The sequence below is a fragment of the Maribacter luteus genome (genome assembly GCF_009674825.1).
Classification (GTDB): domain Bacteria; phylum Bacteroidota; class Bacteroidia; order Flavobacteriales; family Flavobacteriaceae; genus Maribacter_A; species Maribacter_A luteus.
The window spans coordinates 1-115,343 of record NZ_WKJH01000021.1; the positions used below are offsets into that span (position 1 = coordinate 1).

At 37.6% G+C, this 115,343-nt stretch carries 98 protein-coding genes and 1 other RNA gene (1 of these 99 running past the window's edge); 78 read left to right on the plus strand and 21 right to left on the minus strand.

The window, feature by feature from the left end:
• Positions 1-742, plus strand: a 742-nt coding sequence (locus GJ691_RS19550) for an NHL repeat-containing protein (protein ID WP_218944444.1), incomplete at its 5' end; no start/stop codon positions are given.
• Between the two features lie 100 nt (positions 743-842).
• Positions 843-2,033 carry a leucine-rich repeat domain-containing protein gene (locus GJ691_RS12250; protein ID WP_154367294.1) on the plus strand — a complete coding sequence of 397 codons (1,191 nt, stop codon included), beginning with the start codon at positions 843-845 and terminating at the stop codon, positions 2,031-2,033.
• 715 nt (positions 2,034-2,748) lie between these two features.
• Here GJ691_RS12250 and GJ691_RS12255 read toward each other — a convergent pair.
• Positions 2,749-4,800, minus strand: coding sequence for a helix-turn-helix domain-containing protein (locus GJ691_RS12255; RefSeq protein ID WP_154367296.1), 2,052 nt, complete (start codon positions 4,798-4,800; stop codon positions 2,749-2,751).
• 554 nt (positions 4,801-5,354) lie between these two features.
• On the opposite strand from GJ691_RS12255, the gene GJ691_RS19830 reads away from it, so the two are divergent.
• The 9 genes from GJ691_RS19830 to GJ691_RS12295 all read left to right on the plus strand — a co-directional run bounded on the left by GJ691_RS19830 (position 5,355) and on the right by GJ691_RS12295 (position 12,198).
• A complete protein-coding gene (locus tag GJ691_RS19830) occupies positions 5,355-5,477 on the plus strand; it encodes a hypothetical protein (protein WP_281351239.1) in 123 nt (40 codons plus the stop codon).
• A gap of 134 nt (positions 5,478-5,611) precedes the next feature.
• A complete protein-coding gene (locus tag GJ691_RS12260) occupies positions 5,612-6,220 on the plus strand; it encodes a hypothetical protein (protein WP_154367298.1) in 609 nt (202 codons plus the stop codon).
• 189 nt (positions 6,221-6,409) lie between these two features.
• Positions 6,410-7,012, plus strand: coding sequence for an ankyrin repeat domain-containing protein (locus tag GJ691_RS12265; RefSeq protein WP_154367300.1), 603 nt, complete (start codon positions 6,410-6,412; stop codon positions 7,010-7,012).
• Positions 7,013-7,032: 20 nt separating this feature from the next.
• Positions 7,033-8,133 (plus strand): acyltransferase family protein, encoded by a 1,101-nt coding sequence (locus GJ691_RS12270; RefSeq protein WP_154367755.1) that lies wholly within the window; start codon positions 7,033-7,035, stop codon positions 8,131-8,133.
• A gap of 56 nt (positions 8,134-8,189) precedes the next feature.
• Positions 8,190-8,957 carry a DUF6090 family protein gene (locus tag GJ691_RS12275; protein ID WP_154367302.1) on the plus strand — a complete coding sequence of 256 codons (768 nt, stop codon included), beginning with the start codon at positions 8,190-8,192 and terminating at the stop codon, positions 8,955-8,957.
• Between the two features lie 39 nt (positions 8,958-8,996).
• The gene (locus GJ691_RS12280; RefSeq protein ID WP_154367304.1) at positions 8,997-9,587 is read left to right on the plus strand and encodes a hypothetical protein; all 591 of its coding nucleotides are present in this window, start codon (positions 8,997-8,999) and stop codon (positions 9,585-9,587) included.
• A 149-nt stretch (positions 9,588-9,736) separates the two neighbouring features.
• Complete coding sequence (locus tag GJ691_RS12285) at positions 9,737-10,591, plus strand: CPBP family intramembrane glutamic endopeptidase (RefSeq protein WP_154367306.1); 855 nt, start codon at positions 9,737-9,739, stop codon at positions 10,589-10,591.
• 39 nt (positions 10,592-10,630) lie between these two features.
• Complete coding sequence (locus GJ691_RS12290) at positions 10,631-11,674, plus strand: serine hydrolase domain-containing protein (RefSeq protein WP_154367308.1); 1,044 nt, start codon at positions 10,631-10,633, stop codon at positions 11,672-11,674.
• A 44-nt stretch (positions 11,675-11,718) separates the two neighbouring features.
• Positions 11,719-12,198, plus strand: a complete 480-nt coding sequence (locus tag GJ691_RS12295) for a thioredoxin family protein (RefSeq protein ID WP_154367310.1) — start codon at positions 11,719-11,721, stop codon at positions 12,196-12,198.
• Between the two features lie 211 nt (positions 12,199-12,409).
• Here GJ691_RS12295 and GJ691_RS12300 read toward each other — a convergent pair whose 3' ends face one another.
• Both GJ691_RS12300 and GJ691_RS12305 read right to left on the minus strand, forming a co-directional pair.
• Positions 12,410-13,105, minus strand: a complete 696-nt coding sequence (locus GJ691_RS12300; RefSeq protein ID WP_154367312.1) for a LytR/AlgR family response regulator transcription factor — start codon at positions 13,103-13,105, stop codon at positions 12,410-12,412.
• Entirely contained in the window at positions 13,105-13,896 is a 792-nt protein-coding gene (locus tag GJ691_RS12305; RefSeq protein ID WP_154367314.1) for a sensor histidine kinase, read from the minus strand. The genes GJ691_RS12300 and GJ691_RS12305 overlap by 1 nt, the downstream gene beginning before the upstream one ends.
• A 208-nt stretch (positions 13,897-14,104) precedes the next feature.
• Here GJ691_RS12305 and GJ691_RS12310 point away from each other — a divergent pair, with 208 nt between their 5' ends.
• From GJ691_RS12310 to GJ691_RS12475, 35 genes are all read left to right on the plus strand, one after another.
• Positions 14,105-14,992: an ABC transporter ATP-binding protein gene (locus GJ691_RS12310; protein ID WP_154367316.1), complete on the plus strand. Its 888-nt coding sequence runs from the start codon at positions 14,105-14,107 to the stop codon at positions 14,990-14,992.
• 137 nt (positions 14,993-15,129) lie between these two features.
• Positions 15,130-18,285: an ABC transporter permease/M1 family aminopeptidase gene (locus GJ691_RS12315; RefSeq protein ID WP_246200173.1), complete on the plus strand. Its 3,156-nt coding sequence runs from the start codon at positions 15,130-15,132 to the stop codon at positions 18,283-18,285.
• A 515-nt stretch (positions 18,286-18,800) separates the two neighbouring features.
• Positions 18,801-19,703, plus strand: coding sequence for a sensor histidine kinase (locus tag GJ691_RS12320; protein ID WP_246200174.1), 903 nt, complete (start codon positions 18,801-18,803; stop codon positions 19,701-19,703).
• On the plus strand, positions 19,690-20,412 hold the full coding sequence (locus GJ691_RS12325) for a LytR/AlgR family response regulator transcription factor (protein ID WP_154367321.1): 723 nt from the start codon (positions 19,690-19,692) through the stop codon (positions 20,410-20,412). Before GJ691_RS12320 ends, GJ691_RS12325 begins: the two co-directional genes overlap by 14 nt.
• 129 nt (positions 20,413-20,541) lie before the next feature.
• On the plus strand, positions 20,542-21,150 hold the full coding sequence (locus GJ691_RS12330) for a hypothetical protein (RefSeq protein WP_154367323.1): 609 nt from the start codon (positions 20,542-20,544) through the stop codon (positions 21,148-21,150).
• A 45-nt stretch (positions 21,151-21,195) separates the two neighbouring features.
• Positions 21,196-23,421 (plus strand): CocE/NonD family hydrolase, encoded by a 2,226-nt coding sequence (locus tag GJ691_RS12335; protein WP_218944445.1) that lies wholly within the window; start codon positions 21,196-21,198, stop codon positions 23,419-23,421.
• A gap of 415 nt (positions 23,422-23,836) precedes the next feature.
• Positions 23,837-25,627 carry a helix-turn-helix domain-containing protein gene (locus GJ691_RS12340; RefSeq protein ID WP_154367325.1) on the plus strand — a complete coding sequence of 597 codons (1,791 nt, stop codon included), beginning with the start codon at positions 23,837-23,839 and terminating at the stop codon, positions 25,625-25,627.
• A 449-nt stretch (positions 25,628-26,076) separates the two neighbouring features.
• Positions 26,077-26,226, plus strand: a complete 150-nt coding sequence (locus GJ691_RS19555; protein ID WP_179213230.1) for a glycine zipper domain-containing protein — start codon at positions 26,077-26,079, stop codon at positions 26,224-26,226.
• A 50-nt stretch (positions 26,227-26,276) separates the two neighbouring features.
• The gene (locus GJ691_RS12345) at positions 26,277-26,804 is read left to right on the plus strand and encodes a hypothetical protein (protein WP_246200175.1); all 528 of its coding nucleotides are present in this window, start codon (positions 26,277-26,279) and stop codon (positions 26,802-26,804) included.
• 190 nt (positions 26,805-26,994) lie between these two features.
• On the plus strand, positions 26,995-27,747 hold the full coding sequence (locus GJ691_RS12350) for a type 1 glutamine amidotransferase domain-containing protein (protein WP_154367327.1): 753 nt from the start codon (positions 26,995-26,997) through the stop codon (positions 27,745-27,747).
• A gap of 216 nt (positions 27,748-27,963) precedes the next feature.
• Positions 27,964-28,794 carry an alpha/beta hydrolase gene (locus GJ691_RS12355; RefSeq protein WP_154367329.1) on the plus strand — a complete coding sequence of 277 codons (831 nt, stop codon included), beginning with the start codon at positions 27,964-27,966 and terminating at the stop codon, positions 28,792-28,794.
• Between the two features lie 229 nt (positions 28,795-29,023).
• Positions 29,024-29,710 carry a DUF4386 domain-containing protein gene (locus GJ691_RS12360; protein ID WP_071339919.1) on the plus strand — a complete coding sequence of 229 codons (687 nt, stop codon included), beginning with the start codon at positions 29,024-29,026 and terminating at the stop codon, positions 29,708-29,710.
• Between the two features lie 130 nt (positions 29,711-29,840).
• Entirely contained in the window at positions 29,841-30,923 is a 1,083-nt protein-coding gene (gene trpS, locus GJ691_RS12365) for a tryptophan--tRNA ligase (RefSeq protein WP_218944446.1), read from the plus strand.
• A gap of 226 nt (positions 30,924-31,149) precedes the next feature.
• On the plus strand, positions 31,150-31,719 hold the full coding sequence (locus tag GJ691_RS12370; RefSeq protein WP_054557934.1) for a hypothetical protein: 570 nt from the start codon (positions 31,150-31,152) through the stop codon (positions 31,717-31,719).
• Between the two features lie 28 nt (positions 31,720-31,747).
• A complete protein-coding gene (locus GJ691_RS12375) occupies positions 31,748-32,653 on the plus strand; it encodes a TolB family protein (RefSeq protein ID WP_133686453.1) in 906 nt (301 codons plus the stop codon).
• Between the two features lie 85 nt (positions 32,654-32,738).
• On the plus strand, positions 32,739-33,671 hold the full coding sequence (locus tag GJ691_RS12380; protein ID WP_154367331.1) for an NAD(P)-dependent alcohol dehydrogenase: 933 nt from the start codon (positions 32,739-32,741) through the stop codon (positions 33,669-33,671).
• A 120-nt stretch (positions 33,672-33,791) separates the two neighbouring features.
• Positions 33,792-35,225: an amidohydrolase family protein gene (locus GJ691_RS12385; protein ID WP_133686454.1), complete on the plus strand. Its 1,434-nt coding sequence runs from the start codon at positions 33,792-33,794 to the stop codon at positions 35,223-35,225.
• A gap of 92 nt (positions 35,226-35,317) precedes the next feature.
• Entirely contained in the window at positions 35,318-36,178 is an 861-nt protein-coding gene (locus GJ691_RS12390) for an alpha/beta fold hydrolase (protein WP_154367333.1), read from the plus strand.
• Position 36,179: 1 nt separating this feature from the next.
• Complete coding sequence (locus GJ691_RS12395; protein ID WP_154367335.1) at positions 36,180-37,130, plus strand: alpha/beta fold hydrolase; 951 nt, start codon at positions 36,180-36,182, stop codon at positions 37,128-37,130.
• A 112-nt stretch (positions 37,131-37,242) separates the two neighbouring features.
• Entirely contained in the window at positions 37,243-38,187 is a 945-nt protein-coding gene (locus GJ691_RS12400; RefSeq protein WP_246200176.1) for a nuclear transport factor 2 family protein, read from the plus strand.
• A 181-nt stretch (positions 38,188-38,368) separates the two neighbouring features.
• On the plus strand, positions 38,369-39,280 hold the full coding sequence (locus GJ691_RS12405) for a hypothetical protein (protein ID WP_218944447.1): 912 nt from the start codon (positions 38,369-38,371) through the stop codon (positions 39,278-39,280).
• 202 nt (positions 39,281-39,482) lie between these two features.
• Complete coding sequence (locus GJ691_RS12410; RefSeq protein ID WP_054557928.1) at positions 39,483-39,839, plus strand: cupin domain-containing protein; 357 nt, start codon at positions 39,483-39,485, stop codon at positions 39,837-39,839.
• 102 nt (positions 39,840-39,941) lie between these two features.
• A complete protein-coding gene (locus tag GJ691_RS12415; protein WP_175518913.1) occupies positions 39,942-40,091 on the plus strand; it encodes a hypothetical protein in 150 nt (49 codons plus the stop codon).
• Position 40,092: 1 nt separating this feature from the next.
• Entirely contained in the window at positions 40,093-40,398 is a 306-nt protein-coding gene (locus tag GJ691_RS12420; RefSeq protein WP_083365693.1) for an alpha/beta fold hydrolase, read from the plus strand.
• Between the two features lie 160 nt (positions 40,399-40,558).
• Positions 40,559-41,323: a DUF6090 family protein gene (locus GJ691_RS12425; protein WP_074674491.1), complete on the plus strand. Its 765-nt coding sequence runs from the start codon at positions 40,559-40,561 to the stop codon at positions 41,321-41,323.
• Between the two features lie 27 nt (positions 41,324-41,350).
• Entirely contained in the window at positions 41,351-42,448 is a 1,098-nt protein-coding gene (locus GJ691_RS12430) for an adenylate/guanylate cyclase domain-containing protein (RefSeq protein ID WP_074674490.1), read from the plus strand.
• A gap of 104 nt (positions 42,449-42,552) precedes the next feature.
• Complete coding sequence (locus tag GJ691_RS12435) at positions 42,553-43,281, plus strand: NAD(P)-dependent oxidoreductase (RefSeq protein WP_154367337.1); 729 nt, start codon at positions 42,553-42,555, stop codon at positions 43,279-43,281.
• A 510-nt stretch (positions 43,282-43,791) separates the two neighbouring features.
• Positions 43,792-46,128: an ABC transporter permease gene (locus tag GJ691_RS12440; RefSeq protein WP_154367339.1), complete on the plus strand. Its 2,337-nt coding sequence runs from the start codon at positions 43,792-43,794 to the stop codon at positions 46,126-46,128.
• 540 nt (positions 46,129-46,668) lie between these two features.
• On the plus strand, positions 46,669-46,956 hold the full coding sequence (locus GJ691_RS12445) for a helix-turn-helix transcriptional regulator (RefSeq protein WP_154367341.1): 288 nt from the start codon (positions 46,669-46,671) through the stop codon (positions 46,954-46,956).
• On the plus strand, positions 46,953-48,155 hold the full coding sequence (locus tag GJ691_RS12450; protein WP_154367343.1) for a virulence-associated E family protein: 1,203 nt from the start codon (positions 46,953-46,955) through the stop codon (positions 48,153-48,155). Before GJ691_RS12445 ends, GJ691_RS12450 begins: the two co-directional genes overlap by 4 nt.
• 215 nt (positions 48,156-48,370) lie before the next feature.
• Positions 48,371-49,318: a toprim domain-containing protein gene (locus GJ691_RS12455; RefSeq protein WP_154367345.1), complete on the plus strand. Its 948-nt coding sequence runs from the start codon at positions 48,371-48,373 to the stop codon at positions 49,316-49,318.
• 258 nt (positions 49,319-49,576) lie between these two features.
• Positions 49,577-50,602 (plus strand): IS110 family RNA-guided transposase, encoded by a 1,026-nt coding sequence (locus GJ691_RS12460; RefSeq protein WP_154367347.1) that lies wholly within the window; start codon positions 49,577-49,579, stop codon positions 50,600-50,602.
• Between the two features lie 37 nt (positions 50,603-50,639).
• Positions 50,640-50,942, plus strand: coding sequence for a mobilization protein MbpA (mbpA, locus tag GJ691_RS12465; RefSeq protein WP_154367349.1), 303 nt, complete (start codon positions 50,640-50,642; stop codon positions 50,940-50,942).
• Positions 50,942-51,811, plus strand: coding sequence for a relaxase/mobilization nuclease domain-containing protein (locus GJ691_RS12470; RefSeq protein ID WP_154367352.1), 870 nt, complete (start codon positions 50,942-50,944; stop codon positions 51,809-51,811). The genes mbpA and GJ691_RS12470 overlap by 1 nt, the downstream gene beginning before the upstream one ends.
• Positions 51,812-51,824: 13 nt before the next feature.
• Positions 51,825-52,298 (plus strand): DUF6730 family protein, encoded by a 474-nt coding sequence (locus GJ691_RS12475; RefSeq protein WP_154367354.1) that lies wholly within the window; start codon positions 51,825-51,827, stop codon positions 52,296-52,298.
• A gap of 138 nt (positions 52,299-52,436) precedes the next feature.
• Here the strand turns inward: GJ691_RS12475 and GJ691_RS12480 are convergent, their stop codons facing one another.
• Entirely contained in the window at positions 52,437-53,687 is a 1,251-nt protein-coding gene (locus tag GJ691_RS12480) for a site-specific integrase (protein ID WP_154367356.1), read from the minus strand.
• A 234-nt stretch (positions 53,688-53,921) separates the two neighbouring features.
• Positions 53,922-54,320: a transfer-messenger RNA gene (gene ssrA, locus GJ691_RS12485) on the minus strand.
• A 413-nt stretch (positions 54,321-54,733) separates the two neighbouring features.
• On the opposite strand from ssrA, the gene GJ691_RS12490 reads away from it, so the two are divergent.
• Positions 54,734-55,939 carry an NAD(P)-dependent oxidoreductase gene (locus GJ691_RS12490; protein WP_154367358.1) on the plus strand — a complete coding sequence of 402 codons (1,206 nt, stop codon included), beginning with the start codon at positions 54,734-54,736 and terminating at the stop codon, positions 55,937-55,939.
• Between the two features lie 66 nt (positions 55,940-56,005).
• Here GJ691_RS12490 and creD read toward each other — a convergent pair whose 3' ends face one another.
• From creD to GJ691_RS12505, 3 genes are read right to left on the minus strand one after another with little or no spacing between them, the layout of a single operon-like run.
• The gene (gene creD / locus GJ691_RS12495) at positions 56,006-57,349 is read right to left on the minus strand and encodes a cell envelope integrity protein CreD (protein WP_154367360.1); all 1,344 of its coding nucleotides are present in this window, start codon (positions 57,347-57,349) and stop codon (positions 56,006-56,008) included.
• Between the two features lie 47 nt (positions 57,350-57,396).
• Positions 57,397-57,693, minus strand: a complete 297-nt coding sequence (locus GJ691_RS12500; RefSeq protein ID WP_154367362.1) for a winged helix-turn-helix domain-containing protein — start codon at positions 57,691-57,693, stop codon at positions 57,397-57,399.
• Positions 57,694-58,485 (minus strand): hypothetical protein, encoded by a 792-nt coding sequence (locus GJ691_RS12505; RefSeq protein WP_343033484.1) that lies wholly within the window; start codon positions 58,483-58,485, stop codon positions 57,694-57,696.
• 44 nt (positions 58,486-58,529) lie between these two features.
• On the opposite strand from GJ691_RS12505, the gene GJ691_RS12510 reads away from it, so the two are divergent.
• Together GJ691_RS12510 and GJ691_RS12515 are read left to right on the plus strand one after the other, a co-directional pair.
• Positions 58,530-59,861 carry a sensor histidine kinase gene (locus GJ691_RS12510; RefSeq protein WP_154367364.1) on the plus strand — a complete coding sequence of 444 codons (1,332 nt, stop codon included), beginning with the start codon at positions 58,530-58,532 and terminating at the stop codon, positions 59,859-59,861.
• Positions 59,862-59,972: 111 nt separating this feature from the next.
• Positions 59,973-60,332 carry a DUF1801 domain-containing protein gene (locus GJ691_RS12515; protein WP_154367367.1) on the plus strand — a complete coding sequence of 120 codons (360 nt, stop codon included), beginning with the start codon at positions 59,973-59,975 and terminating at the stop codon, positions 60,330-60,332.
• 11 nt (positions 60,333-60,343) lie between these two features.
• Here the strand turns inward: GJ691_RS12515 and kdsA are convergent, their stop codons facing one another.
• Entirely contained in the window at positions 60,344-61,165 is an 822-nt protein-coding gene (gene kdsA, locus GJ691_RS12520) for a 3-deoxy-8-phosphooctulonate synthase (RefSeq protein ID WP_154367763.1), read from the minus strand.
• 74 nt (positions 61,166-61,239) lie between these two features.
• Here kdsA and GJ691_RS12525 point away from each other — a divergent pair, with 74 nt between their 5' ends.
• The 3 genes from GJ691_RS12525 (at position 61,240) to GJ691_RS12535 (ending at position 64,716) form a co-directional block, all read left to right on the plus strand.
• Positions 61,240-61,782 (plus strand): hypothetical protein, encoded by a 543-nt coding sequence (locus GJ691_RS12525; protein ID WP_154367368.1) that lies wholly within the window; start codon positions 61,240-61,242, stop codon positions 61,780-61,782.
• Between the two features lie 111 nt (positions 61,783-61,893).
• Entirely contained in the window at positions 61,894-63,690 is a 1,797-nt protein-coding gene (gene typA, locus GJ691_RS12530) for a translational GTPase TypA (protein WP_154367370.1), read from the plus strand.
• Positions 63,691-63,810: 120 nt separating this feature from the next.
• A complete protein-coding gene (locus GJ691_RS12535; protein ID WP_154367372.1) occupies positions 63,811-64,716 on the plus strand; it encodes a hypothetical protein in 906 nt (301 codons plus the stop codon).
• 31 nt (positions 64,717-64,747) lie between these two features.
• Here the strand turns inward: GJ691_RS12535 and ppgK are convergent, their stop codons facing one another.
• Together ppgK and GJ691_RS12545 are read right to left on the minus strand one after the other, a co-directional pair.
• Complete coding sequence (gene ppgK / locus GJ691_RS12540) at positions 64,748-65,509, minus strand: polyphosphate--glucose phosphotransferase (RefSeq protein WP_154367374.1); 762 nt, start codon at positions 65,507-65,509, stop codon at positions 64,748-64,750.
• A gap of 127 nt (positions 65,510-65,636) precedes the next feature.
• Positions 65,637-65,945 (minus strand): hypothetical protein, encoded by a 309-nt coding sequence (locus GJ691_RS12545; protein ID WP_154367376.1) that lies wholly within the window; start codon positions 65,943-65,945, stop codon positions 65,637-65,639.
• Positions 65,946-66,410: 465 nt separating this feature from the next.
• Here GJ691_RS12545 and GJ691_RS12550 point away from each other — a divergent pair, with 465 nt between their 5' ends.
• Together GJ691_RS12550 and GJ691_RS12555 are read left to right on the plus strand one after the other, a co-directional pair.
• Entirely contained in the window at positions 66,411-69,323 is a 2,913-nt protein-coding gene (locus tag GJ691_RS12550) for a PEP/pyruvate-binding domain-containing protein (RefSeq protein ID WP_154367378.1), read from the plus strand.
• A complete protein-coding gene (locus GJ691_RS12555) occupies positions 69,323-70,585 on the plus strand; it encodes a serine hydrolase (protein ID WP_154367380.1) in 1,263 nt (420 codons plus the stop codon). Before GJ691_RS12550 ends, GJ691_RS12555 begins: the two co-directional genes overlap by 1 nt.
• A 7-nt stretch (positions 70,586-70,592) precedes the next feature.
• On the opposite strand, the gene GJ691_RS12560 is transcribed toward GJ691_RS12555, so the two are convergent.
• Both GJ691_RS12560 and GJ691_RS12565 read right to left on the minus strand, forming a co-directional pair.
• Entirely contained in the window at positions 70,593-73,412 is a 2,820-nt protein-coding gene (locus tag GJ691_RS12560; protein ID WP_154367382.1) for a hypothetical protein, read from the minus strand.
• A gap of 18 nt (positions 73,413-73,430) precedes the next feature.
• Positions 73,431-74,348, minus strand: coding sequence for a serine hydrolase (locus GJ691_RS12565; RefSeq protein WP_154367384.1), 918 nt, complete (start codon positions 74,346-74,348; stop codon positions 73,431-73,433).
• Positions 74,349-74,615: 267 nt separating this feature from the next.
• Between GJ691_RS12565 and GJ691_RS12570 the strand changes: the two genes are divergently transcribed.
• Genes GJ691_RS12570 through GJ691_RS12590 form a run of 5 tightly spaced genes read left to right on the plus strand, consistent with a single transcriptional unit; the run spans position 74,616 to position 80,123 of the window.
• On the plus strand, positions 74,616-75,677 hold the full coding sequence (locus tag GJ691_RS12570; RefSeq protein WP_154367386.1) for a pyridoxal-phosphate dependent enzyme: 1,062 nt from the start codon (positions 74,616-74,618) through the stop codon (positions 75,675-75,677).
• Positions 75,678-75,683: 6 nt separating this feature from the next.
• Positions 75,684-76,757: an N-acetyltransferase DgcN family protein gene (locus GJ691_RS12575; RefSeq protein ID WP_154367388.1), complete on the plus strand. Its 1,074-nt coding sequence runs from the start codon at positions 75,684-75,686 to the stop codon at positions 76,755-76,757.
• The gene (locus tag GJ691_RS12580; RefSeq protein ID WP_154367390.1) at positions 76,754-78,259 is read left to right on the plus strand and encodes a hypothetical protein; all 1,506 of its coding nucleotides are present in this window, start codon (positions 76,754-76,756) and stop codon (positions 78,257-78,259) included. Before GJ691_RS12575 ends, GJ691_RS12580 begins: the two co-directional genes overlap by 4 nt.
• Before the next feature lie 2 nt (positions 78,260-78,261).
• Positions 78,262-79,062 (plus strand): creatininase family protein, encoded by an 801-nt coding sequence (locus GJ691_RS12585; protein ID WP_154367392.1) that lies wholly within the window; start codon positions 78,262-78,264, stop codon positions 79,060-79,062.
• Positions 79,062-80,123: a mandelate racemase/muconate lactonizing enzyme family protein gene (locus GJ691_RS12590; RefSeq protein ID WP_154367394.1), complete on the plus strand. Its 1,062-nt coding sequence runs from the start codon at positions 79,062-79,064 to the stop codon at positions 80,121-80,123. Before GJ691_RS12585 ends, GJ691_RS12590 begins: the two co-directional genes overlap by 1 nt.
• A 10-nt stretch (positions 80,124-80,133) precedes the next feature.
• On the opposite strand, the gene GJ691_RS12595 is transcribed toward GJ691_RS12590, so the two are convergent.
• Together GJ691_RS12595 and GJ691_RS12600 are read right to left on the minus strand one after the other, a co-directional pair.
• Positions 80,134-80,556: a hypothetical protein gene (locus GJ691_RS12595; RefSeq protein ID WP_179955119.1), complete on the minus strand. Its 423-nt coding sequence runs from the start codon at positions 80,554-80,556 to the stop codon at positions 80,134-80,136.
• A 2-nt stretch (positions 80,557-80,558) separates the two neighbouring features.
• Positions 80,559-82,067 carry a ComEC/Rec2 family competence protein gene (locus GJ691_RS12600; RefSeq protein ID WP_154367396.1) on the minus strand — a complete coding sequence of 503 codons (1,509 nt, stop codon included), beginning with the start codon at positions 82,065-82,067 and terminating at the stop codon, positions 80,559-80,561.
• A 268-nt stretch (positions 82,068-82,335) separates the two neighbouring features.
• Between GJ691_RS12600 and GJ691_RS12605 the strand changes: the two genes are divergently transcribed.
• The gene (locus tag GJ691_RS12605; RefSeq protein WP_154367412.1) at positions 82,336-83,529 is read left to right on the plus strand and encodes an exo-beta-N-acetylmuramidase NamZ family protein; all 1,194 of its coding nucleotides are present in this window, start codon (positions 82,336-82,338) and stop codon (positions 83,527-83,529) included.
• A gap of 28 nt (positions 83,530-83,557) precedes the next feature.
• Here the strand turns inward: GJ691_RS12605 and GJ691_RS12610 are convergent, their stop codons facing one another.
• Positions 83,558-84,241 carry a cell division ATP-binding protein FtsE gene (locus tag GJ691_RS12610; RefSeq protein WP_154367414.1) on the minus strand — a complete coding sequence of 228 codons (684 nt, stop codon included), beginning with the start codon at positions 84,239-84,241 and terminating at the stop codon, positions 83,558-83,560.
• Between the two features lie 273 nt (positions 84,242-84,514).
• On the opposite strand from GJ691_RS12610, the gene GJ691_RS12615 reads away from it, so the two are divergent.
• The 12 genes from GJ691_RS12615 to GJ691_RS12670 all read left to right on the plus strand — a co-directional run bounded on the left by GJ691_RS12615 (position 84,515) and on the right by GJ691_RS12670 (position 101,342).
• Complete coding sequence (locus GJ691_RS12615; protein WP_154367416.1) at positions 84,515-87,538, plus strand: tetratricopeptide repeat protein; 3,024 nt, start codon at positions 84,515-84,517, stop codon at positions 87,536-87,538.
• Between the two features lie 21 nt (positions 87,539-87,559).
• Positions 87,560-89,308: a TonB-dependent receptor gene (locus GJ691_RS12620; protein ID WP_154367418.1), complete on the plus strand. Its 1,749-nt coding sequence runs from the start codon at positions 87,560-87,562 to the stop codon at positions 89,306-89,308.
• Between the two features lie 177 nt (positions 89,309-89,485).
• Positions 89,486-90,544, plus strand: a complete 1,059-nt coding sequence (locus GJ691_RS12625; RefSeq protein WP_154367420.1) for an OmpA family protein — start codon at positions 89,486-89,488, stop codon at positions 90,542-90,544.
• 159 nt (positions 90,545-90,703) lie between these two features.
• Entirely contained in the window at positions 90,704-92,260 is a 1,557-nt protein-coding gene (locus GJ691_RS12630; protein WP_154367422.1) for a tetratricopeptide repeat protein, read from the plus strand.
• Between the two features lie 139 nt (positions 92,261-92,399).
• A complete protein-coding gene (locus tag GJ691_RS12635; RefSeq protein ID WP_154367424.1) occupies positions 92,400-93,674 on the plus strand; it encodes an OmpA family protein in 1,275 nt (424 codons plus the stop codon).
• A gap of 3 nt (positions 93,675-93,677) precedes the next feature.
• Positions 93,678-94,916, plus strand: coding sequence for a hypothetical protein (locus tag GJ691_RS12640; protein WP_154367426.1), 1,239 nt, complete (start codon positions 93,678-93,680; stop codon positions 94,914-94,916).
• 13 nt (positions 94,917-94,929) lie between these two features.
• A complete protein-coding gene (locus tag GJ691_RS12645) occupies positions 94,930-95,817 on the plus strand; it encodes a hypothetical protein (protein ID WP_154367428.1) in 888 nt (295 codons plus the stop codon).
• A gap of 229 nt (positions 95,818-96,046) precedes the next feature.
• Positions 96,047-97,351, plus strand: coding sequence for an MFS transporter (locus GJ691_RS12650; protein WP_154367430.1), 1,305 nt, complete (start codon positions 96,047-96,049; stop codon positions 97,349-97,351).
• Between the two features lie 110 nt (positions 97,352-97,461).
• Positions 97,462-98,199 carry a subclass B1 metallo-beta-lactamase gene (gene bla / locus GJ691_RS12655; RefSeq protein WP_154367432.1) on the plus strand — a complete coding sequence of 246 codons (738 nt, stop codon included), beginning with the start codon at positions 97,462-97,464 and terminating at the stop codon, positions 98,197-98,199.
• Positions 98,200-98,205: 6 nt separating this feature from the next.
• Positions 98,206-98,682: a GyrI-like domain-containing protein gene (locus GJ691_RS12660; RefSeq protein ID WP_246200177.1), complete on the plus strand. Its 477-nt coding sequence runs from the start codon at positions 98,206-98,208 to the stop codon at positions 98,680-98,682.
• Positions 98,683-98,781: 99 nt separating this feature from the next.
• Positions 98,782-99,543: an NYN domain-containing protein gene (locus GJ691_RS12665; protein WP_154367434.1), complete on the plus strand. Its 762-nt coding sequence runs from the start codon at positions 98,782-98,784 to the stop codon at positions 99,541-99,543.
• A gap of 179 nt (positions 99,544-99,722) precedes the next feature.
• Positions 99,723-101,342, plus strand: a complete 1,620-nt coding sequence (locus tag GJ691_RS12670) for an amidohydrolase (protein WP_154367436.1) — start codon at positions 99,723-99,725, stop codon at positions 101,340-101,342.
• 56 nt (positions 101,343-101,398) lie between these two features.
• Here the strand turns inward: GJ691_RS12670 and GJ691_RS12675 are convergent, their stop codons facing one another.
• Positions 101,399-101,938 (minus strand): DUF2911 domain-containing protein, encoded by a 540-nt coding sequence (locus GJ691_RS12675; protein WP_154367438.1) that lies wholly within the window; start codon positions 101,936-101,938, stop codon positions 101,399-101,401.
• A 274-nt stretch (positions 101,939-102,212) separates the two neighbouring features.
• Between GJ691_RS12675 and asnB the strand changes: the two genes are divergently transcribed.
• The 3 genes from asnB (at position 102,213) to GJ691_RS12690 (ending at position 107,198) form a co-directional block, all read left to right on the plus strand.
• Positions 102,213-103,883, plus strand: a complete 1,671-nt coding sequence (asnB, locus tag GJ691_RS12680; protein ID WP_154367440.1) for an asparagine synthase B — start codon at positions 102,213-102,215, stop codon at positions 103,881-103,883.
• Positions 103,884-104,180: 297 nt separating this feature from the next.
• The gene (gene gyrB / locus GJ691_RS12685) at positions 104,181-106,121 is read left to right on the plus strand and encodes a DNA topoisomerase (ATP-hydrolyzing) subunit B (protein WP_154367442.1); all 1,941 of its coding nucleotides are present in this window, start codon (positions 104,181-104,183) and stop codon (positions 106,119-106,121) included.
• A 72-nt stretch (positions 106,122-106,193) separates the two neighbouring features.
• Entirely contained in the window at positions 106,194-107,198 is a 1,005-nt protein-coding gene (locus GJ691_RS12690) for a DUF6588 family protein (RefSeq protein WP_154367444.1), read from the plus strand.
• Between the two features lie 75 nt (positions 107,199-107,273).
• Here the strand turns inward: GJ691_RS12690 and GJ691_RS12695 are convergent, their stop codons facing one another.
• Positions 107,274-107,651 (minus strand): hypothetical protein, encoded by a 378-nt coding sequence (locus GJ691_RS12695; RefSeq protein WP_154367446.1) that lies wholly within the window; start codon positions 107,649-107,651, stop codon positions 107,274-107,276.
• 251 nt (positions 107,652-107,902) lie between these two features.
• On the opposite strand from GJ691_RS12695, the gene mdh reads away from it, so the two are divergent.
• Together mdh and secDF are read left to right on the plus strand one after the other, a co-directional pair.
• Positions 107,903-108,829 carry a malate dehydrogenase gene (gene mdh, locus GJ691_RS12700; protein WP_154367448.1) on the plus strand — a complete coding sequence of 309 codons (927 nt, stop codon included), beginning with the start codon at positions 107,903-107,905 and terminating at the stop codon, positions 108,827-108,829.
• Positions 108,830-108,986: 157 nt separating this feature from the next.
• Positions 108,987-111,959, plus strand: a complete 2,973-nt coding sequence (secDF, locus tag GJ691_RS12705) for a protein translocase subunit SecDF (protein WP_154367450.1) — start codon at positions 108,987-108,989, stop codon at positions 111,957-111,959.
• 61 nt (positions 111,960-112,020) lie between these two features.
• Here the strand turns inward: secDF and GJ691_RS12710 are convergent, their stop codons facing one another.
• From GJ691_RS12710 to GJ691_RS12720, 3 genes are all read right to left on the minus strand, one after another.
• Positions 112,021-112,401, minus strand: a complete 381-nt coding sequence (locus GJ691_RS12710) for a hypothetical protein (protein ID WP_154367452.1) — start codon at positions 112,399-112,401, stop codon at positions 112,021-112,023.
• 478 nt (positions 112,402-112,879) lie between these two features.
• A complete protein-coding gene (locus tag GJ691_RS12715) occupies positions 112,880-113,266 on the minus strand; it encodes a hypothetical protein (RefSeq protein WP_154367454.1) in 387 nt (128 codons plus the stop codon).
• Between the two features lie 77 nt (positions 113,267-113,343).
• A complete protein-coding gene (locus GJ691_RS12720) occupies positions 113,344-114,585 on the minus strand; it encodes an ATP-binding cassette domain-containing protein (RefSeq protein ID WP_154367456.1) in 1,242 nt (413 codons plus the stop codon).
• A gap of 205 nt (positions 114,586-114,790) precedes the next feature.
• Between GJ691_RS12720 and GJ691_RS12725 the strand changes: the two genes are divergently transcribed.
• Positions 114,791-115,343: the 5' end (the start) of a phosphoenolpyruvate carboxylase gene (locus GJ691_RS12725; protein WP_154367458.1), read on the plus strand. Its footprint extends 2,219 nt past the window's final position; only the first 553 of its 2,772 coding nucleotides appear in the window; the start codon lies at positions 114,791-114,793; the stop codon falls past the right edge of the window.

Consider the following 115,343-nt stretch of genomic DNA (forward strand, 5'->3'; position numbering starts at 1 on the left):
AGATTCAGGCAACCACGTTATACGTAAAATTGCCGACGGACAAGTAACAACATATGCTGGTATAGGTGGTGCAGGAGGATTTATTGATGGTGATGCTAGTGTTGCGCAATTTAGGTATCCTACAGGTTTGCTTATCCGTAATAATATTATGTACGTAGCCGATACCGAAAATGGTAGCATTCGTGCCATTGCTATGAATGATGACCCTAGTTTACGAACCGTGAGTACCTATGCAGGCAACGGAACTATCAACCTTGTGGATGGTGATAATGCTAGTGCTTCTTTTATAGGACCAAGAGACATAGCTTTCGATTCTACTAACAACCGATTATTAATAACAGATACTAATCCCGCTGGTACTGGTTTTGTTCGTGCTGTAACAAGCACACAAACAACTACATTAACGGTTGATTTACCCGGTTCTCAAGTTTTAAATTACTCAGCAGGAATAGCTGTAGATGAAGTAGCAAACGATGGTAGCTTTTACCTAACCGACAGAAGTAACCATGTTTTATATCATCTTTCAGATGTTGGAGGCGTTTTTGCAGGTTCACTGGTAACGGCAGGTCAATATCAGACTACTGGGAATATTGGTGGCGCACCAGGAGAGTCCCGTTTAAATTTCCCTAATCTTTTACATATTGGTAAATCTTTAAATAGTAATAATCAGATAGAAACACGCCTGTATATTACCAATGTATTAGGGCAAAGTGTTTGGTATATTACTATTCGCGTAGAATAATAAATAATCACTGATTTATAATAGCCCTGCCAAGTTATTTAAGTAAGCTTTTGATTGTGTCAACACCTTGCAGGTTTTTGTATAATTGAGAATAATAAAAATGAGAAATATATATTTTACAAATTATATTACACCTAAACATGTCTTCAGTTTACTGTGCTTAATAGTTGTTTTATTCAGCTTTGGTTGCAGTAAAGGGGATGACCCAATACCCGAAAAAAGTTCTGAAAAGAAAATTACCAGCTTTGTGTTTCTATTGACCAATAACCCAATCGATGTCAATGTGGTTGCAACTATAGATGAAGTAAGTAAAACCATTTCAGCAACCATGCCACGAGGGACTAATATTAAAGGTCTGTTGCCAGAAATAAAAATATCTAAACAAGCGACCATTGATTTTGATACGGCACGGGATTTTACAGATCCGGTAGATTATACGATTACAGCCGAAGATGGTAGTAAGGCCGTATATACGGTGAATATATCTGCACCTTTAAGTCAAAAACAGGTTTTGCAGGCTATTTTAGATGCCAACCCCGGGAATACCTTAGGTTGGGATATGGATAATGCTGTTGATTTAGGTAACCTGGATGGGGTTAGTACAGATAATGGGAGTGTGGTAGAGCTTTATATCCATTCAAAAAATATCAGTGTTTTGCCCAAGGAAATCGGGGAGTTGGTAAGTCTCGATCTTTTGGTAATTAAAGGAAACCAACTTTCTACTTTACCGCCAGAAATAGGAAAGTTGGTTAATTTGAGTAATTTGAACCTTTCTTCCAATCAAATAGCTTCGCTCCCAACAGAAATAGGGCAGTTGGAGAATCTTGAATACTTGAACTTGTTTGGTAACGAACTTACCAATCTTCCTACTGCAATAGGTCGGTTAAAACGTTTGAGTCAATTGGATTTGAGAGAAAATGAACTGGATACAATATTACCTGTACTTGGGCAATTGAATAATCTTGAATTATTATTTGCCGATGGAAATCGACTTATTACATTACCCACGGAAATAGGACAAATGAGCAACATGGTATCAATGAGCTTCGACAGTAATAATATTGTTTCCGTGCCACCCGAAATCGGGCAATTAACAAGCCTTGAATCTTTATCTTTAGAGGATAATACCATACTTGAAATCCCCAAGGAAATGGGGTTGATGACTAATTTAATCTATTTGAATCTATGGAATAATCCATTACGGAATGTACCACAGAGTGTTTGTGATCTACAATCGGGAAATGGGGGTGTTCTATTCTTAAGGACAAATATTGGTGTTGGGTGTAACTAATGCCTTTCCAGGTTTTATGAAATTGCGGACATTTTTAGCTTAGGCGCGAGCAGGTGCGCTGGTCTTCGACTCCCGTAGCTGTAACGCAAAAAACCACCCGAAGGTGGCTTTTGGAGTGGAGCCGGAGGGTCTAGAACCTTGCTCTTTAAACGCCTATGAATAGGGGTTTAAAGAGCTTATAGTTTTTATACTCACCGAATAGGTGACTTTTTAACAACCCGAACAGATTTTTCGCTGTAAATAATTAAAAATTTACGCTAGATGTGCTTCTACCCCAAATAAACTATTGATGCATTTTGGTACTAAAAAATTATAAGAGTTGACAGTAATTGGTTATGATATCTACCATTCACCATCTTTTTATTTTAGAGGAAAATGCAGTAATTAATCAAACTGCACTTAAATAGATTACTCATCTCTGCCCAGTAGAACGTTAGGGTTATAATATTTTGGATTTTTACAAACAGTTTGAGTCCCGTAAAAGGTCAATTAACGAAACTACTAAAAGAGACTATGAACAGGACAGCCTCTAAAAAGGTATTTTATATTTTAGAAATGGTACTGTAATTCGGCCCTATTTTGGCACTTTCCCTATTTCCTAAATCAGTATCACTAGATGGGGGCTTTATAAGGTTATTAGTTTGAAATAGTGCTAATTATACTATCCAGTTGTGGCAATAATGCACTGCAAAAAATAAGTACTCAATACCATGTTTTAAATAAGCTCGTCTTTCTCCAATGACTTTTTCAGCTTAGTTTGATTTTCCCAGAACCTGTCTTTTATTTTTTGCATAATGGCCTCAAAATCGGGATGACTTTTTAAAGGTTTAATCAAAGGTTCATCTTCAATTAATAAAAACCAATACAGATAATTCTCTGTTTCGGAAAATATTCTAAGCTGTTCGATAGCCTCATTGATTTTTCCTTCATAAGCGTATTTCCAAACCAGATTCACACTTCTATAAATGGATTGATCATTTTTACAGTACTCTGAGAAATCGTTAAATAGTTTCTCAGCTTTAGTATCTAAACCCATTTTCTTATAGACCAGTGCAATTTTGACGTTTTCCTGTAGATAAATATCCAGTCCCTTTGCTTCCCTGGTTTCGACAAATTTTTTAAAATAGAAATAGGCACTGTCATAATTTTCCTCGATGTAGTACAACTTCCCTATGTCCTGTAAAATATCGAGCCTAGTCGTATCCTTATTCCATTCCTCAATCAGCAAATTCCTGGTACGCTCAATATTACCATCCTTGGCGAACAGTATAAATGCCTTTAGGTGCGGAGCAAAATAGTTTTCAGCGTTATAATCCAACGACTTATTGATATATTTTAAGGCTTCATCTGCAAATCCTGATGACACTAGCGCATTACTTAGCTGTAAATAAGTATAGCTCTGAGTGAAGGAATCACTCGCTACATTTAGCTGGACCCCTTTTAATGCGTACTCTAGGTACTTGTTGGTATTGGGAACCATGTGAGAATAAAATTCCGCAAGCATTTGCACCGCCAAAGATGAATTAGGGTTGTACTCCAGTGCCTTGTTAAGATGGGGCAAGGCCAATTTGTACTCCTTTGTTTGTATGTAGTAAAATGCCTTGGCGACTAGGCTTTCGGCAGATTTTGAATCATAAAGTAAAGCTTTATCCGCAAAGCTATTAATCTTTTCGGTGTATTGCTTTTCGAGTTGGGACATTTCGAGCAGATAGTATGAAATAGCGATGTTGGCATAGGCCAAGGCAAACTCCGGATCCTGCTCTATAGCTTTTTCAAATAATGAAATGGCCTTTTCCAAACCTTCATTAGTGCGCGAATAATAAGGATCCAATGCTTGTAGGTAGTAGTCATAGGCCAATAGATTGTCAGTTGGTTTTTTTTCAATTTGCTCCAATTCGGCCGGTGTTACGACGGCTGCAATGGCATCCGCGATTTTTTTGGCCACATCGTTTTGTAAAGCAAAGATGTCTACTACTTCCCGATTGTATTGTTCCAACCAAATTGGGGTGTCCGATGAAGCTTCGATCAATTGAATATTGAGTAACACCTGATCACCGATTCGTTGGCCGCTACCTTCTACCAAGTAGTTCACATCAAGTTCTTCGGCAATCTCTGGAATGCCCTTCTCGGTTTTTCTGTACTTCTCTACCGAGGTTCTACTGATGACCCGCAAGTCTTCAATTTTCTGAAGGTTGTTTAATGCAGATTCCATCAACCCGTTTACAAAATAAAGATTGGTGGAATCGCTGCTCTCATTTTTAAAGGGCAATACTGCGATGGATTTTTCAATTTCCAATTGGTGAACCTTATCGTTTTTACTAAAAATTAAAAAGGAAATAACCAGAAGTATAACAGATGTTACAGCAATAAGCGGCAATTTGTATAGCTTCAAATAGTTTGGCTTAACCTGTTCGATTTCTACTTGTACATCACTTTTTCCAACTTCGCCAGGGGAATATCCGTACTGTTCACGAAAGCATTTAATGAAATAGGAAGTGCTTCCAAAACCTACTTGATATGAAATTTCCGAAACCGTTGAAGCATCTTCCTTTAACAGATTCATTGCTTCTTTAAGACGGACTTGACGTATAAACTGGCTTGCAGAAAGCTGTGTCTGTTTCTTGATCTTCCGGAGCAGGTTGGATCGGCTCATGTGCGTAGCTTCCGCAAGTTCGGACACCCCAAATTGATCGTTGGCCAAATTCTCCAGAATTATGGCTTCCGCTTGTTCGATAAAGGTTGGTTTTTTGGGCGATGGATTTGACATGATGTTTTTTGCTGGCTCTAAATTAGGGAAAATCTAGAGAATTATGCGTTAACCCTGCAGTCATTGATTTACCGGATAAAGCATCTTTTGCATCATAAGTTACATCGTTGCGCCATAATTTTCATGGCCTCCTGAAACTTTACATAGTTCTCCGCATAGCTCATACGGGTTGCTTCAAGTTCGATGGCATCTTTGTACCAACAAAAATCATAACAAAACAATTTAAAATAATAATTATGAAAACATCAATCATAAGAACAGCAACGGAATCAAGAACAGGACAGTATTTCTCATCCTTTAGTAGCAGCAAAAGGGCGCAGTGGGCACAATACAGAAACTTCAGCAGATAATCTGAATCAAAAAAAAAGTAAACAATCTATAAAAACAAATAACGCATGAAAACATCAATCATAAGAACAGCAACGGAATCAAGAACAGGACAGTATTTCTCATCCTTTAGTAGCAGCAAAAGGGCGCAGTGGGCACAATACAGAAACTTCAGCAGATAATCTGAATCAAAAAAAAAGTAAACAATCTATAAAAACAAATAACGCATGAAAGCATCAATCACAAGAACCGCAACGGAATCTAGAAGGCTCACCTTTCTTACCCATGTAAAGGATGGCAAGAGAATCCATTGGTCAAATTCCAGACCTTACCTTCATTTAGAAGCCTAGTTTGTTGGTTTGGAAAAAGGGTTAGGCCCTAATCAAAGTCTATTCCTTACCATAACAAAATTATAACAATAATTAAAAATGTAATTATTAAATCGAAGATTCACGAATACCTATTAAAATTAAATAACAAAGACATGAGTAAAACAATCAAAAAACAAGCTAAGTTAAAAGTGGCGTGCGCTGCCTTTACTTTAATATCTGCACTAGCATTTGCACAAAACAATTCTAACACTCTAAACAGCTTTAACCGAGATGGTTTTAAGTTCGAATTTGGTCTAGGTGGTGGTATAATCAGTATAAAAGATAGTGCTGGAACCCAAGGTTTTGATGATACCCAAGGCGGTGGCACTTTTCCTGAATTAAAGTTTGGCTATATGCTAAGCAACCGTTTAGCCGTTACCGTTTCTGCACCTGGAATGATTTACACGCTTAATGATAACGACAGGCACTTTGGAGGCATTATACCTTCTGTTCAGTACTGGGTAAAAGACCGGTGGTGGATACATGGTGGTGCCGGTTTAGCCTTAGATGGCCCTGCCTTATATGATATTGAAGATAAAATAAATGACGATTGGAATACGGGTTTAGCTGTTATGGCGAGCACGGGTTACGAAGTGTACAGAAAAAACAAATTTGCCTTAAACGTCCAATCCAAATTACTCCTGGGTGGTGTAAAGCTAGATAATAATAATGACAGAGAGGTGGTGCAATTTAGTTTAGGAATTGGCTTTAGCTGGTTTTAATCATTTGCACCGCCAAAGGGTATAATACCCCCAAGGCTTGCCTCGAAATTAAAAGTCCGTTTCCTACGAATGCATTGCGGGCTTGCCCCGAGGTCGTTTACTAAAGAAAAAATAATAGCAATAATCAAAAAAAATATAATCATGAAATCAAAGATTCACGAATACCTATTAAAATTAAATAACATAATCATGAATAAACCATTTAGAATTATCACATTAAGAACCTTGGGATACATTTCATTAGGCCTTCTTTTACTTACGACCGCATGTGGTCAAACAAGCAGTAAATCCAAAACCGAAGTAACCACCAGTACCGAAACCAAGTCGGTAGTTGATGCACCAGAAATGGATATTCAAACAGCGATACTATCGGACAATCTTGAAGCTGTTAAACAGCATATTTCGGCAGGAACAGATTTGAACAAAAAAGACCCTATGACCGGGGCCACACCACTAATCACTGCCGCAAGCTTTGGAAAGCATAAAATTGCGCAAGCCCTTATTGATGCCGGTGCGGATTTATCGGCTAAAAATAACGATGGTGCAACAGCTTTGCATACGGCCGCATTCTTTTGTAGAGTCGAAGTCGTACAGACGCTCATTGATGCCAAAGCCGATAAATCCGCTAAAAACAATTTTGGTATGACACCAAGGGAAAGTGTTATGGGGCCATTTGCAGAAATAAAACCTATTTATGAAATGCTTCAGCAACAATTAGGGCCTATAGGTTTACAAATTGAGTTGACGGAAATCGAAAAAACCCGTCCAGTCATAGCACTGATGTTGCAATAATCGATTTAAAATTAAACATGATGAAAACTGAAAGAAGATATGATATTGATTGGTTAAGGGTTATTGCCATTGGCTTGTTGCTCATTTATCACATCGCCATTGTATTTCAACCTTGGGCCATGTTCATTGGCTTTATCAGAAGCGATGAATTTCTAGAAGGTTTATGGAAACCAATGACCATGTTAAACGTCTGGCGGATTCCACTATTGTTCTATGTCTCGGGTATGGGTCTCTATTTTGCCATGCGCAAGAGAAATTGGAAGCAATTGCTTCTGGAACGGACAAAGCGTATTCTTTTACCCTTCGTCTTTGGCTTTGTAGCTATAACCACCTTACACATGTATATTTTTCAGACGTATTATGATATTCCGTTGGGCTATTATCCGCATGTAGGGCATTTATGGTTTCTAGGGAATATTTTTGCATACGTCCTGCTGTTACTGCCCTTATTTTTCTATCTGAAAAAGAACGAGAATGGAAGATTTAAAAACGGCTTGTCCAAATTCATGAGTAATCCTATTGGGCCTTTGTCGATTTCTTTATTTTTTGTATTTGAGGCCTTGCTGGTAAAACCACCATTGTTCGCTTTGTATGCGGAGACATGGCATGGTTTTTTCCTTGGATTGCTCGCTTTCTTTTTCGGTTTTCTTTTTATGTACAGCGGTAAAACCTTCTGGCAGACCGTTTTAAAATGGAGGTATTTATACCTTGGTATAGCAACCGTTCTGTATGGCATTAGATATTTTGAGTTCGCAACTGAGGCTCCCGGTTATCTTACGGCCATAGAAGCCAATTGTTGGATTTTCGGAGTTTTTGGGCTGGGTTATAAATACTTGAACAGACCAAGTAAAATCCTAAGTTACCTAAGCCAGGCAGCATATCCGGTGTACATTATTCATATGTTCGTACTGTATATAGGGGCTATGCTCATATTACCTTTGGAAATGCCCACAGTGCTAAAATTCATTGCTATTACTGCCTTTACCGGTATTGTTTGCTATCTTTTATACGAGTTTGTTCTTCGGAGAGTTGTTTTTTTAAGACCTTTTTTCGGATTAAAATGGACATCAAAAAAAATCGAAAGATCAAAACTTCACTCCCCCGATATAAATTTAGAATAGTATGGTAAGGCTGAAATACTTAATAAGAGAATAACTCTTGAAATCCATAAATTAATATGAAGATCTTTCGAAAAATACGGTTTAAACTATTGGGTGAAAATAAGACTAGACAATATGCACTATATTCCATAGGTGAAATAGTGCTGGTTGTCATCGGAATATTAATTGCCTTACAAATTGACAATTGGAACCAGTCCAGAAAAGATGACAATGCTTTAAAGGAGTATTTAGTAAAAATCAAGTCCCACACTTCGGAAGATCTTCGGCAACTAGAGGAGATAACGCGGGGTAGGGCACAAATAGCCGATTTCTGCAAAAAGGCCCGTACAAGTATCTTAGATAAGACAGAAGATGAGAATTTCCATATCTTTAAGATAAGTGGTCTTGCCTTTGCGGATTTTTATTTTAAACCGAATACAGGCGGATATGAGGCTCTTAAAAATTCCGAATATTTTGGAAAGATTAATAATACCCCGTTGGATTCGCTATTGACCAAATACCATAGTTTAGTAGAAGTCATTGCCGAAAACGAGAAAAGTTATAACGATTATATGGTAGATCAAGAGGCCTATCTTTCTACCCAGTTCGATCTATCGTTAATTTTAGCGTCCGCTGTTATGTCACAAGATGCCTTAAGTATGAGGGCAACGCCACAATCCGAGTACGATGAGGCCTTTAAGCAATATACGGTGTCCGCTCCTTACCGAAATGTTATTAGTTTGGCGGCCTTTCAATTTGATGAAATGATCAATCAGTATAATCAATTAGGAGCTATTGGACAAAGCGTTAGCAATGAAATAAATGCAATGATCACCGTTGATTAAATTTAAAAGACTTCTTTACCAAACTCTAGCACTAAAAAAATGACCAAGAAAAAAACAAAACAAATAACCAAATTCTTTCAGAAAAATATTGCTGGTAAAAAAGTATTATCACTTTTCATAATTACCAATGTAGTATATGTATTCATGCTTACTGTTACTATTCCCAAAACAATGGAATTTTCAAATGGAATGAAATTGCTTGATATGTTACCAATGGGATATGACTTCAATTATGTCGACCAGCTATTCAACACACTCGGAGAAATTGGACGTAAGACTTATTTAAGCAATCAAATACCTGTGGATATGTTTTATCCACTTTTATTTGGAATAAGTTATTGCTTAGTTCTTGCCTATTTTCTTAACAAACTCGACAAACTAAAAACGGTGTTGGCATATCTCTGTCTTTTGCCTTTATTAGCCGGAGCGATGGATTACGCTGAAAATATAGGAATCATTGCTATACTCAACAGCTATCCCGAAATAGACCATAGTACTGTAACAATAACGAGTAGTTTCAGTCTTCTTAAGAGTACGATCACGACACTCTATTTCGTGATTTTAATAATATCGCTGGGAGCACTAGGAATTAGAACTCTGAGAATAGGTAAAAGTACCAAGTCCCATTAGTGGTATGGGCTGTAAAGAATGATAACCAATTCATTGGGCAAAGGATAGCTATTGAACAACTATTTAGCACCATTGGCAGGAAAAACAAAGATGTAAAGACAATCAAATTAGCACTGTAAATAGACGTGTAGTCACCTAATAAACTTATTATGAGTAACGAACCAAAAAATCAGAAAAAAGTCCGGAAAACGATACTGTTGTTTTTGGGTATTTTGACCCTGCTAAGTACTATCTGTTATTACGCAATACTCAAGCTGAACCCTACAAGCATCTATGTCGGGGCTTTAATGATGAGCCCTGCATTATCCGCCTTTATTACATTAAAGCTAATGAAAAGACCGATTTCAAGTCTTTCTTGGGGTCTGAAAAGTTTGAAAAATTTACGCCTATCCTATTTGATTCCGGTAGCCTACATTACGATTTCTTATATATTAATTTGGGTTATCGGTTTTGGAAATGTGATCAATCAGGAAACTATCACCGAGTGGTCGCAAGATTTAGGCATGGAAGGTTTCAGTAGTACTATTATACTATTGACTATGATTGTTCTCTTATGTATTGTTGGTGTTGTAAAGAACATTGGTTCGACATTGGGCGAGGAAATAGGATGGCGGGGATTCTTCATCTACGAACTTCGGAAACTATTTTCCTTTGGCACTGTTTCTATAATTAGTGGCCTAATTTGGGCGATATGGCATTGGCCAATTATCTTTTTGATATACAAGGGAAGTGGAAACATGTTGCTACACATTACAGCTTTTACCGTAATGATAGTTGCAATTTCGGTCATTTTGGCCTACTATACTTTTAAATCCAACAGCTTGTGGCCTGCGGTCCTATTTCATTCCGTACACAATATATTCATACAGAAGATTTTCACGCCGTTGACGATAACAAATGACCGCACTACTTTTTGGATAGATGAATACGGACTCATGCTACCGATTATTACGACGCTATTTGCCATCTATTTTTGGAGAAAGGCGAAAGTTGAGAACCTATAGGTTTTAAAATAATAAAATGAAAAAACAAACAACCGTATTATGGCAAAGAAACAATCAAAACGAATACTCAAAATCATATTAATTATGGCAAGCATCAGCTCACTATTCTTTGTACCATGGACTTTGCTAAGATTACTGTTAACACCATTGCCTGATACGGTTGAAGAACAGGTCAATGATGCTATTGGATACGGATTGGACGGCATGATTGTTTATGTAGAACAAGCTGGCAAGCCACCTCAATTTTATGCCGCTGGTTGGCAGGATCGAAAGAATAAAATTCCTGCCAACCCAAAAGCTTTATTCCGGATTGCCAGCATTAGCAAGTTGTATGTTGCTGTTGCTGTAGCAAAATTAGTTAATGACAATCAGTTGTCTTTAGATAAAACGCTCGCTGATTATATGCCGGAACTGGTGGGACGAATTGAAAATGCCGATAAAATCACCTTGAGAATGATGGTGCAACATCGGTCTGGTATTCCGAACTACACGGACTTTCCAGGTTTTTGGGTAAACGACTATTCGAAAAATACCAAAGAATCGCTCGATTTGGTCCTCGATACTCCTGCCGATTTTAAACCGGATAAAAAATATAGGTACTCAAATACCAATTATCTGTTGATTGGCGAAATCTTGGATAAAACATTGGGATATAGTCATCACCAATTTATTAAAAAAGAAATTTTAATGCCCCTCGGGCTCAACCACACCTACAGTTTGCTAAGTGAAGTGAATTTAGACGATGTAATGAGCGGATATGCCGTGGATTATGAGCCAGACCTAAAGCCCAATGATTTTGTAAGCCCTGCCGGCTCCATGGTGGCTACAGCACAGGATGTGGGTATATTCTTGAGGGCGTTGAACGACGGCTCCTTGCTCAATGATACTGAACAAGCTATCTATTCATCTATTTATATATATGAACATACAGGATTATTACCAGGTTACAGCAGTATTGCCAAGTATCACAAGGATATTGATGCTGTTGTTGTTCAATTTGTAAATACCAGTGGCGGATACTCTTGGAACGTATCAGAAAAAATTAATAATAGAATTGTAAAAATCCTGAAAAGGAGAAAGTAACCAATACCTTAAAATTAATATACTTGATAAAAAAAACAGATAGTATGGAAACAAATGCATCAAACAATACCCCCAAGCTCATGAAAACTAAATCTCATCCTTTTTGGCGCTGGTTCTGGCTCACTTTCCTTGTTGTTTCTCTTTGGTATGCATGGTATTCATTCTATGTACCTTCAAATGATATGGTTTGGAATGATGACATGGTGTCTGCTCAAAAACTTGCTGACAGTTCTGACAAAAATATATTGTTATTTTTTACCGGGGAATGGTGTTCGCCTTGTCGCATTATGAAGCGTGAAATTTTTGGAGACGAAGAAGCCATGAATGCCATTAATGCGAAAGTTATACCCGTAGAGATTAATATTGATGACCCTAATGTTGAAGAACTCGTAAAGCACTATAACATTGGCGCTACCCCAACAACAGTTTTTATTGATCCTGAAGGAAATGTAATTGATTACGTTGTTGGAAAGGTTGGGAAAACAGAATTCCTTGAAATGCTAAAAAATTTGAATTTGCCTTAATTCTAAGTAAGGTAGAAGCGCCTGATATAAAAAACGACATTATACATCTTGTAAATTACAAAAGACTAAAGACATTTCGCTTCCAAAAGCAGCCATAATAAAATTGGGTGATACTTTAGACGAAAGTTATTCAAATATCTTTTGGTTTGATGCTCAGATTATTGAAACGCTTAGACCTCAAAAAAACTAGAATTCATTTAATACAATTAACCTATAAAAATTTATTGATATTTGTTTTATACAGTTTACCAATAGGCACAATATGATCTCCAATGTAAATTCTGTTGCCTTCTACACTACGTATATGCTTTTTTGCAACTGCAAAAGACTTATGAACTTGAAGAAAATCATTGTCTGAAAATAATTGGATCGTATCCGATATTTTTTCTCGGATGCTGATGATGCCATCAGTAGTAATAACTTTGGTATAGTTGCCAGAAGCTTCAATAAATAGTATGGAATCTATAGCTACCTGAACATGACTATTATTTTGCTTTAAAAAAATATGCTTTCCTTCAGGCTTGATATTCTGCTGCCTTCCCATACTTAGTGTACTAATGGTCGAAGACGTTACTTTATTAATAGCACTCAAAAAACGTTCTAAACTAAAAGGTTTTAACAAGTAATCTACAACGTTTAATTCGTAGCCTTCAATTGCGAATTCACTGTAGGCGGTCGTGACAATAACTTTAGGAGGTGATGATAAGGTTCTTAAAAATTCAAATCCTTTTAACTTGGGCATATTTATATCTAAAAAGATTAGGTCAACTTGATGTCTATTCAAATACTCAAGCGCTTCCAAAGCGCTATAACAGTTTTTCTGCAACTTCATATGCGGAAGCATTTCACAATATTCCATGATAATCTTATGGGCTATATGTTCATCATCTATGATTAGATATCTCATTATTTTAATTTTAGAGATAGTTTAACTGTATAACTAGTTGTGTTTACGTCAAAAGAAAGAACATGCTTATTTGGATAAACTAGTTCTAATCTTCTCTTTAAGTTTTTTAAACCAATACCTTCTGTATTGGGTGTTTGTTGTAATTCAAAATTATTTTCAATTATGAAATTTACGTTATTATCCTTTTCGGTTAAGTTAATATGGATATACGCGTCTTTTTCTAAATTTTCCAAGCCATGCTTAAAAGCATTCTCTACTAGAATAATAAATAGTAAAGGCATAATTTTAGCTTGCGGATTCTCAATTTCAGAATTAAATTGAATATCAGACTTTTTATGATAGCGTATTCCTTGAAGTTCAATATAGTTTTTTAAGTAATCTAATTCTTGTTTGAGGCTAACCCAATCTTTTTGGCCCTCATAAATACTATATCGCATCATATCAGAAAGTTTAAGTACCATTTCCCTTTCCTTAGAATCTTTTTCCATTAATCCATACAAATTGTTGAGTGTATTGAAGAAGAAATGTGGGTTTACCTGACTTTTTAAATGCAGTAATTCTGTTTTTTCTTTTTCATTCTTTAATCGAATAATTGATTTGATCTGTTTAAAAACCCAGTGGGCAATTGTAATGATCAAGAGAATAAAGTACAATACAACAAACTCAGCAAACCCTTCTAATTTACCAAAAGTGTCATTAAAGATTACAATGACTGGACCTATAATTATAAGGAATATCTTATAAACCCTGTTTATAATTTTCTTTTTTCTATCTGATATTTTCAACTTCATAGGTCAAGATTAATTAAATAAAATTCCTCCTACAAATTAGTTGACAAACAATAGATACACAGGGATAAACACCTACTTAGTTGGGATAAAGTACGTTTGTACCCTTCTTAAGGTGTTGTATCACGCCTAACATGAGATGTGTCACTTTTTGTTTTTTACAATTAAGGCCCACCATAAGTTTGCCTCAATCAATCGAAAAACGAACAGTATGGAACTTAGAATTGACAATCTATCAAAAACGTATTCAAACGGGATTAAAGCTTTACAAAACATTTCACTAGATATACCAACAGGGATGTTTGGTCTTTTAGGTCCAAATGGTGCAGGCAAGTCTACGTTAATGCGAACTATTGCAACACTGCAAGAAGCCGATGCTGGTTCCATTGTTCTTGGAGACATCGATGTATTGAAACAAAAAAATGAATTGCGGCAGGTATTAGGTTATTTGCCTCAACAATTTGGCTTGTACCCAAAAATATCGGCCGAGGTGTTACTTAATCATTTTGCAGTGCTTAAAGGCATCACTAATAAAAATGAACGCAAAGAATTAGTGAAAGCGCTTTTGTATAAAACCAATTTATATGACGTACGACAACAAAACCTTAAAGGATTTTCTGGTGGGATGAAGCAACGTTTTGGTATTGCACAAGCCTTACTTAACAATCCGAAGTTACTTATTGTAGATGAACCAACAGCAGGATTGGATCCCGTAGAACGCAATCGATTTTACAACGTTCTAAGCGAGCTTGGGGAACATACCGTGGTTATTTTATCCACACACATTGTTGACGATGTCAAAGAACTCTGCACAAATATGGCCATTATTAATCAAGGACAAGTATGCTTAAAAGGGCAGCCGTTGCAAATACTAGAAGGCCTAAAAGATAAAGTCTATAAAAAAACAATCGAGAAATCAGAATTGAACCTATATAAAGAAAATTATCAGGTCATCAGTGAACGATTATTTCTTGGAAAACCAACCATTCATATCGTAAGTGATACAAATCCAGGAGACGGTTTTTCGCTTATTAATGCCGAATTAGAGGACGTCTATTTTTCGGAAATATTCAATACTACTAACCTTAAATCTAATTAGTTATGTGGTATACTATTTTTAAGTTCGAAATACAATACCGAATTAAACGACCAGATACTTATGTGTTCTTCCTTTTTCTATTTCTATTTTCAATTGTTGGTGTTGACTTTATTTTTCAAGGTTCAGAAATGGGTCTTATGAAAAAAAACTCACCCATAGTGATTGCAAAAACAATGGGAGCCATTACCGGTATATTTATGATTTTAGCCTCAATGATAATGGGCGTCTCTGTACTAAGGGATTTTGAATACAATATAGAATCATTGCTATTTTCTGCACCAATCAGCAAAAGAGATTATTTACTAGGTCGATTTTTAGGATCGTTTGCAGTTTTGCTATTTGTATTTGCAGGTATTTTATTTGGCATGATGCTAAGCGAATTTATGCCATGGCATAATCCAGAAGATCTATTAGGGTTTAATGCCATTGTTTATATAAAGACATTTTTAATGGTAACGTTACCAACGTTATTTTTTGGAGCTTCGTTATTTTTTGTTACAGGTGCTTTAAGCAGAAACCTGGTGGTAGTCTATACACAAGGTATTATTTTATTTGTGGTTTTTATGCTAACCAAAGCTATCACTAATGAATTTTGGCAAGCCATTCTAGATCCATTTTCGCTAACAACAACCACTTTTGCGACAAAATCTTGGTCAGCTTTAGAAAAAAGTACCAAAGAGCTCCCTTTTGTCGGAGCCATACTTTATAACAAACTGTTTTGGGTTTCTCTAGGAATACTTGCGCTAATCTATGGGTATAAAAAATTCAATTTTAATGTTGTTAAAGAAAAGCAATCAAAGCGAAAACGAATTCAAAAATTGGCAGCTGAAAGTGCCTATGTAAATACTGATATAGAAATCCCTAAAGTTAAAAAACAATATGGTTTACCATCTAAATGGACACAGTTAAAAGAGTTTTCTTGGTTTTACTTTATCGGTATTTGCAAGCAAGCATCATTTTGGGGAATTGTTATTTGTGGGATGATTATCATTCTTATTAATTCCGTAAACCTTGGAACTGTGTATGGTGTGGATAGCTATCCAGCAACCTATTTTATTGTTGAAGAACTCAAAGAAACATCTATTTATTTCTTCATAATAATTTTAGTGTTTTATTCAGGTGAATTGGTATGGAAAGAGCGAGGTGCTAAATTAGATTTAATCTATGACGCAACACCAATGTCTAGTTTTATAAAACTATTGGGTAAATACATTGGATTAAACGCAGTGTATGTAGTATTAATGCTCGCACTAATTGGTTCAGGAATTCTATTTCAAACATTAAGTGGGTATTACAAATACGAATTCCAAGTCTATTTTTATGGTTTCTTCTTAGAGATTTTACCGTTTTTAGCACTGTATACATGCATTGCATTTTTTATTCAATCTGTTGTAAACCATAAGTTTATAGGCATCATGTTGGTGATTATATATTTTATAGCCAATGTTGCTTTAGGTTTATTCGGGTTTGATCACGATTTATATTTTTTCGGAGGCAGTGCTTTAGGAACGTATTCTGATATTAATGGTTATGGTCATTTTTTAAAACCCTATCTGTTAATTAAATCATATTGGTTTCTCTTCGGAATACTATTACTTATTATTGGATCTTTGGTAAACGTAAGAGGTACTGAAACCAATTTAATGCAACGAGTAAGAGCTAGCAAAAACAGATTGAGCAAGCCGCTTTTTAAAGTTGCTTCTATGGTCTTTTTAGTAATTATATTCATGGGAAGTTTTATCTTTTACAATACGAATATTTTAAACACCTATTGGACCAATACTAAAGCAACTGAATTTAGAGTAGCTTATGAAAAGAAACTCAAACAGTTTGAATATATACCACAGCCCAAAATAGTAGATGTGAATTTAAAAGTGGAATTGTATCCTTCATCAAGAGATTATACTGCGGATGGGTATTATATATTAAAAAACACCAATGCGCAACCCATTAATGAGATTCATATTCAGAAACTAATTGAAGAGAATATTACATTAGATTCTGTCACTTTTGATGGAGGCGCAACAAAAAATAATACATACGCTACCTACGGTTATACCATCTATCAGTTGCATTGCCCTTTGAACCCTGGAGATTCAATTAAAATGAACTTTAAGCAATCATTTACTACGAATGGATTTGAAGCAGGTAATTCAAATGCTAATATTGTTGAGAATGGAACATTCTTTAACAATAAAGACTTTCCAACATTAGGTTACAATAGAAAATATGAGCTAAGTGATAGGGATGAACGTTCAGAATATAATTTATCTGAAAGAACGAATAGAGCTAATAGAAATGACCCTAAAGAATTAATTAATGCAAGATCTGGTAGTGATTCTGACGGTATTCATTTTGAAATGGTCATAGGAACAGAAATTAACCAAACAGCATTGGTTCCTGGGAATTTATTGAGGGAGTGGACAGAAAATAATCGTAATTATTTTCATTATAAAATGGAAATTCCAATGATTGATTTTTACTCAATTGTTTCAGCAAGGTATGACATAAAAAAAGACAATTGGATTTCAAAATCTGATGCTTTTTCGAAACAAGTAGATCTGGAAATTTACTATCATAAAGGTCATGAGTATAACATAGATAGAATGATGACGGCTATGAAAGCCTCATTAGATTACTATAGCACGAGTTTCAGTCCGTATCAATATGAACAGTTACGTATAATGGAGTTTCCGCGTTATGCGCAATTTGCACAATCATTTCCGGGTACTGTTCCATTCTCAGAATCCATAGGTTTTGTTTTAGATATAGATGATGAAACTGATGTAGATATGGCATTTTATGTGACTGCACACGAAATTGCCCACCAATGGTTTGCTATGCAAGTAGAAGCCGCAAATGTAAAAGGGCAATACTTTATTTTGGAAACGCTTTCTCAATATGCAGCCATGATGGTTTTAAAAGCACACTATCCAAAAGTAAAGGTTCAGCAATTTTTAGAGTTGCAATTAGAGAAATACGAAGAAGGCAAACTCAGAGAATCTGGAGCAGAACCAACGCTAGCTTTAGTAGATAATCAAGACTATATTTATTATGCTAAAGGTGCCATTAACATGTATCAATTTCAAAAGGCAATAGGCGAGGAGCAGGTCAATAAAGCTTTAAGACGCTTTTTGGAAGATTGGAATACTACAAACGGTAAGCTAAAAATGAATACCAATCGCTATGCCACCAGTCAAGACTTGTTGGGCTATTTTAGAGCGATTACACCAGATTCGTTACAGTATGTAATAGTTGATTTATTTGAAAGTGTTACGCCTGTAGAATTGTAATTTCTTGCCTTATGGCACTTTATCAGGTTGCGAAATTAAGATTGAACATCTTATAAAATTATAGTTTATTACTAGGTCCATGAATACCAAACTAAATAACTAGCAATGAATATGCTGAAACGGAAGGTCAGAGAAGTACTATTTGTAAAAATAGTAATGACCAGAGTAAACACTAATTTTACGGCCCGAGCCCGATAGCTATCGGGGGAGGTGAGGGAAATAGGTATAGGAGGAAACTTTATTTCTATTTACGCTAAAACCTTCAATCGTGCGTCTATGTATTTTTCCTTTCAGTATTTAAAATCAATGTGTTTCTTTGTATATCGATGAATATCAGTACAAAAACACTCAAAAGTAATAGAACAAACGCCCTTTATTGGAAATGCCAATTATTAGGATGGTGTACGGTTTCTATTTATTGGGCATACACGGTTTATACCAGGGATAACTATGGGGTGTATTACACTTTCTGTAATTATGTTTTGGATGTTGCCATCGGAATTTTCCTTACCCACATGTACAGAACATATGCTTTAAAGGAAAATTGGAGTCAATTACCCATTAAAAAGCTGCTTGTTCGCGTAATTCCCAGTATACTTTTATTGGCTTTTTTATATGTGCTTTTAAACAATTTGAAGTGGTATGGTTACTGGACCTTCATCGCAGAAGAAGATAAGGATATATGGGTGTCGCTTCTTTATTGGGACCCCATATTACTTACCGGTTTACGGTTAATGTCTATCTGGATTTTAGCGTATCATCTGTATCATTATTATCAAAAAGAAGTTGTAACGGCAAGAGAATATGCTCAACTTTCCTTAGTGGCGAAACAAGCACAATTAGATAATTTATCGGCTCAACTAAACCCACATTTTTTATTTAATTCCTTGAATTCCATAAAGTCCTTAATTGTTGAGAACCCTAATGTAGCCAGACGTGGGATAGACTTATTATCCGACTTATTACGTTCCTCTTTATATGAAAAAGATAAGGACCTAATTTCAGTAAAAAACGAAATAGCTTTAGTAAATGATTACATAGAGTTGGAAAAACTTCGTTTTGAAGAACGATTGGAAATAGACATTACTCTTGATAAGACGTTAGCCCATTTTAAAATTCCAACCTTGAGCATCCAGTTATTGGTTGAAAATGCCATTAAACACGGAATTGACAAAGTTATTGAAGGTGGGCAAATAACTTTGAAAATTGGTAAGGACGGAGATCAAGTCTATATACAAGTTCAAAATCCAGGAAAATTAACTGATACTAAACCTGCAAAAGGTTTAGGTTTAATGAACTTAAAGAAACGCCTGGAGCTTCAATATAATAAAGAGGCTTCTATTACTTTAGAAGAAATAGCTAATAATATAGTACAAGCGACTATACTAGTACCCTATAAAACAGATGAAAACATATAAAGCGGTTATTATCGATGATGAACGTTTAGCGCGAGAAGAGGTAAAACGTGCTTTAAAAAAATATCCGGAATTTATCGTTGTTGGAGAGGCAAACAATGTGGATGCGGCCATAAAATTGATTGCGAATGAAGATCCAGACCTATTGTTTTTGGACATACACATGCCTGAAAAGTCAGGATTTGATTTATTAGAAGAATTAACCACCGTTCCAGAAGTTGTTTTTACAACTGCGTATGACCAATACGCTGTAAAAGCTTTTGAGTTGAATGCATTAGATTATTTGGTTAAACCTTTACGGGAAGAACGTTTTGCAAAAACCATAGAAAAAGTAAAGCAGGAGTTGGTAGAGAAGGCAAAGGTGCCACAAGATGTTTTGCCCATGCATAAAAAGATTTTTATTAAAGACGGCGAATCTTGTTACTTTATTCCAATTTCTGATATCTACTATATTGAATCGATGGATAATTATGCGCGCCTATACTTTGGTGGTAAAAAGGCTATGATCAAACGTTCATTAAATCTACTTGAAAAAAAGTTAGATACCACCGTGTTTTTTAGAGCCAATAGGGGTCAAATTATCAACACACATTTTATTAAAGAAATTCACCCGCATTTTAATAATAAGCTACACATCATCTTGATTTCTGGTGAAAAGATTGAAGTTTCAAGCCGACAGTCTGTTAAGTTTAAAAACTGGAATAGCTTATAATTGATTGGTTTGTAAATTAATTTTACGCTTATTTTCTTTTATTCACGTTCCTGTACTTTCCCTTTACACATTTATATATTCATCATTTCTTTGCTTCATAGATAAAATTTTAATTAAAAAAATAGAACGATGTGTAACTTCAAAAATAAGTATCACCTACCTGTAATTCTAATTGTTTTGATCATTATGGGACTATATTCATGCACCAATGACACCTTAAAAATCGCTGCGCAACCTACTTTATCCGATTATTCCGTTGGAGAAAAATGGATCTGGAAGTATAAAGGTGTTACCACCGAAGGCGAGGTACGTTCAGAGGGAGAAGATACAAGAGAAGTAGTTATTGCAGATGGTGTTTTGGGGATGACAATGGGTAATGATACGATTCCAATAACAGACATTGTAAAACCGGAAGAAAGCGAAACGCCAAGATATGACTGGCCTTTGGAAGTGGGTAAAAAGTGGAAATATGAAAAAAATTGGACAAGTCAAGATGGTACCACAGGAAAGCAAAGTCAAGATGTCGAGGTTTTATCCTTTAAAGAAGAAACGGTAGAAGCAGGAACGTTCATGGCCTATACGATTCAATACAAAGGTGTAATAACAAATTCGAGAGGGTATAATGCCAAAACGGATGAAGTTTGGTTGTATGCTCCAGCTGTAAAAAATTTCATAAAACTTACCCAAACTCAAGATGACTTTTTATACGAAGAGGAGTTAAAGCAGTATTCAAACTAAAATGAAAATCGAGCATTTTCCCACTGCACTTTAAAAAAGGAAACAATGAAAAAAACATTCTTGATAGTATTTCTAATTCTAATTCATCTTACTTCTTTTGGACAAGAATTTAACTTTAAAAAAGTACAAGCGTCCAATGCAAAGGCCCTTGCAAATCAAATGCAAGCCTTAGCGGCATCTTATCCGCTAAAGGAGTTATCAGGTTTGGACTTGATCAAGGTTCAGATCGTAAGTGGAAAATATGACGATGCCATAGCAACTATCGAGAAAGAAATTAAGGACAAGCCAAAAACGGAACAGATATATATAAATTTATATCACCAGTATGCTAAAGCAAAACTCACACCTAACTTTCCTGTGGCCTTTAAAGAATTATATAAATCCTATGTGACAAAGGCCGATGATTTTCAGGTACTGAATTTAGATGACACATTAATTGCCAGAGATGGTACAGACTATTTTATTTCTGATTTTGAACGTACGTATGAGAATATAACTGCTGAAACGATTTCGAATGAAACTGCACAAAACTTAATCCACAAATATTTCTTAAAAAAGGTTTATGAATCCACCAGAGATTTGTTTTTTCAAGCAATACAGCAAGACCATAAACGCAGATATATTATAAATGATAGCATAATAGTGCCAATGAAAGATGGTGCAGAAGTTTCCGTAGTAGTGGTTGAAAGAAAAGAGACTATCAAAGCTAAGAAACCTGCCATCTTAATTGCTTCTATTTACGCAGGTACCAATGAGACTGGGGCTATGTTATCAGCCTCAAAAGGCTATGTTGGAGTGATAGCCAATACAAGGGGAAAACGATTGAGCAGAGGTGAGATAAAGCCTCTTGAATATGAAAATATGGATGTTTATGAAGTGATTGATTGGATTAGCAAGCAGCCTTGGTCCAATCAAAAAGTAGGTATGTACGGTGGTAGTTATAACGGATTTACCCAATGGGCATCCATGAAACATAAAGTGCATCCAGCTTTAAAAACCATTGTTCCCATGGTAGCCATTGCACCCGGAATTGATTATCCAATGGAAAATAATGTCCTGCATAATTATTCCTACTCTTGGAATTTTTATGTGACCAATAATAAGTTCCTGGATTTTAAAGCTTCACAAGATTTTAATCGTTGGAATACCTTAAAAAACACATGGTATACCTCTGGGGTTGCCTTTAATAAATTGGATAGCTTGGATGGACATGTAAATAAATTATGGAATACCTATATGGAGCATCCCAGTTATGATAATTTCTGGAAAAAAATGATTCCTTACAAACAGGAATTTGTAAAAATCAACATTCCAATTCTGACCATAACAGGCTATTATGACGATTCTCAAAGAGGAGCCCTATATTATTTTGACCAGCATAATAAGTATGTAAAAAATCCAAATCACTATGTATTGGTAGGACCTTATGATCATTGGACGGCGCAAACCCAACCTCAGGAGTTCTTAAGAGATTATAAATTAGATAAAACCGCCCTAATTGACATTAGGTATGACCTGGTATATCAATGGTTCGATTATATCTTAAAAGGTAAAGAAAAACCAAGCATTTTAAAAGATAAAGTCAACTTTCAGGTAATGGATACCAATACCTGGATGCATAAACCGAGTTTAAGTGCCATGACCAACGATACGTTGACTTTTTATTTAAGTGATGATAAAACGGATGATTTTTATGCGCTTAAATCGAAATCGGATGCTTCTAAAATTGACTTAACCGTTGATTTTAAAGATAGGGAAAGCATGAATAACACAGGGTATTATCCTTGGCCTTTAGAAAAGGAAAACATCAATATAAAGGATGGATTGTTATTTAAATCGGAACCCTTAAAGGAGGATGTGATTATCAATGGATCCTTTCTCGGGAATCTAGAATTTACTATCAATAAAAAAGATGTTGATTATTCCGTTATCCTATATCAATTAACTCCAGAAGGTAATTATTTTCATTTAAGCTATTATATAGGCAGAGCGAGCTATTCCAAAGATCGAGAACAAAGAAATTTATTGACACCGAATCAAAAAACGCAAGTGTCTTTCGACAATTCGAAACTAATCAGTAAAAAATTAGAAAAAGGAAGTAGGATGGTAGTTGTGGTAAACCTCAATAAAAACAATAATGCACAACTTAATTATGGAACAGGTAGGGATGTGAATGAAGAAAATATTAAAGATGCAAAAGTCCCGTTAAAAATTATGTTTTCAGGTAATAGTAGTATTTCCTTACCGGTTTGGTATTCCCTGAAGGAATAATCAAATTTTGATTAGTATTTCATAGGCAAAAAAAGCCTGTTCAATTCTCCTTTTGGCTGTTTTTTTCCATGGACAGCACCTATTGATTGAGCTAAAATAACGATACGTTGAGTTCCATTGTAAAAATATTTGAGAAAAGGAGCCCCATAGATTAATTTAATGGATTTGGTATCATCTCACAAATAGTTATGGAATCGAGTGAAGTCCATAACCTTTACTTTCTGTTTTTCGGTATCTAGGTTGAAAGCCCTGAACAAGTTATTTTGTAAAGGTGTATCGTACATATGCATAGAAGTCAATATGGAATCGATATAGATTACTTGCTTCTCAAACATTTCAAATTTTCATGATAAAGTATGGTACTATAACATACGGGTATTGAAACAAAATGTTTTCGTAAATTTAATTTCTAGTTATGAATTCAATTAATAAAAAATCCATAGCAGTTTTACCTTTCGTCAATATGAGTAATGATATTGAAAACGAATACTTCTGTGATGGATTAACTGAAGAAATCATTAACGCTTTAGCAAAAATCAAACAACTTTCCGTTACTTCACGTACATCTTCATTTTATTTTAAAAACAAGTCAGTAACAGCAAAGGAAATAAGAGAAAAATTGAAGGTAGCTACCTTTATTGAAGGTAGTGTAAGAACATCAAAAAAGAAAATGCGCATTACAGTACAAATGATTGACACTGTGGATGACTTTCATTTCTGGTCAGAAACCTTTGATAGAAACCCAGAAAACATTTTTGAAATTCAAGATGAAATTAGTCTGTTTATTGCTGAAAAATTACGAGAACATGTAGGCCATATACAGATACAAGATAGGTTAGTAGTACCTATTGATGTGCCTGTAGCCATTTATAGAGAATACCTGAAAGGGAGGTATTACATCATGAAGTTGGATTATAACAACTCTATAAAGGGTATCAATATCTTAAAAGAAGTCATACATAAATCCCCTAATTTTTCAAGCCCTTATCTAGATATTAATTTAGCTTATGTTAATATCGGAACCATGGGGCTTTTACCTGCATTTGAAGCCTACGAAAAAGCCCAGTCTTATTTATTAAGGGCTTTAGAGTTAGACCCAAACTCATCAAGGTCACAATTGAATTTGGCTTGGATAGAATGCTGGCAAAACTGGAATCTTAAGAAAGCTTACGAACATGCCAATAAGGCTTTGGAGATGCAACAAGCAGACGATATTTACTTAACCATTTCTAATTTTTTGACCGTAGAAGGAAAATTAGATGCGGCACTGAATTATCTTGACAAAGCCTTACAATTAGATCCTTATGCCGCTATAAATCATCATTACAAGGGTTTTTTATACTACTTGAAAGAAGATTATAAAACTGCGATACCTTATCTAAAAAAGGCATTAGATTTAGACCCTAAGTTACCCTTTCCACCAATTTATATAGGGATTTGTTTATTAATGTCAGGCAAACCAAATGAAGCTTTAACATATTTCGGTTCACTTGAAGGCGTTTCTGTGAAAGACCTCACCAAATTAGGAGGTGAAACCATGTGTTATGCAAAACTCAATGAAACGGAAAAGTGTAATGATGGATTAAAAGAATTAGAGACGTATTTAAATACTGATCTTGTAGATAAGGCATTTACGTTTTTGATATTAGTAAATGCCTTGTTAGGTAATAACGAAAAGGTAATTGATTTAATAACTCAAGCATACAATAATCGTTTGCCCGTAATTTTATTACTTAATCCATCACCAATTCTTAAACCTGTTAAAAATCACAAAAGGTTTAAAGACATCATGCTAAAAGCCATTCCAGATAATTTAAATTATAAACAGAAAAAGAAGTATAAACAGGCTTTACTAGATTCCAACGAAATCAAAAAGTACAGCAAAGAACTAGAGCAAATAATGATAGACTACAAACTGTATTTAAATCCAGACCTATCCTTAAAAGATTTAGCTTCTTACTTGGAACTTCCTGCTAATTATGTCTCGCAATTATTAAACTTGGGGTTTCAAAAAAACTTTTCGGAATATGTTAATACCTATAGAATTAACGAATTTAAAGAGCGGGTTCTTCTAGAGGAAAACAAGGGCTTAACCTTAATGGCTGTAGCTTATGATAGTGGTTTTAACTCTAAAACAGTCTTCAATACCTTTTTTAAAAAAATAGAGGGGATAACACCAAATACTTACCTTAAGAGTAATAGTTAGTTCTGATTTAAAAAATAGAACCTTCCTTTTATAAGCTACAATTAGTTTTGCTTCATCAAATTAGTAACAGTAAGAGATTACTTGATTTATTCTTTGGCAATATTTTAAAATGCGTCATAATTTATAGTGCTGCGTCATAATTTTCAATCTATCATCAAACTTTTTATATAAGGCTACATAAGTGTTTAGAGGCATATTACTTCTTGATCCATCTTTGTAGAAACGAAAATCAAGTTTTTAATTATTATGAATTTAATCATTTATGTGTTTGATGAACTAAGGAAAAATAAGTACTGACAAATGATTATGAGGTACAAATTCTGTTTGTAACTTATAAGAGGTAGTTTATCATTAATAAACATTCGAATATCACATGAAGTTTAATTGATTAAAGACCTCTTTTAAGTTTACCCTAATCAAAAAAACAAACAATCAAAAAGTGAACAATTATGAATTCAATTAAAAGTAAAAAAGGAATTAGACTTGCAGTAGGCATATTTTCAGGGGTATTAGTAGGCTTATTAACCTCAAATATAGCTTTGTGGCTTCCCATTGGAATTGCCATTGGTGCCGCGTTAGAATACTCAAAAAAATCTTAATGTAACAACTGAGAGTTCAAAATAAATCATCAATCAAAAAACGAACAATTATGAAATCAATTAAAATGAAAACAATCAAAAAACAAATGGTATCAAGAATGGCTTGCGTAGCCTTTGCATTAGTATCAAGTATAACCTATGCACAAAACGCAGATGCTGAAACAACACAAAGGGATGGTTTCATCTTCGAAGCTGTTGTAGGTGGTGGCATTATCAGTATAGAAGATAGTGCTGGTAATCAAACGTTTGACAATGCGCAAGGAACCTTCGTGTTTCCAGATTTAAAATTGGGCTATATGTTGAATGAAAATCTTGCCATTACTGCCGTAATGCCAGGAAATATTTATGAATTTCAAGACAATGACAGGAACTTTGGAGGTTTTATTCCATCTGTACAATATTGGGTAAAAGATTGTTGGTGGATACATGGAGGAATTGGTCTAGCAATAGATTCGCCAGCACTATATGATATTAAAGATAATGTAAATGACGACTGGAACTTTGGCGTCGCTGTTATGGCAAGTACAGGTTATGAGATTTTACAAAAAGAAAAATTTTGCACTCAATGTGCAGTCTAAATTAGTTTTGGGCAATGTGTCTTTAGATGGAGGTGCGGATAGAGATGCCGTAATTTTTAATATAGGATTAGGGTTTAGTTGGTTATAAAAATTTATCTATTGCATATATTCTATTGTTGGCATTAATTGTGAAAGACTGTAACATTCTTCTCCATTTATTATCTTATATGAAATTCAATCAATCAAAAAAATGAAAAAAGGACTCCTAGCATTATTCGCATTATTAATTTTTATCTCTTGTAACGATAACAAAACTGAAAAAGGAAGAATATTGGTTATAGTTTCAAATACAGAAGACATGGGCGACCCAGAAAAACATTTTGCTGGGAACAACCTTTGGGAAGTAGCTCCTCCATATCATATTTTTGTTTCTCATGGATATAAAGTTGATTTTGTTTCACCAACAGGAGGAAAAGTACCTTTCTCAATGGATCCTGTTGGAATAAGCAGTTATACTATAAAGTATGAAAATTTTAATGGCAATGTTGAAAATTCATTAACGCCTGATTTAGTAGATTATAAAAACTATAAAGCCGTTTTTATTGGTGGCGGATATGGACCATTATTTGATGTATCCAATAACAAAGACTTATTATCAATAATAGCCAAAATTTATGAAAATGGAGGAATAGTTGGGGGTTGCGGACATGGTCCTGGTGCTTTTGCAAATGTCAAACTTAGTAATGGTGATTATATGGTCAAAGGTAAAAAAGTAACTGGCTTTCCAAATTCGACTGAGATTACCAAAAGTTGGGCTAAAGAAGGTACTTTATTGCCTGTAATGCTGGAAGACCAATTGAGGGAAAATGGAGGAATATTTCAAACTAAAAGTAATTTGAATGATAAGCATGATGTTGTAATTGACAAAAGGATTGTATCAACCATGTTTCTTCCTTCTTCAGCAATAGTTGCAAAAGAAATGATTAAACAAATAGAAAACTAATGCCAACAATACCTATAGCAAATAGGACAAAAAGAGCTGATTTTAATGGCTTGAGCGTGTTTGCTAAGTCCGCCAAATCCTTTGGATTTGGCAATTAAAAAATGAAACTAATTACAAAACAAAAAGCTCTGGCTCGCAGACCAGACGGAAACGAAAAGTTTCCTTGCCTGCCCTACTTGCTATAGCCCGACCGTTACCAAACATATAAAGCAAACTATGAAAAATTTGACATTTGTAATTTTATATATTCTTCTTTCAGGAGTACAAACCACTTTTGGACAGAATGAAATAGATGATATTATAGTAGGAAGTAAGTTCGTTTTTAAATCTAATATTTTAGATGAAGAAAGAACCTGTTTAATAAGTCTTCCTGATTCATACAATAATTCATCTGAAGTTGATAAAAAATATCCAGTTATCATATTATTGGATGGATCTACTTATTTTAAAACAGCATCTGGAATAGTACATTTTATGAGTTCTAATAGGAATCGAAACAATTTAATGCCTGAAAGTATTATTATAGCCATAGAGAATGTTGAACGAGAACGAGATTTTACAGTTACAAAAATTAAGACCAAACGACCGAATAATATGGGAGGTGGAAGGATTTTTTTGAATTTCATTGAGAAAGAACTAGTACCTTATATTGATAAAAAGTATAAGACAGAACCGTTTAGAACTCTTGTTGGGCACTCTTTAGGAGGACTACTTGCACTAAATTCCTATATGGATGAAAATAGCGTATTCAATGCTTACATTTCTATAGACTCAAGTATTTGGTGGAATGAGGAGATGATGAAAAACAAAGTTGATTCTATTTCCTCAATATCATTAGATAAAAAACTTTATATCGCTACTGCCAATCAAGGAGAGGCTAATTACGAAAGGAATAAACAAAGACACGACTCTCTTTATACTTTAATAACAAAGAAATCGGATAAACCTCTAAATATCGAAATAGAATATTTTGAAAAAGAAAACCATCGCTCTGTACCATTAGTAGCTTTATATGAAGGGTTAAAATATATTAATCAAGAGGAATGATTTCGAAGCTGGTAATATCAACAAATACGTTTGGTAACACCGTAAATAATTTATTGCTGGCTTTTTGCCTACTTGCGAAAGTCTTTGCGGACTTTCTTGGTCGGTAATTAGTTGCTTAAAACACGCAACAAACCATATACAAACACGTTGTGTGCCATTAGGGCAAAATTGTAACAATTACCCTTTTACAGAGTCAGAATTAGTATAAAATAATAAAAATAAATAATCTATGATTGCAAATACAGAACAGAAAAATTTAATTAAGACCGCTAGAATAACTGGCTTATGGTATTTAATGATGGCTATTACAGGAATTTTAGGGTTTATGGTCTTTCATTCTCAAATATTTGTGTCTGGTAATCCTGAACAAACGCTAACAAATTTAGTAGAATTAGAATCTACAGCAAGAATTAGGTTGCTATTAGAATTTGGCATAGTAATTTCTCAGGCTCTTACCGCAGTTTGGTTTTTCAAATTATTTAAAGATAATTATGAATGGGAAGCTTGGACTCTAGGTATATGGGGAATGGTAAATGCTTTAGCCATTATGATAAGTGCAATTTCAATCGCCTCAGCAATAGGTATTGCAAATTCTGAAATAAGTGCTATGGAAGACAAAGTTTTACTAATTCAGGTTTTTCAAAATATTATTTCGAATGCTTGGGGTATTGGTGGCCTATTTTTCGGGTTATGGCTATTTCCAATGGGATACATAGTTATCAAATCTAAAAGGTTGCCTGTCTGGTTAGGAAGAATAATTATTTTAGGTGGTATAGGCTATCTAATTTCTACAGTTATACACTACGCAGGAATTGATTTTAGCTTCAATAGATTTCTTACGCTACCTGCAACCATTGGAGAATTTTGGATGATAGGTTATTTACTAATTTTTGGCATAAGACCTAGCTATAAGTAATTGCTTTTCTCTCCTACTTCTGAAAATCCTCACGGATTTCAGTTTGGTTTATACTTGCAACGTTAAGTGCTTATCCACGAAACTACTCATAGCCGAAATCGTTGTGGGTAAGGAGAAAAATTGAACTTACTTGAATAAAATTAAACAAAAAATGATAAATAAAAGTTTTGAAAAAGCAAAAGAGCAAAGTAAATTATTAGAAAATGATTTGTATAAGAATCCTCAAAAGTACCGCGTATTAACGGGAGATAGACCTACAGGTAATTTGCATCTTGGACACTATTTTGGCTCTATTATAAACCGATTAAAATTACAAAGCTTGGGAATTGAGACTTATATTTTAATTGCTGATTATCAAGTGTTGACAGATAGAAATGTTTTTAATGAAATTTCAAAATTCACCTATGAACTAACTTTGGACTATTTAGCCTGTGGATTAGACCCTGAAAATTATAAAACTCATATTTTTCCACATAGTCATATTCCTGAATTAAATCAACTAACTATTCCATTTCTGACATTAGTTTCCAGTTCAGAATTAAACAAAAATCCAACTGTTAAAGAAGAAATTACTGCTTCAGGACTGAGTAATATTAATGCAGGAATGTATATCTATCCAGTTCATCAAGCTGCTGACATTTTGTTTTGTAAAAGTAATGTGGTTCCTGTTGGAAAAGATCAATTACCTCATATAGAATTAACTCGGAAAATTGCAAAGCGCTTTAATACCAAATTCAATAAAAATATTTTTACAGAACCAGTTGCATTTTTTACTGATACCCCTACTATTCTTGGGTTAGACGGTATTCAAAAAATGAGTAAAAGTCGCAACAATTCAATTATGATAAAGTCAACAGCTGACGAAACAGCAAAACTAATAAAATCTGCCAAAACTGATTCAAGTCGTTACATATCTTACGACCCCGAAAACAGACCAGAGGTTTCCAACTTACTTAAGTTAGCTTCTTTATGTTCAGATAAAAGTCCAACAGATATTGCTGATAAAATTGGCGACCAAGGTTCAGGAAAACTTAAACAGCTAACAGAAGAAGCCATAAACACATATTTTGAGCCTATTAGAAAAAAAAGAATAGAGCTTGAAAAAAATAAAGATTATGTCAGGGATATTTTGCTTAAAGGTATAAGTAAAGCGAGAGAAACAGCTATTGGAACGTTGAGTGAAGTCACTGAGGCAATGAATATGAAAATATAATAGCACTACATCCAGCAAAGAACTGAAATCGGACTCGATTCAATCTTTTTATTTTGAAAGAATAGATTTGATTTTGAATGGAATCTCGAAGAACAAATAAAGCGAACGGAAGCATTTCAAAAAAACAAAATAACTAAAACCATTATTTAATTCTACTTTTTCAAGAAGGTAAACTTCATACAAATATCAATCAATCAATAATCATCATTAATCAAAAAACATCATCATGAAAAAAACTTTAATTACCTTGACTTTGTGCGGACTAACATTAATCGCCAAAGCTCAAAACACAAGTGTAGAAAAATCAACGTTCGGATTACAAACTGGAGTTCTAGGAATCTGGGCATATAATGAAGCAAAACTATCAAATACCCTAGCACTGAGAACAGAGATTGGTTTTGATTTTGGTATTTGGGAATCTACGTATTATGATGATTATGATTCTCCATTTCTACTAACACCTGTAATAGTTGTGGAGCCAAGATTTTATTATAACCTCGAAAAACGTTCAAAAAACTCAAAAAGAATTGATGGGAATAGTGGCAACTTTATTGCTTTAAAAATGGGTTATCATCCAGATTGGTTTGTCTTATTCAATACTGACGATGCTCCTGTGGTAAGTGATTTTTCTATTATACCCACTTGGGGAATTAGAAGAAATTTAGGTAAACACTTTAATTATGAAGCAGGTCTTGGTGCAGGATTTAGTTACACATTTGCTAAACGTGCTGGTTATTTGAACAACAAAAGTGAAATGGAATTAAATATGCACTTGCGTATAGGATATAGGTTTTAGCAAAAACAATAATAATTTGAATATCAAAATGGAAAAGACCTTCATAACACTACTTATCGCTGGAATACTTTCTTTGCAATCTTGTGATGCAAAAAAACAAAAAACTAAAGATAATAATATACCAACCATTAAAAACCCATATCTGGGACAAAAACCACCAGGATTAAAGCCTATACCATTTGCCCCAGGTCTGGTATCTACAGATTTGTATGAAGTCAATAGTGCATTCACCCCAGATATGAAAGCGTTTTATTTTATTAGAAGAGGCGAAGAACATAAAAAATCAGCTTTTTACGAATACAAATACAACGAAACAAATGGGAAATGGGAAAAATCTGAAATAGCATCTCCATGGATAGGACGACCTGTAATATCTCCAGACGGTAAAACCATGCATTTAGGTGACCGTTATCTAGAAAAAACGGAATCTGGATGGTCAGAATTACAAAAACTAAAACCTCCTACTGTAAGTAATGATTCTATGTATATTATGCGCCTTTCATCGTCTTCAAATGGTACGTATTATTTTGACACTTATAAAGAAAACGATTCAACATTTCCAATTCGTTATTCGCGTTTAATTAATGGTAAATATGAAGAGCCAAAAGCCTTACCCAAAGCAATAAATACAGGAACCTTTTTGAGCCATCCTTTTATAGCACCAGATGAATCGTATTTATTATTTGATGCTAAAAGGGACGATGGTTTTGGAGAATCTGATATTTATATCAGTTTTAAACATAAAGATGGTACTTGGGGTAATGCAATTAATTTAGGCGACAAAATAAACACTAACGCTTGGGAAGCTTCTGCTAGTATAACACCAGACGGTAAATACCTTTTCTTTAGCAGAAATGTAGGGTCAGAAGATTTTGAAAATGTAGATATTTTTTGGGTAGACGCAAAAATCATCTTTGCTCTTAAAAAGGAATAATGAAAAGTAAAGGTTAGTTCCAATTTCAAAATACGAACTTTTGTACCTCACATATTAACCAACTTTGCTGTTAACAAAAACAATTATGAAAGCAATAGAATGTCTAAAATATGGGGGGGTAGAAAACCTGGTGCTAAGTAATGTAAAAAAACCAATACCAAAAGATAGTGAAGTACTTATAAAAACCTGTGCTACTTCAGTAACTACAAGTGATGTTCTTATTCGGAGAATGAATGAACCTTTGATCCCCAGATTTATACTTCAACTTATATTTGGTTTTGGACGTCCAAGAAACCCTGTATTGGGAATGGTAACAGCTGGAATTGTACAGAGCAAAGGTAAAGATGTGTCAATGTTTGAAATAGGGGATGAGGTTTTTGCCTACGGTTCTATTTCAACTACCATACGCCGTTTTGGTTCTTATGCAGAATATATTTGTTTACCCGAAGATTGGAATCTGGCACTAAAACCTGTGAGTCTTAGTTTTGAGGAAGCTGCTGCGATTCCTTATGGTGGTTTGCTGGCTTCTCATATATTAAAAAAGACGAGTATAAACAGGGGCGACAGGGTTTTAATTTATGGGGCGTCAGGAAGTATAGGTACAATGGCGATACAGTTGGCGAAGTATATGGGTGCTCATGTTACTAGTGTATGCAGTGGTAGAAATTTCAAATTAGTAGAATCTTTAGGAAGTGATAAGGTGATTGATTACACCATAGAAAATGCTGAAACACAATTGGAAACTTATAAATATGTTATTGATGCTGTAGGCAATTCGAAATCATCGAAACTAAAAGATAAGAGCAAAAAAGCATTGACTTCAAATGGCAAATATATATCTATCGATCATGGGACTCCATTAACTCCAAAAGAAGCTTTTTTAAATTTAAAAATTTTAGCAGAACAAGAGAAGATTAAGCCTGTTATTGATAGAATATATCCTTTAGAAAAAATTGCCGAAGCGCATAAATATGTTGAAATGGGGCATAAAAGAGGAAATGTGGTGATCACTATTTAGCTGGGCTGTAGATGATCTCAATTTATAAATCATAATAAAAAAACGAACAGCAAATGTTTTTTAAACGAGCAGCTACTAATTATTTTTAACTGATACCATCAGTTGTTTAAATTTATACAAATGAAAATAATAAAACGAATTTTAAAAATTGTCTTCGCTCTCATCGGCTTGCTTGTGCTCATAGGAATCATTACACTTTGGATTGATTCATCAGGAACAAATTATCTCGATATTAATAAGAATGAATCAATATCTAATAATTCTTATCTCATAAAGAATGTCAATGTTATCCCAATGAACCAAGACACTGTTTTAGTTAATAAAATGGTGTATATAAAAGAGGGGATTATTAATAAGATTGCTGATACTATTGAGGTCAATGGAATTCAAATTTTTGACGGAGAAGATAAGTATCTAACACCAGGACTTATCGATATGCACGTACATGTGTGGGATAGATATGAACTCGGACTTTACCTATCCAATGGTGTAACGGCAGTTAGAAATCTTTGGGGTATGCCAATGCATTTAAGAATTAAAGAAGATGTAATGGAAGAAAATATTTTTTCACCATCGTTTTTTACGACAGGACCAAAATTAACAGGCTCAGAATTCATTGGTGATGACAATTTAAATCTAAGTAATCCGAGTGAAGCTAAAGACAAGGTGATTTCATATAAAGACAGAGGTTACGATTTCATCAAAACATATTATGGATTGGATAAAGAGATTTTTGATGCTGTGATTGAACAAGCTAAGATTTCTGAAATTGACATTGTTGCTCACCCTTCTCAAAAAGTATCTTTTTCATATCATTTGAATTTTCAAATCAAAACTATTGAACATGCTGAAGAAATTGTACAGCAACCCTTACAGTTTGATTTAGATACTATTAAACTGCAACCCATAATAGATTCAATTTCGCAATCCAAACACACAAATTATAGTCCTACAATTACGGTATTTAATAATATTTATCAAATGATGATGGATGATTACATTTTAGAATCAGAATCATTAAAATACATGAATCCACTCATTAAAAAAACGGATAGCAAAGAACAGTTTGAACGTTGGTTTAATGCAAAAAAAGAAGATCCTACGACCGTTGATAGGATAAAAAAACAGCACGATTTTCATATGACCATCGTTAAAAAGCTACATGAAGCGGGTGTTACTATAATTTGTGGAACTGATGGCGGTATTGGAGTTACCCTTCCCGGTTTTTCAATCCATCAAGAACTGAATTTTTACAAAGAAGCTGGACTTTCTAATTACGAAGTTTTGAAAACGGCTACTGTAAATGCTTCCCAAACACATTCAATGATGAATCAACTTGGAACTATTGAAGAAGGCAAGATTGCCAACTTATTATTAGTGGATGAAAATCCTCTTGTTGAGTTATCGACACTTCGTAATCCAACCTATGTTTTTGTGAAGGGAAGAAAATTAAATAGAGAGACTTTGGATTCTTTTAATGAAAAGGCAAAAAACCGAAAGAATTTAATAGCTACGGCTCTTAGGTATTTGGAAAACTTAATTATTGAAAAATAAAATATAGGCTATAAAGTATTAAAATCAGAAATAGTCATATATCATTTAATCAAAAAAACTATTACAATCATCAATCAAAAAACGAACAGTACATGTTTTTCAAATCAAAAGAAGGAAAAGAAAAAATCTTATCCCTTTACAATCAAAAGTTAAATGAGCTGAATATTGAATATTCAGAAAAATTGATAGAAACAAAGTTTGGAGTCACTAATGTTATCATTACTGGCGATACTAAAAACCCTCCATTAGTACTGATTCATGGCACAGGAGGTTGTGCTCCACAAATTTTAGATTCTTTCCCCAATCTAGCTTCAAAATATTGTGTCTATGCCATTGATGTCTTAGCGCAGCCCAACAGAAGTGCAGAGAATAGGTTGGGCATGAAATCTTTAGAGTATGGAAAATGGCTTATTGAAGTAGTTATAAAACTAAGATTGAAAGACGTGACCCTAGTAGGTTTTTCTTTTGGTGGTTTCATTAGCTTAAAAGCACTGGAGTTTAACGAGACACCAATTAGACGGGTTTTCTTAATCGCTCCAGTCTATATGGTAAATGGCAATCCTCTTGTAGGTTTGTTTAAAATGTTCCTACCATTAAAAAAGTTTATAAAAACTAACAATCAAAAGCACATTAAAAAGGTAATGAACGTACTTTTTTCTGAATACGATGATTTTGCATTAGAGTTTATGTCTTCTACGTTTCAACACTGCAATATGGATTTTTCTCCTTTACCAATACTATCTAAAAATGATGCAAATAGAATAAAAACACCGATTTCCATTTTTGCCTGTGAAAAGGATATCATGTTTCCCGGAAAAAAAATGATTAAAAGAGCAAAACGAATATTTTCTTCTTTAGAAGAAGTTGTTTTGATTAAAGATGCTAAACACGTACCAAATTCAAAGGATTTTAAAAAAATAGAAGATTTAATTATTGATAAAAACAGGCACTGAAATGATACAAGAAATTAAATCTTTAAAATTTCCCAAATCCAATATAATTTCAATAAATGGAATTGAGTTGGAAGTATTTGAAGCGGGTAAAGAAAATATTGGTAATCCAATTGTACTTTGTCATGGCTTTCCCGAACATGCCTTTTCTTGGCGTTATCAAATACCAGCGCTTGCTAAAGCTGGTTATCATGTCATTGTTCCAAATCAAAGAGGATATGGCAATTCATCGCGGCCTAAAGAAGTAACGGCATATGATATAACCCATTTAACAGATGATTTAGTGGCCTTACTTGATTATTACAACTACAGAGATGCTGTTTTTGTGGGGCATGATTGGGGCGCAAATGTAGTTTGGAACCTTGCACTCTTGCATCCAGAGCGTGTCAATAAAATACTAAATCTTGCATTACCTTACCAAGAACGAGGTGAAAAACCATGGATTCAGTTTATGGAAGAGATTTTTGGTGAAGATTTCTATTTTGTTCATTTTAATAAAAAACCAGGAGTAGCAGATGCTGTGTTAGAGAATCATGCAGAAAACTTTCTTCGTAATTTATTTCGTAAGAATTTGCCTCTTGCACCACCAGAACCAGGAATGTTAATGATGAATCTTGCAAAAGCGGAAAAGCCTTTTGGTGAGCCTATTATGAACGACGTTGATTTGTCTGTATTTGTAAGTGCCTTTAGAAATTCTGGGTATAATGGTGCTATTAATTGGTATAGAAACCTTGACCGAAACTGGCACTTATTAGCAGATATAGACCCAATCATCAAACAGCCTACACTTATGATCTATGGTAATCTAGATATGATTCCAAAATTTGAAAGGCTACAGGATTTTGTTCCGAATCTGGATGTGATTTGTCTAGAGTGTGGCCATCACATTCAACAAGAGTTACCACATGAAACAAATGAATCGATTTTAAAATGGTTGGCAAAATTTAATGGTTAAAAAAGAAATGGAAACAAGAATGGGGATTTATAGATAGGGAGCAGAATTTGTTGGAGACTATATACAAGCCTTAATTTTTGAATCCATTTAATTAACAATACTATAAATACTTATGAAACATTTTCTTTTATTCATTGGATTCCTAATGTTAAACGCTTCAGTTTTTGCACAAACGGAAGTATCTAAAATAGAAAACACTCTTTTAAATTATATAAATGGTACTTCTTACAATAAATCTGCACTTATTGAAAAAGCATTTTATACCAATGCAAACCTGTATTTAGAAAAAAGTAACAAAACACTTTGGACCGTTCCTGTCAAAGAATATGCAAGTTGGTATAAAAATAAAAAAGAAGGAGAATTTACGGGAAGAATAGGTAATATTTTATCGATTGACAACTTTGAAGGTGTTGCTACTGCAAAAGCAGAAATTATTATCCCTAAGGGTGGTGAGAGATACATTGATTTGTTTTTATTAAAAAAAAATAAAAACGAATGGAAAATTATTAGTAAAACTGCTATCAGTGAAAAAAGTAACCAAAATGGTAATAAAATATTATTTATAGTATCAAATGTCTCATTCCATGGAGCATCTCAACTTCCAACAGGGAATAGCTTTTCGGAAATTGTTAATGCGTATGATACGTTTAAAAAGGAAGGATTTACTGTAGACTTTGTTAGTCCAAAAGGAGGTAGTATTCCATTAGCTTATATTAATACATCTGACTCACTCCAGAAAAATCTGCTTTACAATGAAGACTTTATGTATGCTTTAAAACACACCAAAAAACCTAAAGAAATTAATGCAAAAGATTATAAAGCGGTTCATTATATCGGAGGTGGAAGTGCAATGTATGATGTGCCGAAGAATAAAGAAATTCAAAAAATTACAATGACCATTTTTGAAGAATATAATGGTATTGTCTCGTCGGTATGTCATGGAACGGCAGGTATCGTTAATTTAAAAACAAAAGATGGGAAGTACTTGGTAAATGATAGAATAATTAGTGGATACCCTGAAGCTTATGAAAAAGAGGATGCCGAATATTTTAAGTAATTCCCTTTTTTAATTCAAAAGACCATAGAAGAAAGAGGTGGAATATTTAAATATTCTCATAGAAACTCGGTACATGTAGAGGTACAAGGAAATGTAATTACAGGTCAAAATTATTTATCATCTAAAGATGTAGCATTAAAAATAATTGAAAATTTAAATAATCGAGAAATAAGCCAATAAGATGAAAAATTCAAAACAAATTTTACTAACCTATTTCTGCATATTATTTTTGATGGGTGTTACAGTCTCATGCTCAAATGATGATAATATTGGGGCTTTAAATCTTACTTATTTAAACATACCCGATTCAAGTTTTGAAGCGATACTTATAAAAACAGGTGTAGATTCTGATGGTATTATAAATCAGCAAATGCTAAGCAGTGATGCTGAAGAAATAACTACCCTTGACTTAAGTAATCTAGAATATGGAGCTATTACTGATTTAACAGGAATAGAAGGCTTTACCAGTTTAAGAAAATTAATTGCCACCCAACATGATATAGCACAAATTGATTTAAGTGATAATTTAAATTTGGATACCTTAAATCTTGCTGGTAATAAATTGTTAAGTATTGATATTAGCAACAACAGTAAACTAGTTTTACTTGATTTGACTGCTAATGAAATGAATTCAGTCGTTGGATTATCAGAATTGGGTGAATTAAAAGAGTTGGAATTGTCTTGGAATTATTTTGAAACTTTTAGTATTTCTAGCGAGTCTTTAGAGGTTTTGCATATGAGTAATAATGATTTGTATTCACTCAACATTAGTTCAGCTCCAAATCTAAAAAACCTACTTTTAACATCAAATAAATTGCAAAGTTTAGAGGTGATTTCAAATAAAAAGTTAGAAACATTACTGGTTTCTGATAATGAGCTGCAAACTATTAATCTCTTAGAAAATAATGATTTAACGCATCTTTATATCACCAGTAATTCACTGGATAGGTTAAACGTGAGTTTTAATCAAAACCTTATTGATTTAAAAGTAGATAGAAATCCAAATCTGTCATGCATTAAAGTTCTTGATGGACAAAATATTCCACAGATTTCTAAATCAGTCCATCAAGAGCTAAATGCTGATTGTAATTAAAAACGCCATAAAACTTTGAGATACAATCTATTTAATTTGCGGGCTTACTATAAAATGCAATAGAACAATATTTCATTATAGTAGACATAAGTAAAAATTATTGGCACCCTATTTATTTCGGGATTTTACTATCTGATATTGAGCTTGTGGATATTCATAATAATCAAAGAATAGAGTACTATTATTATAATCAAATTTTGAGATGAATATAACCGAACAACTAAACACCATTAATGACTACTATGCTCCAAAAATAATTGGTGAAGTAAATGATGTTTTTATAAAACTGGTGAAAATACAGGGTAATAAAGTTCCTTGGCATCATCATAAAAATGAAGATGAATTATTTCTTATTATCAAAGGAGCGCTTCTGTTTGAAATAGAAAATCAAGAACCGTTTACCATGAAAAAGGGAGACTTGTTTATTGTGAAAAAGGGAATCAGTCATAAGGTAAGTTCTAAAAACGAATGCCATATAATGCTTATTGAAAATAAATCAACATTGCATACAGGAGAGGTTGTTAATGAAATTACTAAGCCTATTAAAAATCAAATCTAGTATGATAATGAACTATAAAAAAAGGTGTTTAAGTCTGCTATTGTTGTTGATTGTAGCATTCGCTTGTACACAACCTAAAGAAGCAGATAAAATTAGGATATCATGTTTCCCGGAAAAAAAATGATTAAAAGAGCCAAACGAATATTTTCTTCTATAGAAGAAGTTGTTTTGATTGAAGAGGCTAAACACGTACCAAATTCAAAGGATTTTAAAAAAATAGAAGATTTAATTATAGGTAAAAACAGATACTAAAATGATACCAGAAATTAAATCTTTAAAATTTCCCAAATCCAATATAATTTCAATAAATGGAATTGAGTTAGAAGTATTTGAAGCGGGTAAAGAAAATATTGGCAATCCAATTGTACTTTGTCATGGCTTTCCCGAACATGCCTTTTCTTGGCATTATCAAATACTAGCGCTTGCAAAAGCTGGATATCATGTCATTGTTCCAAATCAAAGAGGATATGGTAATTCATCGCGCCCTAAAGAGGTAACGGCATATGATATAACCCATTTAACAGATGATTTAGTGGCTATTTTACAATTGATTACTTAAGATTCCCAAGGATTGTGCTAACTGCAATCAATGTTTTGATTATTTCAAACTGTTTACTAGTAGCCTAACAAGTAAAAAATTTGAATATGGAAATGAATATTATAAACTACTATTTTTATCCTTAAAAAGGATATATTCAATAAGGAAAACTGAACCAGTAATGAAATTCTTTAGAAAAATTAGACAAAAGCTTGTCGCTAAAAATAAACTTCGCAGCTATCTACTTTATGCGGTAGGAGAGATTATACTTGTGGTTATTGGAATACTCATCGCCCTAGCAATCAATAATGGTCAAGAGAATAAGATTCTAGAAAAAAAGGAGCAAACTTATTTAAAAGGATTACAGGGCGAGTTTGAAATCAGCAAACAGAAACTGGTTAAATTGATTGAGATTAACAGACGTAATTACATAGGCGCCAAACAAATACTAGAATTCACTACCAATCTAGAAGTAGCGCCTTCTGAAGAACAATTTTCAAACTTGTTGTACCAATCCTTCTCATTCGATATCGCATTTAATCCAAACAACTCACTTTTAAATGAAATGATAAATTCCGGCAGCTTAAAAGACATTACAAATCCAGACCTAAGGATATATTTAACCAATTGGATTTCTACATTGGATGATATTGCTGGTCAAGAACAAGATTTGGCCATTGAAAGGGAAAAAGTGCTGGATATGTTCCGAAGAGATGAAAATAGTATACGTACCGTTTTTGAATATGCAAACGCAAAACAACAAGTTAGCTTTCCTAAAAGCGATAATACCATTAGTAATTTGAATTTATTACATTCCGTAGCGTTCGAGAATAACATGTTTATGTTTTACCTAACTAGCTATTCTACAGAAGAAAGTCATTACAATCCATTGATGCAGAATCTAAATTCTATATTGAAATTATTAGAAGCAGAGATTAAGGAATAATCTTAGTTTAGTATAAATCCGTTGGTAATGTTATCCCCAAAAACAAAGAGAAATATTTCGCGAATTATTCCTTACGCTGTGATTTGGCTCATTTTGGGGTGGGTCAACCTGTTTTCCCAGGAAGCTGTCTTAACTGCTGCACTCGAAGAAAATTCAAATCAGTCTGTCGTTATCAGGATGACTCCCATGGTTTTTCTTTTTGCCAGTATAGCAATCATTGTAGTCGGATTACTGGTAGGTACCATCGAAGTCGTATGGCTTGGCAATCTGTTCAGCAAAAAGAGTTTTTCACGTAAAATTACCTATAAACTAATTTTTTATACCATTTTCTTATTGTTGGTCATCCTCATATCCTATCCGATAGCGGCTGCTTTGGAGTCGCAAATATTTCTATTTGATGGAATTATTCTTGACAAAATGTTGGACTTTCTAACCAGTATTGAATTTGCGAGTACTATGGTTTCTATTTTATTTAGTCTCTTTGTAAGTCTGTTCTATTCGGAGATCAGTGATAACATCGGTCATGGTGTATTGATGAACTTCTTCACGGGAAAGTATCATAAACCGATTGAGGAAAAACGTATTTTCCTATTTTCGGACATGAAGTCCTCGACCACCATAGCCGAGCAACTGGGCCACATCAAATACTTTGAACTGCTCAGGGAATACTATTCCGATTTCTCGGATGCCATCATTCGCCATTCTGGGGAAGTCTATCAATATATCGGGGATGAAATTGTAGTTTCTTGGAAATATGAGGAAGGCATCAAGAACAACAACTGTATCAACTGCTTTTTCGCCATGAAAGAAGCCCTCAAAAAGAGGTCGGGCTGGTATTTGTCGACTTTCGATGTAGGACCGACCTTTAAAGCAGGTATGCATGTAGGTAAAGTAACAACAGGCGAAATAGGCGCACTTAAAAAAGAGATTATTTTCACTGGAGATGTGCTCAATACGACCGCTCGAATTCAAGGGCTTTGCAATACATACAATGTGGATATTTTAGTTTCTGAAGATTTGATTAAATCTTTAGAACTTGAACCTGAATTTAAAATCAATTCAATGGGAGTGGTTGAATTAAAAGGAAAAAAAGAGCATATAGCCTTATTTACGATTCTGGAATAATTATCTGAAATTGGATAGGCGTAAATTCGAAAAGTAACAAAGTATTGACCCTATCGTCTAATTACCAATCAATCAAAAATTACGATGCAACAAAAACTCAAAAAATGACAATATTAGTAGTAGGGGCAAGCGGAGCAACAGGGCAACATTTGATAGCGCATCTTCTTAAGCAAGGGCATACCGTTAGGGCTGTAGTGCGCTCAGCGGAAAGGTTACCGGAATCCATCAGAAATGATGGCAATTTATTTATTATTGAAGCCAGTATTCTGGAAATCAGCGATACGGAAATGGTCGAACATGTAGCCGGTTGTGATGCCGTAGCCTCATGCTTAGGTCATAACTTGACCTTTAAGGGAATGTATGGCAAACCCCGAAGATTGGTAACCGATGCCGCGCGCAGATTATGCGCAGCGATTAAGGTAAACAAACCCGAAAAACGAATAAAATATGTATTGATGAATACAACAGGGAATAGAAATCGTGATTTGGACGAACCCATTTCTTTCGCTGAAAGATGCGTTATCGCATTATTACGCTTGTTGTTGCCCCCACACGTGGATAACGAAAAAGCAGCGGATTATTTACGGACTGAATTAGGTCAAAATAATCCTATCATACAATGGTCGGCAGTCCGACCCGATAGTTTGATCAATGAATCGGAGGTTACCGAATATGAAGTATATCCTTCCCCAACCAGAAGTCCAATTTTTAATGCAGGCAAGGTTAGTAGGATCAATGTAGGTCATTTTATGGCTGCTTTGATTGACAATGATGATTTATGGCAAAAATGGAAAGGGCAGATGCCTGTTATTTATAGTAAAATGTCATCTTAGTATTCGGTTTTGGAAGTTTCGTTTAAAGCAACAGATAGATTTTGTAATAAAAGTTGGGCAATTACCTGCAAAAATTAGTAATAATATACAAACCCAGCTGAATTAAAGTGAATCATCCAGATTGAGTTAAAGTGGGTATGAAAGTATTCATGAATCGCACGTTTTATAGGACCATCAAAATCTGGTCTTTAATAAACTCCATTTAGTTATTCTTTTTAAAATCATCTACATTAGGGCATTTGTTCAGGACAGATGTTGAACTCCCTGTAAAATAATTCAAAAAAGCATGACTCTTTTCAAAATCCACCTTTTATAAAGAGTTTTGTCACTTTTACCATAATCGTTTATCGTTACTCTACTAAAAAAAACTTCGTTCTTGAATGTAACATTTGCTGAAACCCCTTGTCTTTAATAAAACTAGACTTATAAAAATTTTGTCATCCAAATTTTTTGTTTAGCTATTTAAAAGTAACAAAGAAAATATAAGTTAAAAATTTAGAGATACATATCATGATTAAAAACTATATCACTTTAGCATGGCGAAATATTAAGGTTAATAAGGTTTTATTCTTGCTTAATATTTTAGGTTTAACTTCAGGATTATTTTGCTTTTTGCTCATCTATTTATGGATATCAAGTGAAAATAGCATTAATAGGTATCATGAAAACATAGATCAACTCCATTCTATATATCTTGTATCACCCGATGGTACAGCATTGGGTTATGGCACTTCCTCACTTCTGTATAAAGAGTTAAAGTCAAAAATTCCGGAAGTAGAGAAAATCACGGCTATGACCAACGATAGCAGAAATAGTACCTTCTCAAATGGGCACTCGGTTTTACAGCAAAATGGAAAGTTTGTAAGTGAAGACTATTTTGAAATGTTTTCATTTGAGATTTTAGAAGGGAATGCTTCGAATGCGTTAACTGCTCCAAACCATATTGCTGTTTCAAAAGAAATGGCCGAATTGTTCTTTGGAAACTCAAAAGGGGCCATTGGTAAAACACTCACCTACGAAAATTCAAAAGAGTTGGAAATAGTTATGGTCTATGAATTAAGCAGTGAAGATTCAACCGAGAAAAGTGATTATTATTTGCCCTTTGAGCCTCTTTTTGCTGAAAATGAGTGGATGCATGAATGGAAAAATCTTGGCACCTATACCTTTGTTCAATTGGCGGAAGGAACCAATGTTGCTCAGTTAGAACAAAAGCTAAAACCATTCTTAAAAGACTATGAATTAGATTTAGAAATTCGATTTCAATCTTACGCAGACAGTTATCTGTTTGCAGACATTGAAAAAGGGGAAGGGAAGATTATATATGTAAGAATGTTTGGGATAATAGCTTTCCTGATTATGCTAATTGCAAGCATTAATTTTATGAATTTAGCTTCTGCCGGCTATATGAAAAGAGCTAAAGAAATTGGGACTAGAAAGGTTTTGGGAGCGAGCAAAAGCAGTTTAGTTTTGCAATTCTTAGGAGAAGCCATGCTTCTTTCTTTTATAAGTCTATTTTTTGCCTTAATCTTTATTGCAATTGCGTTACCGGTGTTTAACGACATCACTGAAAAAAATATTGACATGCTAAATTTGCCTTTATCCACTTGGGCAATGGTTTTCTTAATTACAATTTTAACAGGATTTCTATCTGGAAGTTACCCTGCATTTTTGCTTTCTTCCTTTAGTTCTACTGATCTTTTTAAGAAAAAAATTGAAACCAGCTCCAGAACCAAATGGATTAGAAAAGGTTTGGTCGTGTTTCAGTTTACCATTTCGGTTGTCTTTATAAGTAGTATGCTCATTATTTCAAAGCAAATTGATTTTGTCCAAGATAGGAATATCGGTTTCGATAGAGGAAATTTATTGGCAATTACGCTTTCAAAAGACCTGCAAAATAATTTTGATGCCTTTAAAAGTGGGGCTTTACAAATTTCTGGAGTTCAGTCGGTTACAAAAACATCTCATATTCCGCTAGGAGACTATGGTACGTCACCGGAAGTTATCTGGAACAGCAAGAGCGCTGATGATCTGTCGTTATTTACAGGAATGGTGGCAAGTACAGACTTTGTTGGTACCTATGGCGTTGAATTGCTCATGGGAAGAGAACTTATTCATAATAACCCGGAGAACATTGAATATCTTATTAATGAGACGGCCATGAACATAATGAAGATGGAAAATCCGATAGGTCAACCCCTATCGTTTTGGGGAAATCCGGGAACCATTGTAGGTGTGGTTAAAGATTTTCACTTTGGATCTTTGAAAGAATCGATCTTCCCAATGATTATTAGAAGTGAAGGGTATTCAGAATTTAATATAGCCTTTGTTAAATATAGTAAGGGTAATGAAAAACAAACTTTAGCGGCTTTAGAAGCTCTTCATAGCAATTTAAATCCAGCTTTCCCTTTTGAGTATCGGTTTATAGATCAGGAATATGACAAACTATATAAAAGCGAATCTATGTTTTACAAGTTATCAACCTACTTCTCTGTTTTGGCCATACTAATTTCTTGCTTGGGCTTGTTTGGTCTGGTCCTATTTACAGCAGAACAAAAAACCAAAGAAATTGGTATTAGAAAAGTATTAGGAGCCTCTGTTTTTACCATTACCTCACTTATAACACGAGATTTTTTAAAATTGATTCTCGTTGGAGTCGTAATTGGAACCCCAATTTCTTCTTACTTCATGATCAAATGGCTTGAAGAGTATGAATATAGAATACATATGCCATGGTGGGTATATGGTCTAACTGCTGTATTAATAATAGGCATATCCCTGCTTACTGTCGGTTTCGAATCTTTAAAAGCTGCTACTGCAAAACCCTTGAAAAGTTTAAGAGATGAATAGCATCCTTATATTAAAAGAAAGATTATGAATAGTAAACTAGCATAAAATCCAACGTACGGCAGGTTATAAAAGCAAAAATGTTTTGCTGTTTAAATAAATAGTTTCTACTTCTATTTGGCAGCTTGCGAGTTAAAAAGTTAAAACATCTTTCGCTACTGCTTTTATGCCAACCGTAAAAATCTTAATTTTTAATGGTCCTGTTAAACGAACCTTTTTTGAGATGACTAGCTTTTTGCCTTTGAACTATCCTTATTTTCTTGATAATTAAATTTTCAATTGTTGATAACTCAAAATTCTTCTTTTTTTTACAAAAATCAAATGGTATCATTTGAATCGTTTTGAAACCAAATGAAATTATCCAAATTTTACTTGGTTCGATTTGTATTGATGTATTGTAAGTAATTGTATGCCAATATTTTGTGAATAAAAATCCTTGCATAATCGAGATTTAGCACCTCCCTCGAATTACCTTTATCCAAAGAATTCTACAAAGGAAAACAAAAGCGCTTTTGTTCATTTAATAATCTTAAAAAGAAACAAATGGACACTATTTTAATCTTTGAACGGCTGGACCGTTTGGAAAGGCTATTGACGGCCAATAAAGAGGTGCTTACCTTCGAGGAGACCTGTGACTATACCGGAATATCAAGGAGCTATCTTTACAAACTAACGGCCTCGGGAAATATCCCGCATTCAAAGCCCAACGGTAAGATGATTTTCTTCGAGAAGCGAAAACTCAACGATTGGCTTCTCCAGAATGGCAGAAAGTCGCATGCCGAAATTACCGACGATGTACTTAAGTACACCTTCAAAAATAAAAGGCGATGACCTCGCTAGGTAATGGCGAAAAACTTTACCATGTAAAGGACGCCAAGAAAAAGACGGTCTACGACTATACCATGGAATATTTGGAGAGTAAGTACGATATTACATTTAATGAGATATCGCACGACTTCCAGATTGCCTTCAATGATTCCATGGAGTGGCAGTATCTGAACCTGAATTCCCTAATCATCGAACTGGCGAAAGCGGGCATCGATATCCCCAATGGGAAATTGGAAACCCTTATCCGGTCGGAATGGATTCCAAAATGCAATCCCATCCGGGAATATTTTGAAAACCTCCCTAAATGGGATGGTCAGGATTATATACTAAAATTAACCTCCTATGTACCGACCTATGAGAAGGAAGCCTTTGAATATCATTTCAAGAAATGGCTGGTTCGGACGATAAAATGTGCGTTGGAGGTACACTATTTCAACAAACAGGCCTTCGTACTGTCCCATCAGGGGCAGAACTCCGGAAAATCGACCTGGTGCCGATTTCTATGTCCCTCTGAGCTAGCAGAATATATGGCCGAGGACATTAGTAACGACAAGGATGCGAGGATACAGCTTTGTCGGAACTTTCTTTACAATCTGGACGAGCTGGCCGTACTTTCTAAAAAGGATGTGAATGCGCTAAAGTCTTTTTTCTCAAAAACCTTTATCAATGAACGATTGCCCTATGACAGAAAGAATACCACGCTACCTAGAATATGTTCCTTTGTAGGCTCTACTAATATGGCCTCATTTTTAAATGATGAGTCCGGCTCCGTTCGCTGGCTCTGTTTTGAATTAAAAGGGAAAATCGATTTTGGGTATTCGAAGGAAGTTGATATTAATAGGGTTTGGTCACAGGCGTATTATCTCGCTTACACAGACCCAAACTTTAATCCTGAACTTTCCATTAAGGATATCCAAGAGAACGAAGAGCGGAACAAGAAGTACACTAAGCTCACCACGGAAGAGGAACTAGTTTCCAAATATTTTGAAAAGTCCGATAACATCGATGATTTTGTTACCGCCTCAGATGTACTGGTCAAACTCAGCTGCCTAAACCTTCGCCTGAACCAGATAAACTTGGGACGGGCATTATCCGGATTCAACTTTCAAAGGATTAAGCACCCCAAACGACAGGTGTACGGCTACCTGGCGCGGCCGAACTTTATCGATACGCCCTGGGAGTTGGAACTGTCGAAAAAGTGAAATTACACCTACCTGGTTACCTAAGGGAAGCGGAACGCCCCACTAGCGGGAGCTACCTTAAGGTAAGATATATAAACAACTAGTTACCTAGGTTTTACCAAACCTACCTTATTGGGTAAGATGGGTAAGGTCAAACTTATACCCACCTAAGCCCTGAACACCAATAAATACGGATGTAGGTAGGAAGGTAACCGAAATCCGATAAAAAGAGGCTGATGAAAGAAAAAAGAGCAAACAAATTATCGTGTGAAAGAGCCCGAGCTTTTCCCATCGAAAAAGCGCTGGCAAAACTAGGGTACTTTCCGACCAATGAGAACGAAAAAGAAGCTTGGTACCTGAGCCCTTTCCGCTCAGAGACCCATGCCTCTTTCAAGGTGTCCAAGACACTCAATAGATGGTACGACCATGGGGAAGGAACCGGAGGTAACGTTATCGACTTGGTATGTAAAATAAGCCAATGCACCGTAAAAGAAGCTCTAGAGTTTTTGGAACAGGACAGTAACTCTTTTTTCTTTCAACAGCAGCTCAGTTTTAATGCGCCAATGGAAGATAAAATCCTTATAAATGAAATAAAGGAACTTTCCCATTATGCTTTGCGAGGTTATTTAACTTCTAGATACCTTTTGATTATAACGGCCAAGAAATTTATTAGCGAGGTCCATTATAGTTTTAAGAATAAAAACTACTTCTCCATCGGTTTTGAGAACGATTCCGGGGGATGGGAACTTAGGAACAAATATTATAAGAACTGTAGTTCGCCCAAGGATATCACCCACATCAAAAATGGAAACGGTAAACTCATCGTTACCGAAGGCGTGTTCGACCTGCTATCCCTTCTTAGCTATAATGAAATTTTGGAAGCGGAATATGATTTTTTGGTCCTGAACTCCACTGCTTTCGTTTCAAAAGCAATTGAAATAATGAAAGATTATTTGCAAATCGACCTCTACTTGGACAACGATCCGAATGGAAGAAGGACGACCCAAAAATTAATGGGCCATTCCATAAACTGTCTGGACAGATCAATGCTTTACGAAGGGTTTAAGGACGTGAACGAATGGCTAATTTTTAATGCTAGAAAGGGACTTGGTCAGGAAGCGCGAGATGTGTCTTTGTTGCCACAAAGACAAACTCTCTTTACTCCCGTTGGTCCTTTAGATTAAAGGCCCTTGGTCGCAAAGTTAAAAAACATGTTAATAATGATTTAGGAGGGGGGTCTGGGGGGAGACTCATAACTTTAAAGTAGTTGATAACTAAAAACCGGGGGAGGAAAGGTGAACTAACCGACGGTCTGATTAAGTCTCATTTTGCGAAGTAGTCCTGTCCTCCCTTTTAGTTGCAATAGCAAATTAGAATCTTAAGATAGACTTATTAAAGGTATTAGCATGGCAACAATTCCGGTTTGATAAAACAATAGGATTATGAACAGATTTAGCAAGAAAAAACATTTCATCGGTGTCGACATCAGTAAGGCTGTATTGGATCTAGCCTTGTTGAGCGAGGGAGATTGCAACTCCTTTACCGAGTTGAGGACAGCTAACTCCATTGTGGGTTTCACCGGGATCGAAGAATGGGTCAGGAAACAGGGGGTCGAATTGAAGGACTGTGCATTCTGCATGGAACACACAGGGACGTACGGACTGCTGTTCTATGCCTGGCTGGCACAAACTGGGGTTTTGTTCTGTGTGGAGTCCGGGCTACATATCAAACGTAGCTTGGGCATGACCAGAGGTAAAAATGATGCTGTCGACGCCAGAAGGATATCAGACTATCTATTTACCCATAGGGGAAAATTAAAACCATTTGAAATGCCATCGCCCCTTTTGGTAAAGATCAAGCAACTGCTGACCTATCGTGAACAGATGGTACGTATCAGGACCTCTTTGAAAAACAGTCTTAAGAGCCATAAACAATATCGGGCCATCAGCGGGTTGGATAATATCGTTGCCCAGATCAATGAGCAGGTAGATCGGCAAGATCAGATAATAAAAGATGTCAAGCAACAGATAACCGACATCATAGATAGTGATGAGGAGCTGCAACAAAATTATCGCCTTATATCATCCGTCAAGGGTATCGGAGCAATCATAGGGGCATTTATGCTCGTGTCCACGAACAACTTCACAAGTTTCGAGAACGGCCGAAAATACGCTTGTTATGCTGGCATTGCACCCTTTGAGTTTAGTTCGGGAACTTCTATAAGAGGAAAGACCAGGACAAGTAAATTTGGGAACAAGACGATTAAAACGCTCCTTAACAATGGTGCGAATTCAGCGATCAGGTATGACAAACAGATAAAAAAATATTATGAAAGAAAGCGAGGAGAGGGAAAAGAACATAAGGTGGTCGTCAATGCTGTATGCTGCAAACTTGTCAATCGAATTTTTGCGGTAATCAAAAGGCAGACTCCCTATGTGGAAGTTTATGAACAAAATTTCATCAATTAATTTGGTTTTCTCTTAGAATTCGCAAAGAAAAAGAAAAATGAAAAGGACCTACATCAAATTTCGGTGTTCCATCTATGAGAAAAAACTGCTCCAGAAAAGAGCGGAACGGGCGGGACTTTCCCTGTCCGAATATTGCCGCAGTTCCGCATTCGGCAATGCCGTCATCGAACGGTTGTCCGAGGAACAATTAGACCATTATAAAATGCTGGTGAAGTACAAGGGGAATTTTACCCGCATCGGTAATATGTTCAGGAAACACAATCCCAAACTGGCCAGCGAGGTGGAGCAACTGGCGGAGGAAATACGGACACACCTTTATAATTTCAAAAGAACGAAGTAATGATCGGCAAAGGAACGTCCATAGCACATACGGGAACATGTATCGATTACGGTTGGAACCAGGAGAAGGATGCGGAGATCGTATTCAGCCAACATTTGGCCGGTAACAGTCCCCAAGAGGTCACCGAGGAGTTCAGGTTGATACAGGAAGAGAACACCCGATGCCAAAAGAACACCCTGAGCTTTATCCTCAGTCCGACACAAGAGGATGGTAGGAGCCTTACCAAGGAACAGTTAGGGGAACTGACCCAGAGGTTCATCAAGGAAATGCAGCTGAAGGAACGCCAGGCCATCGCCTTTGTCCATAGGGACAAGGAGCATACCCATGTCCATTTGTACGTGAACCGTATCGGTTTCGATGGCAAGGCCTACAATGACAGTTTTATGGGGAAGCGGAGCCAATTGGCCGCCGAGAACGTGGCCAAGGAAATGGGGCTGACCACGGTCAAGGAAGTACAATTCGAAAAGGAACTGGATTCCATAAAGGTCCGGCTTGAAATAAAGGACATCCATCATAAAGTAATGAAGAGCGACAGGCCAAAAAAATTGGACTCCTACATCAAGGCCATGCAGGAAAGGAACGTGGAAGTGATTCCGACCATTAACAAATCGAACAGATTACAAGGTTTTCGGTTCCAATATGAAGGCCATAACTTCAAGGCCAGTGAGGTACACCGTTCCATGTCCGGAGGAAGGATCATGGCACAACTTTCCCAGAACAAAGGGATTGTAAAACCAAAAGAGCTCGGCAAATCGGTCCAGCTTATGGGGAAATCTTTGGAGTTGAGCACTAATCTTGCAACGAGCATCGCCAAGAATATCATCAAAAAAACCATTAAAAGAGCCATCGATACCGGGATAGGTTATTAAAAAACAAGAAGCTATGGGATACAAGAAACTGGACGAGGTAATGGAACTGCTCACCGACGAGCTGGACGGGTTCAACAAGTCCATCGATAGATTGGAACGGTTGACCCAGAATATGGACAACATCAAAGTGATACCCGTTACTTCGGAAATCGAACGATTGCTCCAAGAGCATTTGCATTCCGAGAAGGTGAATACCGAAAGGCTTCAGAAGTCGGTTCAGGATATCAGCAGTCAGATTTCAAAAGCAAGATTGGTTCCAAAGGCACAGTTGTGGATTCACTACTCGATTTGGTTCATTTCCTTGGTCATCATAGGATACCTATCACTCCAGTTCTCCCGAATTGGGGAAGTCCAGGAAAGGGCATTTACCGAGGGAGAGCAGGAAGTAATCTCCAACCTGAGAGGGTATTTTGACCAAAATCCCGGGCATTACGAATCGTACCGGAATTGGTTAACGAAAAAAGATAGTGTTCCAAAGCGAAAGTAGTGTGCGCCCTATGGAATTTTTGCTCGACGCTTATCTGCCGGAACGCTACAAAAATTTCATAGGATCCATGCGCAGGTAAGTTATGGTAAGATTTGGGTTGAAATGGTTACTTGATAAAGCTTTATTTGAAAATGAATTTTACGATTCACTTGTTTTTTTGATTTGCTTATTATCCATATCTGCCAACTTTTCTTTTAAAATCCCCATATCATACTCTACTTTTTTGCTTATGATTTTAGCGTAATGTTGCGTGGTCCGCAAATTTTTATGACCTAACATTTTACCCACAGTCTCTATTGGCACCCCATTAGAAAGAGTAACCGTAGTAGCAAATGTATGCCGAGCTAGGTGTGTCGTTAGGTTCTTTTCTATGCCACAAAGGTTCGCTATTTCCTTTAGGTAAGCATTCGATTTCTGGTTGCTCAAAACGGGAAGTACACATTCTCCATTGACAACTTTAGGATGGTTTTTATACTTTTCTAAAATAGCTTCTGCAGTGAGTAAAATTGGAATACCCAATTTCGATTTTGTTTTGGTACGCTCTGCCTGAATCCATAAACTACCATCAATATGGCGAACGATATTATCCTGATTCAACTTTTGCACATCAATATAGGAAAGTCCGGTATAGCAACAAAATACGAACATGTCACGTACTACATTTAGACGATCGCCTTCTATTTCTTTTTCTTTTAAGTCTTGTAGTTCCTCTTTGGAAAGAAAATCACGCTCCACAGTTTTAAATTGAACCTTGTAGTTATAGAATGGATCTTTGGATATCCAGTCATTGGCGACTGCCATTCGGATGATTTTTTTAAAATTGTTGACATATTTCAAAGCCGAATTATGATTGCAGGCTTTGGTTATTTTTAAAAAGTACTCGAACCCTTTAATAAACCTTAAATTGACGTCACGAACTGGAACATCGTCCTTCCGGTATTCGGTCCTTAAGAACTCTTTCACATGTTTTTCGGTGGTGTGATATCTCTTCCAAGTACCAAGGGCAAATTCAACCCCGACCAATTTTTCCATCTGCAGGTTATGTTCCTCAAAGAGCTGTACCAGCATTTTAATTTTTTCTCCTTTGCCTACGTAAAGGTTTTTTATGTCCGAAGAGTTAAAGGGTCTGCCTTCGTCAACAAGTCGAGCATGAATCTTATTTATTTTGTTTCTGACAGCATCTAAATATGAATTCAATTCGTTTGCTTCGAAGTTCGTTCCGCGGATTTTTCCCGTTCTGGCATTCCATTTTTCAGGATCAACTTTACGGGAAATACTCAATTCGCTGCGTTGCCCATTAACTGTCAAACGCAGGTATATTGGTACTTTCACGTCTTTTTCAAAATGTTTTCCTTTGAGGTAAAATAACTGTGAGAAAGAATGGCTCATTTTAAATATCTTTTTAACAGAAATAAAGGTACAAAAAAGGAAAATACAAATTTCATAATTAACATTATATCAGTTAATTACAAGGAAATCGGTGAGTTTTTTTTTAATTAAAAAGTACTCACCGAATAGGTCACATAAAATACGGTTTCAAAACGATTTAAATGAAATCGTATAAAATGAAAAACCCTGTTAATCATACGATTACAGGGTTTTTAAATAGTTTTGGTACTATTCTAGTGGAGCCGGAGGGAGTCGAACCCTCGTCCAAACAAGCAATTACAAAGCTTTCTACATGTTTAGTTTCCATTTGGTTTTCGATATGTACCTGACCGGAAACAGCCTAATACATACTTAGCTTCTTTAGATTTTGGTGATGGTACCAAAGCGAATACCATCCTTATATCGACATTTATGGTGCTCCGGATTGAATCGCCGTCGACAGAGGCTATTCAGGAACATCTCGCTTCCCTACCTTGTAGGGACGAGGCTAATCTTACTATAATTCAGATTAAGCGGCAAGAGCGTAGTTATTTTCGCCAATTAAAAGTGTGGAAAATGATATTAACGAGCTGTATCCCAGCGCTCGACATGCTTACATTGCCATTGGTCTCGCTGTCAAAACCAGTCGGCCCCATAATGAGAAAGAGAATCTTCGATTCTCGTTAATGAATCCTAACAGAGCCTTTAGGCGAACGTCAGGATTGGATTTTCTCATCTTTTTTTCAAAGAACTTATATCAATTCAACTTCGAAAAGGACACTTGTTTGTCATGCTTCAAGAAGTTGGGCGTTTCCTTCAGGACCTTCAAGGTTTTAAAAACCATTCAGGTCTTCAGGTCAGGCTTTCGGGAGTACACGGTACTCACCTCAATCCCTAACGCGGCCTACGTTTTTTAAACTATAGTAGGCAAGACCGCAAAGCTAGTAAAAACTTTGTCCATCCTTACAATTATTTTATATAAGGACTTTTACGCTTCATCAATATAAAATCGTCAATTGTATTCTATATTGCTTAATTTAGAACAAATTTTATACCAAATACAATTTATGCGATTCGGAATCATACAAGAACGTAAGAACCCGCCAGATCGGCGTGTGGTCCTATCTCCAGATGCCTGTCAAAAAGTTCAGGCTACTTATCCAAATGCCGAAATCATCGTTGAACCTTCAGCTATTCGGGTTTTTTCAGATGATGAATATAAAATGGCAGGTATTGAGGTTGCTTCAAAAATGGAGGATTGTGATGTGTTGCTAGGGGTGAAAGAAGTTCCTATAAGTGCATTGATTCCCAATAAGAAATATTTCTTTTTTTCCCATACCATTAAAAAGCAACCGTACAATAGAAAATTATTACGTGCATTCTTGGATAAGAATATCGAAATGTACGATCATGAGGTGATTACAAACGAAAAGGGTATGCGCTTGGTGGCTTTTGGCAGGTATGCCGGTATAGTCGGGGCTTATAATGGTTTTCGGGCATACGGACTAAAACATGGGTTATATGCCATGCCAAAGGCGGAGCAATTGGCAGACCAAAAAGCATTGATTTCCGAATTGAAGAAAATATCACTTCCGAATATAAAAATCCTCTTGACCGGAAAGGGTAGGGTAGGCAACGGTGCAAGGGAAATGTTGGAAGGTATGCAATTACAAGAAGTTGGGGTTAAGGAATTCCTTAACGATGAATTCAACGAACCCGTATATTGTCAAATCGATGTCATGGATTATAACCAACGCATAGACGTTACAACAGGTACTGATAAGGACTTTTTTGCTAATCCACAAGACTATGAATCTAACTTTTTTCGCTTCGCCAGGGTGACTGATTTTTATATAGCAGGGCATTTTTACGGTGACGGCGCACCATTCCTCTTTACAAGGGAAGATGCCAAGCAACCTGACTTCAAGATAAATACGGTGGCCGATATCAGCTGTGATATCGATGGCCCTGTGGCCAGTACCATTAAAGCATCGACCATAGCCGATCCCGTTTATGGGTATGACCCTCAATCGGAATCCGAAACCAACTATAAAGATAAAAATGCAATTGCCGTAATGGCAGTTGATAATTTACCTGCAGAACTGCCACGCGATGCCAGTGGAGGTTTTGGCGAGGCTTTTATTCAGCATGTGATTCCTGCTTTTTTCAATAATGACAAGGACGGCATATTGGAACGTGCCCGAATGACCAAAGAGGGTAAATTGACTCTGCGTTATGCCTATTTGCAAGATTATGTGGATGGGAAGGAGTAAAGTTCGGTTATAAAATATTTAAATCCGCTAATCCGATCAAGATTAGCGGATTTTTATTTGAAAGGATTATTGATTGCCCCAGTCGATTTTTTTGGAGGTGAACATTACGATTCCCAGGATTATGAACAGGCCTATGCTGCCAACCAATAGTGCATAATTTTCCAATTGAATGATGACGAATATAAAAGCATACAACGCTGTTAATGAACCGAAAACCAATAAAGGAAATTTTTTGTTCTTCAGGATTGTTTTTGAGTAGGCCGTAATTAAACCAACCACAGATACACCTGCGATTACATAAGCCAGTAGAAAGTTCTGGTGTTCCGAAATGGATATCAATAAAGTATAGAACATGACCAAAGCCAAACCGATCATAAAGTATTGAAAAGGATGGATGGCTATCTTACTGATTATTTGAATCAAAAGAAATACTAAAAGGGTAAGGCCTATGATCAAGATACCATATTTACTCGTTCGTTCTGTTTTCTGATAGTCATCAATAGGGATGATCAAACTGGTGCCAAAGGCGAATTTGTTCAAGTTGGGTAGGTTATTAAAAAACTGCTGCCCAAATTGCCGGTTGGTTTCAAGAACGGTCCAATGTGCTTCAAAACCGTTGTCGGAAATTTTCTTGGTTTCGTCATTGGGAAGATAGTTTCCGTTGAAACTGGGGGAATGCCAATCAGAATGCATACTGACGGAGGTTTCGCCTCCAACAGGTACAAAGCGGAGTGATTCACTACCGTTTATTAGGACATTTAATGAGAAAGCAGGGTTTTTATCCTTGGCGAACAGGCCTTTTAAGAAACCCGATTCAAGTGTGCTCATATAAGATTCATCGAATTTGGGTTTTAACGTATACTCTTGTTGATTCATTGATATTTGTATCTCATTACGTATGCCTTTAAGATTGGAGGTTTGTAAAAGAAGTGTGGCCCTATCCCAAACAATGTCTTTTTCCGGTATGTCGGCCGTAGAAAAGTTGAATTCGGAAAATTTTCCGTTCATTGTAATATCAGCAGAGTAAACCACAGTCTCGTAAATACCACGTTCCAGTTGTTTGGTGTTGACTTTAGATTTAATATCGAGTTTCTTGGGTAGAAAATAGGCGTGGTTCAAGACTTCTTTGTAATTTTTCGTAAAGGTTTTGGTCTGCTCGTCAAAGATTTTCTCTTCAGTATAGGTTTTATAAGGTACTTTGATGATAGGACCATAAAGAACAACCTCATTGCCCCATTTTTCATTGATTTCTTGAATTACCTCCGCTTGTCTGGTTTCACGTTCCCGAATTAAATCTTTAACGAAGCCGAGGGGTATGAGAAGGATCAGAAAAATGAAACCTACTACTAACATTCTGGCCGAGATACTTGTTCTGAACCAATTTCCGATTTTTTGTTTTTTTGTCTCCATATTTAAATTAAAAGTACTTTGAAAAACAAAGTAGATTGATAAAAAAATTATTCGTGTTGTTTAATAATGAGTTCTAGGGCGTTAATATGTTTCTGAAATGCTTGGCGGCCCAAAGGGGTAATGGTATATCTGGTATTGGGTTTTTTGCCGATAAAGGATTTTTCAATTTTAACGTATTCCGCTTTTTCCAATGTTTTGGTATGACTGGCAAGATTGCCATCGGTCACTTTGAGTAATTCCTTTAAACCATTGAAGTCTATATACTCGTTTACCATAAGAATCGACATAATACCAAGCCTGATTCTGTGATCGAAAAGTTTATTGATGTTGTCAATGAGGCCCATTTATTTTTTTCCTTCTAAAAAGTATACCATACTACCGTACAAGATATGTAAAACGCCAAAACCAGCGACCCAGAACCAAAGACCGTATCCTGGTAATGCAGCACATAACAATCCTAGGATAATTTCTGCATAACCCAGATATTTTACATTGCCCAGCGTATATTTCGAGGCATTTGCCAAAGCCAAGCCGTAAAATATAAGCATTAAGGAAGCTGTTAATCCATAGTGTTGGCTTTGCAGTTTAATTATAATGTAGATACCTCCCGTAATCAGCGGAATTAAAAAACTGACCAATAATTTTTTTGTAGTTGCGTCCCAGATAGCTTCATTGTTTTGTTTGGCTTTCCTGGTAGTCAAGAGAAAAGCGGTTATTATGCTCAACGTTGCGACCGCAATGAGAATGGCAACTAAATATTTGAACTTATAACTATGTAGAACTATGTAGTCCTCACTATTGGGGGTTAAATAAACATAGGCCAAAACAGCTCCGGTTATAGCATACAGTCCGGCTAGTATACCCGATAGGCCACTAAGGGAGATGAATCGCGAAGAACGGGACATCAATTCTTTGATCTCGGATATATCGTCAAGGTATTTTTTTGATTCCATTTTAAAAGTACTTTGAAAAACAAAGTTAATATTTATTTTAAGTATTCCTAATACTTCAACTTTTTTTCGATATAGTTGTTCTGCCATATGTTTCTTTTCATAATAATGATAATGAACATTATGCTCATCTAAGGATATCCGTATTTCATCTACAGTTGAATCGCCTTGAACGCAATTGACCATACAGCAGTGTTTTCTGCACTTATTTTTGATTAAAATTATAGGAAATGGGGATTCTTGGAAATATGGGCAAAATGGACGATTTTGAAATTAGCAATTCAAAATTGATTTTACTTTTGATGGCCCCGGGATTATGGATTTATTCCATGATAATAGGGATTGTACATGTAGATCGTATAGAAGTCCCTTATGGGAGGGAAGTTTTCAGTTTATTTTTCTTTTTGGTTGCCCTTTTCCCCGGCCTAAATAAATTGTGGTGCCGTCAAAATTATGGGCATGTAGTGTTTTTCTCCTTACTGCTGTTTGCCCATTATCTTATTTATACGCTATCGCTCAATGCCTTTGGGTTAGATTATCTTCTAGGCACTTATATTGTACTTTTCGGAGGTATTTTGCTTCAGACCAACCGTATGTATGTTATAGTTTTCACCCTAACCACTTTTGTTCATATGGCTCTTGGATTATGGTTGGGCGACATTCCTGCATCCGTTCATAGCCCTATATTACTTTCCTTGGCTACTATTTTCTTGTTTTCCTTTTTTATCCAGAATGGGTTTCTTCGCTATAAATTGGAATTGAAGAAGGCCAATTTAGGATTGAAATCCGAAGTGGAGCAAAGAAATTTGGATCTTGAGAAGAGGGCGAAGGAGTTGGCACATAAGAATAGGGATCTCGAGGAATTCGCCTTTGTGGTTTCCCATGACATGAAACGGCCGTTACGAAATGTACACTCCCTTGCCGCATGGGTCAAGGATGATTTGAAAAAGGGAAGTCTTGCCAGTGCCGGGGATAATTTAACCTTGTTGATGGATCAGGTGGCACAAATGGATGTTTTAATAGACGGAATTCTACAATATTCCTTGGGTGTTGATAATAAGAAGGTTACCCGATTACTCGACTTGAACACATTGGTAGATACCATGGTCCAGGCCAATAGTGCGAGTAACATCCATATTATTAAAGATAGCGCTTTGCCCCGCTTACTGGTAGATAAGGCACAGATCCTTCAGGTATTCCAAAATTTAATCCAGAACGCGATAAAATACAATGATAAACCCGAGGTTTTGATCCATATTGGTGTTATTGATGAGGTAGACCGCTTTAAGTTTTATGTAAGTGATAATGGGGAAGGGATTTCTTCGGAACATTTTGATCGAATATTTAAACTGTTTCAAAAATTAAATACGCACCCTGTTCAGGATTCCAGTGGAATCGGTTTGGCCGTAGTTCAGAAAATAATCGGTAAGATGGGGGGTGAGGTATGGGTTGAAAGCGAATTGGGTGAGGGATCAACATTTTATTTCTCCCTCTATAAAAGGGATGTGATCAATGGTTTCGAAGCCGGTAAAGTAAGTGAGTCAGCCCTTGCTTTAAGTTAATTCCCTTGCAATTTATACTCGGGCCTATCCTCGAGAATGGGGTTTTGGCGCTGTAGTATGGGAAGTCCGTTCCTGGTTCTGATAATATTTTGTTCATACCTTTACGGTAAAATGAATCCTGCAGAAGCCTATATAATCAGCCAACCAGAACCTTTTAGGGGCATGTTGTTGCATTTACAGATGGTCATTGAGTCGACCATCCCGGAGGTCGACTTAAAATATAAGTACCGTATCCCGTTTTATTATATAGGTGACAAGCCCTATTGTTACCTAAACCAGAGCAAGGATTATGTTGATGTAGGTTTTTGGAATGCGGCGCATTTGACCAAAAACTTGGAGTTCATGACCACTGCCAGTCGAAAAATGATGAAATCGTTGCGTTATAGATTTCTGGAAGAGATAAACGATGAAATCTTGGTAGAGGTCTTGTTTGATGCTTATTCCGTACGTGATAAAAAATTTTATAAGTAACGGCCCTTATCCTATTTCAATTCGTTCACAGTTTTTCGAATCTTTACTAAATTGGTCAATAATTTTTCCAAATGGTCCAAGTGCAACATATTTGCCCCATCACTCTTTGCATTGGCAGGATCAAAATGTGTTTCAAGAAAGAGTCCGTCTACACCGGTTACGATTCCTGCCCTTGCAATGGTTTCGATCATGTCGGGTCGCCCACCTGTTACGCCGGATGATTGGTTGGGTTGCTGCAACGAATGTGTAACATCCAAAACAACGGGTGCGTATTGCTTCATTGTGGGTATGCCCCTAAAATCGACGATCATATCTTGATACCCGAACATGGTACCCCGATCGGTGACCATTACTTGCTCATTCTTTGAATCGGTAACTTTTTTTACCGCATGTTGCATGCTTTCCGGACTCATGAACTGTCCCTTTTTAAGGTTTACCACCTTACCGGTTTTTGCAGCCGCCACGACCAAATCGGTCTGGCGTACCAAGAAAGCCGGTATTTGTAGTATGTCAACATATTCAGCGGCCATATCGGCATCTGATATTTCGTGTATATCCGTTACGGTAGGCACCTTGAAAGTTTCAGATACTTTTCGCAATATCCTCAATGCTTTTTCGTCTCCGATTCCGGTAAATGAATCTACTCGACTCCGATTTGCCTTTTTAAAACTACCTTTAAAAACATAGGGTATTTCCAACCTGTCCGTTATGGTAATTACCTTTTCGGCAATACGCAGGGCCATTTCCTCGCTTTCAATGGCGCAAGGGCCTGCAAGGAGAAAGAAATTGTTCTTGGTTGTGTATTTTAATTGGGGAATGCGATTTAGATCCATCAATATATTTTTTTTCAAAGATAGGCTTTTGGCGAGGTATTTGATAAATATCGACAAATAACTAAACTATCTCCATGAAAAATTCACTATCGTTTTTATTGGCTTTATTTTTTATTTGTTCCATGGGTGCGCAATCTCCTAAAAATGTTGAGGATAATCAATTTTCATTGAATTTTCTACTCCCTGGGGTAGTTTATGAAGCTGGGATTTCTGCGAATGCGACATTGGCAGCAGAGCTTACCGTTGGATTTGCTTATAGGGAATCAACTTTTTTTGAGGATGGTTTCGGCATTTATCCTATCGGTAGATTTCAGTACCGTCATTATTACAATTTTGAACGTAGGTTGAATAAGGGAAAACATATTTCAGGTAACACCGGTAATTACTTGGCTCCAACTATTGCCGTTCAAAGCGGTAAAGCCATAATTGGTGATTTAGACTATTCTAGTAGCTATTTTGCCGGATTTGGTTTTGTTTATGGTTTACAGCGAACAGCGCCTAAAGGTTTTCAGTTTAGACTTGAAGCGGGCCCTGCGTATTTCTTTGACGAATACGATCAAGGTTTCGGTATATTGCTAGCTGCAAAGCTTGGTTGGGTCATACGTAAACAACGTTAAAGTAAATCGCTAAAAATCAATTATATAAGAATTAAGGTCGTTTTATGATGAACTATAGAAAATAGCAGTATCTTTGCCCGCTGAAAATAGCCACGCTATTAAATAAAAGTTATGTCAACAAAGAATATCGCGATAATCGCACACGTAGACCACGGTAAGACCACCTTGGTAGATAAAATTATGCATCATTGTCAACTTTTTAGGGACAATCAGGATACGGGAGAATTGATCTTGGATAATAATGATCTTGAACGTGAACGTGGAATAACAATTACTTCCAAAAACGTTTCGGTTACTTATAAGGATACGAAAATAAATATCATTGATACCCCTGGTCACGCCGATTTTGGTGGTGAAGTTGAAAGGGTGTTGAATATGGCCGATGGGGTATTGTTGTTGGTCGATGCTTTCGAAGGTCCTATGCCACAAACGCGATTTGTATTGCAAAAGGCTATTGATCTTGGGTTAAAACCATGTGTGGTAATCAACAAGGTTGACAAGGAAAATTGTACCCCAGAGGAAGTACATGAGAAGGTGTTCGATTTAATGTTTGAATTAGGGGCCGAGGAATGGCAATTGGATTTTCCAACGGTGTACGGTTCGGCAAAGAACAATTGGATGAGCGATGATTGGAGAAATGAAACTGATTCAATAGAACCTTTGTTGGATATGGTAATTGAACATATACCAACATTTGAACCTAAGGAAGGTAACACCCAAATGTTGATCACTTCTTTGGATTTCTCTTCATTTACAGGAAGAATTGCTATCGGAAGGTTACAACGCGGTACGTTAAAAGAAGGTCAGCAAATATCTTTGGTGAAACGTGATGGAAGCATCGTGAAATCGAGGATCAAGGAATTGTTCACCTTTGAAGGCCTTGGAAGAATAAAGGTTAAAGAAGTAATTACCGGCGATATTTGCGCGATCGTAGGTCTTGAAGGATTTGAAATCGGGGATACCATTGCCGATTTCGAAAACCCTGAAGGTTTAAAGACCATCGCCATTGATGAGCCTACCATGAGTATGTTGTTCACCATCAACGATAGTCCGTTTTTCGGAAAGGATGGTAAATATGTAACATCAAGACATATCAAGGAACGTCTTGAAAAAGAATTGGAAAAGAATTTGGCCCTACGAGTCGAAGAAACCGATAGTGCCGATAAGTTCATGGTATTTGGCCGTGGCGTATTGCATCTTTCCGTATTGATCGAGACCATGAGAAGGGAAGGTTATGAATTACAGATAGGGCAACCTCAAGTAATCATAAGGGAAATAGATGGTGTTAAATGTGAACCCGTTGAACGTTTGACCATTGATTTGCCGGACGAAGTTTCAGGTAAGGCCGTAGAAATGGTTTCTATCCGTAAAGGGGAAATGACCAGTATGGAAGCTAGGGGAAATCGTATGCATTGTGAGTTCGTTATTCCATCTAGGGGGATTATAGGTTTGCGTAACCAATTATTGACCGCTACCGCTGGTGAAGCCATTATGGCGCACAGATTCTTCGAATACCAACCAATGAAAGGTGATGTGCCCCAAAGACAGAATGGTTCTTTGGTTTCTATGGAAACCGGAAAGGCCATACCTTATTCCATCGATAAATTACAGGATAGAGGTAAGTTCTTCGTAGACCCGGGAGAGGATATTTATGAAGGACAGGTTATCGGTGAAAATTCTAGAGGTGATGATATGACCATTAATATCACAAAGACCAAGAAACTATCCAACGTACGTTCTTCCGGAGCTGATGATAAGGCAAAGATCGTGCCCGCTATCAAATTCTCATTGGAAGAAGCTTTGGAATACATTCAGAAAGATGAATATGTAGAGGTAACTCCAAAATTCTTGAGATTGCGTAAAATACACTTGACCGAAGTGGATCGTAAGCGAAATAAAATAGCTTAAAATCACTCGTACTCAAATTTATAAAGGCCCTGACGATACTGTCAGGGCCTTTTTATTTCAATATTATGAAAGGTTGTAAGGTTGGTTGCGACTGTTTGCCTTAAATATAAAATGATTTCTATGAAAGTAATGATAATCGGTATGTTCACAATGGTAATTTTATTGTCTTCGTGTAAGGAACAACCCAAAGAAAATAAACCAGAAGAACAAGAAACCCATAAGGTAATGGTTCAAGATTATTCTATTCCTGAATCTTGGGTTAAAAAACGTGTTTCAAAAGCGAAAGAAAGACTGGGGAAGTCCGATGCAGGAAAAATAGTTTGGGCAGGAATGGAAGCACATGGCGGATTAGGTAAATGGTTTAGTAATGGGGCGTTATCTTTTCGATTCAATTATCAGCCTTTAGAGGGTAAAACTCAACGCGATAGCTATCAGGTAGTCGATGTATGGCGCAATAAGGCCGTTCATACGAGTGTTACCGATAGTACAGCTAAATATGGCTGGGATGGCAAAACGGCTTGGGTAAAGGCCAAAGATTCCACGGCCTTTGCTTATGATACCAAATTCTGGGCATTGACTCCTCTTTATTTAATGGGGCACCCATTTGTTTTGGATGGAGAAGGTGTTCATCTGGAATTATTACCTGAGGTAGTGTATAAGAACAAGGTCAATGATGTGGTAAAAGTAACTTTTGCTGCTGGTACCGGTGATGCCCCGGATGATTATTATATATTACAATTTGACAAAGAAACCCATTTGTTGACAGCAACTAGGTACATTGTTTCTTATCCAGAATATTTTAAAAATGGCGGACACAATCCAGAAAAATTCATGGAAGTAGGAGAATTGTTGAATGTAAGTGGGGTTCTATTACCAAAAGAGCTAAAGACCCATTGGACGACAAATGAAGGTAAGCAAGGTGAATATATTACCCAAATAGATATTACCGATATGCAGTTTGTGAAAGATATAAACGATGATTTCTTTGCGGTCCCTGAAAATGCGACTATACTAAAAGGCCTTTAAATAAGCCTTTTAGTATAGATTGATAAGTTCTTTATTCCTTTACGAAATCTTTCGGGGCCTGGTGCATGGCTGAAGCTGCGGCTCCAATGATGCCAGCTTCATTCCTTAATTCTGCCGGTACAACAGGGGTGTCGATGGTGATGCATTTTTTAAATTGATTGTACTTTTTCGAGGTGCCTCCGCCAAGGATAATCAGGTCTGGCGAAACAATCAGTTCTACCAGTTCCAAAAAAGTATTGAAGCGTTTTCCCCATTTTTCATAGCTGAGGTCCTCACGTTCCTTGGCTCCGGCAGAAGCCCATGATTCAATTTTTTTAAATTTTTTATAAGGTATTTGGCCCAGTTCGAAATTAGGGATAAGTTCCCCATCTAAAAAAGCCCCACTTCCAAGACCCGTTCCAATGGTGATCATCAGAACTAAACCCAATTTACCTTTACCTATTCCGTAATTCATTGTGGCGTACCCTGCGGCATCTGCATCATTAATGACCGTTACCGGAAGTCCGGTAGCCTCTGCGAATAATTCCTGAACATTTACTCCTAACCATTTTTTGTGTAGGTTGCCCGGCGATTTACAGATACCGTTCTTTATAACGGTAGGAAACCCGACACCTATTGGGCCTTTGTGATTGAAATGTTCAACGATTTCCTTTACGACCTGGGCCATTTCTGCAGGTTTCCTTGATTCAGGGGTCGGAATCCGGTGTCTTTCGGTCAACATTTCACCTGTTAGCGAGTCTACTAACGCCCCTTTCATTCCAGAACCTCCAATATCAATACCAAGAACTACCATTTTTTTTGTTTATGTTACGGACGCAAAGTAACAAAAAGAATTGGCTATAGGACAAGAGGTTGTCCTGAAATTGACTCATGTGAAACCACTTTTAAATAAAAAAGGGGCGCGTAGCCCCTTTTGACGGTTATTCTTTAATCTTTAATTCGGTTATGGTATTTACGGTGATTTCCTCATCAAGATCATCGGTCTCAACTTCGGAAATATAAGTTACTATAAATAATTTTCCTTTGTACATTTCATCGGTCAGGTCGTAACTTTCAAGTACTCCTTCAGTAACATGTTGAAATTCATTTGAAAATCCGTCATTATCGGTAAAATAATACGTGCCGTCTTCAAACCCCTCGTAAGTAGCGGTTATTTTTTCTGATTCTTGCACAATTGCCCCTCCAAGGCCGTTAACGATTAAAAACAAGGATATAAAAAGTGTTTTCATAATAAATGGTATTTAATTAATGATTTAAAAAAATGGTACTACGGGTCTATAAGGTGCTAAACTCCATTCCGGGAGTCCAGCTCCAAAAAAGTAAGGTTTACCTCATCGAGTAATTAAAAAGTAAAGAAGAAATGAAGAGCGGAAAATCAAAAATAAAAATGGATGTCACCCGATTTTTTTGAATAAAATCGGAAGCTTTTAAAGCACAAATCGAACAACCCGAAGATAGGTTTGGCCCAAATGATTTCATACTGTTGATAAAGCAAGATTAGTATTGCTTTTACACGACAAATGAAATACATTTTTTTGAATTTACACTAATTTTTGGCTTTTTTTTATACATTGGAATATCAATGTAAATTATTGTCGTAGAGTGGTTTATTGTCTTTTTTTAATTGCATGTGATTATTATTGGCTTATGCGTTAAAATAGACATTATCTTTGGTTGCTTTTAATATGAAATCGATGAAATTAAAGATTGTTTTCTATTTTGTTTTTGTTGTTGGAACCATGAATTCCGTTTTGTCACAAAAAGAGATTCCGGTAAACACCATAATCGAGAATGTAGCTCGGTATAAAAATGATTTAAGGGGTCCTTATAAAGATATACGCTGGTTTTGTACCGATGGGAGTATACGGGCACCTAAGGATCCCTGCCCTGATAATATTGGTCCAGGGGTACAACATGCAAGATACAAAGATGAGGTGGTCGCTCTAGGTAAGGAGCATCATATTTATTTGGGTCAAATATTGGCATTTACTGATGTTGAGGCGCTCTGGGACGCCGATTTTAACCATTCCCGATTAATACAGTACCAACTCGAAAAGTACTTAAAATCCGTAGATAATGGATGGATACTTCAAAAAGGTCAATATTACAGGGGCTCCGTTCAGGTAGAGGATGAAGAAGCTTGGGGGATTAATTTTTATAAATGGCTTTTAACTAAGGACGAATTCTTAAAAGGGAATTATTTTTTAATACGCCAATCGTTAAAGGATATTCCTCATACTGGTGACGATGATGTTGCACAGAAAATGCGAAGCCAGTCCAAAGTGATTTCAGATGAATTTTTGCCTTTTATGGATTTAAGAGTGAAAATACATGGGCAGCCTGAGTTTTCCGATATAGTAAAGGTTAAAAATTTTCGCCAGAAACATGCTGCCGAACTAAGTTCTGACCTCAACAAAAAGATAGATGGGCTGATCGCTACAATGACTGTTTTTTTCAAGCCAGTAGATGTGACCAAACTGTTACAGAAAGCCCCTTTGTTAAAGGGGACAACTTTGGGCAATTCCATTGAGCGGTTCATTGGCGATTTTGGTTCCGAGTCGCGTCCATCAATCCTGATTTCCGAAGCTTCCCAATTGTTGTTAGGGATACGCGAAGGAATTTTAAATGAAAAACGACCATTAGCCAGACTTCAATTGCTTGATGTTTCATTGAAGTTGGAGGAAATCATTTTTAAGAACGCACAACAATGGCAGCCCCAAAGTGTAAAGGATCAGTTGGAAAAAATCTGTTATCTCGGATCGGCGTCTACCGGTGCCGGATTTTTGGAGCTCTGGGAATGGTCGCAGATAGAAAACACATTGAGCCAATCTGAAAACGAATCGATGACCCTTGCCGAATTGACTACATTTATGGAAAAAGCAAGGGGTGCGGTTGAATGGAGTGCGGCCATGGTCAAAGCCAATTATCAAGAAGTAACCAACACCTATGGGCAATTTGAACCCTTGGCATATGGATTTATAGATGATCGCATACGTGGCTCAATTGCTTTACACCTAGGGAAGAGTGTAGGGGAGTTGGGAGATTTTATAGCCCGGGAGTCGGCCCTTACCAATATGGTTTTGGATATTCCCAACCAAAGTACCTTACGCGGACTTAATCCAGGGTATGCTTTTGGAGAGCTGGTGGTGGTATCCGGTTCACCGGAAGAGGTGGAAGTGACTTCGGATAAGATCTATGTTTTTCAAAGATCCCCATCAGACTTGAAACCGGTTGCGGGGATTGCAACTGTTGCTGAGGGGAACATGGTGTCACATGTACAATTACTTGCACGAAATTTAGGGATACCCAATGCTGCCCTGTCGGATGATAACTTACAAAGCCTTAAACAATATAATGGCCAACTGGTTTTTTATGCTGTTTCCGATAAGGGAAATATCATAATGAAACTGGAAAAAAACATGACGGACCAAGAGCGGGCTCTTTTTGTTAAAAAAGAGCGAAGTGCCGGTAAAATTGAGATACCTGTTGGGCAGATAAGATTGGACCAGAACCTAATTTTGGATCTTCGTAGTGTTGATGCCAACGATTCCGGTAAGTTGTGTGGACCTAAGGCGGCCAACTTAGGGCAGTTAAAGAAAATGTTCCCAGATAAGGTAGTTGAAGGCCTGGTTATACCATTTGGGGTATTCAGGGATCATATGGATCAGCAAATGCCGGGGAAATCTACATCGTATTGGGCGTTTTTGAATGATATGTTCGCGGAAGCGGAAAGAATGCATGCCAACCAGATACCGGAGTTGGAAGTGGAGAAATATCAATTGGGACAATTGGGTATCTTGCGGGAGGCCATTGGTAAAATGCCCCTAAAACAAGACTTCTTAACCCAATTGGAATCAGATTTCAAAAAAGTATTGGGACAACCCTTAGGCGAAATCCCCGTATTTCTTAGAAGTGATACCAACATGGAAGATCTTAAGGAATTTACGGGTGCGGGGCTTAACCTCACCTTATTCAATGTTCTCGACAAGGAAAGGATCTTGAACGGGATAAAGGATGTTTGGGCTTCTCCCTATACCGAGCGCAGCTTTAAATGGCGTCAAAAATATTTATTGAACCCGGAAAACGTTTTCCCTTCTATTTTGGTTATCCCTTCGGTTGATGTTGATTATTCGGGAGTGTTGATCACTAAAGGTATTAATTCGGGAAATGATATGGATCTTACCATTGCTTTCAGTCGTGGGGCCGGTGGTGCGGTCGATGGCCAATCGGCCGAAACCTATACCTTATTTCATAATGGGGATTATCGTCTTTTGGCCCCTTCGCGTGAGTTATATTTTAACGGACTTCCAAAGAATGGGGGAACAACTAAGCTTTCGGCCACTTTTGAAAAACCGATTGTCAATGATAACAATAGAAATGACATTCAAGAACTGGCACAGGTCATTCGCACGACCATACCCAAAGAAACAAAATCGGATTACAGCGGTGCCTATGATGTGGAATTGGGATTTAAGGATGATAAACTTTGGTTGTTCCAAATTCGTCCATTTGTCGAAAACAAAAAGGCATTGAGCTCTGATTACCTGCAATCCATAACTCCGATAATCGATCTAAACAAAGAAGTTTCACTTTCGAAAAAAATCTAATGAAAAAGCCAATATTATATCTGATTTTATTTATTTCCTGTTCAGCATTCACCACATTGCACTATTACCCCATTGATGGTTTTGAACATACGGGAATTAAAAGATTGAAACGCTTGGAACTCATAAAAAGTGGTGAGGTCAAAAGTACAACACCGTTACCGGCAGGTGCGTTCAAAACTTACGATGAAATTCACCTGAACCTGCTTTCCAGAAACCAGGATAGTGCAACGGCTTTAATGTCGACTGATGCCGATTTTCAAAAAGAAATAAACAATCTATTCCGAGGTCTTGATAAAAGTTATTCCCTAACGGTCTTGGATATTTCCGATGTTGACCATATTAGATATGCCGAACGAAATGAAACTGCAGGTTACCAACCAGGGAGTGTGGGTAAATTGGCCGTATTGAATGGGTTATTTGTACAACTCGCTAAAATATATCCCGATTCATGGGAAAAGCGTACGCAACTTTTAAGGAATAAGTCGGTAAAAGCAGGTGTGTGGGGGTTAACCGATGAACATACCATTCCCATTTACAATATTGAAAAGAATACATTGGTAAAAAGGCAAGTCGTTGCCAGTGATGTTTTTAATTTGTACGAATGGGTAGATCATATGCTTTCGGTCAGTAATAACGGTGCGGCGAGTATTGTTTGGAGCGAAGTAATGTTGATGGCCGCTTTCGGTGATAAGTACCCTGATTTAACCCTAGAAGAAAGCGAAGCCTATTTTAAGGGAACCCCAAAAAAGGAATTGACCGATTTAGGGAATGACGTAGTGAATCTTCCTTTGCGCGATTTGGGGATTTCAGCGGATGAATGGCGATTGGGCAGTTTTTTCACCAGAGGGGCCAATACCTATGTAGGAGACAAAGGGGGCAGTATAGGTACCCCTTACGGGCTAATGAAATTTTTGGTACAATTAGAGCAAGGAAAAGTTGTTGATGAGAATAGTAGTTTGGAAATGAAACGGTTAATGTATATGACAGACCGTAGAATACGATATGCCCAAGCACCTGCCTTGAAAGAAGCAGCGGTCTATTTTAAATCGGGAAGCCTTTATAAATGTGACCGAAGTAAAGGAGAGGAATGTGGAAAATATATGGGGAATGTCTCCAATTACATGAATTCGGTTGCCATAGTTGAACATCCTGACAATTGCAATTATTTAGTTGTGCTCATGACGAATGTACTTAGGAAAAATTCAGCTTCCGATCATATGTATTTAGCAGGTAATATCGATAAATTGATACGAATGGAGTAAGGGTAGACTAAGGTAAGCCCTGCAGCGCTTCGACCGCATCTTTCGCGAATGTTCGTATTTTAAAATCATCGCTTTTGGTTTCCTCTTCGGCCATAGCCAGGTATTTTTTGTCTTTTTGGTATTTGATCAGATAAAGGACGGCAAGTTTTATCCTTTGGTCCTTTCCTTGAAGAAGGGATTGAAAACACTCTATTTCCGTAGGTATTTTGTGTTTTATTTTCCGTAGCTCTTCCTCAGATGATATTTCCAAGGCAGAATCCTCGATGATGGGCAATAATTTTCTTTTTAATTCACCGGTGAGAAGATTGTCTAAAAATTCAATGGCATTGGTTTGCGCTTCTTGTTTATTGCTGAGAAGTCCTTCATAGGCAATTTCAACATCTTTTTGTTGATAGCGTAACCCTAGGAGTTTGAATATGCGTTCTAGGCCTGCATCCAATCTCCTTTCCAAAAGGTCTAGCAAGCTGGTACGTGCATCTCTTTCTTGATCGCTGATTTCCTTTCGTGACTTTTTACGGTTCCGATAAGAAATTATGATTTGGGTATGCATGGCCGATAAAGTGTGGTGGTACAGTTTACATTCCTCAAAAATTTGTGTAACGACTTTATTTCGGTTGAACCTTAATTCCGGATTTGTTTTTCTAATGTCACTCAAGGCCCGTATCGTTTCCAACCGTATACCTAAATCGGTATCTTCCAAAAGTTGTAAGAGGGTATGAACGCATTCTTGTGTTTTGAATGATTTGATGACCATTGGGATAAAACGGCATGTTTCCAGAGGAGCTGAACGTTGCCTGATTGTGGCTGCAAGCACAACCAAAATATTCGATCCATAATTTTTTAATGAATCAATGGTCTGGGTTCGAAATAACTTATTCGGTAAAAAATCTATTAATTCGGGAATGAACGCAGGATGCATGGTCTTTCCAGATGCTTCAATCGCTGTTAGTACAATGGTGCTATCCTCATTATTGAAATGATCGGAAATAAAAGGGTAGAATTCTGGAATATTCGATGCACCAATGGTTTTAATAAGAATGGTCAAATTGTTTTTATGATTGTCGGCCGACTTAAGTTTAGTAATTTCTTTTTTGATTCTATTCTTTAAATCGTAAGACTGCTTCAGTGAATTATTGTCGTGCGCCTCCCTAGCGAGACAGTAAAGGGCGGCAGTAGCGATCTGAGGGTTGTCATGGTCCAAATATCGGTCATAGACCATTTTACTGTTTTTCTCGGCATGCAATAAAAGGTACTCCAAAGTAGCTAATGTCAAAGCTTCATCATCAGTGTTCAAAAGGTCTGATATTTCGGTTACGACTGTTGAACTATTTAAAAAATACAGGTTTTGTATGGCCGCCGTACGTACTTTGGTCGATGGGTGTGAAAGAAGTTCTTGTACATCATTTTCAAATCTTTTGTCATTGATTTCCATTAATTTTTCAAGCATGAATAGGATTTGTCCTTCTGTTCCGTTCTTGAAAACCGCACGCATACCGGCAATAACGGAGGTACGTTTCACACGCTTATTGGTTTTTCCGATCCGCTCTGTTATAAGTTCCAAATTGTTTCGAAAAGTCTTGTAATATTCTTTACGTACCTGGAGGATAAAGTAAAGCCACAATGCCACTAAAACAATGATGAGAATTGCAATATAAAATGAGGGCAGGTCAAGGCCCCGAACAACGAAAATCAGGAGAAACCCTGCAATTCCCGTGGCAATACTATCGACCACAACATCTATAAAGGATTTGGTTCTGTTTTTTAAATCAAAAGGTAATGGCAGGGTTAAAAGCTCTGTAGCACTTTTGTTCACGGATTGTTTCAAGATCCCGTCCATTGCCTTTATGACCACTACCGCGGAAAGTTCCGGAAGAATAATGAAAAGTAGTGATCCACCAAAAATGCCCAATGGCAATAAGAGTAGAGAGAAACCGACGCCCCATATACCTACAATACGGTGGGTGAAAAACAATTGGATCACCAAGGAAAGTAGGTTGAAGGTTGAAAACCAAAAAGCGAAGAAAGATGTAAGTTCATCCGCATCGGTAATCGCTGCGGCCGCAAAATCACTGAACAGATAGTCTACAAGTTTGGCTACAAGAACACTTACTGCAATGATCAAGGCTATATAAGTAAGATGTTTGGATTGCCGAATTAGTTTTAAAGGTCTTTCGGGAATTGTGGCCGTCCTTTTTTTTTCTTTGAATTTGCCTAACTTTTTAACCCTGGACTTCCAAATCCTGTTGAGTAACGGAATACATGTCAAAAGAAGAAAGGCTGCCAAAAATATTAGATTCTCATTTCCTATTAAAGGGGCAAGGATAGAGGTTAGGTAACCTCCGAAGATTCCTCCAAGAATCGCCCCGGATCCAATGAAACCGAATAGTCTTTTCGCCTCCCTTACATTATAAACCAAATTTGCCAATACCCAAAATTGTGATGCGGACAAAACAGCATAAATGGCCACCCAGACATAAAAGAAATACAATAGCCATCCACTCACGATGCCCAATTTTAATAGAATGCCCAATCCTATTAAGACAGAAACCGAAATAATGAGGGTGAATTTAACTATTTTATGAAGGGAAAATTTGGCCAAGGCTTTTGAATAGAAAAAAGAGCTTATGACCGCCGCGATAGAAACCCATAGAAAAGCATAAGGCAATTGTTCAACGCCTAATTCCGATAAGAAAAGTGCGTTTACCGTAGGTTTTATAATCAGTAAAACGGCTATGATCAAGAATATATAGGATAACATCAATAGGGAAACCTTGAATTCCCCTTCACGTACATCAAATACTTTTTTGATTAATTTTTGGATTATCATTTGCTAAAGTACCTTGTCCTAGTTTTTGGCCAAAGATATACGCTTCATTAATACTTTTTCTACCGGTTTCACCAAATCCCTTATAATTTGTTCCCCACTTGGATCGTCTACTAGTGCTACTAGTATATAACGCCTGTTCGGATTTTCTCCCCAAACTAATATAGAATCGGAATGATAGGTCTTCCAAGAACCGGATTTGCGGAACAATCGCGCATTGGGAGCGATCTTATCAAGGGTGTTGACGAACTTATGGTGCAGTTCCGGGTTTTCCATTATCGACAACATTTGTTTTGAACGGCTTTCATTGACCAATTTTCCGTTTGCCAATAGGTAATAATATCTACAGACTTGTGTTACGGTTGCTGCATGGCTAAGGTTTTTCAAAGGCTCTCTGTTTGTATCTCCGCCACCACCATAACGTTTGCCTACCCATAGTCCGCCACCTTTGTTCTCATTATAGAATTCGTACTTTGGGTCGGTCATTACCGCCTCGATTTTGTCATAACCTATGCGGTCTATCATTCTGGTCGATGCGGCATTGTTAGATTTGCTGATCATTAGGCGCATGTCCTTTCTTACTTCTGTGGTTTCCTTTAATTCCCCTTTTTCAATTGCATCCATCGCGGACAGTAGAATGGCTATTTTGGGTAAGCTGGCTGCATACATCATATGGTTGCCGTTTATTCGGGCGAACTTCACTTGCTCTGGATCGTGTAGGTCCACGATCCCAACGGCCATTTTCTTTTGGGAAATCAACTCTTTCCATTTGGTATTGGCCAGTAGTTCCTTTTCCAATTCGGTCTGAAACGAAATTTCAAATAAACTGTTCAAGGGTTTTATTTTCGTATCGTCTATCTTAATGGGTAATTTGTCTTGGGCATGTAAACCTAAAGCGGCCAGCATTAGAAAAGCGAAAAAAGAAAAGGTGTTCTTCATTGTTTGCTACTAGTTTTTAAAATGTACCCAAAAGTATACAATTGGCTGGTCTGCACTATGTTAAAATTTTTATTTCAACGGCTGGCGGTAATCTTGATAAAATGGCTTCTTTCCTATGTTTTGATAAAAAGGTGTGTTAAAATTTCAATTAACATTGTATAAATATATTACCTATGTACCGGTTTTGACGATACGGTTCCATTAAAATTAATATGGAGTTCGCTTAAATAAATTACTTATCTTAATTAGATAAATGAACAATGCAAAATGAACCTTAAAGACGGAGTTAAAACCTCGGAAAATAATGTTTCCGGGGAAGCTAGGGAATTGAGTGCTTTTGTAAAGGACAAGACCAAATCTTTGGTCGATCGTCTAGAGTCGTTCGAGGACATCATCAATTTGGAAGTTGGGGATACGGGGCTCAACCGAGCCAAGACCATGGAGCGGGAATTCGGTATACGGCAATTGTATATTAAATATGAAGGGGATAACCCTACAGGGACCCAAAAAGACCGAATTGCCTTTGCCCAGATTTATGATGCCCTGCGAAGGGATTTTGGGGTGGTTTCCTTAGCTACATGTGGCAATTATGGGGTGTCGGTGGCCTTGGCGGCGAATTTAGCCGGTGTGGAATGTAAAATCTATATTCCGGAGACTTACCATACAGACCGTATTGAGGAAATGAAAGCCTTGGGGGCACATATTATAAGATTGCCGGGGAGTTATGAAGATGTGGTGGTTAAAAGTAGCAAGCTTGCCACGGAAAACGGTTGGTATGATGCTAATCCCGGAGGCTCCAATACACCACTTCAGATTTCGGCCTATTCGCAAATAGCAACGGAAATTTATGAGGATTTGGGCGATGCCCCCAAGTACTGTGCGGTTCCTGTTTCTAACGGAACATTGTTCGCCGGTATTTATAGGGGGTTCGTAAGTCTATATAAAAGAGGGAAAACTTCCCAGATACCGAAAATGATAGCGGCTTCATCCAGTCATAAGAATCCGATCGTGCAATCCTTTATTTTAGGATTGGATTACTGTAAGGATTTGAATCCGGTAGCCATTAAAGAGACCAAATACAACGAGCCATTGATCAACTGGCATAGTTTTGATGGGGAAGAGGCACTTTATGCGTTGAAAGAATCCAATGGGGAGGCCTTTAATATCAGTGATAGGAAAATGAAGGAAATGACATCGTTGCTGGCTAAAAAGGAAGGGTTTAAAATATTACCTGCGGCTACGGCCGGACTCATAGCACTTTTGGAATTGGACGAAAAAATGAATTTTGAACCAGGCCGTTTTGTGGCGGTTTTAACGGCAAAAAATTAAAAGAACATGAAAAAAACAATTGATGGTAAGGCACTGGTATATTGCGAAGATGCTTTTAATACCCCAAATGGCAAAACTGCCCATGGTTTGGTGCGCTTTACGGAACGTTATGAAGTAATCGGCGTCTTGGATACAAAATATGCTGGGAAAGATGCTGGTCTTGTTTTAGATGGAAAAGCGAACGGTATTCCCATTTTCGGGAATATGGATGAGGCCGTTGCGGAACTTTCCACAGATAATACCCCTTTAACACTGGTGATAGGTTTGGCACCTGATGGGGGGCGTTTGCCTTTTGAAGCAAAAGGAACGATTAAAAAGGCATTACGAATGGGGTGGAACGTAGATAGCGGATTGCACGATTTTTTGACCAATGACCCCAAAATGGTAGCATTGGCGAAAGAGAAAGGGAGTAGGATCCGTGATGTAAGAAAAACTCCGGACAGGGATAAGCTTCATTTTTTCACTGGAGATATTGAAAAGGTCGATTGCTTAAAACTGGCCATCTTGGGTACCGATTCCGCGTTGGGCAAGCGTACCACGGCATGGATCATTGTACATGCTTTCCGCAATGCAGGCCTCAAGGCAGAAATGGTCGGTACGGGGCAAACAGCGTGGATGCAGGGTGCTAAGTACAGTATGGTCATGGATAGTTGTATCAACGATTTTGTTTCTGGCGAAATTGAACATGCTGTCGTTAGTGCGTATGAAAATGAAAATCCGGATGTGATTGTGATCGAAGGGCAGGGGAGTCTTATGAATCCCGCATATCCTGGCGGATTCGAGATATTGGCTGCCGGGCGTCCCGACTTTGTGATCATGCAACATGCCCCAAAAAGGGTGGAGTACGATGGTTTTCCAGGCTATAAACTGCATTCCCTAAAAGAACAGATCAATGCCGTGGAAGTTATTTCCGGTAAAAAAGTAATTGCAGTAACCGTTAACCACGAGTTGATGGAAAGTGACGAGGAAATTTTGGAAGCCTGCAAGAACATTACCTTGGAGACCAAATTGCCGGCTTTCGATGTGCTTAGGTTCAGTGCGGAACCCCTTATTTCATTATTAAAGGAACATTTAAAATGACATCGATAAGGTCTCTTGTTGTTTTTCCCAAGCTTTCGGTTCATCACATTGCTGTTGAGCCCAAAAGGGTTAAAGCGGTTTATACCCTTGATAAGGAAGATGGTTCCCAAGTTTCGAATGAATTGATTTATTCCTATGACCAAGTGTATTTTGATAGGAAGAATGCCGAGGACGTTAACTTGGCCTCCATGATGTTGGCACAGGTCGCGTTGAATTATGGACTCTTTTTCGAAACCATTCAATTTGATGGTTTGTTCGACGATACCGATAAAAGCTTCCTGAGAGATATGATGGAGAACACCTCTAGGGAAATATTGGTGAATAAATTCTACCATAAAAATGAATTTTTAAAACCACCCTTTGATAGTTTGAAGGTCGAGAAATTAAAGCGGTATACCGCTGCAAAAATCGAATTCATAAATACCGAATATGCCCATTTGAAGGTTGAAGGGAGAATCAATGAAACGGATAAAAATAAATATGCGATTCTAAGTAGTGGGGGCAAGGATAGTCTTTTGACTTACGGTATTATAAAGGAAATCGGTGAAGCCCATCCAATTTTCATTAATGAATCCGGCAGGCATTGGTTTACCGCAATAAATTCACACAAATACTATAAAGAAATTGAACCCAATACGGCAAAACCTTGGTGTAATAGCGATCGTATCTTTAATTGGATGGTGAAACAAATGCCCTTCATCAAAGAGAACTTCCAGAACATCAGGGCCGATATCTATCCCATTCGTTTATGGACCGTCGCTGTTTTTCTTTTTGGAACGCTCCCAATCGTGCGAAAACGTAATATCGGGAACGTACTTATCGGGAACGAATATGATACTACGGTCAAGGGAAACCATGAGGGATTATCCCACTATAATTCCCTGTACGATCAAAGTAAATATTTTGACAATGCACTTACGAGATATTATAAAAAGAAGGGTTGGGACCTGTATCAATATTCAATTTTAAGAAGCACCTCGGAACTATTGATCTTGAAAGTGTTGGTAAAACGATATCCCGAACTGCAGACCCATCAAGTGTCTTGCCATGCGGCCCATGAGGAAAATGGTAGAATGATGCCCTGCGGTAACTGTGAAAAGTGTAGGCGTATAGTGGGAATGTTGAAGGCATTGGATGAAGATCCCAAACGATGTGGGTACACTGAGGACCAGATTGAAAAAGGCTTAAAAGCATTGTCGGCCCGGAGTATAAAACAAATCGGTAGCGATGCCTCCCACTTGTATTACCTATTGATGGGGAAAGGGTTGGTCGAGAAAACCGACCACACGTTGAAATTAGCCAAGGAGCATCCTGAAATCGTGAAGTTACGCTTTGATAATGAGCGAAGTATGATGAGTGACCTGCCTGTGTATATCCGAAAACCGCTCTTTAAAATTTTAGCACAATATTCTGATGGGACAGTGCGCTTGCGTGATAGAAAATGGCATACCTTCACCTTGCAAAATGAGGATTATGAAACCCCTTATTTTCTAACAAAATAACAATGAAGACAAATAATAAAAGGTCCGGTTTTTTATGGGAAGAATTTACCTGGCCAGAAATTGAAGCTTATTTAAAAACGGTTGATACAGTTATCCTACCCTGTGGGGCCATTGAACAACATGGCCCACATTTACCATTGGATGTAGATTACTTTGATGCCAAATACATGGCCTTTAAAGTGGCCGAGGCCTGTAAAGACCCTAAACCTTTGGTGTTGCCTCCTATACCCTTTGGCGTATCTTACCATCATGATGGTTTTAAGGGAACGTTGAGCGTAACAAATGATGCCTTGTCCAAATTCGTTTACGATTTGGGAATGAGTTTGGCGAAGAACGGCGTAAAGAAGATAATTATTCTAAACGGCCATGGGGATAACGCCCCGACCTTAAGCTATGCCGCCCAAATGATCAACCGCGATGCAAAGATTTTCGTGGGTGTGGATACCGGCGAAACCAGTGATGTGGATTTGGCGGGTATGGTAGAGACCCCTAACGATGCCCATGCAGGGGAAATTGAAACAAGTACCACCTTGGCCATACGTCCAGAAATGGTGCAAATGGATAAAGCCTTGGAATCGACCCTTAAATTCGGTAGCGATTACCTCGATTTTGATGATGACCGTAGTATAAGCTGGTATGTACGTACCGATAAGATCTCTGAAAGTGGAATCATGGGAGATGCCACAAAAGCATCAAAGGAGAAAGGAGAGAAAATGTGGGAGGTCATGATCAAGAATATGGTGCGTTTTGTTGAATCGATCAAGAATACCCCATTGGACGAATTGTATCAAAAAAGATATTGATGAGAATCACGGCGGTTTCATACGAACGGTTGGATATTGATTTATCCGTGCCTTATACCATTGCCTACGAGACCATTAGCAAGACGACCAATTTTATCCTGAAATTGGAGACCGATGGCAAATGGCTGGGCTTTGGTTGTGCCGCACCCGATTTGGTGGTGACAGGAGAGAACCCTAAGGATGTTGAACATGCCATTACCACCATAATAGCTCCATATTTAGTTGGTAAAGATCCTTTTTCCTATGCTTTTGTATTGATGGAGTTAAAGCAATTGCTGGGTAAGCGATCTTCTGCATTGGCCATGGTAGATATGGCGTTGTACGATTTGATTTCCAAAAAGGCCGAAGTGCCTTTGTATAAATTTTTGGGAGGATATCGCAATAGTATTGCCACAAGTATTACCATTGGTATTTTGCCTGTGGAAGAGACCTTAAGGCATGCACGGGAATATGTGCAGCAAGGTTTTACAATCTTAAAGGTAAAGGGAGGGGACAACCTTCAGGATGATATTGATAAAATGACCAAAATCCATGAAAAATTTCCGCAGATTGCCCTTCGTTTTGATGGGAATCAGGGGTACTCGGTAAAGGATTCGGTCGCTTTTGTAAAGGCCACAAAGGATATAGGAATAGAGATCTTTGAACAACCTACCAAGCAGGAAGTGGAAGAGCGTTTGGGACAGGTTACAGATCAGGTGCATATTCCTGTGATGGCTGACGAAAGCTTAAAGACTTTGACCGACGCTTTTCGTTTGGCACAGAATGAACGGGTGGATATGGTGAATATAAAACTGCAGAAAGTAGGGGGTATTATGGTCGGAACCCACATTGATTCCGTTGCCAAAGCGGCACGGTTGGAGGCCATGGTCGGGTGTATTGATGAATGTGGACTCGGTATAGCGGCAGGTTTACATTTTGCTTTGTCGAGACAAAATGTGAAGTATGCGGATCTTGACGGACATTTAGAGCTGGTTTCAGACCCTTATAAGGATATATTTCGCCTTGAGAAAGGGGTGTTGTACCCAACTGATAGACCAGGTTTAGGTGTGATAGATTTTTAATGCCATTTTCTTAATGGTTCGGTTCCACGTAATAATCAATGGAATTCAAGGAATGATTGGGGTCAATGATATCCAAGATCTTATCAATGGCTTTTCCGAAACCGGTCAATGTATCACTTTGTTTGTTCTTTCCGAGTACGCTGGAAATGGTTTCATCCCGATTACCAAATCGATAACCTGCTTTTTTAATCCAAAGTTGGTTCAATAAATGCTGCATCATTACATTTCCCAACTGGTCTATTGATATGGCGATTTTCAAAAGGAATTCCCCAATACCTGAAAATCCTTGAGTGAATAAAGAATGGAAAATCCCATAAATGAAACCCAGTGGGCCGGTAACGAGCATTAAAATGATTGAGATACAGAATAGTAATAGTCCTATTAACGGACTTACTTTCTTATCGGGTCGGGCGTCTTTTTGTTTTTTTATCATAATTATTTAGGAACGTATTTGAAACGTCCCATATTGTTTTTTTCCAATTTATAAATATCCCAAACTTTGCTTCCGCCACCTTTTTCCAACTTCTGGGCAATGATACACCGTTCCCCATCGGTGCGGAGATTTATTGAGCCGTATACCGTGACGTTACGTTCCTTAAGCTTTTCGTTCTTTTCTTGGATTTGGTCGATGAGTTTAAGTCTTCGGGCATTTGTGGTCGCGGTTGCCAATTTAATTTCTAGTTCATTGATTTCTGAAAGGGTTTTTCTTTCATCTTCCCTGTGTGATCGGGCCAACTCCGTACTAAAGATCAAAGGCCTGTCCCCTCGCCCGTTTACACCTATGGCACCCAAGGTATCCGGTCTGGGGTGGGAGTGTTGTTCTTCATCACCGCTAGATATTACCGTGGCCACTGAGTTTAAGCATCTAAGGAACAAACTGGTGAAATCCGCACTACCATGATGGCAGGCTTTTGAAACGTCGGTCTCGAAAAAACGACGCGCATTTTCAATGAATTCGTTTTCCTCCGTGGCAGAGTTGAAGTCCAATTTCATTCCCGTATGTTTTTCCATTAAAAACTCTTCGGCCTTGATGTTCAGGTCACCACCAAGAAAGATATTGATGTCCTTATAATTCAGTTTAAAGACAATGGAATGTCCGTTTTTGGTTTTGCCCTTATTCCCTAAGGAACGCAATGCCTTTTTACCGTTGACCGTTTCGGTCACCGGTCCAAGGACTTGTATATTAAGTGTTTTGTCCTTTTCAAACCCATCAAGATATTTATCAGCTTCACTGAGCATGCGGATTTCCCCATTGATTTTGTTGTTGTCTAACATGCGCTTTAGAAGCTTGGCGTAATTCTTATCCCATTGTTCGTTGCCGGAAGGATGCTTCCAATTGGGTTCATGGGCTAGATAATCGATGACTTTTTGTTTGCTATCGAACAGTTCTGTGTAGTACGTACGATCTGTTTTTTCCGTTTCCCCGAAGTACGAAGGTTTAATGTTTTTTTGATATTCGAGTAACCCATTATGTAAAAATTCATTGAAGAACACATTGGGTTCGCCTGCCAGAAAATGATAGCCCCCATAATGGTCCTGATCAGGGTGACTGGCAATCGCGTATTTAAAAGTCCATTCAGTTTTGAATTCATTGTAACGCCATTTGAGAAAGCGCCACATATTGTCGCCCAATCCGGCATCGATTATGATATGTTCATCATCCGGGGTTACGACCAATGCCCCATCACCTTGGCCAACATCCAAGAAAACAATTTCCAGAACACGGTCATCGCGAAGGTCGTCTTTATGCATCCAACCATTTTCCCCACGTACGCGAACGAATAAATAATCGCCATTGGTCTTTTCGGGTTTAAGAATACCGACCCAATCCCCAAAGATGATCTGGTGTATCTTTTTTTCGCCCTTATTTCCATTGTCATCTTTATAGAGGTATGCAAAAGGATATTGGGCATATTTAAACCCTGTATATTCAAATCGAGGCATAACTTTTATGGTTTTTCTTAAAGTTATTGAATAATTAGGTCGGTAAAAGGTTTTATTGTAAGAAGTTACCTGATTTTTGTAGGTGTGGACCAGTTTTACATGATTTTGGTTTTGTGGATAATTGAATTTTTTGGAACCTTCCAAAAAGGCTCTTACTTTTCATTTTGAAACCCTTCCTTTCTTTTAAATCCGTAATTTTATAAAAGAAGAAGAGAGGTTTTTAAAGCCTTGTTTTATCAATTACAGTATCGATTGAAATTTTAAAGAAATGGTCAAGGTAGCTACAGGGTTGGATGTTTTATGTAATGATTTCCATCTTCAAAAGGAATTCAAAGGAAACGTAGCGTTACTTTGTCATAATGCCTCGGTCGACAAGGGTTTTGTACCTGCGGCAGTACGCTTTAAAGAATTGTTCGGATCCAGGTTCATTAAGCTATTCGGTCCGCAACATGGCTTTTCTACGGATGCACAGGATAATATGATCGAAACGGACCACTATGTACACCCACATTTTAAGTTTCCGGTATATTCACTTTACTCGGAAACTCGTGTCCCAACCGATGAAATGCTCAATGGTATAGATCATTTTTTTGTAGACCTACAAGATGTGGGTTGCCGTATGTATACCTACATATACTCTTTGACGCTTTTATTGGAAAAGTGTATCGACAAGGATATTGAGGTCATTGTTTTGGATCGGCCAAATCCATTGAACGGCATAACTTTGGAAGGCAATGTTCTGGATCCCAAATACGCTTCCTTCATTGGCCGGCACCCTATTCCGGTACGGCATGGAATGACCATTGGGGAAGTTGGGCTAATGCATCAAAAGTACTGGGCCGATAAACCAATGAATTATAGAGTGATAAAAATGCGTAACTGGGAACGGAACATGTATTTTGAAGATACGGGTTTATCGTGGTTATTGCCTTCACCAAATTTATCCAGATATGAAAGTGCCATGACTTTTCCTGGGATTGTCCTTTTTGAGGGTACCCAACTTAGCGAGGGAAGGGGGACTACACAATCCTTGGAGTTGGTGGGTCATCCATCAATAGAACCTTTTGGTTGGTATGATCGGCATTTGAAGCAAGCTTTGGAAAAGTCGGGATTAAAAGGTGTTGCCATAAGACCGATAACCTTTTTGCCGACATTCAATAAACATGCTGATAGCGTCTGTGGTGGATTTCAAATTCATGTAACCGATAGAAACGTTTTTCAGCCTTGGCGTGTTGGTCAATGGTTGTTGCGGGAGTTATACCATCTTATGGAAGGGGATTTTAAATGGTTGCAACCACCGTACGAATATGATTATACGAATATGCCCATTGATATCATTAACGGGACGGATAGATTAAGGTGTTGGGTTGAGCAGAAAGGAAGCCTGCAAATGCTAGGGTCCTTGGAAAATTACAGTGACTACGAACCCAAGTTTCGTGCCATTCAAATCTATTGGTCGTAATTTGAAATAGCAGGGTGTTTCTGGTCAGTTATACAGCGTTTTGAACCACTTCAAAGACTTTGCTGCCGTCACATTTGAGCGTTTTTGAAGGGTATTTCAAGATCAAGGCATAATCATGGGTGGCCATTAAAATGGTGCGTCCCGATTTGTTGATTTCCTGAAGAACCTTCATCACTTCCACACTGGTTTGGGGATCAAGGTTACCTGTTGGCTCATCGGCCAAAATAAGCTCGGGGTCGTTCAATAAGGCACGAGCAATGGCAATACGTTGTTGTTCCCCCCCGGATAGTTCGTGAGGAAATTTGAATCCTTTGGTTTTCATACCGACCTTGTCCAGCACTTCTGTAATTTGCGTGTCCATCTTGGCCTGGTCTTTCCAGCCGGTGGCCTTGAGTACAAATTGTAAGTTGTTGTTGATATTCCTATCCGGCAACAATTTAAAATCCTGGAAAACGATTCCCAGTTTCCTTCGTAAGAAAGGTATGTCCTTTTCTTTTAGGGTCTTAAGGTCAAAACCAACGATATTCCCTTCCCCATGTCGAAGGGGAAGATCCCCGTACAGGGTTTTCATAAAGCTACTTTTTCCACTTCCGGTCTTTCCGATCAAGTAGACGAACTCACCTTTTTTAATGTCGAGGCTAATCTCGTTCAATACCATATTTTCCTTTTGGAAAACTCCGACATCTTTTAATGCTAAAATTGATTCTGACATAGTAACTTTGTTGATATAAAAGTAATAAGTTCTGGATGAAATCAAAGGAGCCCCAAGTAAAATATTTTACTTTGTCCTTGTTACATTTATGTTAAGGTTATACTTAGGTATAATATTTGCCGTTATTGTCTTTAGACGATAAGAATACGGAATTTCGTAACAAGAAATTCTTTTTTGTTTGAGTATATCTTAAAAGTTGTTGCCGGCAAGGCGAAATTCGTATAAGGAGTTATTGAATTCCATCACGGAATTTTTTAAAATAGTTAGAACACTATGCTGAAAAGAATCACCGTTTTTATTCCCATTTTCATGGGAATGTTTTACTTGGGAACCGCCCAAGAAACCAAAATCTACACCCACGAACAAAAAGACTACCAAGATGCCCTGGCACTGTACAATAATGAGCAGTACCAAGCAGCCCAGACTATTTTCGAGAAGGTTAAACTATCTACTAAAGATTATGAGACCGAAGCGAACAGTGCTTATTATGCTGCAAATGCCGCGGTAAGGCTGAACCAATTGGGTGCCGACCGCCTAATGGAAGATTTTGTGGCAACGTACCCGACTTCGACTAAACGTAATTCGGCCTATTCCGATGTTGCCGACTATTATTTTGAAACCGGTAAATATCCGTATGCCTTAAAATGGTACAATAAAGTGGATCAAAGTGCCTTGTCTCGAAAGGAGATGGACCAGTTCAATTTCAATTATGGATATTCATTATTTTCTTCCGGAAAGGGCAAACAGGCCGAAAGCTATCTGAACAAGGTGGTCAGTTCACCGGTTTATGGTTCCCAAGCGAAATATTACCTTGGGTATATCGCCTATCAACAGGATGATTATGAAGGGGCCAATGAACGTTTTGACCAAATCACCGATCCAGAATTGTTAGATGAGAAATTATCGTACTACCAGGCCGATATGAATTTTAAACTGGGAAAATTTGAAGAGGCCATTGCCTTGGCCAAAAAACAATTGCCCAAATCGGATAGGAATGAGGTTTCCGAACTCAATAAGATCATTGGGGAGAGTTACTTTAATTTAGGGCAATATGCTAACGCCATTCCCTATTTGGAAGCGTATAAAGGAAAAAGGGGAAAATGGAACAATACGGATTATTACTTGTTGGGATATTGTTTTTACAAGCAAGGTGATTTCGCCAATGCCATTCAGCAATTCAATAAAATTATAGGTGGTACCAATAGTGTTTCCCAAAACGCCTATTACCATTTGGCGGAATGTTATTTAAAATTGGATAAGAAACAGGAAGCCTTGAATGCGTTTCGAAATGCTTCCCAAATGGACTTTTCCCAAGAAATACAAAAGGATGCCTATTTGAATTATGCTCGTTTAAGCTATGAAATAGGTAATGCCTATGAGCCGGTTCCAAAAGTAATATTGGATTATTTGGAGAAATATCCCAATGATGCCCACACTCAGGAAATGCAAGGCTTGTTGGTAGATTCCTATATTACCTCGAAGAACTTTGAAGGTGCTATGGAACTCCTTGAAAAGAATAAAAACTACGCTAGTAAGACAACCTATCAAAAGGTGGCCTTTTATCGTGGGGTTGAATTGTTCATAGATGGGGATTATGCGGCTGCCCATGAGAATTTCAGTAAGTCCTTGTCAAGTGCCCAGGACGCGTTATTTAAAGCAAGGGCAAATTACTGGAATGCGGAATCATTGTATGTAATGAACCGTTTTGATGAGGCCTTGTCCAATTTCAAGGATTTTAAAGAGAATTCCAATGCCTCACTAACTGAGGAGTCAAAGGATGTGGATTATAATTTGGGGTACACTTATTTTAAATTGAAGGATTATACCAATGCCATTACATACTTTGATGCTTTTTCCAAATCTGGTGTAACCGATCAAGATAAACTGAATGATGCTTATCTGCGATTGGGCGACAGCTATTTTGTGACCAGTAAATATTGGCCGGCTATAGAAACATATAATAAGTCATTGGCACTTACCGGTCCTGAAAAGGATTACGCTGCATTCCAAAAAGCCCTGAGCTATGGCTTCGTGGGTAAGAGTGAATCGAAAATCGAGGAGCTGGATAAATTTGTCTCAAAATATCCAAAATCCACTTTAAAGGATGATGCCCTTTTTGAACTGGGTAATTCGTACATTTCCGCAGGTCAGGAAAATAAGGGGTTGATCACTTATGACCGTCTTATCGAAGGCTATAAGGGAAGTTCATTGGTGCCCCAAGCTATTATGCGGCAAGGATTGGTTCATTACAATGCCAACAGAAATGAAAAGGCATTGGAGGAATTTAAGCAGGTAGTTCGTGATTTTCCCAATACCCAAGAGGCCATCCAAGCCGTGGCAACCGCCAAATTGGTGTACGTTGATTTGGGACGTGTTGACGAATATGCGGCATGGGTACGTGATTTGGATTTTGTTGAGGTTACCGATACCGAATTGGACAATGCAAGTTTTGAATCTGCCGATAAACAGCATATGGAGGGCAATACCAATGCGGCCATTAGGGGGTATGAAAGTTATTTAAAACAATTCCCGAATGGAATGCATGCCGTCAAAGCCAACTTTAATTTGGCCCAATTATATTTCGCCAAAGATGAAAGGGATAAGGCATTGCCATATTTTAAGAAAGTTGCCGATTTAGGTGGTAGCGAGTATACGGAACAAGCGCTTACAAGGGTTTGTGAGATTTACATTGGCAAGAACGATTATAATAACGCATTGCCTTATTTACAGCGATTGGAAGAACAGGCCGATATTCAACAGAATAGGACCTTTGCCCAATCTAACTTGATGAAAGGGTATTACGAACAAGGTAATTACGCACAAACATTGGCGTATGCCCAAAAAGTTTTGGCTACCTCAAGTATCGATGATCGTATAAGAAGTGATGCCCATATTATGATCGCCCGTTCTGCCGTTCAGACCAATGATATGGCCAAGGCGGAAACTGCCTATGCCGAAGTATTGAAAATTGCCAGTGGTGAGACTGCCGCAGAGGCTCTTTATTATGATGCTTATTTTAAGAATGAGGCAGGAAAACATGAAGCTTCCAACACTTCGGTGCAGAAATTGGCCAAGGATTTTTCGAGCTATAAAGAATGGGGAGGTAAAGGTCTTGTGCTTATGGCCAAGAATTTTTATGCTTTGGATGATGCGTACCAAGCCACTTATATTCTCGAAAGTGTAATCACTAATTTTAGTCAATATCCGGAAATCGTTGCTGAGGCAAAAGGGGAGTTGGCCATTATTAAATCCAAGGAAGCCCAGCGAAACTCATCAGTAGACCCCAACGGAAATTAATATCCCTATAAAGAACACATTATGTTTAAGCATTTATATTTGATCATTATATTTTTAGGGCTTTCCCAAATGGTCCTGGCCCAAGAAGAGGAAGATAATATCGGCACGGAAACGGTTACGGTGACCAAGGCGTATTCACCCACCATATCCGATGCATTTAAGATTAAATCCGTTCCCAATCTTAACGATTCGATCGTGCTTCAGAAAAAGGAAATAGAATACAGAATATTTTCGGTACCTGTGGCTTCCACTTTTACTCCTGCAAAAGGGAAGGCTTCGGCGGTACAGAAATTACCTCCTCCTGAACTATATAATTCTTATGCTTCGGCAGGTCTTGGGAACCCAGGCAACCTAATGGCCAAATTTTACACCAGTAGGGCAATCAATAGGGATGAAAGACTGGATGTAGGTTTTGATCATTATTCATCTTTGGCCAATATAGATAATGTTGATCTGGACAGTAAGTATGCGAACACTGAAATTGATGCTTCTTACTCAAAAAGGGATCGTGACCTTAATTGGGGCGCCGATGTTGGTCTACAACATCAAATGTACAATTGGTACGGATTACCGGAAGACACCTATGATGCTGAAACCATAAATGATATAGATTCAAAACAGAATTACTTTATGGGTGAGGTCGGTGCTTATGTAAACGTGGAAGACTCCTATTTTAAAAATGCCGATATTAAATATAGACGTTTCTGGGATGCTGTTGAATCCGGGGAAAATAGGTTTATCGTTGGTGGCGGTCTTGAATTACCTGTTGGGGAAGAAGTTTTGGGTATTAATGTAAAACTCGATTATGTTGGCGGTAGTTTTGCCAATGCCGATGTAGATGATACCAATAACGAGCAGGGAATAGATTATAGTAATTTCCAGTTAGGGGTAAACCCTACAATACGTATGCTCAGGGATGATCTTACGGTAGATTTGGGTCTGAACATTGTCTATGGTATGGATATGGAAGCAAGTGAAAACAACTTTTATATCTATCCGGCAGTTGCCGCATCATATCGCTTGTTAGAGGACAATGTTATTGTCTACGGAGGGGTGAAAGGGGAGTTGAAACAAAATTCATATTATGGTTTTGTAGAAGAGAACCCTTACGTGTCGCCAACCTTGGCCATTCAACCAACCGATTCGCAATATAATGCCTATGTCGGATTCAAGGGGCAGTTATTGCCCAACTTAAGTTATAATGTGAAAGGATCGTATACTGCTGAAAATCGGACCCCATTGTTCATTTTGAATCCAGAAAACAGTTTTAGGGATGATGAAAAAGGGTATTATTACGGCAACTCTTTCCAATTGTTTTATGATGATATAAAAACCATAGGTTTGTTCGCAGAACTGAATGTTGATGTAAATCGAAATTTTACACTGGGCGTAAATGCCGAAGTATATGATTATGACACCGAAACGGACAATCCGGCTTGGAACCTTCCAGAGCTAAAAGGATCTTTGTTCATGGATTATCAGATTGATGAAAAATGGTATATGGGTGTAAATCTGTTTTTTGTGGGCGAGCGGGAAGATTTCTCAACAGTTGCCATTCAAAACCCAATACCAGGGGAGATCAATGCTACTTTAATAACCTTGGATAGTTATTTTGATGCCAATGCCCATGTAGGGTATCGAGTTAACGAACAATTGTCCTTTTTTGTAAAAGGGGCGAACCTGACCAATAATGACTATCAAAAATGGGCGAATTTTGCCGTTCAGGGATTTCAGATTCTTGGGGGTGCCACCTATAAATTCGATTTTTGAGAGTTGGGGAGCACAGCTCTTTGATAATCGATAAACGGTCATTTGCAACCCGTGTCAAAATGATGTAATACGTAAGAATTTACTACTTTAGAGGTGTCGTAAATAGTGGTATTTCTATTGTCTCCCTTTCAAAAACATATCTCTTGGGTAGCATGCATCTTTTGCGTGGCTTTGGGCATGACTCAAAACCTGATCGTAAATCCTAGTTTTGAGGCGCATGTTGGTTGCCCTCAGATATTGGGCAGTTTTAATGAAGATGTTGAAGGTTGGTCTACCCCGACAACCGGTTCCACTGATTATTTCAATGGTTGTAGTACCGCAATGGGAACCCCCGAAAATTTTAACGGTTCACAGCCCGCAGATTTCGGTATAGGGTATGCGGGGTTGTATCTGTATGCGCCGGGGGATTATCGGGAGTATATTCAAGCTGGGTTATTACAACCTCTTAAAAAAGGGAAAAAATATAAGATCTCATTTTATGTAAGTCTTGCTGAACGATCAGATTTTGCCATAAAGGAATTCGGACTTCTTTTTTCAAAGAACAAGTTGGATTTTCCCATTCGGAAAGAGCTTTCAAAAATGCATTTGTACAAAGACACCGAAAATGAATATCACTACATGGAAATAGGGTATTCGAACTTTTTGGATGATACCAAGGATTGGATCTTGGTCCATTCCCAATTCGTGGCAAAAGGTAATGAGCGGTTCCTGACTTTCGGGAATTTCAAGAACAATAAGCGCACCCGATTGTTCAAAACCAAACGAAATGCCAAACAAGGGGCATACTATTATATTGATATGGTATTATTGGAGTCGGCCGAAAAAACCGATTTTGCCGAAAAGCCGAGGACTATTGTGAATGTACCGGAAAAAGGGAAAATCACATTGGATCAAAACCATGTCTTTGAAAATGTTTTCTTTCATTTTGATAAAGCAGGGTTATTGCCGGAATCCTCTAAAGAAATAGAACATATTTATGATGTCTTACAACTGGATCCCACTTTGGATATCCAAATTCATGGGCACACCGATTCTATTGGTTCAGAAGAATACAATCTAACCTTGTCAGAATCTAGGGCAAAAGCAGTTGCAGCGTATTTAATTGCCTTAGGGCTCGCAGAAAACCGCATTTTATGGCAGGGCCATGGTGGAGCCAAACCCATTGTCAGTAATGCATCTGAAGATGGAAGAAAACAGAACCGAAGGGTAGAGTTCATAATCACTGAAAGAAAGTAAATTGTCATCTTGGGGGCTACCTCTTTTATGTAACAAATGTTAAAAAAAACCCAAAGAAACAAATGTTAATTCGTTAACTTTGGTTACACCTTAAAATGTAGTTTACCATTGTCGTTAATTCGTTTTAAAGATTTCCTTTTTGTTTTAGTATTCTGGTTTTTGCTTCTAGGAAAATCATATGGCCAGAATAGCAAATCCCTTGTCGATATTTCCAACGAGTTCAGTGTACTGAAAAGTCAGGTAAATGATACCTTGAAGGTCGAGAAACTAATCGAACTATATAAAACTTCCATCTATCAGGGTGCTATACGAAAAGATATTCTAGACGAAGCCCTGCTCATATCCGAATCCATATTTTATATAAATGGAATAGGTAAATGCTACAATAGATTGGGTATCACGGCACGGTATGAGCATGATTATATTCAGTCTATTACGTATCACAAACGTGCATTGAGTTATTTTGAGAAAAGTACGGATACCTTGTCAAAGATCAAATGCCTGAACAGTATAGGGGTATCTTATAGAAAATTGAATTTAGAGAGTGAGGCTTACGATAATTACTTAAATGCTTTACGGCTTTCAGAAGCAACAAATGATGACAAAAGCATCGCTATAGCACTGAGCGGTATAGGCAATGTTTTTTTAGATACTGAAGAATACGATCAAGCGCTTCCCATTTTCAAAAGGGCCTTGATGATTGAAAGGGAAAGCGATAATTTTAGGGGTCAAGAGTATGCTTTTGCCAATATAGGGGAGGTGTATCTTAATCTGAAAAAATTCGATTCAGCCCGGGTTTATTTCAATAGGGCCTTGAAGCTTGCCGTTGACCACCCAAGGAAAGAAGGAGTAGCTTTGATAAATAATTATCAGGGCCTGTTATCCCAAAAAGAAGGAAATTTCAAGGAATCTACCAGAAACTATGAGAAGGCGATTCCGTTATTGAAAAAATTCAATAACACAAGATATTTAAGCAACACCCAAATTAATATCGGAATAAATAAAACCTTCACAGAAGAATATCCCCAAGCATTGGAATTTATTAATGCCGGATTGCAAAATGCCTTAAAAATACAATCTCGACAGAATATTGAGTTGGGCTATGATGCGTTGGCAACTTACCATACGAAAACCAATAATTACAAAGAGGCCCTACAGGCGTATAAAAAAGCTACTAAATACCATGATAGTATAGTGAATGTGGTATCAAAGAAGAATATGATCGCCGCGCAAATACAATATGAAAGTGCAAAGAAAGATGCTCAGATCAAAAATTTGGCAGAAGCGAATAAATTGAGTTTGGAAAAGACCAGAAGAAGGTCACTTTCATTATGGATAGGTACTATCGTCAGTGCCTTGATTATATCACTTTTATTGGTGTTCATTAATTTATTGCGCAAAAACCGGGCGTTGGATTTGGAAAGGAAAAATATTGAGCTTAAAAAATATATGGGGCAAATAAACGATCTACGTGCACAAATGCAATCTAAAAGTGACGAAGATGAAAATGAATGGATATCGAACTTGGATCAATTCGATCTATCCAAAAGAGAGATAGAAGTACTTCAGTTGATCTCCGATGGTTTTAATAATGATGAAATAGCGGAGCAATTATTTGTTTCAAAAAACACGGTTAAAACACATATTCAACATATCTATTCAAAATTGGATGTAAAAAACAGGGTTCAGGCCATGAAGAAGGTCGCTATCGTATAATTTGTTCAGTATCCCCTTATTTACTTGATGCTTACACCTTTAAATCATCCTTTCGGGTGATATAAATCACACTTTTTGATGACGATCCATAGTATAGGGTAAGGTAATTTCAACCTTAAATTAATATAAAACCTAAACTATGAAATCACTCTTAAGATTATCTGTCTTATTGGCCATTTTCTTGTTTGCGCCGCAAGTTTCCCATGGTCAATTTTTAAAAAAACTCACTAAAAAAGCGAAGGCCAAAATAGAACAGGAAGCTGAAAACCGTTCGGAAAAAAGGGTCAACGACAAGATCGATGAAGAATTCGATAAGGCAGAGGATGCCATCGATGGAAAGGAAAAAGATAGTACGGCCAAAGGGAGCGAACAGAAGGGAAATCAGTCCGGCTCAACAGAAAATGGTACTGAAACTTCCGATTCGCAACGGCAAAAAGGACCTAATGTGGTTTGGAGCAAATTTGACTTTATTCCCGGTGATACCGTGATTTTTGAAGACGGTCCGAGTATCGATGAAGAAAACGGGGAATTTCCAAGTCGATGGGATTTAGTAAAAGGGCAAGTCGAAATCGCTAATATCGATGGTGAAAATGTAATGATGTTTATTGATGGAAACCCTACGATTGTTCCATACTTGAAAAATTCAAAAGAAGATTACTTACCAGAAGTTTTTACCATAGAATTTGATTTCTACAAACCTGTAAATGGAAATAGAATATCTGTGAGTTTATTTGATGATAAGAATCAGAAGGATGCCCCTTCCGCTATGTATATGGATATAGGTTCTGGTCGAGTAGCTGAAAAATTGGCCGGGGTAAATGGGGAAATGCCCGGTATAGATCATACCAATTCTGACGATGCTCGTTGGATCCATATTTCAATCGCGTTCACAAAAGGCAAACTAAAAGTGTATATGGATGATACACGCCTTATAAATATTCCCCATTATTCAGGAAATCCGTCGGGTCTTACTTTACAAGCCTATTGGGCTGATTTAGGGGAAGACAAAGCTTTTTATTTTAAAAATATTCGTATTGCCAAAGGCGGCGTAAAATATTACGACCGGGTACTTTCGGAGGGGAAGATTATTGTAAACGGAATCAAGTTCGATGTGAATAAAGCAACACTTAAAGCTGAAAGTATGGGGCCGATCAACAAGATATTCCAGCTAATGCAAAAACAACCCGATCTTAACTTTAGTGTAGAAGGCCATACGGACAGTGATGGCAGTGAGACTTCAAATATGACCTTATCCAAGGCAAGGGGAAAAACAGTCATGGATAAATTAATTGAAATGGGAATTGCTCCGAACAGACTTAAATCAGACGGTTTTGGAGAGTCTAAGCCCATTGATAATAATAGTACCCCAGAAGGAAAAGCAAATAATAGACGTGTAGAGTTTGTAAAATTTTAAAACATGAAAAAAGTATATCTATTACTAATGGTCTTTTCCATATTGGTAGAATTTGCCAATGCACAAAAATCACAAATCGTAGGAAATTGGCTGGTACAAAAAGTTGAAGTCGATAATAAGGTAGAAGAACCTTATATGGTCGCTGATTTTATGGGTGATGGCAAAATGGTTATGATGGGAGTGGAAGTCGGTACTTGGGATTACAACAAGAAAGAGCATTCCGTCGTAATGAAATCAGGGTTTGATAAAGATTTCAATGGTGAAGGAAAGATTTTGGAATTGAACGATCGTGAGTTGATCGTTCTAAAAGACGGGGCAAAAGTTTTTTATGACAAACTGGACTTGAATAAAATCATGGAAGAGAACAAAAACTCCGGACTACTGGGAATATGGGAATTCAAGAATATGCCATACCAAGATACTAATTCGGTTATGACTTTTGAAGAACCTGATGTATTCACTTTTGTTCAAAAAGAAGAATACCATGAAACCAACATAAATGGCACCTGGATTTTTGATAAAAAGAAACGTTCAGTGATTCTTATTGGTTTCCGAAGTGATGCTATGTTAAGAGGGGAAAGTGAAATAATGACCATAAACGAGGCTGGTTTTGAATTGAGGAACAAGGGAAAGGTATATAAGGCCATTAAAAAAGTTAGGCCCATAACAATAGCCGAAAGTGATATGAACATTGAACAACTTGCATTTTCTGAAGAAGATTTTTTTACGGAAGATGGGGATTATAAATATTACAGCGAAGTAGAAAAGTTGCCATGGCACGACATGCATTTATTACTTGATCAACTTTCGGGAATTAAGCAGTTGGTCTATTCATACAATAAGTTGAATGAGGAATCGAATACTTTCGACACTGAAATACTCAAAGCAAATGTCTTTGTTGAAAAAGAGCAGCAAAGGTTAAAGGTAGATAATATTTTTTACGGTTTTGATAGATTTAGTTCACCAGAAGATGTTGACTTTCCTGAAAATGATGAAAATGGGGATAATGATTTATACCCCTTAAATGAAAGTATGTACCGGGTCTTGGGCCAAGAAGAACTTGACCTTGGTTTAGGAACCTTTGCCTGTACGGTCGTTGAAGCCCTTAATAGTAATGGGGAGCAACTCAAAATTTGGCTTATTAACGACAAACCTGCCGTTATTGCCAAACTCATAAAAGCATCTGATTCATATGATCATTATTATTCGGTTTATGAATTACAAGAAATTATCAATAAATAATACCTTATTTGAAATGAAAAAATTAAGCATACTCCTTTTGTTATGTTTTGTGGCCATGGGCTGCAAAGGAAATGGCGAGAATAAAATCGATAGCGCGCTAGCTAGCGCAAATACCCAGGACAAACAATTAAAACGGTATGGGATTGAATCTGGTAGCATAGCCTATAAGTCGAGTATTTCGGGAAAAGTCATGGGATCTACGATTTCCGGTTCCGGTACCGAAAGTCTATATTTTAAGGATTGGGGTGCGGTTGAGTTGTTAGAGGAGGAATCTACACAGACTACGACTTCAACGATTTTTGGTAAAACAAGCACGGAAACCTCGTCTACACATACCATGAATAAGTTGGAAAATGGGGATGGTTATGCCGTGGATTTCAAAAGGAAGGAAATTCGCAAGAACAAAGATATGGCCATGGGAATGACCAAAATGTTCCAAAAAGATGCCGATGCCGGTAAGGTAGGGAAAGAACTTTTTGAAAGCATGGGAGGTAAACTTATAGGTTCAGAGGTGGTTCTGGGCTATGAGTGTGAAATTTGGGATTTAATGGGGATAAAACAATGGCTGTATAAAGGGGTGTTGATGAAATCTGAAGGTACTTTAATGGGCATTACGACCGTTAAAGAGGCAACTCATGCAAAGTTCAATCAAAGCCTTCCCGATTCTAGTTTTGACTTGCCCGATTTTCCTGTTATAGAAACGGAGGGTTTTATGGGCGATGAATCCTTTGATGTTGATATGGATGAAATGAAGGCAGATATGGATCGTATGAAAAGTATGTCATATGAAGATTGGAAAAAAATGGCAACAGCCGATGATCCGGAAATGCAAGCTATGGGTGAGGAAGAATTAAGGCAGACTTACGATATGATGCAGAAAGTGATACGAATGGGCCAATAGATTCGTGATCACTTATTCGGAATTTTAAGATTAGCGAAAAAAACCTGACGGAATCGTCGGGTTTTTTTGTGTAACGGGTAATTTAAAGATGAAGGAAACAAATTAAAATAAAGTCGCATCTGAGAATAAAACTTCAATAATTTCCAATAGAAGTTAAACTGATGTAAAAAACGGTTTCAATCCTGTTGTTTAATACAAAACACGTAATTTCGCCCTTTGAATTTTCGCTATGGATAAGGTAAATCGTTTTTCACTTGTAAATCCTGCTAAAAGTCCTTTTTTTTATGGTTATGTGATACTTGTAGTAGGTACATTGGGTATTTACTTCAGTATTCCCGGTCAGACCATTGGGGTGTCGGTTTTTACCGACCCCGTAAAAGATGCTTTGGGGCTTTCAAGAAATCAGTTCAGTAATGCCTATATGATCGGTACTATTCTCAGTTCTTTATTCATAGGTAGGGCCGGTATTTGGTTTGATAAATATGGGGCAAGATATACGGCTTTCTTTGCAGCCCTTACGTTGGCGATCGCTCTGGTACTTTGTTCTTGGTCGCTGAAAATGAGTAATCTCGTAAAGGATATCTTGGTTTTGGATTCATGGTTGATCCCTTTTACGATAATGACATTACTCTTCTTTTTGATCCGTTTTTCTGGTCAAGGGGTATTGACCATGGCCTCGCGGAACGTTATAATGATTTGGTTCGATAAAAACAGGGGCAAGGTGAACGCTTTCAGTAGTATTGCCATTTCCTTTGGTTTCTCATCATCCCCTTTATGGGTCAATTTTTTGATAGAGGATTATAATTGGGAAGGGGCGTGGCGCATAATGGCCCTCGGGCTTTTGGTTTTTAGCGTTGTCATAATTCAATTTTATAAAAATAGACCGGAAGAACACGGCCTATTGCCAGATGGTGTTGGTAAGCCGGAAAAAACAACAGAAGTAACTAAGGAAGAAAAGAAACAATATACCTTACAAGAGGCGAAAGGCACCAGGGCATTTTGGATGTATGCCTTAATGCTGTCTTTCAATAGTTTCTTTATTACGGGTCTTACCTTTCATGTAGTTTCCATTTTCGCCAGTGAAGGCTATCCGAAGTCAGTGGCCATTTCCATATTTTTACCTGCTTCAGTAGTGGCGGTCAGTATTTCCACGATATTTAATTATTTAAGTGATTACCTTTCACTGAAACTGTATTTATTTCTTATGATAGTGGGTGGTATACTCGCTTCAATGGGACTTATGGTGCTGTCCTCTTCGTTTGGTATTTATCTGTTAATAGCTGGGATCGGTACCATGGGCGGTTTTTTTGCCGTTCTGAATGCCATTGCTTGGCCTCGGTTTTATGGGCGTAACCATCTTGGGGCCATAACAGGGAAGATTATGGGGCTGATCGTTTTAGCGAGTGCATTGGCTCCCTCTGTTTTTAGCTTATGGTACGATACATTGGATTCATACAGCTTATTGGGTTATGTAGGTTTGGCATTCTTGACCTTTCTGACCATTGGGTCTTTAAAGGCAAACAACCCACAATAGGGATTCGGTGTATTTATGAGTAAGGAAAGTTCACCTATGGTAAAGGCGCTTTTGTTTTTTTATTCTTTAACTTGCTATGTTTAGATGTAAAAAGTTAAGTTGGTCTACCTATGAGAATCAGAAAAATCCTTCCTCTAGCGTTTTTTATTGTTTTTGTTGGATGCAGGTCCCAAGAAACCGATAAACCTGTTTACGAATCGGAGAATTTGAGGGTTGAAAAATTAACGGCACATACTTTCGTACACGTTTCATATTTGGAAACCCAGGATTACGGAAAAGTACCTTGTAACGGAATGGTCGTTATACATAAGGGCGAAGCCGTTGTTTTTGATACTCCAACAAATATTATGGCCTCTGATGAATTGATAAATTGGATAGAGAACCAAGATGGCGTTGAGGTCAAAGCGGTGGTGGCCACCCATTTTCATGATGATTGTTTGGGTGGATTGGAAGCATTCCACCGTAAAAATATTACTTCTTATGCTACGAAACTTACAAAGGATTTGGCTGAAGATAGAGGTGTTCCCGTACCACAAAACGGATTTGAATCCCATTTAGAACTTATGATCGGAGGAAAGAAGGTTATAAGTGAATTTCTGGGGGAAGGCCATACAAGGGATAATATCATTGGTTATCTGGCGAGCGACAAAGTGATGTTCGGCGGTTGTTTGATAAAGTCCGACGGAGCAGGGAAAGGAAATTTGAATGATGCCAATACAAAGGAATGGTCAAATACCGTGGAAAGATTGAAAGCAAAATATCCCGATGTTGAAGTTGTTATTCCCGGTCACGGAGATTCAGGGGGGATACAATTGTTAGATTATACCATTGATTTATTTAAGGAATAGAAGTTTATGTTGAAACCAAGAATTACCGAGTTACAAGAGAAAAAGTTGGTGGGCAAACACTTGAAAATGTCCTTGGTGAACAACAGGACAGGAGAACTTTGGGGTAACTTTATGTCGAACGTTAAAGAAGTTCGAAACATAATTGGGAACGACAAAATTTCGTTGCAGGTGTATCCTAAAAACTATTTTGATAGTTTTGATCCTGCACTTGAATTTGAGAAATGGGCGACTGCTGAAGTTGCGGATTTTGACAATGTACCTGGTCAATGGGAAACTTTTGTGTTACAGGGTGGTATGTATGCCGTATTTGACCATAAAGGTACCTCGGATAACGGAATTTTCGAATACATTTATGCTACATGGTTGCCCAAATCGGACTTCTTTTTGGATGATCGGCCACATTTTGAATTGTTGGGCGAAAAATATAGGAACAACCATCCGGATTCCGAAGAGGAAATATGGATTCCAATCCGGCCTAAATAATAGGCCAAGAGTAGAAATAACGATTCAATTAAAGTAAAGAAATCAAAAAAGGACTCGGAAAACGAACCTTTATATAACAAAGAATAAAATTAAATTACAATGGATGTAAATATAGCAGTTTTGATAGATGGGGATAATATACCGTCGGCCTATGTCAAGGAAATGATGCAGGAGATAGCCAAATACGGTAACCCTACGATCAAACGAATTTATGGTGATTGGACCAATCCACGGTTAGGTAAGTGGAAGAACGTTTTGTTGGAAAATGCCATTACGCCCATTCAACAATACGGTTATACTACAGGTAAGAATGCTACCGATTCGGCCATGATCATTGATGCCATGGATATTTTGTATTCCGGAAAGGTAAATGGTTTCTGTATTGTAAGTAGTGATAGCGATTTTACCCGTTTGGCCACCAGGTTGCGGGAAGCGGGTATGCAGGTAATAGGTATGGGGGAAAAGAAAACCCCGAATCCTTTTATCGTGGCATGCGATAGGTTCATTTATATTGAGATATTAAGGGCACAATCCGAGGAAATTTCAGATGCAAACAAAAGTAAGAGTGCTCCCGATAGTTCTGTGGACAAGATTACACCGAAAGATATCCGTTTAATTGCTTCTACCATTGATGATGTAGCGGATGACGATGGTTGGGCCTTTTTGGGAGATGTGGGAAGTTTGCTTCAAAAACGACATCCTAATTTCGATTCCCGTAACTATGGATTCCAAAAGTTGACACCTTTAATGGGTGCAATCAGTAATTTCGAATTGGAGCGTCGTGAGGATTCCCGAGGTCGAAATAAACTGATCTATGTAAAGGTGAAGGAGAAAAACGGTTCAAAAACCAAGAAAAAGTAAAGGATTCCGTTTTGGGTTATGGCATTGGTATACGATGATCGTTTTTTTCCATACCAAAAAAACGAAGGTGTAATTGATTTCAGATTGCTGATTTTAAAGGAAGTGTGAAAGATCTGCACATTTTACTTAAATTTGAAAATAACGCAATCCGATAAATTCAAACCAATCAAATTATGTCTATGAAATATCTATTACCCTTCTTTTTATCAATGTTTGTGGCCTGCGGCCAAAAAAAGGAAAATGTTGATTTGATCGTAATCAACTCAAACACCTATACGGTAGATGCCGATTTTTCCAAAGCAGAGGCATTTGCCATAAACGACGGTAAGTTCGTGGCAGTTGGCACATCGGATGAAATCCAAGGAAAATATACTTCGGAAGCTGTTGTTGACGCACAAGGAAAAACCGTTACTCCCGGACTTATAGATGCACATTGCCATTTTTATGGTTTGGGTCGAAATCAACAAGTGGTCGATTTGATGGGGACCAATAGTTATGAAGAAATTTTGGAAAAGGTAAAGGAGTTTCAAGAACAAAATCCGAAAAACTTTATTTTAGGTAGAGGATGGGATCAGAATGATTGGGAGGTAAAGGAATTTCCCACTAAAGATAAATTGGATGCCCTCTTTCCTGATACACCGGTAGCATTGACCAGAATAGATGGGCATGCGCTTTTGGTCAACCAGAAAGCACTGGATATGGCAGGGATTAAAAAGAGAACAAAGGTTAAAGGGGGTGAAATAGTTAAGAAGGACGGAAAGTTAACAGGTGTTTTGGTCGATAATCCCATGGATATGGTCTATGCGATAATTCCGCCTATGGATAGGAAAGCACAAATCCAAGCCTTAAAAGATGCCGAACGCATTTGTTTGGATTATGGACTGACCACAGTGAATGATGCCGGACTTGGCCGTTCTACCATTGAGTTGATCGATAGCCTTCAGCAAACGGGTGACCTATCTATTCGGGTATATGCAATGGTGAGTGCATCCCCGGGTAATCTGGATTATTATTTAAGTCGTGAGCCTATAAAAACAGAGCGATTGAACGTACGTTCGGTAAAAGTTTATGGGGATGGCGCTTTAGGTTCAAGAGGGGCTGCCATGCGAGAACCTTATTCCGATAAGCCCGGTCATTTTGGGGCTATGGTGACTCCGGTTGATGCTATTGAGGCTTTGGCCGATAGAATCGCGGCCACTGAATATCAAATGAATACACATGCCATAGGTGATTCTGCCAATGTGGTGGTATTAAGGGCGTATAAAAGAGCCTTGGCAGGTAAAAAAGATAGACGTTGGAAAGTGGAACACGCACAGATAATATCACCTGAATATTTTGACTATTTCAAGGAAGGGGTTATCCCTTCAGTACAACCGACCCATGCAACCAGTGATATGTATTGGGCAGGTGACCGTATCGGGGAAGAACGTGAAAAAGGGGCTTATGCCTATAAGGCGTTGTTAGAGAAAGCGGGTACGGTGGCTTTAGGAACTGATTTTCCTGTGGAGAAAGTAAGTCCGTTCCTAACTTTCTACGCTGCTGTGGCAAGGAAGGATTTGGATAACTACCCTGAAGGTGGTTATCAAATGAAAGATGCTTTGACAAGGGAAGAAACATTGAAGGGGATGACCATTTGGGCTGCGTATTCCAATTTTGAGGAAGATGAAAAGGGCAGTATAGAAGTTGGTAAATTTGCCGATTTTACCCTGTATAGCGATAACCTTATGGAAGTTCCTATTGAGGATGTCCCTAAAATAGAAGTGGAACAAACTTATATAGCAGGGAAACGAGTTCATTAAAAACAAAAAAACCGAAGCAAATCGCTTCGGTTTTTTTTATTTCGATTCAATGGGTTTTACATCATAATCGGCAAAGCGACCCTAACGGTTCCCCATCCCATAACCAAATGGGCTCCACCTTCTACCTCCTTAAAGGCTATAGAGAAAGCATCCAAAGATTCGCTATCCGAACTAACGGTAGCCATAACCCTAGCAACATCGGCACTTTTATCATAAGAATATGCACCCCATTGGTTCAATTTACTGTTTAGGATAACTGTCCATTCCCCTTTTCCAGGAATGGTGAACAAAGAATAAGTTCCTGCTTTTACATCGGTACCTCCAACATTGGCATCTTTGTAAAATGTGATTTCAACGGCTTCATTGGCCCCTGTTCTCCAAACTTCACCGGCTGGGGCAAGTTCAGATACGGATCTGCCTTTCAATTGAGGACGGCTGTAAGTAACACGAACGGATTTGTCCGCAATTTTATAACTTGATGGGAACGAAGTCATATCCATCGGACTTTTGTCCAAACCACTGAATTTCTGGGCAGAAAGATCGTTCGTGAATACCAACGCGAGCATTAATAAAGAAAGTGTTGCTAGTTTTTTCATAATCATAATTTGTCTTTGTTTTTCGACCTGAACTCGTTTCAGGCTTAGTTTTTTCCAAAACTAAATAGTTCTATATTTTTTGGAATACAAAAAGTCGTTAAAATTATCCCAACTTACAAAATGGTCTAATATTTTTGGTTTTATCCAAAAAACATATCAATATGTAGTTGTATTAGGGCTTTATATTTTAAAATATAATCATTTAAGGTAATTATGTTTTTTAATTGAAAGTTTAAATTGATATTTGCCTCTAAATTGATATAAATATTTAATTATGTGTGGAATTGTTTGTGCCTTTGATGTAAAGGAAAGTACAGAAGTTTTAAGGCCTCAATTATTGGAAATGTCCAAGAAGATCAGGCATAGAGGGCCTGATTGGAGTGGTATTTATGCGGATGAAAAAGCCGTTTTGGCCCATGAAAGATTGTCAATTGTTGATCCGGCATCCGGGAAACAACCGTTGTTCAGTCCTGATAATAAGTTAGTGCTTGCCGCCAATGGCGAAATATATAACCATAGGGAGCTACGTAAGCAGTTCGAAGGTAAATATGATTTTCGAACAGAATCGGATTGTGAAGTAATTTTGGCATTATACCAAGAAAAAGGTGTTGATTTTATTGATGAGATGAACGGTATATTCGGTTTTGCCATCTATGATTCAGAGAAAGATGAATATTTCGTAGCCCGTGATCACATGGGTATTATTCCTCTATATATGGGTTGGGATCAGAACGGAACGTTCTATGTGGCTTCTGAACTAAAAGCTTTGGAAGGGACTTGCACTAAAATAGAATTGTTTCCTCCCGGACATTACTTACATAGTAGTGATGGGGAATTAAAGAAATGGTATACCCGTGATTGGATGGAGTATGATGCCGTTAAAGAGAACGAGACCAGTATTCAAGAGATAAAGGAAGCTTTGGAAGCTGCGGTTCATAGACAGTTGATGTCAGATGTACCTTATGGTGTTCTGCTTTCAGGTGGTTTGGATTCTTCGGTAACTTCTGCCATAGCGAAAAAATATGCACAGAAACGTATCGAGTCAGATGATACTACCGATGCCTGGTGGCCTCAATTACATTCCTTTTCCGTTGGTTTGGAGGGTTCACCCGATTTGGCTGCGGCTCAAAAAGTTGCCGATCATATAGGTACGGTGCACCATGAAATAAAATTCACGATCCAGGAAGGCCTAGATGCTATCAAAGATGTGGTGTACAACTTGGAGACCTATGATATAACAACGATTAGGGCTTCGACCCCAATGTATCTTATGGCAAGGGTAATCAAGTCTATGGGGATAAAAATGGTATTGTCAGGTGAAGGTGCCGATGAGTTGTTCGGTGGTTATCTGTATTTCCATAAAGCACCGAGTCCAAAAGATTTTCATGAGGAGACGGTTCGTAAGCTGGATAAACTACATATGTACGATTGTCTTAGGGCCAACAAATCTTTGGCGGCATGGGGCATAGAAGGGCGAGTGCCTTTCTTGGATAAGGAATTTATGGATGTGGCCATGCGTATCAACCCAAAAGATAAGATGATCAACGGGGAACGAATGGAGAAATGGGTAGTTCGTAAGGCTTTTGAAGATATGTTGCCCGAAAGTGTTGCTTGGAGGCAAAAAGAACAATTCTCAGACGGAGTTGGTTATAGTTGGATCGATACTTTGAAAGAAGTCGTGGCAACTGAAGTTACCGATGAACAATTGGCAAATGCTAAATTCAGGTTCCCATTGCAGACGCCGACCACAAAAGAGGAATTCTATTACCGTTCCATTTTTGAACAACATTTCCCGTCGGATGCAGCTGCACTATGCGTACCCCAAGAGCCTTCAGTGGCCTGTAGTACAAAAATTGCCTTGGAATGGGATGAAGCCTTTAAGAACATGAACGACCCATCCGGTAGGGCGGTCGCCAATGTGCATGATGACGCATATAAAAAGTAATTGAAAAAGATTTACATGGACAATAATCGACCTGTCCATATAGGGCAGGTTCGGTTTTTGATTGGATTAGTTAAAAGGAAGTATCATTGATTTGATGCTTCTTTTTTTTGTCCTAAAATTGGGAAGGTGAATCCGGGATATTGTTTCTTGCTAAAAAAACAAATTACCAGTGCTATATTTTCCACAATTTTTGTTGATAACTTCATTGTATAACATGGGTCAAAAGCCCTTATATCATAGGGTATTGGTTATATTTGTAAGATTGCTAAAATTATAATGATTACAACAACTTAATTTATGAGCGAAGAAGCAAATAAAAAGAATTATTCAGCCGATAGTATCCAGGCCCTTGAGGGAATGGAACATGTTCGAATGCGTCCTTCAATGTATATTGGGGATGTAGGTGTTCGAGGATTGCATCATTTGGTGTATGAGGTTGTGGATAACTCCATTGATGAGGCCATGGGTGGCCATTGTGACACCATCAATGTGACGATTAATGAAGACAATTCAATTACAACACGGGATAATGGTCGAGGTATTCCGGTTGATATGCATAAGAAAGAAGGTGTTTCTGCCCTAGAGGTGGTTATGACCAAAATCGGTGCCGGTGGTAAATTCGATAAAGATTCCTATAAAGTATCCGGTGGTTTGCACGGGGTGGGTGTATCTTGTGTCAACGCATTATCTGACCATTTGAAAGCTACCGTTTATAGGGACGGTAAAATCTGGGAACAGGAATATGAAAGGGGAAAGGCGGTTTATCCGGTAAAGAGCATCGGTGAGACTACGGAAAGGGGTACTGAGGTAACTTTTCATCCCGATGTTACCATTTTTACCCAAACCATAGAATATAGTTACGAAACTTTGTCCAATAGAATGCGTGAGCTTTCTTATTTGAACAAGGGGGTAACCATTACCATTACCGACAAAAGACAGAAAGATGAAAAAGGCGAGTATGTTTCCGAAAAGTTCTATTCCGATGAGGGGTTAAAAGAATTTGTTAGGTTTTTGGATGGTAATAGGGAGTCTTTGATTCAGACCGTAATTTCCATGGAAGGTGAGAAAAACGGAATTCCCGTTGAAGTTGCCATGGTTTATAATACCTCTTATACCGAAAACCTTCATTCGTATGTGAATAATATCAATACTCATGAGGGAGGAACACATTTATCAGGATTTCGAAGGGGTCTTACAACGACCTTGAAGAAATACGCCGATGCCTCTGGAATGTTGGATAAGTTGAAGTTTGAGATCCAAGGGGATGACTTTCGAGAAGGTTTAACTGCAATCGTATCGGTAAAGGTGGCTGAGCCTCAGTTCGAAGGTCAAACAAAAACCAAATTGGGTAACAGGGAAGTATCCTCGGCTGTAAGCCAGTCGGTATCTGAAATGTTGACCGATTACTTGGAAGAGCACCCTGACGATGCCAAGATCATTGTGCAAAAAGTAATTTTGGCGGCGCAGGCCAGACATGCTGCTTCCAAAGCACGTGAAATGGTGCAACGTAAGAATGTTATGTCAGGCGGAGGTTTACCGGGTAAATTATCGGATTGCTCCGATCAAGATCCTGAAAACTGTGAGATATATCTTGTTGAGGGTGATTCGGCGGGCGGTACGGCCAAAATGGGGCGTGATCGTAATTTCCAGGCCATTTTACCATTACGAGGTAAGATTCTGAATGTTGAGAAAGCCATGCAGCACAAGGTTTTTGAAAATGAGGAAATCAAGAATATTTATACGGCCTTAGGGGTAACCATAGGAACAGAAGAAGATAGCAAAGCATTGAACCTTGAGAAGTTGCGTTACCATAAGGTAGTGATCATGTGTGATGCCGATGTTGATGGTAGCCACATTGAAACCCTTATTTTAACCTTCTTCTTCCGTTATATGCGTGAGTTGATTGAAGGGGGGCACGTTTATATTGCGACTCCTCCATTGTACTTGGTTAAAAAAGGAAGCAAAAAACGTTATGCTTGGTCAGATGAGGAGCGTGACGAAATTGCGGCAAGTTTCAATGGCAGTGTAGGTATACAAAGATATAAAGGTCTGGGTGAGATGAATGCGGAGCAATTGTGGGATACCACTATGAATCCCGAATTTAGGACATTACGTCAGATCAATATAGATAATGCCACTGAATCGGATAGGGTCTTCTCCATGTTAATGGGGGATGAGGTTCCTCCGAGGAGGGAATTTATAGAGAAAAATGCCGTATATGCGAACATTGATGCATAAGAAACGGTAGTTACACAACAAAAATCCTGACGGTCACGTCAGGATTTTTAGTTTTAGGGAAAATTCAGACAAATGAAACGAATATTATCCCTATTAGCAGTGGCATGTGGTTTCCAAGCCATGGCCCAATCCAATATCAATGAGGTGTTGGCGGCAGGTCTCGATGATGCCGAAAGATTTACAACCGATTATATAGCTCCGGCCTCTGAAGGTTTCATGTATAGCCTTTCCAGTGGTTGGTATAATACCGCAGATGCGAAGCCGCTGGGCGGGTTCGAAATATCAATAATCGGGAATATGGCCGGTTTTAAGAACAAGGACGATAAAAAGACCTTTGAAATGAATGTGGCCGATTATGACAATCTGAAATTTGTTGACGGTAGTACGTCAAAATTGGTATCGACCTCTTTAGGTGATATTGAAAATGTGATGGTCTATGTAGAAGATGAAAATGGATTGTTCAGGGAGGAATTTGAGCTACCGACCGGTTTAGCTTCAGAAAATATCAATTTTGTGCCATCGGGTTTTGTGCAAGCAAGTGTAGGTCTCATAAAAGGTACCGAAATCAAGGCAAGGTTCTTGCCAAAGATCAGTACCGATGATTATGAAATTGGAATGTACGGCGTTGGAATACAGCATGAACTTACAAAACATTTGCCGGCAGATAAGATTTTGCCTATTGCCATATCGGCGGTAATCGGTTATACCCATTTAGATGGGTCATATGACTTTACGAATTCAAACATAGTTGCTGGTCAAGACCAAAAATTGGAGGTTGATGTGAATACTTGGGTTTTTCAGGCCGTGGTATCCACCAAGCTCCCTATTATTAATTTTTATGGCGGTCTAGGCTATATTACGGGAAAATCTACAACAGATGTTCTTGGTACGTATGTTGTGCAGTCCGGACCTTTTCAGCAAACTTATGAAGATCCTTTTTCAATAGATAAAAAAGCCAATGGCGTAACGGCTAATATTGGAACTAAATTGAAATTGGGATTCTTTAGGCTACACGCCGACTATGCTTTGGCCGAATTCAATACCTTATCTGTAGGTGTCAATTTTGGTTTTAGATAGCACTTAGTTTAAAAATAGAAAAGCCCTGGCAAAAATTTTGCCAGGGCTTTTTCATGTTAATCCATATTAGGTTTTTTACTCCCTAATGGCAAGTATAGCTCCTTTACTATCTACTAGTGTAGCTTGCTCTTCAGTGACTGCGTTCATGGTCACCTTGTCATCGGGCTTGTCATCCATTCCAGGATAGGTAATGGTGTATACTCCGTCTTCCTCTGTCCATCTAAAATCGGTCTTGGCAATGACGGTACCATTTTCCTTGATGTGATAGCGCCCAAGGTAAGCATCGTTGAAAATCCATTCAAAACGAGTTGATACTTTTCCGGAGTCACCATCTGTCAGGGTAGATGCGCTTGACCAAATTCCAATTACAGGATCATTGTTCTCTTGTATTCTAGAGCAATTACTAGCGAGTATAATACTAACGATTGCACAGAATGAAAATAGCTTCTTCATTTGTAGGTAATTATAGATTCGGGGTTTATGATTATAGAACGAAAAGGGTGTGATCGGTATTGCTAAAATTCGATGAATTGCACTAAATTTCGAATATCTTCGTTGAAAGGTAAATTTCTTTAACAGTTGCCCTATTTTGAGTGCACTTTGTCGGAAATGAATAAAAATATAAACTGATTTTTGTCATATTTTTTTCCCCACGATTCAGTACTTTTGTACCGTTAAAATTTTCAACATAAAAACAAGATAATATGAAAGTTACCGTAGTAGGTGCAGGTGCTGTAGGCGCTAGTTGTGCCGAGTATATTGCCATTAAGGATTTTGCTTCTGAAGTCGTAATATTGGATATTAAGGAAGGCTATGCCGAAGGCAAGGCAATGGACTTGATGCAAACAGCTTCTTTAAACGGATTTGATACAAAAATCACGGGATCTACCAGTGATTACTCTAAAACCGCAGGTAGTGATATCGCTGTCATTACTTCAGGTATTCCAAGAAAGCCTGGAATGACACGTGAGGAATTGATCGGAATAAATGCCGGTATCGTTAAAACAGTTGCACAGAACCTTGTAAAAGAATCTCCAAATGTTATTTTGATCGTTGTTAGTAATCCTATGGATACAATGACATATTTGGCTCATAAAGTAACAGGATTGCCTAAAAACAGAATTATAGGTATGGGTGGTGCTTTGGACAGTGCACGCTTTAAATATCGTTTAGCTGAAGCCTTAGAAGCACCAATATCCGATATCGATGGTATGGTTATAGGTGGCCATAGTGATACAGGAATGGTCCCATTGGCTTCACAAGCAACTAGAAATAGTGTTAGAGTATCTGAATTCATCAGTGAAGATCGTTTACAACAAGTTGTTGAGGATACAAAGGTTGGTGGTGCTACCTTGACCAAATTATTAGGAACTAGTGCTTGGTATGCCCCTGGTGCGGCAGTATCCGCATTGGTTCAGGCGATTGCTTGTGATCAGAAAAAAATGTTCCCTTGCTCCACTATGTTAGACGGTGAATATGGTCTTTCTGATATTTGCATAGGTGTACCGGTTATTTTAGGTAAGAATGGTATTGAGAAAATCGTTGACGTGCCTCTTTCAGATGCTGAAAAAGCTAAAATGAAAGAAAGCGCAGAAGGTGTTAAGAAAACTAACGGACTTTTAGACGTTTAAGACAACACTTTAATATAATGTTACAAAAGGCATCCTGATTTATTTGATCAGGGTGCCTTTGTTTTTTACATTAACTTACAAATATATTGCCAATTCTTAGGGTAAATCATATATTTGCAGGCTGTTGAGAAAAGCACACATAAAATATTCATAACCAATGCAAAATAAAGGACTTATAAAGCTTTTTGCCTTCTTATTCGGGCTTGTTAGTATCTATCAATTATCGTATACCTTCATTACGAGTAAGATTGAAAATGATGCTGAAGAATATGCGACCAATAAAATTTCCAATGCTGAGGAAGATTATCTTTCTAAAAGGGAAGCTTTGGAAATCAGCTATTTAGATTCTATAGGGAGCAATCCTATATTAGGGTTTACTTCTTATGATGAAGCCAAAAAGAAGGAATTGAACAAAGGTCTCGACCTTAAAGGGGGGATCAATGTTACCCTGCAAATATCCGTAAAGGATATTTTGAAAGGGTTGGCGGATAATTCTAAGAGTCCAATATTCAATAAAGCCTTGGCAGATGCCGATTTGGCATCGAAAAGTAGTGATGATACCTATGTAGATCTCTTTTTTGATGCTTTCGACAATATCAAGGGAGATACCAAATTGGCTTCACCGGATATTTTCGCGAATAAGACGTTGAGCGATGAAATCAACTTCCAAATGACAGATGATGAGGTTAAACCCATTATCCGTAGGAAAATAGATGAATCCATTGTTTCCGCTTTTGAGGTATTGCGTGAACGTATTGATGGTTTTGGGGTAACCCAACCTAATATCCAAAGGGAAGGTAATTCAGGAAGGATTCTGGTCGAATTGCCAGGTGCTAGGGATATTGCAAGGGCCCAAGAGCTTTTGTCCAGTACCGCTCAATTGGAGTTTTGGGAAACCTATGAACAGAACAATCCAAGTTTTGGAAACTTTATAGTAGCCGCCAATGAAAGGCTTAAAACCCTTGTTAAAACGGAAAAGGTCGAAGAACCGGTAAAAGAGGAATCAGAATTGGATTCCTTGTTATCCGATGTTACCGATTCATTGGATCTTCCGACTCAGGTGAATCCATTGTATGATATATTGCTTCCTGCTAACCCAGGTACGCATGCCATGTTCAGGGCCGCTGTTAAAGATACGGCCAAAGTGGGTGAATATCTTAGGATGCCGGAGATACAACGATTATTGCCAGCTGATATCCAATTTACCAAGTTCTTATGGGAAAGGCCTTCTTCCGACGATGTTGAAGTACTTGATCTGTATGCTTTGAAATCAAATAGAAGTGGTTCACCTAGGATAAGTGGTGATGTGGTAAGTGATGCTCGGGATACCTATGATGAATTCAACAAGCCTGCGGTATCAATGAGTATGAACTCAAGAGGTGCAAAAGAGTGGCAGAAGTTAACAAGTGATGCGAATATCAACAACACGGGGATTGCCGTTGTTCTTGACAATAAAGTATATACCGCTCCGGGTTGTTCGGTTGTTGGTGGTATTTCCGGTGGTGGTACCGAAATCACAGGTAGTTTTACCGTAGAGGAAACCAAGGATATCGCAAATGTATTGCGAGCTGGTAAATTACCGGCAAAAGCTGAGATCATTCAATCCAATGTTGTTGGTCCTTCATTGGGTCAAGAAGCTATTAATAGCGGATTTATATCTTTCTTGATCGCTATGGCTATCGTATTGGTGTGGATGGTGTTTTACTATGGTAAAGCAGGTCTTTTCGCCGATATCGCATTGTTGTTGAATATTCTTTTGATATTCGGTGTTTTAACTAGTTTAAGTGCTGTTCTTACGTTACCTGGTATTGCCGGTATTGTTTTGACCATTGGTATGTCGGTAGATGCGAACGTACTGATCTTTGAACGGATCAAAGAAGAATTGGATAGGGGCAAAGGAAGGTCCCAAGCGGTTGCCGATGGTTTCGGTAATGCCCTTTCTTCTATTTTGGATGCGAATATCACCACAGGTTTAACGGCCTTGATCTTATTCTTGTTCGGTACTGGTCCGATAAAAGGTTTTGCAACGACCTTATTAATAGGTATCGTTACTTCATTGTTCACCGCAATATTCATTACTAGACTCTTAGTGGATTGGTATTTAAGTGGAAAAGGAAGAACATTGGATTTTTCAACCGGACTTACAAAGAACTTGTTCAAAAATTTGGACATCGATTTCTTGAGCAAGAGAAAAATAGCATATGTGATCTCATTGATTTTGGTCGCCGTAAGTATATTTTCCTTGTTCTTTGGACAAGGGTTACAACAAGGTGTGGACTTTATCGGTGGACGTTCATACCAAGTACGTTTTGAGCATGAGGTTAGTGCTTCTGAGATTGCTTCCGAATTGAATACCGTTTTCGGAAGTGGTACCAATGTTAAAACTTATGGAGAGGATAATCAGATAAAAATCACAACACCTTATAAGGTTGATGTCGAAGGTGTAGAGGTTGATGATGAGATTCAGACTAAATTGTATACGTCGCTTCAAAAATATCTTCCTGATGGATTGTCGAAAGATGATTTTATACTCGGTAGCGAGGATAAGGCCGTAGGTATTATGCAATCTGTGAAAGTAGGGCCTACTATTGCGGATGATATTAAAAAGAATGCGTTTTTGGCCATTATCGGGTCTTTAGCTGTGGTGTTCCTATATATCCTATTGCGTTTTAGAAAATGGCAATTTTCTTTAGGAGCGGTCGTAGCGGTATTCCATGATGTTATGATCGTGTTGGGTATCTTCTCTTTGACCGGAAAGATAATGCCGTTCAATATGGAAATTGATCAAGCTTTTATAGCGGCAATACTAACGGTTATCGGTTACTCATTGAATGATACCGTGGTTGTTTTTGACCGTATTCGTGAAATAACCGGAGAGCGTGGCTGGCATGGTGGTGTCAATATCAACAATGCAGTAAATAGTACTTTAGGTCGTACCTTGAATACTTCGTTAACTACATTGGTAGTGTTATTGGCCATATTCATATTTGGGGGCGAATCTTTACGAGGCTTTATGTTCGCGATGATCGTTGGTGTTGTAGTAGGTACGTACTCATCTGTATTTATAGCAACTCCCGTAATGTTCGATACCTTGAAGAATAAGATTAGTGGTCCTGAGGAAAAGGCATAAGAAATATTTAAAAGAAGCAATAAAAAAAGGCCGCTGATCAGCGGCCTTTTTTTATATCTTTTTAGGAGTGTAACAACCATTTTTTAGCCTCTTTCTCTGTTGCGAATATTTCGCACTCATAGCCAAAGTTGCGGATAAACGTGGCCAAAACCTCGTATTCCAGGCGCAGTTTGTCGTTTGGGATAACAGCAGTAAGTTTATAATCGGGCATAAACCCTATTGCGACGAGTTTGTCGGCAAGAGCAAAGGAATGGTCAAGTTTAAGCCTTTTGTCTAAATGGGTGACCGCCATTATTTTATTTAATCCATGCTTTTTGCATAACGGGGGTATTTCTGACCATGCGTTGAGGGTTTCCTCTAATTCATTATCGATATCTCGCGTTCCGGTAAATTCGGCTTCAACAAAGTCGTCATGTACTTTTAAGCGTAATGTAATAGGCATAATCAGTTGTTTTTGATATGATTTGGTTTATTTGAATCCATGCATTGTCAATCTTCATTAAAAGTCAGAATTAGTTAATGTTCCAGTTTCTTGTACAAAACTGACGGATAATGAAATTTAATAAAGTTGTCAGGTTTAAAAAGGAATTGGGGAAATATGGATAGGCGTTGAAATAACCTAAGTTTCTTTCAAAAGAATATAATAAGAGTACACAGTGGGTTTATATTGCTCCTTTGTTTATTCATTTCCATATGACCTCCTAAGCATCTCGTATAAATTAAATGCAAACATTAAAATAATTCAAAGAGCCCTGTTAAAAAACAGTTCGCGTATCCATCATTGAAACGGACAAAAAATAAAAATTCAAATTTACTTCAGTTAAAGCGAATTTTCAACTATTAATTGAAATAATGTGTTTTTATTTACAAGGAAACCATAGAAAAAAACTACACTGATCGTAGTTAAAGAACCTATGTGCTTAATGTGATTTTTTCAATAACCATTTTAAGGCTTCAGATTCTGATAGGAATAATTTTATTTTATAATTCAGGCGGGAGGCACAGTTTTCAAAAAAGGTTAAATTGGCATACTCGATTTGATTTGATCCAACACCGGCAATTTTAAAATCTTTGCCAAAAGAAAGTTTATCTATGGCCTCGGCTACTTCGAACATGCTACTTGGTGGTATACGACCTTCTATCTTTGAACGAACCAATATCTGATTCATATTGCTTGCCTCGCACAGACGGGTAATCTCTGTCCATATTCGTATGCCTTCCTGACCTTCTTGCCCTAAGGTTCTTTGGCCAGTTAGTACTATTTTTAAATGGTCCTTTTGTAGTCGGGGGGTTAATTCTACAGGCATTTCAATTATTTTTCAAATGCGTAATATATTGAAAAATAATAAATTAACGTCAGTTATCTATCCAAAAAAGTGTATTGTTAAGGAATAACAACTTTACCTGAAGAGCCTTCGTTACTACTTTTTAGTACAAACTTATACTGTGGTTTTAAACCCACTTCTTCACGATGCGATACAAATATGATGGTAGTCTGGGTTTCGTTGGCCATTTTATTGACTAAAGAAACCAATAGCGCTGCAGATTCATCATCAAGGCCTGCTGTCGGTTCATCCAATATCAATAATAAAGGATGTTTTATCATGGCCCTTGTGGTCATCACCAATCGCTTTTGACCTAGGGTCAAATCATGAAAAAGGGTATTTTTTAAATGCCACATCCCTATGAGTTGAAGCCATTCCTTGGCAAGTCTTAACTGTGCCTCGGTAGGTAATACATATAATCCTATGGAATCTAAAATGCCAGAGATCATCATATGTTCCAACGAGTGGTAGCCTGTGAATTTGTCGGTCATTGATGGTGTAAAGTACCCTATGTTCTTTTTAATGTCCCAGATACTCTCCCCACTTCCTTTTTTTTGCCCAAAAAGAAAAAGTTCCTGTCCGTAACCTTTTGGATTTTCCCCAGTGATCATAGAAAGAATCGTGGTCTTTCCACTGCCGTTTTCGCCACTGAGTTCCCAAAATTGACCTCTATCTATTTTCCATGTGATATTGTTTAAAATGGGCCTATTGTTATAACTGACATTAATTCCTTTTAATGAAATCAAATTATCTTGGTTATATTCTACTTCTTTTATGGGAGGGGGAATATCTCCGGTTAGTTTTTGATGATTTACCGAGGTTATCGATTTTAAGTTGGGTAGTTCCATAATTGAATTTCCAACAAGTTCAATAAAGTTGGTAATGAAGGGTAAGAGGTCTTCCTTTCTACTTATAATTTGTATTAGGATTATGTCTTTGGCAATGTTTGTAAGCTCTTCCCTTAATACTGTCTGGTACTGTTTGTCAAGATTGTCAAAAGGATTGTCCAGGATTATATAATCCGGTTTTGATTTCAATAGGTGGCGGAGTAAGGCTTTTTTCTGTTCTCCACTCGACATGGATTGTAGGCTTTGTGGACGGTTAAGGGTTAGTCCGCTATCACCGTGTCTACTTTCCTCGTCAATTAGTTTCGTTAAGGCAATTTTTGAAAAAAGGGCACCTTGTAAGCCTTTCAGTCCGTCGAAATATTTCGTGGCTTTTCCATCCAGGATTTCATTGATGAAATCCGTTGTTCTGGATTCGTTCGTGATGAAAACGGCCCAATGTTTTGCTTTTTTCATTTCTAAAAGGAAATTTTAATCAAAGATACGCTGAAAAGAAGGCATATAAAAGGTTGTTGGCCGGTCGGAAAGGTTGTACTCCTTAATAATAACTTCAATTGTCATCAAAATATTATTTTATGTTTTCTATTGTAGATGCTCTTTGTTTTTCGAATATTATGAGGTATTTTCAGTGCTTGAAAAAGCTGATTAAAATTGAATCGAAATGGAAGAAGCAATAACACTTAAGAGCGTAGAGAAGGAAATGGGTAAGGCTTTTAAGGGGCTTAGGTTTTTACTAGAGGCCTTACATGAAGTATTGGTTGAGAACGGTGAACGTGAAATTGCGAAATCAATTCCATGGATCAATGAGGGGCAGCTTCAGGAAGTACCCATTACCCCTAAAACCCTTCAATTGTATTCCCTAATATTTCAATTGGTGAATATGGTCGAGATCAATAATGCCGTGCAGAAGCGAAGGGCTTTGGAAGAAAGCGATCTAGCTGGTGTTAATGGTCTATGGGCTTCAAACCTTAAATCTTTAAAAGAAGCGGGTATGGGGGAAAACGAGGTCATACCTATTTTGAAGGAAATCTCAGTTGAACCGGTTCTAACTGCGCACCCTACCGAGGCTAAGAGGGCTACGGTATTGGAACATCATCGTGAGCTTTACCTTCTTTTGGTGAAAATGGAGAATACCATGTATTCCCAGTATGAGAAAGCCAATATCAGGAATACCATAAAACTTAGTTTATACCGTCTTTGGAAGACAGGTGAGA

Coding starts and splice junctions, on each gene's coding strand:
- GJ691_RS12250 (WP_154367294.1), top strand. CDS start 843: ATGAGAAATATATATTTTACAAATTATATTACACCTAAACATGTCTTC.
- GJ691_RS12255 (WP_154367296.1), bottom strand. CDS start 4,800: ATGTCAAATCCATCGCCCAAAAAACCAACCTTTATCGAACAAGCGGAA.
- GJ691_RS19830 (WP_281351239.1), top strand. CDS start 5,355: ATGAAAGCATCAATCACAAGAACCGCAACGGAATCTAGAAGGCTCACC.
- GJ691_RS12260 (WP_154367298.1), top strand. CDS start 5,612: ATGAGTAAAACAATCAAAAAACAAGCTAAGTTAAAAGTGGCGTGCGCT.
- GJ691_RS12265 (WP_154367300.1), top strand. CDS start 6,410: ATGAATAAACCATTTAGAATTATCACATTAAGAACCTTGGGATACATT.
- GJ691_RS12270 (WP_154367755.1), top strand. CDS start 7,033: ATGAAAACTGAAAGAAGATATGATATTGATTGGTTAAGGGTTATTGCC.
- GJ691_RS12275 (WP_154367302.1), top strand. CDS start 8,190: ATGAAGATCTTTCGAAAAATACGGTTTAAACTATTGGGTGAAAATAAG.
- GJ691_RS12280 (WP_154367304.1), top strand. CDS start 8,997: ATGACCAAGAAAAAAACAAAACAAATAACCAAATTCTTTCAGAAAAAT.
- GJ691_RS12285 (WP_154367306.1), top strand. CDS start 9,737: ATGAGTAACGAACCAAAAAATCAGAAAAAAGTCCGGAAAACGATACTG.
- GJ691_RS12290 (WP_154367308.1), top strand. CDS start 10,631: ATGGCAAAGAAACAATCAAAACGAATACTCAAAATCATATTAATTATG.
- GJ691_RS12295 (WP_154367310.1), top strand. CDS start 11,719: ATGGAAACAAATGCATCAAACAATACCCCCAAGCTCATGAAAACTAAA.
- GJ691_RS12300 (WP_154367312.1), bottom strand. CDS start 13,105: ATGAGATATCTAATCATAGATGATGAACATATAGCCCATAAGATTATC.
- GJ691_RS12305 (WP_154367314.1), bottom strand. CDS start 13,896: ATGAAGTTGAAAATATCAGATAGAAAAAAGAAAATTATAAACAGGGTT.
- GJ691_RS12310 (WP_154367316.1), top strand. CDS start 14,105: ATGGAACTTAGAATTGACAATCTATCAAAAACGTATTCAAACGGGATT.
- GJ691_RS12315 (WP_246200173.1), top strand. CDS start 15,130: ATGAAAAAAAACTCACCCATAGTGATTGCAAAAACAATGGGAGCCATT.
- GJ691_RS12320 (WP_246200174.1), top strand. CDS start 18,801: ATGTACAGAACATATGCTTTAAAGGAAAATTGGAGTCAATTACCCATT.
- GJ691_RS12325 (WP_154367321.1), top strand. CDS start 19,690: ATGAAAACATATAAAGCGGTTATTATCGATGATGAACGTTTAGCGCGA.
- GJ691_RS12330 (WP_154367323.1), top strand. CDS start 20,542: ATGTGTAACTTCAAAAATAAGTATCACCTACCTGTAATTCTAATTGTT.
- GJ691_RS12335 (WP_218944445.1), top strand. CDS start 21,196: ATGAAAAAAACATTCTTGATAGTATTTCTAATTCTAATTCATCTTACT.
- GJ691_RS12340 (WP_154367325.1), top strand. CDS start 23,837: ATGAATTCAATTAATAAAAAATCCATAGCAGTTTTACCTTTCGTCAAT.
- GJ691_RS19555 (WP_179213230.1), top strand. CDS start 26,077: ATGAATTCAATTAAAAGTAAAAAAGGAATTAGACTTGCAGTAGGCATA.
- GJ691_RS12345 (WP_246200175.1), top strand. CDS start 26,277: ATGAAATCAATTAAAATGAAAACAATCAAAAAACAAATGGTATCAAGA.
- GJ691_RS12350 (WP_154367327.1), top strand. CDS start 26,995: ATGAAAAAAGGACTCCTAGCATTATTCGCATTATTAATTTTTATCTCT.
- GJ691_RS12355 (WP_154367329.1), top strand. CDS start 27,964: ATGAAAAATTTGACATTTGTAATTTTATATATTCTTCTTTCAGGAGTA.
- GJ691_RS12360 (WP_071339919.1), top strand. CDS start 29,024: ATGATTGCAAATACAGAACAGAAAAATTTAATTAAGACCGCTAGAATA.
- GJ691_RS12370 (WP_054557934.1), top strand. CDS start 31,150: ATGAAAAAAACTTTAATTACCTTGACTTTGTGCGGACTAACATTAATC.
- GJ691_RS12375 (WP_133686453.1), top strand. CDS start 31,748: ATGGAAAAGACCTTCATAACACTACTTATCGCTGGAATACTTTCTTTG.
- GJ691_RS12380 (WP_154367331.1), top strand. CDS start 32,739: ATGAAAGCAATAGAATGTCTAAAATATGGGGGGGTAGAAAACCTGGTG.
- GJ691_RS12385 (WP_133686454.1), top strand. CDS start 33,792: ATGAAAATAATAAAACGAATTTTAAAAATTGTCTTCGCTCTCATCGGC.
- GJ691_RS12390 (WP_154367333.1), top strand. CDS start 35,318: ATGTTTTTCAAATCAAAAGAAGGAAAAGAAAAAATCTTATCCCTTTAC.
- GJ691_RS12395 (WP_154367335.1), top strand. CDS start 36,180: ATGATACAAGAAATTAAATCTTTAAAATTTCCCAAATCCAATATAATT.
- GJ691_RS12400 (WP_246200176.1), top strand. CDS start 37,243: ATGAAACATTTTCTTTTATTCATTGGATTCCTAATGTTAAACGCTTCA.
- GJ691_RS12405 (WP_218944447.1), top strand. CDS start 38,369: ATGAAAAATTCAAAACAAATTTTACTAACCTATTTCTGCATATTATTT.
- GJ691_RS12410 (WP_054557928.1), top strand. CDS start 39,483: ATGAATATAACCGAACAACTAAACACCATTAATGACTACTATGCTCCA.
- GJ691_RS12415 (WP_175518913.1), top strand. CDS start 39,942: ATGTTTCCCGGAAAAAAAATGATTAAAAGAGCCAAACGAATATTTTCT.
- GJ691_RS12420 (WP_083365693.1), top strand. CDS start 40,093: ATGATACCAGAAATTAAATCTTTAAAATTTCCCAAATCCAATATAATT.
- GJ691_RS12425 (WP_074674491.1), top strand. CDS start 40,559: ATGAAATTCTTTAGAAAAATTAGACAAAAGCTTGTCGCTAAAAATAAA.
- GJ691_RS12430 (WP_074674490.1), top strand. CDS start 41,351: ATGTTATCCCCAAAAACAAAGAGAAATATTTCGCGAATTATTCCTTAC.
- GJ691_RS12435 (WP_154367337.1), top strand. CDS start 42,553: ATGACAATATTAGTAGTAGGGGCAAGCGGAGCAACAGGGCAACATTTG.
- GJ691_RS12440 (WP_154367339.1), top strand. CDS start 43,792: ATGATTAAAAACTATATCACTTTAGCATGGCGAAATATTAAGGTTAAT.
- GJ691_RS12445 (WP_154367341.1), top strand. CDS start 46,669: ATGGACACTATTTTAATCTTTGAACGGCTGGACCGTTTGGAAAGGCTA.
- GJ691_RS12450 (WP_154367343.1), top strand. CDS start 46,953: ATGACCTCGCTAGGTAATGGCGAAAAACTTTACCATGTAAAGGACGCC.
- GJ691_RS12455 (WP_154367345.1), top strand. CDS start 48,371: ATGAAAGAAAAAAGAGCAAACAAATTATCGTGTGAAAGAGCCCGAGCT.
- GJ691_RS12460 (WP_154367347.1), top strand. CDS start 49,577: ATGAACAGATTTAGCAAGAAAAAACATTTCATCGGTGTCGACATCAGT.
- mbpA (WP_154367349.1), top strand. CDS start 50,640: ATGAAAAGGACCTACATCAAATTTCGGTGTTCCATCTATGAGAAAAAA.
- GJ691_RS12470 (WP_154367352.1), top strand. CDS start 50,942: ATGATCGGCAAAGGAACGTCCATAGCACATACGGGAACATGTATCGAT.
- GJ691_RS12475 (WP_154367354.1), top strand. CDS start 51,825: ATGGGATACAAGAAACTGGACGAGGTAATGGAACTGCTCACCGACGAG.
- GJ691_RS12480 (WP_154367356.1), bottom strand. CDS start 53,687: ATGAGCCATTCTTTCTCACAGTTATTTTACCTCAAAGGAAAACATTTT.
- GJ691_RS12490 (WP_154367358.1), top strand. CDS start 54,734: ATGCGATTCGGAATCATACAAGAACGTAAGAACCCGCCAGATCGGCGT.
- creD (WP_154367360.1), bottom strand. CDS start 57,349: ATGGAGACAAAAAAACAAAAAATCGGAAATTGGTTCAGAACAAGTATC.
- GJ691_RS12500 (WP_154367362.1), bottom strand. CDS start 57,693: ATGGGCCTCATTGACAACATCAATAAACTTTTCGATCACAGAATCAGG.
- GJ691_RS12505 (WP_343033484.1), bottom strand. CDS start 58,485: ATGGTCAATTGCGTTCAAGGCGATTCAACTGTAGATGAAATACGGATA.
- GJ691_RS12510 (WP_154367364.1), top strand. CDS start 58,530: ATGGGGATTCTTGGAAATATGGGCAAAATGGACGATTTTGAAATTAGC.
- GJ691_RS12515 (WP_154367367.1), top strand. CDS start 59,973: ATGAATCCTGCAGAAGCCTATATAATCAGCCAACCAGAACCTTTTAGG.
- kdsA (WP_154367763.1), bottom strand. CDS start 61,165: ATGGATCTAAATCGCATTCCCCAATTAAAATACACAACCAAGAACAAT.
- GJ691_RS12525 (WP_154367368.1), top strand. CDS start 61,240: ATGAAAAATTCACTATCGTTTTTATTGGCTTTATTTTTTATTTGTTCC.
- typA (WP_154367370.1), top strand. CDS start 61,894: ATGTCAACAAAGAATATCGCGATAATCGCACACGTAGACCACGGTAAG.
- GJ691_RS12535 (WP_154367372.1), top strand. CDS start 63,811: ATGAAAGTAATGATAATCGGTATGTTCACAATGGTAATTTTATTGTCT.
- ppgK (WP_154367374.1), bottom strand. CDS start 65,509: ATGGTAGTTCTTGGTATTGATATTGGAGGTTCTGGAATGAAAGGGGCG.
- GJ691_RS12545 (WP_154367376.1), bottom strand. CDS start 65,945: ATGAAAACACTTTTTATATCCTTGTTTTTAATCGTTAACGGCCTTGGA.
- GJ691_RS12550 (WP_154367378.1), top strand. CDS start 66,411: ATGAAATTAAAGATTGTTTTCTATTTTGTTTTTGTTGTTGGAACCATG.
- GJ691_RS12555 (WP_154367380.1), top strand. CDS start 69,323: ATGAAAAAGCCAATATTATATCTGATTTTATTTATTTCCTGTTCAGCA.
- GJ691_RS12560 (WP_154367382.1), bottom strand. CDS start 73,412: ATGATAATCCAAAAATTAATCAAAAAAGTATTTGATGTACGTGAAGGG.
- GJ691_RS12565 (WP_154367384.1), bottom strand. CDS start 74,348: ATGAAGAACACCTTTTCTTTTTTCGCTTTTCTAATGCTGGCCGCTTTA.
- GJ691_RS12570 (WP_154367386.1), top strand. CDS start 74,616: ATGAACCTTAAAGACGGAGTTAAAACCTCGGAAAATAATGTTTCCGGG.
- GJ691_RS12575 (WP_154367388.1), top strand. CDS start 75,684: ATGAAAAAAACAATTGATGGTAAGGCACTGGTATATTGCGAAGATGCT.
- GJ691_RS12580 (WP_154367390.1), top strand. CDS start 76,754: ATGACATCGATAAGGTCTCTTGTTGTTTTTCCCAAGCTTTCGGTTCAT.
- GJ691_RS12585 (WP_154367392.1), top strand. CDS start 78,262: ATGAAGACAAATAATAAAAGGTCCGGTTTTTTATGGGAAGAATTTACC.
- GJ691_RS12590 (WP_154367394.1), top strand. CDS start 79,062: ATGAGAATCACGGCGGTTTCATACGAACGGTTGGATATTGATTTATCC.
- GJ691_RS12595 (WP_179955119.1), bottom strand. CDS start 80,556: ATGATAAAAAAACAAAAAGACGCCCGACCCGATAAGAAAGTAAGTCCG.
- GJ691_RS12600 (WP_154367396.1), bottom strand. CDS start 82,067: ATGCCTCGATTTGAATATACAGGGTTTAAATATGCCCAATATCCTTTT.
- GJ691_RS12605 (WP_154367412.1), top strand. CDS start 82,336: ATGGTCAAGGTAGCTACAGGGTTGGATGTTTTATGTAATGATTTCCAT.
- GJ691_RS12610 (WP_154367414.1), bottom strand. CDS start 84,241: ATGTCAGAATCAATTTTAGCATTAAAAGATGTCGGAGTTTTCCAAAAG.
- GJ691_RS12615 (WP_154367416.1), top strand. CDS start 84,515: ATGCTGAAAAGAATCACCGTTTTTATTCCCATTTTCATGGGAATGTTT.
- GJ691_RS12620 (WP_154367418.1), top strand. CDS start 87,560: ATGTTTAAGCATTTATATTTGATCATTATATTTTTAGGGCTTTCCCAA.
- GJ691_RS12625 (WP_154367420.1), top strand. CDS start 89,486: ATGACTCAAAACCTGATCGTAAATCCTAGTTTTGAGGCGCATGTTGGT.
- GJ691_RS12635 (WP_154367424.1), top strand. CDS start 92,400: ATGAAATCACTCTTAAGATTATCTGTCTTATTGGCCATTTTCTTGTTT.
- GJ691_RS12640 (WP_154367426.1), top strand. CDS start 93,678: ATGAAAAAAGTATATCTATTACTAATGGTCTTTTCCATATTGGTAGAA.
- GJ691_RS12645 (WP_154367428.1), top strand. CDS start 94,930: ATGAAAAAATTAAGCATACTCCTTTTGTTATGTTTTGTGGCCATGGGC.
- GJ691_RS12650 (WP_154367430.1), top strand. CDS start 96,047: ATGGATAAGGTAAATCGTTTTTCACTTGTAAATCCTGCTAAAAGTCCT.
- bla (WP_154367432.1), top strand. CDS start 97,462: ATGAGAATCAGAAAAATCCTTCCTCTAGCGTTTTTTATTGTTTTTGTT.
- GJ691_RS12660 (WP_246200177.1), top strand. CDS start 98,206: ATGTTGAAACCAAGAATTACCGAGTTACAAGAGAAAAAGTTGGTGGGC.
- GJ691_RS12665 (WP_154367434.1), top strand. CDS start 98,782: ATGGATGTAAATATAGCAGTTTTGATAGATGGGGATAATATACCGTCG.
- GJ691_RS12670 (WP_154367436.1), top strand. CDS start 99,723: ATGAAATATCTATTACCCTTCTTTTTATCAATGTTTGTGGCCTGCGGC.
- GJ691_RS12675 (WP_154367438.1), bottom strand. CDS start 101,938: ATGAAAAAACTAGCAACACTTTCTTTATTAATGCTCGCGTTGGTATTC.
- asnB (WP_154367440.1), top strand. CDS start 102,213: ATGTGTGGAATTGTTTGTGCCTTTGATGTAAAGGAAAGTACAGAAGTT.
- gyrB (WP_154367442.1), top strand. CDS start 104,181: ATGAGCGAAGAAGCAAATAAAAAGAATTATTCAGCCGATAGTATCCAG.
- GJ691_RS12690 (WP_154367444.1), top strand. CDS start 106,194: ATGAAACGAATATTATCCCTATTAGCAGTGGCATGTGGTTTCCAAGCC.
- GJ691_RS12695 (WP_154367446.1), bottom strand. CDS start 107,651: ATGAAGAAGCTATTTTCATTCTGTGCAATCGTTAGTATTATACTCGCT.
- mdh (WP_154367448.1), top strand. CDS start 107,903: ATGAAAGTTACCGTAGTAGGTGCAGGTGCTGTAGGCGCTAGTTGTGCC.
- secDF (WP_154367450.1), top strand. CDS start 108,987: ATGCAAAATAAAGGACTTATAAAGCTTTTTGCCTTCTTATTCGGGCTT.
- GJ691_RS12710 (WP_154367452.1), bottom strand. CDS start 112,401: ATGCCTATTACATTACGCTTAAAAGTACATGACGACTTTGTTGAAGCC.
- GJ691_RS12715 (WP_154367454.1), bottom strand. CDS start 113,266: ATGCCTGTAGAATTAACCCCCCGACTACAAAAGGACCATTTAAAAATA.
- GJ691_RS12720 (WP_154367456.1), bottom strand. CDS start 114,585: ATGAAAAAAGCAAAACATTGGGCCGTTTTCATCACGAACGAATCCAGA.